The sequence below is a fragment of the Paraburkholderia sp. EG304 genome, from assembly GCF_046543485.1.
GTDB classification, from domain to species: domain Bacteria; phylum Pseudomonadota; class Gammaproteobacteria; order Burkholderiales; family Burkholderiaceae; genus Paraburkholderia; species Paraburkholderia youngii.
Map to the genome: position 1 here is coordinate 56,351 of NZ_JBKGUA010000017.1, position 112,460 is coordinate 168,810.

The 112,460-nt window shown below is 64.0% G+C and carries 107 protein-coding genes and 2 pseudogenes (1 of these 109 cut by a window edge); 66 read left to right on the forward strand and 43 right to left on the reverse strand.

What is annotated here, in order from left to right; all coding sequences use genetic code 11:
- Positions 1–25: 25 nt before the first annotated feature.
- The 6 genes from ACLFKU_RS20920 to ACLFKU_RS20945 all read right to left on the reverse strand — a co-directional run bounded on the left by ACLFKU_RS20920 (position 26) and on the right by ACLFKU_RS20945 (position 4,225).
- Entirely contained in the window at positions 26–247 is a 222-nt protein-coding gene (locus ACLFKU_RS20920) for a dodecin family protein (protein WP_176120751.1), read from the reverse strand.
- 251 nt (positions 248–498) lie between these two features.
- The gene (locus ACLFKU_RS20925; RefSeq protein ID WP_410850319.1) at positions 499–1,266 is read right to left on the reverse strand and encodes an inositol monophosphatase family protein; all 768 of its coding nucleotides are present in this window, start codon (positions 1,264–1,266) and stop codon (positions 499–501) included.
- 202 nt (positions 1,267–1,468) lie between these two features.
- A complete protein-coding gene (locus ACLFKU_RS20930; RefSeq protein ID WP_410850320.1) occupies positions 1,469–1,924 on the reverse strand; it encodes a ParB/Srx family N-terminal domain-containing protein in 456 nt (151 codons plus the stop codon).
- A 228-nt stretch (positions 1,925–2,152) separates the two neighbouring features.
- Positions 2,153–2,413 (reverse strand): hypothetical protein, encoded by a 261-nt coding sequence (locus tag ACLFKU_RS20935; protein WP_368584704.1) that lies wholly within the window; start codon positions 2,411–2,413, stop codon positions 2,153–2,155.
- A 135-nt stretch (positions 2,414–2,548) separates the two neighbouring features.
- Positions 2,549–3,421, reverse strand: coding sequence for a formate/nitrite transporter family protein (locus tag ACLFKU_RS20940; protein WP_410850321.1), 873 nt, complete (start codon positions 3,419–3,421; stop codon positions 2,549–2,551).
- A gap of 144 nt (positions 3,422–3,565) precedes the next feature.
- The gene (locus ACLFKU_RS20945; RefSeq protein ID WP_410850322.1) at positions 3,566–4,225 is read right to left on the reverse strand and encodes a DUF892 family protein; all 660 of its coding nucleotides are present in this window, start codon (positions 4,223–4,225) and stop codon (positions 3,566–3,568) included.
- Between the two features lie 555 nt (positions 4,226–4,780).
- Here ACLFKU_RS20945 and gltS point away from each other — a divergent pair.
- The 9 genes from gltS to phaC all read left to right on the forward strand — a co-directional run bounded on the left by gltS (position 4,781) and on the right by phaC (position 14,591).
- Positions 4,781–5,983 carry a sodium/glutamate symporter gene (gltS, locus tag ACLFKU_RS20950; RefSeq protein ID WP_368584706.1) on the forward strand — a complete coding sequence of 401 codons (1,203 nt, stop codon included), beginning with the start codon at positions 4,781–4,783 and terminating at the stop codon, positions 5,981–5,983.
- A 25-nt stretch (positions 5,984–6,008) separates the two neighbouring features.
- Complete coding sequence (locus ACLFKU_RS20955; protein WP_368584707.1) at positions 6,009–6,869, forward strand: class I SAM-dependent methyltransferase; 861 nt, start codon at positions 6,009–6,011, stop codon at positions 6,867–6,869.
- A gap of 83 nt (positions 6,870–6,952) precedes the next feature.
- Positions 6,953–7,417, forward strand: a complete 465-nt coding sequence (locus ACLFKU_RS20960; protein WP_368584708.1) for a hypothetical protein — start codon at positions 6,953–6,955, stop codon at positions 7,415–7,417.
- A gap of 123 nt (positions 7,418–7,540) precedes the next feature.
- Positions 7,541–8,545: an AraC family transcriptional regulator gene (locus ACLFKU_RS20965; RefSeq protein ID WP_410850323.1), complete on the forward strand. Its 1,005-nt coding sequence runs from the start codon at positions 7,541–7,543 to the stop codon at positions 8,543–8,545.
- Between the two features lie 212 nt (positions 8,546–8,757).
- Positions 8,758–10,560, forward strand: coding sequence for an acyl-CoA dehydrogenase (locus ACLFKU_RS20970; protein WP_410850324.1), 1,803 nt, complete (start codon positions 8,758–8,760; stop codon positions 10,558–10,560).
- A 68-nt stretch (positions 10,561–10,628) separates the two neighbouring features.
- Complete coding sequence (locus ACLFKU_RS20975) at positions 10,629–11,378, forward strand: electron transfer flavoprotein subunit beta/FixA family protein (RefSeq protein ID WP_368624054.1); 750 nt, start codon at positions 10,629–10,631, stop codon at positions 11,376–11,378.
- Positions 11,379–11,391: 13 nt separating this feature from the next.
- On the forward strand, positions 11,392–12,339 hold the full coding sequence (locus tag ACLFKU_RS20980) for an electron transfer flavoprotein subunit alpha/FixB family protein (RefSeq protein ID WP_410850325.1): 948 nt from the start codon (positions 11,392–11,394) through the stop codon (positions 12,337–12,339).
- 24 nt (positions 12,340–12,363) lie between these two features.
- On the forward strand, positions 12,364–12,834 hold the full coding sequence (locus tag ACLFKU_RS20985; RefSeq protein WP_368587144.1) for a MaoC family dehydratase: 471 nt from the start codon (positions 12,364–12,366) through the stop codon (positions 12,832–12,834).
- 14 nt (positions 12,835–12,848) lie between these two features.
- Positions 12,849–14,591, forward strand: a complete 1,743-nt coding sequence (gene phaC / locus ACLFKU_RS20990) for a class I poly(R)-hydroxyalkanoic acid synthase (RefSeq protein ID WP_368587143.1) — start codon at positions 12,849–12,851, stop codon at positions 14,589–14,591.
- Between the two features lie 72 nt (positions 14,592–14,663).
- Here the strand turns inward: phaC and ACLFKU_RS20995 are convergent, their stop codons facing one another.
- On the reverse strand, positions 14,664–15,665 hold the full coding sequence (locus ACLFKU_RS20995; RefSeq protein ID WP_410850326.1) for an AraC family transcriptional regulator: 1,002 nt from the start codon (positions 15,663–15,665) through the stop codon (positions 14,664–14,666).
- A gap of 241 nt (positions 15,666–15,906) precedes the next feature.
- Between ACLFKU_RS20995 and ACLFKU_RS21000 the strand changes: the two genes are divergently transcribed.
- From ACLFKU_RS21000 to ACLFKU_RS21040, 9 genes are all read left to right on the forward strand, one after another.
- Positions 15,907–16,962, forward strand: coding sequence for a 3-keto-5-aminohexanoate cleavage protein (locus tag ACLFKU_RS21000; protein ID WP_368587141.1), 1,056 nt, complete (start codon positions 15,907–15,909; stop codon positions 16,960–16,962).
- Positions 16,963–17,116: 154 nt separating this feature from the next.
- Positions 17,117–18,439 carry an MFS transporter gene (locus ACLFKU_RS21005; RefSeq protein WP_410850327.1) on the forward strand — a complete coding sequence of 441 codons (1,323 nt, stop codon included), beginning with the start codon at positions 17,117–17,119 and terminating at the stop codon, positions 18,437–18,439.
- A 108-nt stretch (positions 18,440–18,547) separates the two neighbouring features.
- Positions 18,548–19,528 (forward strand): quinone oxidoreductase family protein, encoded by a 981-nt coding sequence (locus ACLFKU_RS21010; protein ID WP_368587139.1) that lies wholly within the window; start codon positions 18,548–18,550, stop codon positions 19,526–19,528.
- Positions 19,529–19,538: 10 nt separating this feature from the next.
- Positions 19,539–20,387: a TauD/TfdA dioxygenase family protein gene (locus ACLFKU_RS21015; RefSeq protein WP_410850328.1), complete on the forward strand. Its 849-nt coding sequence runs from the start codon at positions 19,539–19,541 to the stop codon at positions 20,385–20,387.
- Between the two features lie 18 nt (positions 20,388–20,405).
- Complete coding sequence (locus ACLFKU_RS21020) at positions 20,406–20,972, forward strand: RBBP9/YdeN family alpha/beta hydrolase (RefSeq protein ID WP_410850329.1); 567 nt, start codon at positions 20,406–20,408, stop codon at positions 20,970–20,972.
- Positions 20,973–21,004: 32 nt separating this feature from the next.
- On the forward strand, positions 21,005–21,361 hold the full coding sequence (locus tag ACLFKU_RS21025) for a Rieske (2Fe-2S) protein (RefSeq protein ID WP_410850330.1): 357 nt from the start codon (positions 21,005–21,007) through the stop codon (positions 21,359–21,361).
- Between the two features lie 50 nt (positions 21,362–21,411).
- Positions 21,412–23,037, forward strand: a complete 1,626-nt coding sequence (locus ACLFKU_RS21030) for a 3-(methylthio)propionyl-CoA ligase (RefSeq protein ID WP_410850331.1) — start codon at positions 21,412–21,414, stop codon at positions 23,035–23,037.
- 138 nt (positions 23,038–23,175) lie between these two features.
- The gene (locus ACLFKU_RS21035; protein WP_368587134.1) at positions 23,176–24,321 is read left to right on the forward strand and encodes a porin; all 1,146 of its coding nucleotides are present in this window, start codon (positions 23,176–23,178) and stop codon (positions 24,319–24,321) included.
- Between the two features lie 30 nt (positions 24,322–24,351).
- Positions 24,352–24,729: a BON domain-containing protein gene (locus ACLFKU_RS21040; protein ID WP_410850332.1), complete on the forward strand. Its 378-nt coding sequence runs from the start codon at positions 24,352–24,354 to the stop codon at positions 24,727–24,729.
- A 54-nt stretch (positions 24,730–24,783) separates the two neighbouring features.
- Here the strand turns inward: ACLFKU_RS21040 and ACLFKU_RS21045 are convergent, their stop codons facing one another.
- Positions 24,784–25,227 carry a VOC family protein gene (locus tag ACLFKU_RS21045; RefSeq protein ID WP_176120769.1) on the reverse strand — a complete coding sequence of 148 codons (444 nt, stop codon included), beginning with the start codon at positions 25,225–25,227 and terminating at the stop codon, positions 24,784–24,786.
- A gap of 241 nt (positions 25,228–25,468) precedes the next feature.
- On the opposite strand from ACLFKU_RS21045, the gene ACLFKU_RS21050 reads away from it, so the two are divergent.
- From ACLFKU_RS21050 to ACLFKU_RS21065, 4 genes are all read left to right on the forward strand, one after another.
- The gene (locus tag ACLFKU_RS21050; RefSeq protein ID WP_368587132.1) at positions 25,469–26,260 is read left to right on the forward strand and encodes a DUF899 domain-containing protein; all 792 of its coding nucleotides are present in this window, start codon (positions 25,469–25,471) and stop codon (positions 26,258–26,260) included.
- Positions 26,261–26,403: 143 nt separating this feature from the next.
- A complete protein-coding gene (locus tag ACLFKU_RS21055; protein WP_410850333.1) occupies positions 26,404–27,258 on the forward strand; it encodes a CPBP family intramembrane glutamic endopeptidase in 855 nt (284 codons plus the stop codon).
- 91 nt (positions 27,259–27,349) lie between these two features.
- The gene (locus ACLFKU_RS21060) at positions 27,350–27,775 is read left to right on the forward strand and encodes a DUF1801 domain-containing protein (protein ID WP_410850334.1); all 426 of its coding nucleotides are present in this window, start codon (positions 27,350–27,352) and stop codon (positions 27,773–27,775) included.
- Positions 27,776–28,000: 225 nt separating this feature from the next.
- A complete protein-coding gene (locus ACLFKU_RS21065; RefSeq protein ID WP_368587129.1) occupies positions 28,001–29,734 on the forward strand; it encodes an IlvD/Edd family dehydratase in 1,734 nt (577 codons plus the stop codon).
- 91 nt (positions 29,735–29,825) lie between these two features.
- Here ACLFKU_RS21065 and ACLFKU_RS21070 read toward each other — a convergent pair whose 3' ends face one another.
- The 5 genes from ACLFKU_RS21070 to ACLFKU_RS21090 all read right to left on the reverse strand — a co-directional run bounded on the left by ACLFKU_RS21070 (position 29,826) and on the right by ACLFKU_RS21090 (position 36,174).
- The gene (locus ACLFKU_RS21070; protein WP_410850335.1) at positions 29,826–30,881 is read right to left on the reverse strand and encodes a serine hydrolase domain-containing protein; all 1,056 of its coding nucleotides are present in this window, start codon (positions 30,879–30,881) and stop codon (positions 29,826–29,828) included.
- Between the two features lie 43 nt (positions 30,882–30,924).
- On the reverse strand, positions 30,925–32,217 hold the full coding sequence (locus ACLFKU_RS21075; protein ID WP_410850336.1) for an MFS transporter: 1,293 nt from the start codon (positions 32,215–32,217) through the stop codon (positions 30,925–30,927).
- 281 nt (positions 32,218–32,498) lie between these two features.
- Positions 32,499–33,680 carry a porin gene (locus ACLFKU_RS21080; protein ID WP_410850337.1) on the reverse strand — a complete coding sequence of 394 codons (1,182 nt, stop codon included), beginning with the start codon at positions 33,678–33,680 and terminating at the stop codon, positions 32,499–32,501.
- A gap of 330 nt (positions 33,681–34,010) precedes the next feature.
- Positions 34,011–35,126 (reverse strand): succinylglutamate desuccinylase/aspartoacylase family protein, encoded by a 1,116-nt coding sequence (locus tag ACLFKU_RS21085; RefSeq protein WP_410850338.1) that lies wholly within the window; start codon positions 35,124–35,126, stop codon positions 34,011–34,013.
- A 265-nt stretch (positions 35,127–35,391) separates the two neighbouring features.
- Positions 35,392–36,174, reverse strand: a complete 783-nt coding sequence (locus ACLFKU_RS21090; protein WP_013091296.1) for an ABC transporter substrate-binding protein — start codon at positions 36,172–36,174, stop codon at positions 35,392–35,394.
- A gap of 650 nt (positions 36,175–36,824) precedes the next feature.
- Between ACLFKU_RS21090 and ACLFKU_RS21095 the strand changes: the two genes are divergently transcribed.
- The gene (locus ACLFKU_RS21095) at positions 36,825–38,054 is read left to right on the forward strand and encodes an extracellular solute-binding protein (protein WP_410850339.1); all 1,230 of its coding nucleotides are present in this window, start codon (positions 36,825–36,827) and stop codon (positions 38,052–38,054) included.
- Complete coding sequence (locus ACLFKU_RS21100; RefSeq protein WP_368587124.1) at positions 38,054–39,892, forward strand: diguanylate cyclase domain-containing protein; 1,839 nt, start codon at positions 38,054–38,056, stop codon at positions 39,890–39,892. The genes ACLFKU_RS21095 and ACLFKU_RS21100 overlap by 1 nt, the downstream gene beginning before the upstream one ends.
- Positions 39,893–39,902: 10 nt before the next feature.
- Here the strand turns inward: ACLFKU_RS21100 and ACLFKU_RS21105 are convergent, their stop codons facing one another.
- From ACLFKU_RS21105 to phnG, 7 genes are read right to left on the reverse strand one after another with little or no spacing between them, the layout of a single operon-like run.
- Entirely contained in the window at positions 39,903–41,036 is a 1,134-nt protein-coding gene (locus ACLFKU_RS21105) for an alpha-D-ribose 1-methylphosphonate 5-triphosphate diphosphatase (protein WP_368587123.1), read from the reverse strand.
- A gap of 36 nt (positions 41,037–41,072) precedes the next feature.
- Positions 41,073–41,849: a phosphonate C-P lyase system protein PhnL gene (phnL, locus tag ACLFKU_RS21110; RefSeq protein ID WP_410850340.1), complete on the reverse strand. Its 777-nt coding sequence runs from the start codon at positions 41,847–41,849 to the stop codon at positions 41,073–41,075.
- Positions 41,850–41,857: 8 nt separating this feature from the next.
- Entirely contained in the window at positions 41,858–42,628 is a 771-nt protein-coding gene (gene phnK, locus ACLFKU_RS21115) for a phosphonate C-P lyase system protein PhnK (RefSeq protein ID WP_410850341.1), read from the reverse strand.
- Positions 42,625–43,557, reverse strand: a complete 933-nt coding sequence (locus ACLFKU_RS21120) for an alpha-D-ribose 1-methylphosphonate 5-phosphate C-P-lyase PhnJ (protein ID WP_410850342.1) — start codon at positions 43,555–43,557, stop codon at positions 42,625–42,627. Before ACLFKU_RS21120 ends, phnK begins: the two co-directional genes overlap by 4 nt.
- Positions 43,554–44,690: a carbon-phosphorus lyase complex subunit PhnI gene (locus ACLFKU_RS21125; RefSeq protein ID WP_410850343.1), complete on the reverse strand. Its 1,137-nt coding sequence runs from the start codon at positions 44,688–44,690 to the stop codon at positions 43,554–43,556. The genes ACLFKU_RS21120 and ACLFKU_RS21125 overlap by 4 nt, the downstream gene beginning before the upstream one ends.
- Positions 44,690–45,301, reverse strand: a complete 612-nt coding sequence (gene phnH / locus ACLFKU_RS21130; protein WP_410850344.1) for a phosphonate C-P lyase system protein PhnH — start codon at positions 45,299–45,301, stop codon at positions 44,690–44,692. Before phnH ends, ACLFKU_RS21125 begins: the two co-directional genes overlap by 1 nt.
- Positions 45,301–45,807 carry a phosphonate C-P lyase system protein PhnG gene (phnG, locus tag ACLFKU_RS21135; RefSeq protein WP_410850345.1) on the reverse strand — a complete coding sequence of 169 codons (507 nt, stop codon included), beginning with the start codon at positions 45,805–45,807 and terminating at the stop codon, positions 45,301–45,303. Before phnG ends, phnH begins: the two co-directional genes overlap by 1 nt.
- A 180-nt stretch (positions 45,808–45,987) precedes the next feature.
- On the opposite strand from phnG, the gene phnF reads away from it, so the two are divergent.
- From phnF to phnN, 3 genes are read left to right on the forward strand one after another with little or no spacing between them, the layout of a single operon-like run.
- Positions 45,988–46,746 carry a phosphonate metabolism transcriptional regulator PhnF gene (gene phnF / locus ACLFKU_RS21140; RefSeq protein WP_410850346.1) on the forward strand — a complete coding sequence of 253 codons (759 nt, stop codon included), beginning with the start codon at positions 45,988–45,990 and terminating at the stop codon, positions 46,744–46,746.
- On the forward strand, positions 46,743–47,507 hold the full coding sequence (locus ACLFKU_RS21145) for a DUF1045 domain-containing protein (RefSeq protein ID WP_410850347.1): 765 nt from the start codon (positions 46,743–46,745) through the stop codon (positions 47,505–47,507). Before phnF ends, ACLFKU_RS21145 begins: the two co-directional genes overlap by 4 nt.
- A complete protein-coding gene (phnN, locus tag ACLFKU_RS21150) occupies positions 47,504–48,055 on the forward strand; it encodes a phosphonate metabolism protein/1,5-bisphosphokinase (PRPP-forming) PhnN (protein ID WP_368587114.1) in 552 nt (183 codons plus the stop codon). The genes ACLFKU_RS21145 and phnN overlap by 4 nt, the downstream gene beginning before the upstream one ends.
- A 15-nt stretch (positions 48,056–48,070) precedes the next feature.
- On the opposite strand, the gene ACLFKU_RS21155 is transcribed toward phnN, so the two are convergent.
- Positions 48,071–48,979: a LysR family transcriptional regulator gene (locus tag ACLFKU_RS21155; RefSeq protein WP_410850348.1), complete on the reverse strand. Its 909-nt coding sequence runs from the start codon at positions 48,977–48,979 to the stop codon at positions 48,071–48,073.
- Between the two features lie 111 nt (positions 48,980–49,090).
- Between ACLFKU_RS21155 and ACLFKU_RS21160 the strand changes: the two genes are divergently transcribed.
- On the forward strand, positions 49,091–50,281 hold the full coding sequence (locus tag ACLFKU_RS21160) for a M20 aminoacylase family protein (protein ID WP_410850349.1): 1,191 nt from the start codon (positions 49,091–49,093) through the stop codon (positions 50,279–50,281).
- A gap of 59 nt (positions 50,282–50,340) precedes the next feature.
- Here the strand turns inward: ACLFKU_RS21160 and ACLFKU_RS21165 are convergent, their stop codons facing one another.
- A complete protein-coding gene (locus ACLFKU_RS21165; protein ID WP_176124671.1) occupies positions 50,341–51,165 on the reverse strand; it encodes an IclR family transcriptional regulator in 825 nt (274 codons plus the stop codon).
- A gap of 249 nt (positions 51,166–51,414) precedes the next feature.
- Here ACLFKU_RS21165 and ACLFKU_RS21170 point away from each other — a divergent pair, with 249 nt between their 5' ends.
- The 10 genes from ACLFKU_RS21170 (at position 51,415) to ACLFKU_RS21215 (ending at position 61,020) form a co-directional block, all read left to right on the forward strand.
- Positions 51,415–52,119 (forward strand): FadR/GntR family transcriptional regulator, encoded by a 705-nt coding sequence (locus tag ACLFKU_RS21170; protein ID WP_368587110.1) that lies wholly within the window; start codon positions 51,415–51,417, stop codon positions 52,117–52,119.
- A gap of 72 nt (positions 52,120–52,191) precedes the next feature.
- On the forward strand, positions 52,192–53,082 hold the full coding sequence (ltnD, locus tag ACLFKU_RS21175) for an L-threonate dehydrogenase (RefSeq protein ID WP_368587109.1): 891 nt from the start codon (positions 52,192–52,194) through the stop codon (positions 53,080–53,082).
- Between the two features lie 15 nt (positions 53,083–53,097).
- Positions 53,098–54,426 (forward strand): 3-oxo-tetronate kinase, encoded by a 1,329-nt coding sequence (otnK, locus tag ACLFKU_RS21180; RefSeq protein ID WP_410850350.1) that lies wholly within the window; start codon positions 53,098–53,100, stop codon positions 54,424–54,426.
- Positions 54,423–55,085 (forward strand): aldolase, encoded by a 663-nt coding sequence (locus ACLFKU_RS21185; RefSeq protein ID WP_410850351.1) that lies wholly within the window; start codon positions 54,423–54,425, stop codon positions 55,083–55,085. Before otnK ends, ACLFKU_RS21185 begins: the two co-directional genes overlap by 4 nt.
- A 61-nt stretch (positions 55,086–55,146) precedes the next feature.
- The gene (gene otnI, locus ACLFKU_RS21190) at positions 55,147–55,935 is read left to right on the forward strand and encodes a 2-oxo-tetronate isomerase (RefSeq protein WP_410850352.1); all 789 of its coding nucleotides are present in this window, start codon (positions 55,147–55,149) and stop codon (positions 55,933–55,935) included.
- Between the two features lie 33 nt (positions 55,936–55,968).
- Entirely contained in the window at positions 55,969–56,949 is a 981-nt protein-coding gene (gene denD / locus ACLFKU_RS21195) for a D-erythronate dehydrogenase (RefSeq protein ID WP_410850353.1), read from the forward strand.
- Positions 56,950–57,318: 369 nt separating this feature from the next.
- Positions 57,319–58,521, forward strand: coding sequence for a 3-oxoadipyl-CoA thiolase (gene pcaF / locus ACLFKU_RS21200; protein ID WP_410850354.1), 1,203 nt, complete (start codon positions 57,319–57,321; stop codon positions 58,519–58,521).
- 257 nt (positions 58,522–58,778) lie between these two features.
- Positions 58,779–59,357, forward strand: coding sequence for a hypothetical protein (locus ACLFKU_RS21205; RefSeq protein ID WP_368585849.1), 579 nt, complete (start codon positions 58,779–58,781; stop codon positions 59,355–59,357).
- A gap of 272 nt (positions 59,358–59,629) precedes the next feature.
- Positions 59,630–60,577, forward strand: a complete 948-nt coding sequence (locus ACLFKU_RS21210; RefSeq protein ID WP_410850394.1) for a hypothetical protein — start codon at positions 59,630–59,632, stop codon at positions 60,575–60,577.
- A 14-nt stretch (positions 60,578–60,591) separates the two neighbouring features.
- Entirely contained in the window at positions 60,592–61,020 is a 429-nt protein-coding gene (locus ACLFKU_RS21215) for a hypothetical protein (protein ID WP_410850355.1), read from the forward strand.
- On the opposite strand, the gene ACLFKU_RS21220 is transcribed toward ACLFKU_RS21215, so the two are convergent.
- Positions 61,012–61,509 carry a GNAT family N-acetyltransferase gene (locus ACLFKU_RS21220; protein ID WP_410850356.1) on the reverse strand — a complete coding sequence of 166 codons (498 nt, stop codon included), beginning with the start codon at positions 61,507–61,509 and terminating at the stop codon, positions 61,012–61,014. The two genes, ACLFKU_RS21215 and ACLFKU_RS21220, sit on opposite strands and share 9 nt — an antisense overlap.
- Before the next feature lie 13 nt (positions 61,510–61,522).
- Positions 61,523–62,731, reverse strand: coding sequence for a sensor histidine kinase (locus ACLFKU_RS21225; protein WP_368585846.1), 1,209 nt, complete (start codon positions 62,729–62,731; stop codon positions 61,523–61,525).
- 218 nt (positions 62,732–62,949) lie between these two features.
- On the opposite strand from ACLFKU_RS21225, the gene ACLFKU_RS21230 reads away from it, so the two are divergent.
- Complete coding sequence (locus tag ACLFKU_RS21230) at positions 62,950–63,309, forward strand: response regulator (RefSeq protein WP_410850357.1); 360 nt, start codon at positions 62,950–62,952, stop codon at positions 63,307–63,309.
- A gap of 29 nt (positions 63,310–63,338) precedes the next feature.
- Here ACLFKU_RS21230 and ACLFKU_RS21235 read toward each other — a convergent pair whose 3' ends face one another.
- The gene (locus ACLFKU_RS21235) at positions 63,339–64,241 is read right to left on the reverse strand and encodes a LysR family transcriptional regulator (RefSeq protein WP_410850358.1); all 903 of its coding nucleotides are present in this window, start codon (positions 64,239–64,241) and stop codon (positions 63,339–63,341) included.
- Positions 64,242–64,348: 107 nt separating this feature from the next.
- Between ACLFKU_RS21235 and ACLFKU_RS21240 the strand changes: the two genes are divergently transcribed.
- Positions 64,349–65,224 (forward strand): aldo/keto reductase family oxidoreductase, encoded by an 876-nt coding sequence (locus ACLFKU_RS21240; protein ID WP_368585843.1) that lies wholly within the window; start codon positions 64,349–64,351, stop codon positions 65,222–65,224.
- Here the strand turns inward: ACLFKU_RS21240 and ACLFKU_RS21245 are convergent, their stop codons facing one another.
- Positions 65,225–66,133, reverse strand: coding sequence for a LysR family transcriptional regulator (locus ACLFKU_RS21245; protein WP_368585842.1), 909 nt, complete (start codon positions 66,131–66,133; stop codon positions 65,225–65,227).
- Between the two features lie 70 nt (positions 66,134–66,203).
- Between ACLFKU_RS21245 and ACLFKU_RS21250 the strand changes: the two genes are divergently transcribed.
- The gene (locus tag ACLFKU_RS21250) at positions 66,204–67,028 is read left to right on the forward strand and encodes an NAD(P)H-dependent oxidoreductase (protein WP_410850359.1); all 825 of its coding nucleotides are present in this window, start codon (positions 66,204–66,206) and stop codon (positions 67,026–67,028) included.
- A gap of 156 nt (positions 67,029–67,184) precedes the next feature.
- Positions 67,185–68,045 (forward strand): alpha/beta hydrolase, encoded by an 861-nt coding sequence (locus ACLFKU_RS21255; RefSeq protein WP_368585840.1) that lies wholly within the window; start codon positions 67,185–67,187, stop codon positions 68,043–68,045.
- A gap of 22 nt (positions 68,046–68,067) precedes the next feature.
- On the opposite strand, the gene ACLFKU_RS21260 is transcribed toward ACLFKU_RS21255, so the two are convergent.
- Positions 68,068–69,360 carry an aspartate carbamoyltransferase gene (locus ACLFKU_RS21260; protein WP_013091330.1) on the reverse strand — a complete coding sequence of 431 codons (1,293 nt, stop codon included), beginning with the start codon at positions 69,358–69,360 and terminating at the stop codon, positions 68,068–68,070.
- 437 nt (positions 69,361–69,797) lie between these two features.
- Between ACLFKU_RS21260 and dapA the strand changes: the two genes are divergently transcribed.
- Positions 69,798–70,691, forward strand: a complete 894-nt coding sequence (gene dapA / locus ACLFKU_RS21265; protein ID WP_410850360.1) for a 4-hydroxy-tetrahydrodipicolinate synthase — start codon at positions 69,798–69,800, stop codon at positions 70,689–70,691.
- Here the strand turns inward: dapA and ACLFKU_RS21270 are convergent.
- Entirely contained in the window at positions 70,684–72,768 is a 2,085-nt protein-coding gene (locus ACLFKU_RS21270; protein ID WP_410850361.1) for a putative bifunctional diguanylate cyclase/phosphodiesterase, read from the reverse strand. The two genes, dapA and ACLFKU_RS21270, sit on opposite strands and share 8 nt — an antisense overlap.
- A gap of 153 nt (positions 72,769–72,921) precedes the next feature.
- Positions 72,922–73,377, reverse strand: coding sequence for a rhodanese-like domain-containing protein (locus tag ACLFKU_RS21275; protein ID WP_410850362.1), 456 nt, complete (start codon positions 73,375–73,377; stop codon positions 72,922–72,924).
- Between the two features lie 108 nt (positions 73,378–73,485).
- Between ACLFKU_RS21275 and ftrA the strand changes: the two genes are divergently transcribed.
- The 3 genes from ftrA (at position 73,486) to ACLFKU_RS21290 (ending at position 75,911) form a co-directional block, all read left to right on the forward strand.
- Entirely contained in the window at positions 73,486–74,445 is a 960-nt protein-coding gene (gene ftrA / locus ACLFKU_RS21280) for a transcriptional regulator FtrA (protein WP_410850363.1), read from the forward strand.
- Positions 74,442–74,618, forward strand: coding sequence for a hypothetical protein (locus ACLFKU_RS21285; protein ID WP_368585835.1), 177 nt, complete (start codon positions 74,442–74,444; stop codon positions 74,616–74,618). The genes ftrA and ACLFKU_RS21285 overlap by 4 nt, the downstream gene beginning before the upstream one ends.
- A gap of 75 nt (positions 74,619–74,693) precedes the next feature.
- A complete protein-coding gene (locus ACLFKU_RS21290) occupies positions 74,694–75,911 on the forward strand; it encodes a DUF2252 domain-containing protein (RefSeq protein WP_410850364.1) in 1,218 nt (405 codons plus the stop codon).
- Between the two features lie 186 nt (positions 75,912–76,097).
- Here ACLFKU_RS21290 and ACLFKU_RS21295 read toward each other — a convergent pair whose 3' ends face one another.
- The 3 genes and pseudogenes from ACLFKU_RS21295 to ACLFKU_RS21305 all read right to left on the reverse strand — a co-directional run bounded on the left by ACLFKU_RS21295 (position 76,098) and on the right by ACLFKU_RS21305 (position 79,696).
- Positions 76,098–77,576: a DASS family sodium-coupled anion symporter gene (locus tag ACLFKU_RS21295; RefSeq protein ID WP_368585833.1), complete on the reverse strand. Its 1,479-nt coding sequence runs from the start codon at positions 77,574–77,576 to the stop codon at positions 76,098–76,100.
- A gap of 52 nt (positions 77,577–77,628) precedes the next feature.
- Positions 77,629–78,576 (reverse strand): lactate/malate family dehydrogenase, encoded by a 948-nt coding sequence (locus ACLFKU_RS21300; RefSeq protein WP_410850365.1) that lies wholly within the window; start codon positions 78,574–78,576, stop codon positions 77,629–77,631.
- Between the two features lie 128 nt (positions 78,577–78,704).
- A pseudogene (locus ACLFKU_RS21305) lies at positions 78,705–79,696 on the reverse strand (helix-turn-helix domain-containing protein).
- 96 nt (positions 79,697–79,792) lie between these two features.
- Here ACLFKU_RS21305 and ACLFKU_RS21310 point away from each other — a divergent pair.
- Together ACLFKU_RS21310 and ACLFKU_RS21315 are read left to right on the forward strand one after the other, a co-directional pair.
- Positions 79,793–81,028, forward strand: coding sequence for a DUF1479 domain-containing protein (locus ACLFKU_RS21310; protein WP_410850366.1), 1,236 nt, complete (start codon positions 79,793–79,795; stop codon positions 81,026–81,028).
- 82 nt (positions 81,029–81,110) lie between these two features.
- Positions 81,111–81,266, forward strand: coding sequence for a hypothetical protein (locus tag ACLFKU_RS21315; protein ID WP_368585829.1), 156 nt, complete (start codon positions 81,111–81,113; stop codon positions 81,264–81,266).
- Positions 81,267–82,051: 785 nt separating this feature from the next.
- Here the strand turns inward: ACLFKU_RS21315 and ACLFKU_RS21320 are convergent.
- From ACLFKU_RS21320 to ACLFKU_RS21330, 3 genes are read right to left on the reverse strand one after another with little or no spacing between them, the layout of a single operon-like run.
- A complete protein-coding gene (locus tag ACLFKU_RS21320) occupies positions 82,052–82,321 on the reverse strand; it encodes a hypothetical protein (RefSeq protein ID WP_410850367.1) in 270 nt (89 codons plus the stop codon).
- Positions 82,302–82,820: a DUF2778 domain-containing protein gene (locus ACLFKU_RS21325; RefSeq protein ID WP_410850368.1), complete on the reverse strand. Its 519-nt coding sequence runs from the start codon at positions 82,818–82,820 to the stop codon at positions 82,302–82,304. Before ACLFKU_RS21325 ends, ACLFKU_RS21320 begins: the two co-directional genes overlap by 20 nt.
- Before the next feature lie 12 nt (positions 82,821–82,832).
- A complete protein-coding gene (locus tag ACLFKU_RS21330; protein ID WP_368585827.1) occupies positions 82,833–83,318 on the reverse strand; it encodes an Hcp family type VI secretion system effector in 486 nt (161 codons plus the stop codon).
- A gap of 489 nt (positions 83,319–83,807) precedes the next feature.
- On the opposite strand from ACLFKU_RS21330, the gene ACLFKU_RS21335 reads away from it, so the two are divergent.
- The 11 genes and pseudogenes from ACLFKU_RS21335 to ACLFKU_RS21385 all read left to right on the forward strand — a co-directional run bounded on the left by ACLFKU_RS21335 (position 83,808) and on the right by ACLFKU_RS21385 (position 97,057).
- Entirely contained in the window at positions 83,808–85,226 is a 1,419-nt protein-coding gene (locus ACLFKU_RS21335) for a GH1 family beta-glucosidase (protein ID WP_410850369.1), read from the forward strand.
- 94 nt (positions 85,227–85,320) lie between these two features.
- Entirely contained in the window at positions 85,321–86,538 is a 1,218-nt protein-coding gene (locus ACLFKU_RS21340) for an ABC transporter substrate-binding protein (protein ID WP_410850370.1), read from the forward strand.
- 8 nt (positions 86,539–86,546) lie between these two features.
- Positions 86,547–87,503 (forward strand): carbohydrate ABC transporter permease, encoded by a 957-nt coding sequence (locus ACLFKU_RS21345; protein WP_368585824.1) that lies wholly within the window; start codon positions 86,547–86,549, stop codon positions 87,501–87,503.
- Positions 87,500–88,417 carry a carbohydrate ABC transporter permease gene (locus ACLFKU_RS21350; RefSeq protein ID WP_410850371.1) on the forward strand — a complete coding sequence of 306 codons (918 nt, stop codon included), beginning with the start codon at positions 87,500–87,502 and terminating at the stop codon, positions 88,415–88,417. Before ACLFKU_RS21345 ends, ACLFKU_RS21350 begins: the two co-directional genes overlap by 4 nt.
- 3 nt (positions 88,418–88,420) lie before the next feature.
- Positions 88,421–89,581, forward strand: coding sequence for an ABC transporter ATP-binding protein (locus ACLFKU_RS21355; protein WP_410850372.1), 1,161 nt, complete (start codon positions 88,421–88,423; stop codon positions 89,579–89,581).
- Between the two features lie 45 nt (positions 89,582–89,626).
- On the forward strand, positions 89,627–90,679 hold the full coding sequence (locus ACLFKU_RS21360) for a substrate-binding domain-containing protein (protein ID WP_410850373.1): 1,053 nt from the start codon (positions 89,627–89,629) through the stop codon (positions 90,677–90,679).
- A gap of 660 nt (positions 90,680–91,339) precedes the next feature.
- Positions 91,340–93,052, forward strand: coding sequence for a SulP family inorganic anion transporter (locus tag ACLFKU_RS21365; RefSeq protein ID WP_368585820.1), 1,713 nt, complete (start codon positions 91,340–91,342; stop codon positions 93,050–93,052).
- A gap of 129 nt (positions 93,053–93,181) precedes the next feature.
- Positions 93,182–93,873, forward strand: a pseudogene (locus ACLFKU_RS21370) (phosphatase PAP2 family protein).
- Positions 93,874–94,014: 141 nt separating this feature from the next.
- Positions 94,015–95,616 carry a methyl-accepting chemotaxis protein gene (locus ACLFKU_RS21375; RefSeq protein ID WP_410850374.1) on the forward strand — a complete coding sequence of 534 codons (1,602 nt, stop codon included), beginning with the start codon at positions 94,015–94,017 and terminating at the stop codon, positions 95,614–95,616.
- 160 nt (positions 95,617–95,776) lie between these two features.
- Positions 95,777–95,941, forward strand: coding sequence for an FmdB family zinc ribbon protein (locus ACLFKU_RS21380; RefSeq protein ID WP_368585818.1), 165 nt, complete (start codon positions 95,777–95,779; stop codon positions 95,939–95,941).
- A 474-nt stretch (positions 95,942–96,415) separates the two neighbouring features.
- Positions 96,416–97,057, forward strand: coding sequence for a hypothetical protein (locus ACLFKU_RS21385; RefSeq protein WP_410850375.1), 642 nt, complete (start codon positions 96,416–96,418; stop codon positions 97,055–97,057).
- A gap of 149 nt (positions 97,058–97,206) precedes the next feature.
- Here ACLFKU_RS21385 and ACLFKU_RS21390 read toward each other — a convergent pair whose 3' ends face one another.
- Positions 97,207–97,524, reverse strand: coding sequence for a hypothetical protein (locus ACLFKU_RS21390; protein ID WP_410850376.1), 318 nt, complete (start codon positions 97,522–97,524; stop codon positions 97,207–97,209).
- Positions 97,525–97,591: 67 nt separating this feature from the next.
- Here ACLFKU_RS21390 and ACLFKU_RS21395 point away from each other — a divergent pair, with 67 nt between their 5' ends.
- The 4 genes from ACLFKU_RS21395 to glnA all read left to right on the forward strand — a co-directional run bounded on the left by ACLFKU_RS21395 (position 97,592) and on the right by glnA (position 100,999).
- The gene (locus ACLFKU_RS21395) at positions 97,592–97,756 is read left to right on the forward strand and encodes a hypothetical protein (RefSeq protein ID WP_410850377.1); all 165 of its coding nucleotides are present in this window, start codon (positions 97,592–97,594) and stop codon (positions 97,754–97,756) included.
- Positions 97,757–97,832: 76 nt separating this feature from the next.
- Entirely contained in the window at positions 97,833–98,999 is a 1,167-nt protein-coding gene (locus tag ACLFKU_RS21400; protein WP_410850378.1) for a radical SAM protein, read from the forward strand.
- A 203-nt stretch (positions 99,000–99,202) separates the two neighbouring features.
- Complete coding sequence (locus ACLFKU_RS21405) at positions 99,203–99,406, forward strand: hypothetical protein (RefSeq protein WP_013091358.1); 204 nt, start codon at positions 99,203–99,205, stop codon at positions 99,404–99,406.
- 87 nt (positions 99,407–99,493) lie between these two features.
- On the forward strand, positions 99,494–100,999 hold the full coding sequence (gene glnA / locus ACLFKU_RS21410; protein WP_368585813.1) for a type I glutamate--ammonia ligase: 1,506 nt from the start codon (positions 99,494–99,496) through the stop codon (positions 100,997–100,999).
- Positions 101,000–101,017: 18 nt separating this feature from the next.
- Here the strand turns inward: glnA and ACLFKU_RS21415 are convergent, their stop codons facing one another.
- Positions 101,018–102,460: an anion permease gene (locus ACLFKU_RS21415; RefSeq protein ID WP_368585812.1), complete on the reverse strand. Its 1,443-nt coding sequence runs from the start codon at positions 102,458–102,460 to the stop codon at positions 101,018–101,020.
- Positions 102,461–102,563: 103 nt separating this feature from the next.
- On the opposite strand from ACLFKU_RS21415, the gene ACLFKU_RS21420 reads away from it, so the two are divergent.
- From ACLFKU_RS21420 to ACLFKU_RS21430, 3 genes are read left to right on the forward strand one after another with little or no spacing between them, the layout of a single operon-like run.
- Positions 102,564–103,202 (forward strand): 2Fe-2S iron-sulfur cluster-binding protein, encoded by a 639-nt coding sequence (locus ACLFKU_RS21420; RefSeq protein ID WP_410850379.1) that lies wholly within the window; start codon positions 102,564–102,566, stop codon positions 103,200–103,202.
- A gap of 15 nt (positions 103,203–103,217) precedes the next feature.
- Positions 103,218–104,867, forward strand: coding sequence for an FAD-binding protein (locus ACLFKU_RS21425; protein ID WP_410850380.1), 1,650 nt, complete (start codon positions 103,218–103,220; stop codon positions 104,865–104,867).
- A gap of 20 nt (positions 104,868–104,887) precedes the next feature.
- Positions 104,888–106,132: an NADH-quinone oxidoreductase subunit F gene (locus ACLFKU_RS21430; protein WP_410850381.1), complete on the forward strand. Its 1,245-nt coding sequence runs from the start codon at positions 104,888–104,890 to the stop codon at positions 106,130–106,132.
- A gap of 23 nt (positions 106,133–106,155) precedes the next feature.
- On the opposite strand, the gene ACLFKU_RS21435 is transcribed toward ACLFKU_RS21430, so the two are convergent.
- From ACLFKU_RS21435 to ACLFKU_RS21460, 6 genes are all read right to left on the reverse strand, one after another.
- Positions 106,156–107,964, reverse strand: a complete 1,809-nt coding sequence (locus tag ACLFKU_RS21435) for an SLC13 family permease (RefSeq protein WP_410850382.1) — start codon at positions 107,962–107,964, stop codon at positions 106,156–106,158.
- A gap of 86 nt (positions 107,965–108,050) precedes the next feature.
- A complete protein-coding gene (ggt, locus tag ACLFKU_RS21440; protein ID WP_410850383.1) occupies positions 108,051–109,712 on the reverse strand; it encodes a gamma-glutamyltransferase in 1,662 nt (553 codons plus the stop codon).
- A 111-nt stretch (positions 109,713–109,823) separates the two neighbouring features.
- A complete protein-coding gene (locus tag ACLFKU_RS21445; RefSeq protein WP_410850384.1) occupies positions 109,824–110,042 on the reverse strand; it encodes an EmrB/QacA subfamily drug resistance transporter in 219 nt (72 codons plus the stop codon).
- A gap of 10 nt (positions 110,043–110,052) precedes the next feature.
- Positions 110,053–111,687: an L-lactate permease gene (locus tag ACLFKU_RS21450; RefSeq protein WP_410850385.1), complete on the reverse strand. Its 1,635-nt coding sequence runs from the start codon at positions 111,685–111,687 to the stop codon at positions 110,053–110,055.
- Positions 111,688–111,934: 247 nt separating this feature from the next.
- Entirely contained in the window at positions 111,935–112,285 is a 351-nt protein-coding gene (locus ACLFKU_RS21455) for a hypothetical protein (protein WP_410850386.1), read from the reverse strand.
- 99 nt (positions 112,286–112,384) lie between these two features.
- Positions 112,385–112,460, reverse strand: the 3' portion of a protein-coding gene (locus ACLFKU_RS21460; RefSeq protein ID WP_368585804.1) for a LysE family translocator. 563 nt of this gene lie beyond the right edge of the window; 76 of the gene's 639 nt are visible here — the last part of the coding sequence; the start codon falls outside the window, past its right edge — the gene reads right to left on this strand; its stop codon occupies positions 112,385–112,387.

Sequence of the window (112,460 nt, forward strand, 5' to 3'; positions counted from 1 at the left end):
TCACGTCTTGCGATCAGCCGAACTCTCAAGTCTCATACTTGAACGACACGGACACCCGGGTCCGATATTCAACCACCTTGCCGTTGTCGATCTTCATGTCGAGCTTACAGACTTCGGCGATTCGCAAATCACGAAGCGAGTTAGCAGCGGTTTCTACAGCATTTTTCGCAGCCTCCTCCCAGGAAGTCGGACTCGTGCCGACAATTTCTGTAACCTTGTAGACGCTGGACTGTGTGCTTGCGGCCATGATCTCTCTCCAGGATGGAATGGGCTATTTTTTACGTGGCGCATCCCCCGTGCCTGTTTCGCTAATCAGCGCTAGCAACCTGGCAGCATCCAAGCTAAACGACGCGTACAAACCTGCTTCGGCCCGCGAAGTGGGGTCGGCCACGCCTGTCAGTGTGCAGGTGTCCGACGTGGGCACCTTGCATCTGACCTTATATCCGTTGATGCAGATGTCGCTGTAATTTTTTGGCCAATGTAGCGCCGGTGACGCGATTACGATTTTCCGAGGACTCCAAGCGCCTCGGTGTGCAACCCGGGAGTCGCAGCCGCGACGACCGTACCATCGAAACGTTCAGTGATTGGATGACCCGACCAGGTAGTAACGATGCCACCCGCGCCCCGAACGACAGGCACTAGCGCCATCACATCGTAAATTTCCAGGTCTGCTTCGACAACGAGGTCAATGTAACCCGAGGCTAACAAGGCGTAACCGTAACAGTCGGTTCCGAACCGGGAGATTGCGACAGAACGCGACAGCGTTGAAAAGGCCCGTGACGCTTCACCGATAAATATCTGTGGGTCCGTTGTGCAGAGTCGGGCATCGCGCAATCGCGTGCATGAACTGACTTTGCACGGAGTGCCATTGAGAACGGTGCTATTGCCGTAGCCTATCCAGCGCTCACGCAGTGCTGGGACTTCAATCAGGCCGTAGGCAGGAAGTCGACTTTCGAGTACCGCGACAAGCGTCCCGAACAGCGGAAGACCCGATACGAAGCTCTTCGTGCCGTCGATGGGGTCAATCACCCAGGTTGTTCCGTCTCCAGTCTCGCCGCCTTCCTCTTCGCCGACAAGGTGGTGCGATGGATGCCGCGACAAGATTAGTTCACGAAGCCGTCGTTCTATCTCGCGGTCCGCGATTGTGACGGGGGTCGCGTCGGACTTCGTTGTAACGTCGAACCTCGTTCTGAAGTGCTTCAACGCGAGGATTCGAGCTTCGTCGCCGAGCGAGTCCAGAAACCTGCATGTATCCGTTGGTGTCATGTTGCTACCTCCATAAACTACCGATATTCGGCGTCAGGAGGGCGCAATGAATCTGCACGACGAAATTCGCGACCTCCGGCAGGCAGACGATGCCATTTCGGCTGCGCAGTCTCGAATCGGCCACCAGCTCGAGTTGCTGCGGGCGCTCGGGAGGGATCGGCACAGTACGGCGCAAACGCGAAACCGAACCATGTTCCTCTGGCTAGGCCGGCAAACGCAATCTCGTCCCGAAGAAGCTTGCCCGCAGAAACGACTCGTACGCACGCTTTGGTTTGCGGTAGGCGCCAGCACGTCGCGCAAATGCCGCGAGGCTTTGATAGGGGTCGTCCATCATTGCTGAAAGCGACATCGGCATTTCGCCGATCGCGCGTCGCAAGCCACGATCATCGAACGGGTGTAGCCAATGCCTTTGCCTCACGTGTTCCCAAGACTCGTCGGTCTCCAAAGCAGCGAAATCAGCCACAACTCTCACCGGAACGTTGTCGATTCCCATGCTCCGCCAGGCGCGCGCCCAGTGGTGATGATCGACAATAAAGAAAGAGCGTCCCGGTCCCAACGCGACGCGGGCCGCATGTCGCTCCATGAACGCGTTGATGTCGTTGGAATGACGGTCGGTCAGCAGCGCTTTGGCGCTTATGTAACGCGAGCCGATTGTCATTTGTGTCGGCCGCAAATCATTGACACACAAGTACATCACGATGGCGAAGCATTGTTGAAATGCACTTTCGGCCGAGCATTAGCCATGCCTCGATATGGCGGGCCGATGAGATCCATCGGTCACATCGCAACGGTTGCCGCGCGCGCATCGACCGACCAGCATTCGGCATCTCCTTTCGTGCGTGCCTCCGTGGTCCCACTCACGAAGGAGCTGTGCCTCGCGTTGTCGTCACTGCTTCATCGCGCCGGTCGCGTTAGAGCCGGACGCGCCTTGGGGCGACATGCCACTTTCGCGTTTTTGCATCAATGTGCCACTCGCCGGTTTGCCGGTACCGGCGTCCGCGGCACGGCTCATGCTCTGCCCGGCGGTACCCGGCTGCGCGCTGTGAGCATCCTGCTTCGGCTGCACGCTGCCGGTATTGGTTTGCGCAAACGCGTAAGCGCCGGCAATCAATGAAATTACGCCCACTCCTGCCACTATCAGCTTCATGACGATCTCCAGTTTGGGAAGCGCTCCGGGAACTACGTACCCATCCGCGTAGCACGGCTCGTGCCGTCAAAGAGCATCGTTGGCGGGGCCTGGTTCATGTCGGCTCGGGTGGTGATGCGCTGCGCGTGGCCGAGATCAGCCGTCGCGGCCTGTCATCTCGGGCGCGATCGACGCATGGTTCAGCAGCCCGACGAGCGCGACGCCACCGACCACGTTACCTAGCAGCGTCGGCGCGAAAAATCGCAGCAGGTAGTCCTGCACGGCGGCATGGCTGCGCAGCACCGCGTACGCCGCTTCCACTGAGCCAGCAATCACATGCGCCAGATCACACACTGCAACAACATACGTGAGGACCGCGACGATCAGCACGGCGGCGGATCTCGCGCTCGGCAGCAGCCAGACCATCAGCGCGATTAGCCAGCCCGCGAGAACCGCCTTCATCGTCGTGGAAGCAAAGGTGGAGCCGTACGGGGCTTGCGACAACTGGTCGAGAACCGGAGCAAGCTTCTGCCCGAACGACGTCGGCATCGTAAGGATTCCGGCGAAGATCCATGTCCCGGCCAGATTCGCGGCCAGTACGATCACCCATAGCCGCAGCGCGATAGCGGCAACCGGCAGACTGCGCCTCGTCAGGACCGGCAGCAGCACGGTCAACGTGCTTTCGGTGAATAGTTGCTGGCGCCCGAGCACGACGATGATGAAGCCGACGCAATAGCCTGCGGCGCCAGTCAGCGAGATGCCGCCGTGACCGGGCGACGAGGTCTTGCTTTCGAGCACCGCCTGGGTCAGAAACGAAAAACCCATTGACAGCCCGGCCGCCAACGCGGACCACAGCAGCGCGAGCGGCTTGCGGCCAAGCGCCGTCTCGCCTTCCTCCCGGATGATCTCGTGAATCACCAGCGCGCGAGGTGAACTGTGCGCGGAAGCCTGGTCGCGCTCCTCGTCATCGAGATGGGGCGACGCATGTCCTGCCGGGTGATCGTCGTTTGTTCGGGGCTGGCTTGCCATTCGCAATGCTCCAGGTTGATTGTCGCGATCGCCTTGCCGATAACGCTGACGGCGAAGCCACTCCGCTGTCCGATGCGGACCGCGCCGCAAAGGCCAAAGTGCTCACTTGGCGACGCGATTGCGCGTCTCGAATCCCACGTGTGTCTACCTTTTCGCTTCGTCGCGGTCCGCAGCAGAGCGGCCAAGGAATTGCGTGACCGTCTCCGGCAGGTGCTCAAGCAGCCACTTCGCCATTTCGATTTCCTGCGGCAGAATCTGCTCGCAAACCTGGCGGGTCTCGATGTCGCCCGCCGCGTTGGCTGCCGCGTCGGTGACGTTGATCAGCCGTTCATAGATGATCTTCGCGCGCGCTTCGGCCGCGATGTTCGAGCGCAGGTCCGCGGTCGGCTCGCCGATCGTGTCGATGTACGCGGCACTCCACGGGACGCCGCCGGAGTTCGTCAGCGGCGGTCCGCCGCCGTATAGCACCTGGGTCAGGTGACTGTCGTTGCCGGCGCCGTTGAGCTTGCGATAAAGCTCGGCTTGCTGCTCGACCGCTTCGGCGAGTTCCCCTTTCGCGCCGCGATTCAACATCGCGACGATCGAGCCGATGATCTCGAGATGGCTCAGCTCTTCGGTGGCGATATCGAACAGCATGTCCTTGCGCCCGGGGTCTTCTTCCGCAACGGCCTGGGTGAAGTAGCGCATCGCGGCGGCCAGGTCGCCTTGCGGACCGCCGAACTGCTCCAGCATCAGATTCGCGAGCCCGGGATTGGTCGTGCCGACGCGAACCGTGTATTGCAGCCGTTTGTTGGGCATGAACATCCGGACCTCCATTGGAGTTGGTAGTTGGGTCTTCCCTCCGCCGTGCCACGCATGCGGAGCGCCGTCGGCTGGACGGCGCGAATCTGTCTGCGCATGCCGCGTTCCTGCCCGCCTGACACGGGCTGCCAGGGCTTGCCCAAAGCAGGCGGGAAGCGTTGTAACAGGCTAGAGGTCTGCAGACCAACGTTGCGCGCACGTGCGAGCCGGCGCCCGCAGGAGGCGGTTCGCGAAGAGGACCATCGCATTGCGGGATTGCCGACCGCGTCTGAGCGTAGGGGGTTTACTCGTAGCGCCGATCGGCACTGATGCCATGCACGCAGCCGGCGGAGCCCTGTATGCGGGTGTTCTGGACGTTTTGCCACGCTCGGTCCCTGGTGCCAGAACCCACTCCCGGACCTCACCGGATCCGGAAGCGTAGATAGCGCGGATAGAGGTTCGGTTCATTTCTCCCGTTGTGGCGCGACGTCATCGGCCGACTGCATTGCGTCAAGGAAAATCATACTTAGCCTGGACGGATTGGCTAAGATGTCGCAGGTTCGCGCTCGGAGGCCATTCATGACTGTCGGCGTATATGCCACGCTGGTCGCGACGTCGCTCGTGCTGCTGCTCGGCGAAAAGCTCGTGCAATGGATCGGCGTGCTGCGAACCTATTCGATTCCGGCGCCGGTGGCAGGCGGGCTCATCGTTGCGATCTGCGTGCTGATCACACGCATCACCACGCAAGTGCAGGTCAGGTTCGATTCGACGCTGCAGGCGCCGCTGATGCTCGCGTTCTTCTCGACGATCGGTCTGAATGCGCATCTGTCGAATCTGAAGGCGGGCGGGCCGGTGTTGATCCGCTTTCTCGCGCTGGTCAGCGGGCTGCTGATCCTGCAGAACGTGATCGGCATCCTGCTTGCGTTCGCGCTCGGCGTCGATCCGCTGCTCGGCATTCTCGGCGGCTCGGTCACGATGTCGGGCGGGCACGGCACCGGCGCCGCGTGGAGCCAGGTCTTCACCGAACGCCACGGGCTGGAGTCGGCGACCGAGATCGCGATCGGCTGCGCGACCTTTGGACTCGTGATGGGCGGCGTGCTCGGCGGTCCGGTCGCCCGTGTGCTGATGCGGCGGATCAGCGCCGACGAATTGCTGCGCGTGCAGCAGCTAGCGGACGAAACGCTGGTCTTCGAAGAACCGAAGGCGGAGCAGGCCACCACGCCCGCCGCGATCATCACGACACTCGCGCTGATCTCGATCTGCCTCGCGGGCGGCGAAGTGTTTGCCGACTGGATCGCGGACACCGTGTTCGAATTGCCGACCTTCGTCTGCACGCTGTTCATCGGCGTGATCCTGAACAACGTGCTCGCGCTCATGCGTGTGCGGATCGACCAGCACGCGGTCGCGCTGGTCGGCAACGTCGCGCTCGCGCTCTTTCTCGCGATGGCGCTGATGCGGCTCGACCTATGGGAGCTTGCCGCGCTCGCGTTGCCGATCATCTCGATCCTCGCGGCGCAAACGCTGCTGATGGCGCTCTACGCGATCTTCATCACGTTCCCCGCGATGGGCCGCAACTACGACGCGGTCGTGTTGTGCGCGGCGCAATGCGGGCTCGGACTTGGCGCGACGCCGACCGCGATCGCGAACATGCAGGCGATCACGAACCGCTTCGGCCATTCCCATATCGCGTTCCTGATCGTGCCGATGACCGGTGCGTTTTTCATGGACATCGTCAATGCGATCGTGATCAAACTGTTTCTCACGCTGCCGTTTTTCCATTGAGTCCAGGCGAATACAGGCAAATACCATGAGCAATCAACCCCACATCGCACCCGACAGCACCGCCGCGCGCGTCGCGCTTTGGCGTGCGCTGCACGTGCAGGCCGACGCGCCGCCGCACGTGCTCGAAGACGAAGTCGGCTTGCAATTGCTGGCTCCCGCCGAAGACTGGCTCAGCCGCGGTGACATGGACCTTCGGTTCACGCGGCCGTTTCGTGCGTCGATCGTCGCGCGCGCACGCTTTATCGAGGATCTGGTCGTCGAGCAGGCCGGGCGCGGTTTGGATCAATACGTGATCCTCGGCGCCGGTCTCGACAGCTTCGCGCAACGCCGGCCCGACATCGCGTCGCGGCTCACTGTGTTCGAGGTCGATCCGCCGGGACCGCAAACGTGGAAGCGTCAGCGGCTCAGCGAACTGGGTTACGGCCTGCCGGACTGGCTGCGTTTCGTGCCGGTCGATTTCGAAGCGGGCGACAGCTGGCGGCAGCGTCTGGTCGCCGAAGGCTTCGACGAAAGCAGGCCGGCCGTGGTCGTGTCGACCGGCGTCAGCATGTATCTGACCAGGGAGGCGAATGCGGCGACGTTGCGTGAAGTTGCCGGGCTCGCGCGCGGCTCGACGTTCGCGATGACGTTCCTGTTGCCGCTGGAGATGGCGGACCCGGACGTGCGCCCCGGACTCGAAATGGCGGAGAAGGGCGCGCGTGCGAGCGGCACGCCGTTCATCAGCTTCTTCATGCCGCAGCAGATGATCGACATGGCGCGTGAAGCAGGCTTTGACGACGCGCGGCATGTGTCCGCGGCCGATCTGACGCAGCGCTACTTCGCGGCTCGCACGGATGGGCTGCGCCCGCCGGGCAATGCGGAGGAACTGCTGGTGGCGAATACTTAGGGGCCTCTGCAGTGCGTTGAATGCGTGACCGCGTTCCTCACGCGGCTATAATCGCGCTCGAACATGGCCTTCGAAGTCTACTCATGAAAAAGATCGCAGCCTTCGCACTCGTCGCATGCGCACTCGCCGCCTGCTCGTCGTCCCCGGAAAAGCAGGCGCAGCGCGCCCAGCAGGAAATCCTTCATAGCGAGCCGAACCTCCGCGCCGCGCAACGCGACGCGGTGATCGACTGCACACCGGCGAATTGCGATGCCGCGTGGGCGGCGACCAAACGCTATATCGAGCAGCATTCCGACACGCACGTGATCCGCGCGGACGCGGTCGCGATCGATACCGACGTGCCCGACGATTCGGGCAAAGCCGCTTTCTCAGCGACCCGCGCGAACAAGAGCACGGGCGGCGCGACACTGTCGCTGTTCGCGCAGTGCCGCGGCATGTATGGGCCCGACAGCGCGAAGGGCGACGACTACGACGAGTGCGCCGAGAAGATCCTGAAGACCCAGAACGGCTACCTGCCGTATCTGCGCTCGCACGCATCGGCGCAATAGGCGACCCGCTAGCGGAAAGCGCGGGGCCGCAAACCCGGCACTCGCGTAGCGATTCGCCGAACCCTCGCCACGATGCGGCGGGAGGCGCTATGCTGATGCGTCTTCGCCTCGCGGAACCCTGTCATGCAAGCTCCTGGCGCCACCGTACCGATCTCGCTCGTCAATGGGTTCCTCGGCAGCGTCGGGACGCGGCCTGATATCGTCGACCGGCATTTGTCCGGCGCGAATATCCCGCGCGCGCTGCTGAGCCAGCCTGGCGCGCGCGTAACCGAGGAACAGTTCTCGACGCTCTACCGCTCGCTCGCGATCGAACTCGACGACGAGATGCCCGGCGTTTTCTCGCGCCCGCTGCGCAGCGGTGCGCTCAAGTTTCTGTGTCTGAGCCTGCTGGATGCGCCGAACCTCGAAACCGCGATGCATCGGTTCGGCCAGTTCTTCCATCTGGTGCTCGACGACTTCCGTTTCGAATCGCGCCGCAGCGACCTCGTTGCGACGCTGGCCTTGCATCCGGGAAGCACGGGCGCGCAACCCAGCATGCTGGGCCAGGAGCTGATGCTGAAGCTCGCGCACGGGATCGCGTCCTGGCTGATCGGTCAGCGCATTGCGTTGCTCCAGGTGCAGTTCGCCTTCCCCCGTCCTGCTCACGCGCTCGAGTATCTTTATCTGTTTCCCGGACCGGCGAAGTTCGACTGCAATCAGACCTCGATGCAGTTCAGCAGTAGCTATTTCGATCTGCCCGTGCGCCAGCGCAAGGCGAACCTGCGCAGGTTTCTCGCTCGCGCGCCGGAAGACTGGATCTTCGTGTCGTTCAACGAGCAGCTGTTCAGTCATCGCGTGCGGGAACATCTCGCGTCCCGGCTGCCCGACATCCCGTCTATCGAAGAGGCGGCGGAAGGCCTGCACTGTTCGGTCAGAACGCTGTGCCGTCATCTTGCCGCCGAGGGCACGGCGTTCCAGGTGCTCAAGGACGAATTGCGCCGCGACATCGCGATCCAGCGCCTGACCGGCACCCACGAGCCGATCGCCATCATCGCGGGCGACGTCGGCTTCGGCGACCCCACCGCATTCCATCGAGCGTTCCGTCACTGGACCGGCAGCACCCCGGCGGCCTATCGCCGGGGTGGCTGATCTCGTCGTATCAATGCGTCGATAGCACCCGCCGACGCACTTCCCACGGGGCGCTTACTTCCTCCGACGTGGCCAGAGATGTCAATAGATCGTCCGGTTTGGACAACCGGGCAGGGCCTCTCCGACGCTACGATTCAGCCATACGTTACCCCGGCCGCATCGGTGCCACACGGGTGACTTTCCCTACGGACTATCTGATCGGAAGAATGGTAATGAGCTACGTCGCGCCTCTCAAAGACATGCTGTTTGCAATCACGGAACTGGCCGGAATCGACCAACTGGCGGGCTTGCCCGGCTGCGAGGACGCGACCGCCGATACCGCCCGTGCGGTGCTCGAAGAGGCCGCGCGCCTGCACGAAGGCGTGCTCGCGCCGCTGAACGTCGACGGCGACCGCAACCCGAGCACCTGGAAGGACGGCGCGGTGACCGCCACGGCCGGTTTCAAGGATGCGTTTCGTCAATTCAGCGAAGGCGGCTGGCAGGGTTTGCAACATCCGTCTGAATACGGCGGCCAGGATCTGCCCAAGCTGCTGTCGACGCCCTGCATCGAAATGCTCAACGCCGCCAACCTGTCGCTCGGGCTGTGCCCGCTCTTGACCGACGGCGCGATCGAAGCGCTGCTGACGGCGGGTAGCGACGAACTGAAGCAACGCTACGTGCCGAAGATGATCTCCGGCGAGTGGACCGGCACGATGAACCTGACCGAGCCGCAGGCGGGCTCCGACCTGTCGCTGGTGCGCACCCGCGCCGAGCCGCAGGGCGACGGCTCGTACCGGATCTTCGGCACGAAGATTTTCATCACCTGGGGCGAGCACGATATGACGGAAAACATCGTGCATCTGGTGCTCGCACGTACGCCGAACGCACCGGAAGGCGTGAAAGGCATTTCGCTGTTCGTCGTGCCGAAGTTCCTCGTCAATGAAGACGGTACGCTCGGCGAGCGCAACGACGTGCACTGCGTATCGATCGAACACAAGCTCGGCATCAACGCAAGCCCGACGGCCGTGCTGCAGTTCGGCGATCACGGCGGCGCGATCGGGCAGCTCGTCGGCGAGGAGAACCGCGGTCTGGAGTACATGTTCATCATGATGAACGCGGCGCGTTTCGCGGTGGGCGTGCAGGGCGTGGCGATCTCGGATCGCGCGTACCAGCAGGCTGTTGCGTATGCGAAGGAGCGCGTGCAGAGCCGTCCCGTGGATGGCTCCGCGAAGCAGTCTGTCGCGATCATCCAGCACCCGGACGTGCGCCGCATGCTGTCGACGATGCGCGCGCTGACCGAAGGCGCACGCGCGCTGGCCTATGTGTCGGCGTCGCATTGCGATCTCGCGCATCGTCATCCGGACGGCGCGACGCGTGCGAATCATCAGGCGATCTACGAATACCTGGTGCCGATCGTGAAGGGCTGGAGCACGGAGATGTCGCTGGAGGTGACGAGTCTCGGCGTGCAGGTGCACGGCGGCATGGGCTTCATCGAGGAAACCGGCGCCGCGCAGTTCTACCGCGACGCGCGCATTCTGCCGATCTACGAAGGCACGACGGCGATCCAGGCGAATGACCTCGTCGGCCGCAAGACCATGCGCGACAACGGCGAGGTGGCCGGGACGCTGCTCGCGCAGATCGACGCGACGCTGGCCGCGGTGCAAGGGCACCCCTCGTATGGTTCGAGCGCGGCTTTCCAGGCGATGCACCGTCATCTGTCCGCCGGCCGCAACGCGTTGCACAGCGCGGTGCGTTACGTGGTCGAGAACGTCAAGCGCGATCCGAATGCGGTGTTCGCGGGCAGTGTCTCTTATCTGATGCTCGCGGGCATCGTGCTCGCGGGTTGGCAAGTCGCCCGCTCGCTCGTGCTCGCCGCCGACAAGCGCGATGAAGACCCGGGCTTCTACGACGCGAAGATCGCGACCGCGCACACCTACGCGACGCAGGTGCTGCCTCGTGCAATCGCGCTCGAAGCGACGCTTCGCGGCGCTCGCGATGGCGAAGGCGCGCTGGCGCTGCGCGAAGACCAGTTCTGATCGATCAACGGACGTAATGTCATTCAAGACGATAGGGCTCGGCCCTATCGGTGTGGGAGGAGAGTGTTGTGAGAGTTCTTGTAGCAGTCAAGCGAGTGGTCGACTACAACGTGAAGGTCCGCGTGAAATCGGACGGTACGGGCGTCGATATTGCGAACGTGAAAATGTCGATGAATCCGTTCGACGAAATCGCGGTTGAAGAAGCCGTGCGTCTGAAGGAAGCGGGCGTCGCGACCGAAGTGATCGCCGTCTCGGCCGGTGTGACGCAATCGCAGGAAACGCTGCGCACCGCGCTCGCGATCGGCGCGGACCGCGCGATCCTGATCGAATCGAACGAAGACCTGCAGCCGCTGGCCGTTGCCAAGCTGCTCAAGGCGCTGGTCGACAAGGAACAGCCGCAGCTGGTAATCCTCGGCAAACAGGCCATCGACGACGACTCCAACCAGACCGGCCAGATGCTCGCCGCGCTCGCGAACCTGCCGCAGGCGACGTTCGCGTCGAAGGTGGTCGTGGCGGACGGCAAGGCAACGGTGTCGCGCGAAGTGGATGGCGGCGCGGAAACGCTGTCGCTGACGCTGCCGGCCGTGGTCACGACCGATCTGCGCCTGAACGAACCGCGCTACGTGACGCTGCCGAACATCATGAAGGCCAAGAAAAAGCCGCTCGAAACGGTGAAGCCCGAAGACCTCGGCGTGGATGTCACGCCGCGTCTGAAGACGCTGAAAGTCGCCGAGCCTCCGAAGCGCTCCGCCGGTGTGAAGGTGCCGGACGTGAAGACGCTGGTCGAGAAGCTGAAGAACGAAGCCAAGGTGCTGTGAGGAGACGCAAGAAATGACGAATCTGGTAATTGCAGAACACGACAATGCGTCGATCAAGGCCGCGACGCTGAATACGATCGCAGCGGCACAGAAGATCGGCGGTGAGATTCACGTGCTGGTCGCGGGTCACAACGCGCAAGCCGCGGCCGATGCCGCAGCGAAGATCGCCGGCGTCAGCAAGGTACTGCTCGCCGACGCGCCGCAACTCGAAGCGGGTCTCGCGGAAAACGTCGAAGCGACGGTGCTGACGCTTGTGCAAGATGCGGCGAAGAACTATTCGCATATCCTCGCACCGGCTACCGCCTACGGCAAGAACGTCGCACCGCGGATCGCCGCGAAGCTAGACGTCGCGCAGATCAGCGACATCACGGCAGTGGTTAGCGCCGACACGTTCGAGCGTCCTATATACGCGGGCAACGCGGTCGCAACGGTTCAATCTCAAGGCCCGATCAAGGTCATCACGGTACGCTCGACCGGTTTCGACGCCGTCGCGGCCGTTGGCGGCAGCGCAGCGGTCGAGAAGATCGAAGCCGCAGCCGACGCAGGCATCTCGCAGTTCGTGAGCCGCGAAGTGACGAAGCTCGATCGGCCGGAACTGACGAGCGCGAAGATCATCGTGTCGGGTGGCCGGGGGCTCGGCAATGGCGAGAACTACACGAAGGTGCTCGAGCCGCTGGCCGACAAGCTCGGCGCGGCACTGGGCGCATCGCGCGCAGCCGTCGACGCGGGCTTCGTGCCGAACGACTATCAGGTCGGCCAGACCGGCAAGATCGTCGCGCCGCAACTGTACGTCGCGGTCGGCATCTCGGGTGCGATCCAGCATCTCGCCGGCATGAAGGACTCGAAGGTCATCGTCGCGATCAACAAGGACGAAGAAGCGCCGATCTTTAGCGTGGCCGACTACGGCCTCGTCGGCGATCTGTTCACCCTCGTGCCGGAACTCGAGCAGGCGCTCGGCTAACCGCCCCCAGCAAGCGGAATAATCATGAATGAGCTTAACGGATACGATTTCGAAGACCTGCAACTGGGCATGAGTGGCCGGTTCGCCAAGACCATCACGGAGGCGGACATTCTGTTCTTCGCGAGCGCGTCGGGAGACATCAACGCGGTTCACATCAACGAGCAGTTTGCGCAAACCACACCCTTCAAGGGGCGCATCGCCCACGGCATGCTGACCGCCAGCATCATCTCCGCGGCGCTCGCGGGGCAGCTGCCCGGTCCGGGCACGATCTATCTCGGCCAGAACCTGCGCTTCAAGGCGCCGGTCCGACCCGGCGATACCGTGCAGGCCGAAGTGACCGTCAAGGAACTGATCCACGACAAGCGCCGCGTGGTGCTGTCCACCGTTTGCACGGTCGGCGGCAAGGTGGTGGTCGACGGCGAGGCGACGGTGATGCCGACAAGCTGCCGCGACCGTGTCGTCGAGGACGCGGCTTGCGTCGCCAGCGAAGCATGATAGCGAGCCCCGCCATGAGAATGCCATTCAGCATGCCACACGAGTTTTCCACGGGCTGGGTCAAGGCCGGCTTCGATTTCTGGCGTTTTTCACCGCTCAAGGAAGAATTCGATGCGTCGGTGCCTGACACCGACGGCTCGGACTTCGATTTCGACGGGCCGTTCGCGCGAGGCTCCGTGACCCACACGAGCGCCCACTACCTTCAAAAGCAGGCGCAACTGTGGAGCGATGCCGTCGCCGGATTGATCGGCGGGCGCACGGAGTTGAAGGCGGTCGCCGAGCCCGAGCAGGGAGACCGGCGCTTTCACGCCGACGACTGGTCCAGCAACGGCTGGTACAGTCTTCTGAAACAGAGCTATCTGATCAATGCGAGGGCGCTCGCGGACTTCGTCGAAGCGAGTACGCTCGACGAAAAAGGCAAGCACAAGCTGCGCTTTTTCATGCGCCAGTTCATCGACTGCGCCAGCCCCGCGAATTTCCTCGCGACGAATCCCGAGGTCCTCCGGGAGGCGGTGGAATCGGGTGGCTCGAGCCTGCTGTCGGGCGTCACGCATCTGCTCGACGATCTGGGCAGCGGCTCGATTTCGATCACCGACCGAAGCGCATTCGAAGTGGGCCGCAGCGTGGCCACGTCCAGCGGCGCGGTGGTCTATGAAAACGATCTGTTTCAGCTGATCCAGTACGATCCGTTGACGCCGAAGGTTGCCGCGCGGCCGCTCGTGATCATTCCGCCGTGCATCAACAAGTTCTACATTCTGGATCTGCAGCCCGAGAATTCGTTCGTGCGCTTCGCCTCCGAGCAAGGCCTGACGGTGTTCGTCGTGTCGTGGCGCAACCCGCAGCAGGACATGGCGCAGACCACGTGGGACGCCTACCTCGAGGACGGCGTGATGCAGGCGCTCAAGGTGGCGCGTGAGATTAGCCGGGCCGACCAGGTCAATGCGTTGGGCTGGTGCGTGGGCGGCACGATGCTGTCGTCGGCGCTGGCGGTCATGCGTGCGAACGGCGAGGACTCGGTGGCGAGCCTGACACTGTTGACGGCATTGCTCGACTTCACCGACCCGGGCGATCTCGGCGTGTTCATCGACGAGCAGGGCGTGGCGATGCGCGAGCACACGATCGGCCGCGGCGGCCTTTATCCTGGCCGCGAACTCGGCTTCGTATTCCAGGCGCTGCGTGCCAACGATCTGATCTGGCCGTATGTCGTGAACAATTACCTGAAAGGCAAAGCCCCAGCCGCGTTCGACCTGCTGTACTGGAACGCGGACACGACCAATCTGCCCGGCCCGATGTACAGCTTCTATCTGCGCAACATGTACCTCGAAAACAGTCTGCGCGTGCCGAACAAACTGACGTTCTGCAACACGCCGGTGGATCTCGGCAACGTCGATATCCCAAGCTATCTGATGGCGGCCGAGGAAGATCACATCGTGCCGTGGCGATCCGCCTATCAGTCGACGCAACTACTGGGTGGTCAAACCGAGTTCGTGCTCGGGGCAAGCGGCCATATCGCGGGTGTGGTCAATCCAGCGTCGAAGAACAAGCGCAGCTACCGGACCAACGATACCTGCAACGAGAACGCCGACGAGTGGCTCGCGACGTCGGTTCAGCAGCGCGGCAGCTGGTGGAATCACTGGATCGAATGGGTCAAGCAGCATTCCGGAGAGCAGGTCGAGGCGCGCACCAAGCTCGGCAATAGGAAGTACAAGCCTATCGAGAGCGCGCCGGGCCGCTATGTGAAGCTTCGCGCGGAATGAGCGGATGGCGACAGCGCGTGCGGCAATGACGGAGTGTGATGTTCAGTGCATCACACTCCTTTTTTTTCGTCGTCACTTCGCATGGCTCGCGCGCCAGTCGCGCGGCGTCATATGGAAGCGCGACACGAACCAGTTCGTGAACGATCCCTGTTGCGCATAGCCGAGCAGCGCCGACACACGTCCGATCGGGTAGGCCGGATTGCTCATGTAGCGCACGGCGAGCTCGCCGCGAACTTCCTCGACCTGATCCGAAAAGCTGGTGCCGGCCGAACTCAACTGCCGTTGCATGGTGCGCACGCTCAGATGCAGATAACGTGCGACCAGCTCGGCGTTCGCCTGTTCGAGCGGCAGCAGCAGGTAGATCGCCTTGCGCACTTCGAGCGCGGCCGATTCCGCGGCGCTCGCGTTCTTCGGAGAGGCGAGGCTCTCCGCATAGCGCACGAGTTCAGGATCGGCCAGCGGATTCGGGTAGTCGAGATCGGCGCTCGCGCAGACGAAGCCATTGAAGTCGCTGCCGAACTGCAGCGGACAGCCGAAGAAGCGTCGATGGAACGTCAGGTCCTTCGGTGCGGCGTGTGTGAAATGGAGTTCGCGCGGTTTCCAGAACTTGCCGAGCAGAGCACTGGAGTGTCGCGCGAGCACAGCGAGCGCCAGTTCGATCGCCTGCTTCGTCGGGGTACCCGGTTCGACGACGAGTTCTTCCCGAATGGTGACCGTTTTGTCCGCGTCCTCGACGTACACCGCCAGCGCTTCGTTGAGCAGATGACGGTATTCGGCCGCGGCCAGCAAGACTTCGCGCAGCGTGCGTTTGTGCGCGAGCAGGACATTGATTACGCCGCTGCCGAAGGTCTGCCGCGTTTCCGCCATTTGCAGCGCGAGGGTCGGGCACGACGCCTTTTCGGCCGTCATTTCGAGCAGCCGGCAACAAGCGGTGGCCGATACGCGATCGTCCGGATTCGCGAGCGCGCCGGCATCGATGCCGGCCTGTTTCGCGAGCTCGACCGGATTCAGTCCGAGCCGTCGCGCCACTTCGAAATAACCGCTCATGGCTACCGACGTCACCATCGTTTCCATCGTAGTTTCTCCGGACGATTCAAACGCTGAGTCTTTTTCTTGTCATTAAACGCTTGCTTCGCGCAATTATTGGTGTTAACGCGCAGTGGCACGAATCGCTAAAAGGATGGCGTCCAATCATAAAAGTGTAGCGCTTGATTCCCGTATCGTGTGCACATGTCGTTCGATGTGTTCCAGCAAATTTTCATGCGACCTCGCGATAGCGGAACACCGTCACTCACAACTGGATGGAGGCAATCAAATGCAATTTCTCGACGATTCGCTGCACCCTGAGAATCAGGACAAGGTAGTCATCACCACCGCCCCTTACGGCCCGGAATGGATGCCCGCGGACTTCCCGGAAGACATCCCCGTGACGATGGACCAGCAGATCCAGAAGGCCGTCGATTGCTACAACGCCGGCGCCACGGTACTGCACCTGCACGTGCGCGAACTGGACGGCAAGGGCTCGAAGCGCCTGTCGAAGTTCAATGAACTGATCGCGGGTGTGCGCGCCGCCGTGCCCGACATGATCATTCAGGTCGGTGGCTCGATCTCGTTCGCACCGGAAGACGACGGACAGGCCGCGAAGTGGCTGTCCGACGATACCCGCCATATGCTGGCCGAGCTCGATCCGAAGCCCGATCAGGTGACGGTCGCGATCAATACCACGCAGATGAACATCATGGAGTTGCTCTATCCCGAGTATCTGGCGGGCACCTCGCTTTCCAACCCTGCGTTCATGGCCGCCTACAGCGAAATGACGGTTCCGGCCGGTCCCGCATGGGTCGAGGAGCATCTGCGCCGCCTGCAGGCTGCGGGCATCCAGCCGCACTTCCAGCTCACCGGCATTCACGCGCTCGAAACGCTCGAGCGCCTCGTGCGCAAGGGCGTCTACAAGGGCCCGCTGAACCTGACGTGGATCGGCATCGGCGGCGGCTTCGACGGCCCGAACCCGTTCAACTTCTTCAACTTCGTGCATCGCGCGCCGGATGGCTGCACGCTCACCGCCGAGTCGCTGCTGAAGAACGTGCTGCCGTTCAACATGATGGCGATGTCGATGGGCCTGCATCCGCGCTGCGGCATCGAGGACACGATCATCGATCAGCACGGTAAGCGCTTCACGTCGGTACAGCAGATCGAACAGTGCGTGCGCGTCGCGCGCGAACTGGGCCGCGAAATTGCCACTGGTAAAGAAGCCCGCGAGATCTATCGTATTGGTGTGCAGTACGAGACGGTCGAAGAAACGCTCAGCGCCAACGGGATGGCGCCGAACCGCCAGGCCGGCGTCAGGAACCTGCCGCTTCGCGCGGCGTGAATGCCAGGAGTCCGGGCCGACGCGTTGGCCGAGGCCGGGCTTCATGGGTAACGCTCCCGCTGGATAGCGGGAGCAGATAGCTGAATCCATAACAGGTCGTCGGCCCAAGCGGGCAAGGCGGCCGCCACGGAGTCAGCGTGGAAGGAGACTAAACATGCTCGTTCAGCATGCAGCGCCCACGGCGGGCGAAGTTAAGGCAGCAAAGACGGATGTGCGCGCTTATGCGTGGGTGGTGTTTGCGTTGACGGTCGGATTGTTGCTTTCCGACTATATGTCGCGGCAGGTGTTGAATGCCGTGTTTCCGCCGCTCAAGGCGGCATGGAATTTGTCCGATGCGCAGCTGGGTTCGCTCAGCAGCGTGGTCGCGCTGATGGTCGGTGTGCTCACATTTCCACTGTCGGTGCTGGCCGACCGCTGGGGCCGCGTGAAGAGCATCGTGCTGATGGCGGCGATGTGGAGTCTCGCGACGGTGGGCTGCGCGATCTCGGCGAACTACGGACAGTTGCTGCTGGCGCGTGCCTTCGTCGGAATCGGTGAAGCGGCTTATGGCAGTGTCGGCATCGCAGTTGTCCTGAGCATCTTTCCGGTGCGGCTGCGCTCCACGCTGACCGGCACCTTCATGGCCGGCGGCGCGTTCGGCTCGGTGCTGGGCATGGCGCTCGGCGGCGCGGTGGCGGCTCACCTCGGCTGGCGCTCCGCATTCGGCGCGATGGCGGCGATGGGGATCGTGCTGGTCGTGATCTACCGCCTCGTCGTCACCGAAAAGCGTCTTGCGCCGCTGCAGCCGGCGAGCGTGACGAAGCAGACGCAAACGCGCGGCATGCGCATGAGTCTGCGCGAACTGATGAAGGGCTTGTTTTCGACGAAGTCCGTGGTGTGCGCCTATGTGGGCAGCGGTTTGCATCTGATGGTTCCCGCCGCTGTGTGGGCATGGATGCCGAGCTTCCTGAACCGCTACTACGGCATGGCCACCGGCAAGGCTGCGATGTGCGCGGCGGTGTTCGTGCTGGTGACCGGGGTGGGCATGGTGGTGTGCGGAAACCTCGCCGACCGGCTCAGCAAGAACGTGCGGGAACGCAAGTGGAGTGCCGCGATCACCTACTGCCTCGCCTGTTTCGTTCTGCTCGCGATCGGCTTCCACATGACGGCGGGGCCGTGGCAGCTGGTCGTGATCGGCGTCGGCATGTTCTTCTGCGCCGGAGCGAGCGGCCCGTCGGGTGCGATGGTGGCGAACCTCACGCCGCCGACCATTCACGCCTCGGCGTTTGCGACGCTGACGCTCGCGAACAACCTGCTGGGCCTCGCACCGGCGGCTGTTCTGACGGGGATCATCGCCGATCGGATCGGACTGCTGGGCGCGTTGCAACTGGTGCCGTTCGCACCGCTCGTCGCGGCCGCCGCATTCATGATCGGCAAACGGAACTACTCGGGCGATCTCGATCGGCTGAACACGCTGCGCGAACAGGCCGCACGCTGAGATCGGATCGTGCCGCGCGGACGGCGCGGAAGAACGGAACGTGTAACTGCGCCGCGGGCGCAATGAATTCTGCCAAGTGCAGATCAAGCAAAGAATTGGAGAGTCAACATGGCAAAGGCAGTGCGCTTTCATGAAACCGGTGGTCCCGAGGTCCTGCGCTACGAGGACGTCGAAGTGGGCAACCCAGGTCCCGGTCAGGTTCGCTTGCGCCATCAGGCAGTGGGCCTCAATTTCGCCGACACCTACTTCCGCAGCGGCCTGTATCCGGTGCCGCTGCCTGCGGGGATGGGCGTGGAGGCCGCGGGCGTGGTCGAGGCCGTGGGCCCCGACGTCACGAACGTCGCGGTGGGTGACCGTGTGACCTACACGGGCTTCATCAACACGCTCGGCGCGTACAGCACCGAACGCCTGATTCCGGCCGCGCCGCTGATCCGGCTGCCCGATGCGATCGACTGCGAAACGGCTGCCGGCATGACCATGCGCGGCCTGACCGCCGCGTACCTGATGCGCCGCATTCACGACTTCAAGGTCGGCGACACGATCCTTCTGCATGCCGCCGCCGGCGGTGTCGGCCTGATCGTTTCGCAGTGGGCGAAGCTGCTGGGTCTGACCGTGATCGGCACGGTGTCGAGTGAGGCGAAGGGCGAGGTGGCCCGCGCGCACGGCTGCGATCACGTCATCAACTACAGCCGCGAAGACGTCGCGAAGCGCGTTCGCGAACTGACCGATGGCGTCGGCGTGAACGTCGTGTTCGACAGCGTCGGCAAGGACACCTTCGAGGCTTCGCTCGATTCGCTGAAACGTCGCGGTCTGCTGGTTTGCGTCGGCACGGCCTCCGGCCCGATCCCGCCGTTCAATCCGCAGTTGCTGGCAATGAAAGGCTCGCTGTATCTGACCCGCCCGGCTCTGGCTGACTACATCGCCGATCCGGCCGAGAAGGACGAGCTTGCCGGCGAAATCTTCGGGCTCATCGCGTCGGGACGCATCAAGATCGAGTTGAATCAGCGCTATGCGCTCGAGGACGCGGCGCAAGCGCATCGTGATCTGGAATCGCGCAAGACGACGGGTTCGTCGGTCTTCGTTATCTAAGGAGCTAGCCATGCGAGTCGAACAACTGACGTACTCGATCGGCGCGGAACTGACCGGCGTGAATCTCGCTCATGCGATCCATGACGACGGCCTGTTTGCGGAGATCCGCTCCGCGCTGCTGAAGCACCGGGTGCTGTTCCTGCGCGACCAGGACATCACGCGCGCCGAACACGTGGCGTTCGCGCGCCGCTTCGGCGAACTGGAAGACCATCCGGTCGCGGGCAGCGATCCGCAAAATCCGGGCCTCGTGCGTATCTACAAGACCCCGGACCAGCCCAACGACCGTTACGAAAACGCGTGGCATGCCGACGCCACGTGGCGCGAAAACCCGCAGTTCGGTGCCGTGCTGCGTTGCGTGGAATGTCCGCCCGTCGGCGGCGACACGATGTGGGCGAACATGGTCCTCGCCTACGAGAATCTGCCGGCCTACGTGAAGACGCAGATCGCGGACCTGCGCGCGCGCCACAGCATCGAGGCGAGCTTTGGTGCGGCGATGCCGATCGAAAAGCGTCTGGCGTTGAAGGCGCAGTTTCCGGACGCGGAGCATCCGGTCGTGCGCACGCATCCGGAAACGGAAGAGAAGGTGCTGTTTGTGAGCGCTTTCACGAGCCATTTCACGAACTTTCATACGCCGGAGCGGGTGCGCTTCGGTCAGGACGCGAATCCGGGCGCGGGCGATCTGCTGCGCTATCTGATCAGCCAGGCGTACATCCCCGAGTACCAGGTGCGCTGGCGCTGGCAGAAGAACAGCATCGCGATCTGGGACAACCGCAGCACGCAGCACTATGCGGTGATGGATTACCCGCCGTGCCATCGCAAGATGGAACGCGCCGGCATTATCGGCGACAAGCCGTACTGAACCAGTAAGTAGCTTCCCATGAATTACGAATTGAAACCGACCATTCTGATGGTCCCGGGTTTGCGCGACCACGTCGCCGAGCATTGGCAAACCCTGTTGCAGCAACGGCTGCCGAAAGCGCTGTCGGTGCCGCCGCTCGAGCACGACAAGCTCAGTTGCGAGGCACGGGTTGCGGCGCTCGATGCCGCGCTCGCGAGAATCGACGGCCCGGTCATTCTGGTCGCGCATAGCGCGGGTGTGATGATCACCGTGCAGTGGGCGGCGCGGCACCAGCGCGAGATTCACGGTGCGCTGCTGGCGGCGCCGGCGGACCTCGAGACGCCGATGCCGGCGGGCTATCCGGAGCTGGATACGCTCGAGCAGCACGGCTGGCTGCCGATTCCGCGCAAGCGTCTGCCGTTTCCGAGCATCGTCGGCGCGAGCCGCAACGATCCGCTCGCACGGTTCGAGCGGGTGCAGGAAATGGCGCAGGACTGGGGCAGCCGCCTCGTCGATCTCGGCGAAGTCGGGCACCTCAATCCCGCTTCGGGCTTTGGCGAATGGCCGATGGCGGAGACGCTGATTCGCCGGCTGGTGCTGATGTGACGCGGCCGGCGCCGGTTCAGAAGGAGCCTGGGATGTCGCGTCGGATCGAGGTGGGTGTCGCCGGTGAACTCGCGCCGGGCCAGCGCAAGCTGGCCTTCATCGATGGCAGCAGCATCGTGCTGTTCAACATCGCAGGCACGCTTCACGCCATCGACAACACCTGTCCGCACAACGGGGCCGCGCTTTCGGGCGGTCAGCTGGAAGGCTGCATGTTGCGGTGTCCGGCGCACGGTCTGCGCTTCGACGTGCGCACCGGCTGCATGGCGGGAACAGGCGGATTGAGTGTGACGACCTTCCCGGTCGAAATAGTGGATTCAATGGTGGTGGTGAGTCTCGACGAGCCGAACGCGACGCCCTCGCATCAGCGAGCGGGCAGCGCGGCAACGTAAGGCCGGGTAGGCCAGATTCGAGACGCCACAACCAATCAGGAGACGGAAAAATGCAAGGCTTGATGATGCAGCAGTCGCTGCTGGTTTCCGCGCTGCTCACGCACGCGGAGCGCCATCACGGCGAACAGGAGATCGTGTCGCGACGCGTGGAAGGAGACATCCATCGTTATTCGTATCGGCACCTCGCGCAGCGCGCGCGCCGCATGGCCAACGCTCTGGCAACGCTCGGCGTCGTCCAGGGCGAGCGGGTCGCGACGCTCGCGTGGAACGGCTATCGCCACATGGAGCTGTACTTCGCGGTGTCGGGCTCCGGGTCGGTGCTGCATACGCTGAACCCGCGACTGCACGTCGACCAGCTCGAATACATCATCGAGCATGCGCAAGATCGCGTGGTGTTCTTCGACCTGACGTTTCTGCCGCTGATCGAGAGCGTCGCGCCCCGGGTGAAGAGCCCGAAGGTATTCGTGGCGATGACCGATCGCGCGCACATGCCGCAAGCGGACGAACTGGGCGGCATGCTGATGTGCTACGAAGACCTGCTCGAGCTGCACGACGACGTTTTCGAATGGCCGCTGCTCGACGAAAACAGCGCGTCGTCGCTGTGCTACACGTCGGGCACCACCGGCAATCCGAAAGGCGTGCTGTACAGCCATCGCTCTACCGTGCTGCACACCTACGCGGCGGCGCTGCCCGATGCGCTGAACTGTTCCGCGCGCGACGTGATCCTGCCGGTCGTGCCGATGTTCCATGTGAACGCGTGGGGACTGCCCTATATCGCGTGCATGGTCGGCGCGAAGCTGGTGTTTCCGGGTCCGGCGCTCGACGGCAAGTCGCTCTATGAGCTGATCGAAACGGAACACGTGACACTGTCGGCCGGGGTGCCGACCGTGTGGCAGGGACTCCTCACGCATGTCGATGCGATGGGCGGCACCTTCTCGTCGATGCGACGCACGGTGATCGGCGGCGCGCCGTGTCCGACCGCGATGACCGAAGCGTTCCAGAAGCGCCATCGGGTCGAGGTGCTGCACGCGTGGGGCATGACCGAATTGAGCCCGATCGGCACGGTCTGTAGCTTCAAGGCGCATCAGCAGTCGCTGCCGATGGACGAGCAGTACCAGGTGCAGGCGAAGCAGGGACGTGCGCTGTTCGGCATCGATATGCGGATCGTCGGCACGCACGGCAATGAATTGCCGTGGGACGGCGATAGCGCGGGCGATCTGCAGGTGCGCGGCCACTGGGTCACGCAACAGTATTTCGGCGCCGACGTCGAGTCGCCGCTGTGCGACGGCTGGTTTCCGACCGGCGACATCGCGACCATCGACCGGCACGGCTTCATGCAGATCACCGATCGCAGCAAGGACGTGATCAAGTCGGGCGGCGAATGGATCAGTTCGGCGGCCATCGAAAACGTCGCGTATCTGCATCCGGAAGTCGCGACAGCAGTGTGTATCGCCGCACGGCATCCGAAGTGGGACGAACGGCCGCTGCTGCTGGTCGTGAAAAAGCCGGGCAGCGAGCTGGCCGGCGACGAACTGCTGTCCTTCTTCAACGGCCGGGTCGCGCGCTGGTGGACCCCCGATGCCGTGGTGTTCGTCGACACGGTGCCTATCGGCGCAACGGGCAAGGTGCTGAAGAACCAGTTACGCGATCAATACGGGAACTACTACCTGCCCTGACGCACGGCTTGCGCAGCGACACAGTTCGATTCACGCAACAACGCGGCCGGGTACGCCCGGCGCAAACAAAATCACCAATCGATTGAAGCGACCGCAGCATGGGCTTTGGCGCCACCGCCGGTACGCGAAGGAGACACAATGAAGTTAAAGACAAGCAGCGCTATCGTGTTGGCCATTTTCGCCACCGCAGCTCATGCGCAGTCGTCAGTGACGCTTTATGGCGTGATCGATACGGGCTTCCTGTATCAGAGCACGTCGGCGGCCACCTTCCTGCCGCACGCGCCGAACACGGGCAAGATTTATCAGCTGAAGGACGGCGGTATCTATGCGAGCTTCTGGGGTTTGAAAGGCAGCGAGGACATCGGCGGCGGCTATAAGGTCAATTTCAAGCTGCAGGGCGTATTCAACTCCACGAACGGCAAGTTCGGTCTGTCCGATACGCCGGGCACCACCGCGATCTTCAACCAGTTCGCGACGATCGGCGTGTCCGGGCCCTTCGGTACCTTCGACGCCGGCCGGCAGATCATTCCGATGATCTACGCGATGGCGGAAACCGACGTGCGTGGTGCGCAGTATTTCGGCAGTATTCTGACCGCGTGGCTGGGCATCAATCAGGCGGCCGGCTGGCCGGGTACGAGCACGAACGCGCCGATCGGCGCGCTGTACGACAGCAACGCGCTCGTCTATAACTCGCCGAAATTCCACGGCGCGTCGCTTGCGCTCGAGTACGCGCCGGGCGGCGTCGCCGGTCATTTCCAGGGCGGCACGCGCGAGTCGGCGGTGGCCAAGTATTCGAACTACGGTCTGAATCTGTCCGCGGTGTATTACAACGGCCACGATACCAACCCGTTCCCGATCACGTACCCGGCGGCACCCGCCATCCCTGCGACCGGTCTGGCGAACAACCGTTTCTACTATTTCGGTGCGATGTACACGATCGCGGGATTTTCGGTGTCGGCCTCGTACGGCGCAGGCAAGAACCCGGCGCATAGCAACACCGCGGACTTCGAAATGATTTCGGGGGGCCTTGGCTACCAGTTCAATCCGCGTTTCAAGGTCACGTCGGGGTACTACTACCTGAAAGACAAGAACAACTCGGCGAACCATTCGAGCGAATTCGCGGTGGGTGCGGAATACAACCTGTCCCAGCGCACCAAGGCATACGCGCAGGTGGGTTATGTGGCCAACAAGGGGACCATGAACCAGACCATCATCTATGGCGCGCCGGTTGCGCCTGGCGTGTCCACCACGGCGGCCATGGTCGGCATCCGCCACAACTTCTGATTACGTCATCTATAACAACTGGAGTATTCGATGAAAAGCATTCAGGCACGCGCGTTGGCGATTGCCACATTGATTCTGGCCGCGTCGGGCAGCGCATGGTCGCAGTCGGGTCAGACGGCCAGCGCAGCTTCGGGCGCGCCCGCGATGTCAGCCAGCGCAGCCGCTCCCGTCAGCCCGAGGCAAGCGAATCGCGCGCTGCGTCGGCAGGTGTATGCCGCGATCGGCAAGCACAAGGAGATCAGCGCCGGCAATATCAGCGTCATCGCAAAGGGCGGTGCGGTGACGCTGAGCGGCACGGTCACCGACGCTTCCCAGATCAATCAGGTCGCGGAGATCGCGAAGGGCGTTCCGGGCGTGACTTCGGTGACCAACAAGCTCACCGTGCAAAAGCCGTTCGGCGGGCAGTAAAAAGAGCTCACGCAATCGGGGGGCCAAGCGCGAGCAGCCCACTGTCACAACCCGCTAGTTGTCGAACAGCGCCGTGTAACGGCGCTGCATCTCTTCAGGCGTGAGCGCTTCGATCTGCGCGCCGAGCTGCCATTCGTGGCCGAACGGATCGCGCACGGTCGCCGAGCGCTCGCCATAAAAATGATCGGTTAGCGGGAGGACCACGGTTGCGCCCGCTTTGACCGCTTGTGCGAATAGCTGGTCGACGTCGTCGCAGTGGATATGCAGCAGCACGCCCGGCCGGCTGTCGCCGCTCGGCCCGAGCATATCGTGCTCGGGATATTCATCGGACAGCATCACGATGGCGGGACCGATCTTCACTTCGGCATGGCCGATGCGGCCGCCCGGTTCGGTCAGGCGAAACTGTTCGACGCCGCCGAATGCCTGTGCGTAGAACTCAATCGCCTGCGCGGCATTGCGCACGCGCAGATAGGGGTAGACCTCATGGATCGCGCTCATCGTCACCTCCAGGTGGTGGGCGAATGATTCGTGGGACGTCATGGTCGTTGCGGCAGATTACATTAGAAACAGACAGCCGGGTTTGGCCCACCGTGAATCCGGAATCGCGTCACATTTGTCACTCCCATCAGTCGATGACCGGCGGCGTAAACTGAACCTTCATCAACAGCGAGCGATGCAAGGTGAGCGAATCGCCTTCCGACCCGAACGCACAGGACATCGCTCTAACCCGGAGGTTGCGATGACGACGAACAAGTCACCTGAGAAGAGTGGGAAAGATGGACAGCCTGCGATGAAGACGCCGCCGGTTGTGTCGCGGCAAGAGTGGGAGGCCGCGCGCGAGCAGTTGCTCGTCAAGGAAAAAGCCTTGACACGTGCCCGCGACGCGCTGGCCGCCGAGCGGCGTCGGATGCCATGGCTTGCCGTGGAAAAAACGTATGCGTTCGACGGGCCGCAAGGCAGAGTGAGCCTGCTCGATCTCTTCGAAGGCCGCCGTCAGCTGGTCATTTATCGCGCCTTTTTCGAGCCCGGCGTGCACGGATGGCCAGAGCATGCGTGCATTGGCTGCTCGCTGGGGGCCGATCAGGTCTCCCACCTTGCGCATTTGCACGCTCGCGACACGACCCTCGTGTACGCGTCCCGCGCACCGCAAGCCGACATCGCGCGGCTGAAGGCCCGGATGGGCTGGGAGATGATTCCCTGGTACACGATCACCGACAGTTTCGACGCCGACTTCGGCGTGGACGAATGGCACGGCCACAACGCGTTCATCCGGGACGGTGAGCGCGTGTTCCGAACATACTTGATTAACGGGCGTGGCGACGAGGCGATGGGCACGGTCTGGAGTTACCTCGACATGACGGCGCTCGGGCGTCAGGAGACGTGGGAGGATTCGCCGGAAGGCTACCCACAGAGCCGGCCGTACAAGTGGTGGAACTGGAACGACATGTACGTCCCCGGCGCGGCACCCGATCCGAAGTGGGTCGAGGTGTCGGATGCCGGCGAGGCCGCATTTCGGAAGCAAGACGAGTAGCGCCAGACGAATCGTCACTCGGGGAAACGGAGTTCGCCAACGTACGCGCACGGCGGTTCTCGCGGTCCAGCGATACTTGAATGCTAGAGTCACGCTCGCACGCAAAGACAGCACTCACTGCAAGCCTGACTTCGAGCCTTTCTATGTTCGCACTACCGTGGATCGCGATTTTCCTCGCCGCGCCGGCGACGTGGGCCAGCACGTTTCGCTGGCTGGGCGTCGGCCTGCTCGTGATCGGATACGGCACGGCGTTGGCGACCGGGCAGCTCGGCCCCTTGGCGAGCGTCGCCATTGCGCTGCTCGGCGTGGCCGCGTACGCGGTGTCGCCGGCTCGCCCGCGTTACGTTCGATACGCTGGTCATCTGCTGTTCGTCGCACTCGCAATTGCGCTCAGCCTGCATTGGCTGCCAGGCTTTCATAACCCGCGCGTGATCGGCCCCGTGCATTTCACGCCGGATGCCGTGCCCTTCACGATGTACCTCAATTTCGACAAGCCGCTGATCGGCTTCTGGCTGTTGCTCGCCTTGCCGTGGATTCGGCCGCCGCACGCGCTGCGCACGTGGTTAGCCGCTGGCGTCGGCGGTTGGCTGATCACGGTCGCGGCTTGCATGGCCGTTGCGTTGTCGCTCGGGATCGTCGGATGGGCGCCGAAGCGGCCCGCCGACAGCGTGCTGTGGTTGGTGAACAATCTCTTTCTCGTCACGCTGACTGAAGAGGCGTTGTTTCGCGGCTATCTGCAAGGCGGTCTGACGCGACTCTTCGCGCGCCGGCAAAGGGCGGACCTGCTCGCGCTATGCGTGGCGGCCGCGCTGTTCGGGCTCGCACATGGCGCGGGCGGATGGCAGTGGATCGTGCTCGGAGGTGTGGCGGGCATCGGCTATGGGCTTACGTATCGCTTCGGCGGATTATCGGCGGCGGTGCTCGCACATTTCGGGCTGAACGTGGTCCACTTTTTCTTCTTCACGTATCCGATGCTGCAGCCCGCGGGCAAGGTGTGAAACTACGCGGATCGGCCGTGCGCCAACCGCAAATCCAGGCGAAGATTATCAATGACTGGATCGTTTCTCCGTTTGCGAGGGCCACACTCCGATGAACGCATCCGAACGTATCGACGAACTGATCGCAGGACTCACCGACTGGCGCGGCGCGACCTTCGCTCGCATCCGTCAATGCGTGCTGGCGGCCGACCCGGCGATCGTCGAGGAATTCAAGTGGATGGGTAGCCCAGTCTGGTCGCGCGACGGCATGATCGCGGTCGCCAACGCGCACAAGGGTAAGGTCAAGCTGACCTTCGCGCATGGGGCGGGCCTGGCCGATCCGGACGGTTTGTTCAACGCGGGCCTCGAAGGCAACGCGCGGCGCGCGATCGACTTCTTGGAGCGCGACGAGGTCGACGAGCGCGCACTGAAAGCGCTGATCCGCGCCGCGATCGACTATAACCAGAGTCATCTGAAGAAGAACACGCGCGGCGCATTACCGAAAGCCGGCCGTAAGCAGGCGACCGGCGAGGCCTGAAGCCGGCACGGTCTGCTTGCCGGTTTCGCCGCGCCGCCGGTCGCGGCGGATCGATACCAGAACTGATATCAATATCGCCCAAAATATAATTGGAAAGATATCAACCCGCTCCGTACACTTCACCATCCCTGGACATTGAGCGGCAGCCTTGCGCCGTGGCGCCGGGTGGGCCGCTTCAGTCAAATATGCCGGTGAGGGTCCCGGCGCATGCATCAAGGACCTAGCATGTCGGAAAAAAAGCGGAAATTGCGCTCGGCCGAATGGTTCGGCACGGCTGACAAGAACGGCTTCATGTATCGAAGCTGGATGAAGAATCAGGGCATCCCGGACCACGAGTTCGACGGGCGCCCTGTGATCGGTATTTGCAACACGTGGTCCGAGCTGACACCGTGCAACGCGCACTTTCGCAAGCTCGCCGAGCACGTGAAGCGCGGCATCTACGAAGCAGGTGGCTTCCCGGTCGAGTTCCCGGTGTTTTCGAACGGCGAATCGAATCTGCGTCCGACCGCGATGCTCACGCGCAATCTCGCGGCGATGGACGTCGAGGAGGCGATCCGGGGCAATCCGATCGACGCGGTGGTGCTGCTGACCGGCTGCGACAAGACGACCCCCGCGCTCTTGATGGGCGCGGCGAGTTGCGACGTGCCGGCGATCGTCGTGACCGGCGGCCCGATGCTCAACGGCAAGCTCGACGGCAAGAACATCGGCTCGGGCACCGCGGTGTGGCAGCTGCACGAATCGCTGAAGGCCGGCGAGATCGACCTGCATCAGTTTCTGTCCGCCGAGGCGGGCATGTCGCGCTCGGCGGGCACCTGCAACACGATGGGCACCGCGTCGACGATGGCCTGTATGGCCGAAGCGCTCGGCACGTCGCTGCCGCACAACGCGGCGATTCCCGCGGTCGACTCGCGCCGCTACGTGCTCGCGCATATGTCGGGCATCCGCATCGTCGAGATGGCGCTCGAAGACCTGAAGCTGTCGAAGATCCTCACGCGCGAGGCGTTCGCCAACGCGATCCGCGTCAATGCGGCGATCGGCGGCTCGACCAATGCGGTGATTCATCTGAAGGCGATCGCGGGGCGCATCGGTATCGATCTGGAACTCGACGACTGGGTGCGCATCGGCCGCGACACGCCGACGATCGTCGACCTGATGCCGTCGGGCCGCTTCCTGATGGAAGAGTTCTATTACGCGGGCGGTCTGCCGGCCGTGCTGCGCCGGCTCGGCGAAGCGAACCTGCTGCCGCATCCGGACGCGTTGACGGTCAACGGCAAGTCGCTGTGGGACAACGTGAAGGACGCGCCCAACACCAACGACGAAGTGATCCGTCCGCTCGACAAGCCGCTCGTCGCCGATGGCGGTATTCGCGTGCTGCGGGGCAATCTCGCGCCGCGCGGCGCGGTGCTGAAGCCGTCGGCGGCGACGCCCGAGTTGCTCAAGCATCGCGGACGCGCGGTCGTGTTCGAGAACTTCGAGCACTACAAGTCGCGCATCGTCGACGAAACGCTCGACGTCGATGCGAACTCGGTGCTGGTGATGAAGAACTGCGGGCCGAAGGGTTATCCGGGCATGGCCGAAGTCGGCAACATGGGCCTGCCGCCGAAGCTGCTGAAGCAGGGCGTGAAGGACATGGTGCGCATTTCCGATGCGCGCATGAGCGGCACCGCATACGGCACCGTGGTGCTGCACGTGACGCCGGAGGCGGCGGCCGGCGGCCCGCTCGCCGCGGTGCAGGACGGCGACTGGATCGAGCTCGATTGCGACGCGGGCACACTGCACCTCGATATCAGCGACGCGGAGCTCGAGCGCCGTCTCGCGAAGCATGTGCCGCCCGAGCCGCCGGAAGGTGGCGGGTACCGGCGCCTGTATATCGATCACGTGTTGCAGGCCGATGAGGGGTGCGACCTCGACTTCCTCGTTGGTTGTCGAGGCTCCGCGGTGCCGCGGCATTCGCACTGACGCGCTGATCTGCTGTTGCAACCGTAACGGCTCGACCGATGACCATGCGGGCGATGCATTTGTGCATCGCCCGCATTTTTTTGATTCGTGGCTATCGGCCGAGGTTATCGACCGCGTCGAGCACCAGCCCGAAAAACTCGTTGGCCGAGGCCGGATTCAGCCAGCGCACGACCACCGTCATGCGCCGCTCCGGTTCGACCCACGTGAACGAACTGCCCGCGCCGATGCCGAAATAGCTCGACTCCGGCACGTTCGGGAACATCTTGCGCCCGGTATTGATCCATACGAGGTAGCCATAGAACGGCGCGATCGCGCACGGAGTGCGCATGCGCGCGATCCATTCGGACGACAGCACGCGCTGGCCGTTCGCGACGCCGTCATCGAGCAGCATCTGCGCGACCTTCAACTGATCCTTCGCGCTGACCGACATCCCGCCGCCCCAGTGCGTACCACCCGGCACCGACTGCATGCGTCGCCCGTCGATCTCGACCCATGCGTCGTCGTAGCCGACCCATTGCCAGTTTTCGCTCGCACCGGTTGGCCGCATGATCGCCTCGCGAAACACCTCGGGCAGCGGCTGACGGAACAGATGCAGCAGCGCGAGCGACAGCTGGTTGATGCGGACGTCGTTGTATTCCCAGTAGCTGCCCGGCCGTTGCAGCGGACGCGGGTCGCCTTTCTTGCCATCGGGCGGCGCGGCGAAATTGACCGCTCGGTAGTGATCCGCCTGATCCGACAAACCGAAGTAAGTGCCGCGCCATTCGCTGGTTTGCTGCAGCAGATGCGCCCAGGTGATCGGCGCGTTGTGTTCGTCGTCGAAGCCGATGTTGGGCACGCGCACGGGCACCGGCTCGTCGACGTCGGGCAACAACCCGCGATCGTGCGCGACGCCGGCGAGCAGCGCGAGGTACATCTTCGCGACGCTGAAGGTCAGATCGGCCCGATCCGGTTCGCCCCAGCTCGTCAGCACGCGGCCGTCGACAGCGATCGCACCCGATACCGGTCCGCGATCATGCACGGGACCGAGCAGCTTGTTCCATGGCGGCGGGTCGTTCACGTGCACACCCCATGCGCCACCCACATGGCGGTCCCAAAGCGATTCATGATCCACCGCGAACTGCACGGCTTGCTGCAAACGGTCTTGCATGGATAAGGTCCTGTCGGTTCAACGAAGCCCGCTGGGCAGAGACTTAGCGGGCGTGCAGCCGTAGGCGTGCCCACATCACGGTGAAAAGGCTAAGCACGGCCGCGAGCATCAGATAGAGGCCGGGTGCGAGGTTATTGCCGCTCGCCGCGATCAGCGCGGCGACCGCGAGCGGCGTGAAGCCGCCGAATACGGTGGTGCCGATGTTGTAGCCGAACGCCATGCCGGTCGTGCGCGTGCGGGTTGGGAACAGTTCGGACATCATGGCCGGAATCGGCGCGAAGTAGCTCGCCTTCAGTATCGCGACCCACGTGACCGCGGCCAGCAACGAGCCGAGCGACGGATGCGCGTTCATCAGCATGAAGGCCGGGTAGACGGTCGCGAAGAACAGCACGCCGGCGCAGAGCATGATGCGCACGCGGCCCACCTTGTCGGACAGATGACCGACGATCGGCGTGAGCACCATCATGATCAGACCGGCCGCGAGCGTCGCGATGAAACCCGACGACGGCGCGAGCCCGAGTTGCCGCGCCGCATAGGTCGGCATGTAGAGCAGCATGTAGTTGGCCGTGGTGGTCAGCACGAGCGCGCCGATCGACACGAGCACTTGTTCCTTTTGCGTCGCGAGCAGTTCTCGCACCGGCGCGGCGGATTTTTCCGCGCGCTCGAACTCCGGCGTTTCGTCGATGCGGCGGCGAATGTACAGCCCGACCGGACCGATCAGCAGGCCGAACAGGAACGGAATGCGCCAGCCCCAGCCTTCGAGTTGCGCGGTGCTCAGCGTGCTCGTCAACACCGCGCCGAACAGCGACGCGAGCAGCGTGCTCGCGCCCTGGCTCGAGAACTGCCAGCTTGCCATGAAGCCTTTGCGCTCCGGCGCATGTTCGATCAGAAACGCGGTCGAGCTGCCGAACTCGCCGCCCGCCGAGAATCCCTGCAACAGCCGCGACGCGAATACGCCGATCGGCGCGAGCACGCCGATCGCCGCATACGACGGCATCAGCGCGATCATGCCGGTGCCGAGCGTCATCATTGCAATCGATAGCGTCAGCGATGCCTTGCGGCCTTTGCGGTCGCTGAATGAGCCGAGCGCGAGCGCGCCGATCGGTCGCGCGAGATACGACAGCGCGAAGGTGCCGAGCGTGAGCAGCAGCGACACGGTGCGGTCGTGCACCGGAAAAAACGTTCGCGACAGCACGGCCGCGAAGTAGCCGTACACGACCAGATCGTAGAACTCCAGCGCGTTGCCGATCGAGGTCGCGAGAATCAGCCGCGATACGCTCGAGCGCGAGGTGTGCCGCGCGAGCGCGTCGGCGGTGGTGGCGGAGTCCATGCTCATATCGAAGTCCTCTGGCGGCGTTGGGAGGCGCGCTGGCAGTGTCGCGTGAGCGGGGCGGGCGCGGCATCGAAGCGTGTGACCCGATGTTGCGGTGGCCGATATTTATAGACAATTACAATATTTGGCAGATATCGTTGCCGAAAAGGCAAAGCGCGCAGCCTGCGTCGAATCCGGCGTTGCTCGACTGATTTCGCACGGCAAAAAGCAAAAGCGCCCCGTAGGGCGCTTTCCATCGATTCAGCCAGGCAGGGAACACGGGTTCCCCACCGCGAACCGTCTGCTTAGAACTTGTGACGCATACCGACGCGAAACGCGAGCTGGTTGTCGGCGCCGACGCCCGACGTGCTGAAGTAGCTCGTGCTCGAACCGATCTGTGCCTGCAGGTCGCCACTTGCGGCGTTGTGGCCCGATGCGATCTGATAGATGCCCAGCAAGTAGACGTCCGTGCGCTTCGACAGCGCGTAGTCGCCGCTCAGGTTCACCTGGTTCCAGTGACCGACGTTCGCGCCGCTCAGGTGCATGTACGTGTAGCCCGCGCCTGCCGTGATCGCTGGCGTGACCGCGTACTTCGCGCCTGCTTCGTAGGCTGCGAACGTGGTCGAGCCGCCCGAGATCGGGGCGAGGCGCGTGTTCGTGTACAGGGCCCACAGCGTCGCCGGGCCGAATGTGTAGCGGCCGCCAACGCCGAACGAGCGCAGATCCTGGATCTGGCCGGTGCCGAGCGACGGGAAGCTCACGTTAGCCAGCGAAGTCGAGAAGGCCGGCGATGCCTGGCCCGGGTAACGGATGTCCGTGTACGCTGCGCCGATACCGAACGGGCCGTTCGCATAGTTCGCGCCGAAGCTGTAAGCGCGCGACGAACCCGCAACCGGTGCAGCCGACGTGCCCGTACCCGGCGTGCCGGCAAAGCCGCCCGCCGTGTTCGAGAAGCCGTACATCGCGCCGAAGGTCAGGCCCGAGAAGTTCGCGCTGCTGAACTTGACCGAGTTGTTGATACGGCTCGACGTGAGCTGGTCGACGTCGTTGATGTGGTAAGCGTAGTTACCCGCGACGGTCAGGCCGCCGGTCGAGTAGTTCGAGCCGAGGTAGTCGGTCGAGAACGAGTACTGGCGGCCGAACGTCAGCGAGCCGATGTTGTTCTGCGACACACCGACATAGGCCTGGCGGCCGAACATCGCGCCGCCCTGGCCGGCGGTGCCGTTACCGCTGTTGAAGCCGTTTTCCAGCACGAACAGCGCCTTCAGGCCGTTGCCGAGGTCTTCCGTGCCACGCAGTCCCCAACGGCTGCCTTGTGCGACGCCGTCGTCGTACTTGGTCAGGCTGCTATGGCCGGTGGACGTCTTCGAGTTGTTCACGTAGCTGATACCGGCGTCGATCAGGCCGTACAGCGTGACGCTGCTTTGTGCGTGAGCGGCGGAGGCGAATGCGGCAACCGTAGCGGCGGTCAGGATTTTCTTGTTCAACATACTTCTCCGAGTTAGCGAATTTTGGCAATCGCGACGCGCTGCTCTGCGGCAACGTCGCGCGATGGCCGGCAATTTAAGGGAACGCTGAGTAAGGTATGTGACAGTGAAAAATTATTTCCACGGTGTCGTGCGGGCGCGACACTTCGCGTGTGCATCGGGGGGCGGGAGCGTCGGTGGCGGGGCCGGTCGGTCGACCCTGGCGCGAAGCGGGGCGCGTGGCAGCGGATCGCCCGCCGGGCGGCGGGCGATCGGTTACTTCGGCTGCTGCGTGAAAATTCAGTTACATGGCCGGCTGCGACGGCATCGGCGGTCGCAGCGGTTTTGGCGTCAGTTGCTCAGCAACGAGCCGCTGCGGAACGGCGTCGCGCCGGCGATGCGCGCGAACTCGAGGCCGGCCGTCGCGAAACGCGCCAGATGCCGCGCGTACAACACGCCGGCCACGGTGTTTTTGATCGTGACGACGCGGTCCGTCAACGGATCGACGATGTCGGCGATTTCCTGGCCCGCGTCCACCCACGTGCCGACCGGGCAGCGATACACGAGCACGCCGCTGATCGGCGCGACGAGCGGCTCGGCGCCCGCGAGCGGCGTCGCCGCGAATTCGAGCGGCGGCAGCGGCGCCGGTTCGCCGTCGACCACGCCGCGCAGGGTCAGATATTCGATGATGGCCTGCGCGTCTTTTTCCGCGTACTCGTACGACACGTCGCGCTGGCCGCGCAGCTCGATCGTGACCGAGATGCCGCCGTTCGGGATCGGGAAGCGCTCGCCGAAACGGCCGCGCAGATCCGACCAGCAGAAGCTGTGGATCTCGTCGAACGGATTGCCGACCGAGTTCAGCGCGAGCAGCGACGCCTTCGCATCGATGTAGCGCGCGAGCGGTTCGACTTCGGGCCACAGGTCCGGATTGGTATACAAGTGCATCGCGGCTTCCCAGTCGCAATGCAGATCGAGCACGACGTCGGCGTCGTACGAAAGCTTTTGCAGCGCGAGGCGTTGCGAGCCGAGTTCGGTGGTCGGCTTCTGCGCGTCGAGCGCTTCGCGCATCGCCGCGCGGATGGCGGCGCGGTTCTCATCGATGTCGCTGGTCAGACGCGACTCGATGGTCGGCAGCACGAGTTCGGCGAGGTCGTAGAAGTTGCGGTTGAAGTTCTGCGCGCTGCCGGTTTCGAAGCGCCCGAGCATCTGGCCGAGCAGATGCTGGTTCAGGCCGATCGGATTGGGCACCGGCACGACCACGACTTCGCCGCGCAGCTTGCCCGCGGCTTCGAGCGCGGCCAGCTTGCGGCGCAGCGACCACGACACCAGCATGCCGGGCAGTTCGTCCGCGTGCAGCGACGACTGGATATAGATTTTCTGGCCGCCGCCGGAACCGTAGTGGAAACTCGTCAGTTCACGGGCGGTGCCAAGCGACGGGGCAATCAGCGGATGGGTCTGGGTTTGCATGGTTTTGACTTCGCGGCCTGTTCGAAGCAGCCGCGCTAGGTTGTTGATTGCAAGGGGAAAGGTGCGCGCCGGCTGCGCGCGAGGTCCGCGTGCGCGGACTGCGGCCACCTGTCTCCCGACGACCGCGTGTTGCACGATCTTAGCCGATATGCCGCACGATGTGGCTTCATGTGGCTAGATGTGGAGCCGCAAAACAAAACGGGCTCCGCATCGCGGAGCCCGTTTCGGACAAGCTGCCGGCGCGCCGTGCGGCGCGCGTGGGCAATTAGCTGCCGTACACGTCGAAGTCGAAGTACTTCTTCTCGATCTTCTTGTAGGTGCCGTCCTTGATCATGTCGGCGATCGCCTTGTCGACCTTCGCTTTCAGATCGGTGTCTTCCTTGCGCATGCCGATGCCGGCGCCGTTGCCGAGGATCTTCGGATCGTCGAGGTTCTGGCCGACGAACGCGAAGCCTGCGCCGCGCGGCGTCTTCAGGAAGCCCTGCTCAGCCTGCACCGCGTCTTGCAGCGCTGCGTCGAGACGGCCCGAGATCAGATCGGCGTAGACCTGGTCCTGGTTCTGATACGGCACGACTTTCGCGCCCTTCGGTTCCCAATAGGTCTTCGCGTAGGTTTCCTGGATCGTGCCCTGTTCGACGCCAACCGACTTGCCCTTCAGCGATTCAGCGGTCGGCAGGATGCCCGAGCCCTGCTTCGCGACGAGGCGCGTCGGCGTGTTGAACAGCTTCGACGAGAAAGCGACCTGCTCGGCGCGTTGCGGCGTCATCGACATCGACGACAGCACGCCGTCGAACTTCTTCGCCTTCAGTGCCGGGATCATGCCGTCGAAGTCGTTTTCCACCCACACGCACTTCGCACCGACGCGCTTGCAGATTTCGTTGCCGAGGTCGATATCGAAGCCAACGAGCTTGCCGTCTGCGCCTTTCGACTCGAACGGGGGATAGCTGGCATCAACGCCAAAACGGATCGTCGACCAATCTTTAGCGTGTGCGCCAATGGAGACGGTGGCAATCAAGGCAACCGTCAAAGCCGCTAGCAGTTTTTTCACTGTTCTTACTCCTCGGTGTAGTTCAATTTCGCCCTCGGCGGTTGTGCCGCCTCGGGACGCCCGGCGCGACTCGCAAACGGGCTTCTGGTCAGGATGCAAGCCGGGGTGGCCTGCAACGCGCGCCAAGCTTATCAGTTCAAAAATATTGGGAAGCTAGTAAAACACCGGATGGCGCAGGAGGAGGCCCTCTAGAGCGACGCGTGCGCCCAAGCCGATGTGACCGGATCGTACACCGTTGGTGGGGTTTGCGTAACACGGGTGCAATGCACGAGCGGTAATACGGTGGGCCGGCGAACGTGACCGACTGGAATATACGGCGGTTTTCTTGCGAGTTCGCCGAAAACCGGTTTGAAACGCGAGTTTGAAACGTGGATATCGTTAAAGCTCGCGGCTGAATCTGCCGTTAATTAACAGCGGCCTCGCGACCATTGGCTTACACGCTATTACCAGCGCCGATATTTTTGCGCGGCCGTTTCGAGGCTGTGCGAAAACCGAGGCTTTTGGCGCTATCATCGATGCTCGATGCGTAGGACGCCGACCGCCCGCGCAGGCGCGGATCGCATCGAAGCAAATCGTCGGACAGCCGTGAAGATTCAAATGCCGCGCATTTGCGCTAGATCAAAAGGCCTTTCTGCTCAACGGTGTTATTCATGCGCACGATGTCGTTCAAGGCGGATCAAACAGGCTGTTGTAAACAGACTTTCAAGCGACAAATCGCGAGCGTCGGCACGCGCGTTCGCGCGGCATTATTGCAGCGCCGTTTTTATGTCGGCTTTTTGTCGAGAATTACATCGGGATTTACATCGATTGGCGTATCCGGATTTTGGTGCGACGTTTTGCCCCGCGCGTTGCAGGTACTGCCAGGCGCACTGCTGTGCGCGAGTTTTGCCGTGGCCACGCCAGCCGCGGCTGCCGACAAAGTGCTGCACGTCCTCGCATGGCCCGGCTACGCGGACCCGGATGTCGTGAAGGCGTTCGAAGCACGCTACGGAGCGAAGGTCGAGGTTACGCTCGTCGATTCCGACGAGGCGCTGTGGGCGCAGATGCACAGCAAAAGCGAGCCGCCTTTCGACGTACTCGCCGCCAACACCGCCGAAATCCGTCGTTATACGCAGGCTAATCTGCTTGCGCCGCTCGATCTCGCGAGTCTACCCAATACGAAGAAGCAGTTGCCGCGTTTTCAGGCGCTCGGCTCGATCGGCGGCTTGACGTCGGCGGGCAAGGTCTACGCGATTCCGTTCACCTATTCGTCGATGGGCCTCATCTACGATCGCAAGCAGATTCCGGTGGCGCCGCATTCGATGCTCGAACTGTGGAACCCGCGCTATCGCGGCAAGGTGCTCGACTTCAATAGCGCGCAGCACAACTTCTCGTTCGCCGCGCTCGCGCTCGGCTATCCGCATCCGTTTCAGCTCGACCCCGCGCAGTTGCGCACGATCGCGCACAAGCTCGTCGATCTGCGCCGCAATCTGCTGACCTACTACACGCTGCCCGAGGAGGCGACCGCGTTCTTCATCCAGCACAAGGTCGCGCTGATGTTCGGCAACTACGGCACGCAGCAGGTGCAGTTGCTGCGGCGCGCGGGCGCCGACGTCGGCTATGTAATTCCGGACGAAGGCGCGCTCGCGTGGCTCGATTGCTGGTCGATGACGCGCGCGGCGAGCGACCAGCCGCTCGCGCTCGCGTGGATCAACTACATGCTCGAGCCGAGCGTGAGCGCGCTGCTGACGCAGCGCCAGGGGCTCGCGAATACGCTGACCGAGCCGGCCGAAGGCAACCCCAATGCGCACATCGTCTGGATCAGTCCGGTCGAGGATATCGACCGGCGCGAGCGATTGTGGACCCGCATCGTGTCGGGCGACCGTTCGGAGCGCTTCTGATGCTGCATCGCGGCCTGACCTTCAAGCTATCCGTGCTGCTCGCGTGCATCGGCGTGCTGGCGTCGGGCGCGACCGGCTATTACGCGTATCGCGCGAATCGCACGATGCTGGTCAACGAAGCGGAGCGTAGCCTGCAGACTTCGACGGAGCTGCTCGGCCAGCGCATCGCGGTATCGATCGACGACGTCGCGGCGGACGCGCTCGTGCTGGCGACGATGCCGTCATCGGTGAGCGTCGCGCAGACCGACGACGGCATCGGCCCGAACCAGGGCCGCGAGCGGCTCGCGCAGGTGTATTCGAGCTTCATGCTGCACCACCCGGAGTATCTGCAGGTGCGGCTGATCACGCGGCAGCATCACGGGCTCGAGCTGATCCGTTTCGATCGCGACAGCGACGGCCTCGTGCGTGTACAGGGTGACGATTTACAGGAAAAAGCTCAGTTTCCCTACGTATTCGAAACGCTCGCATTTTCGGCGGGACGCATCTACACCTCGCCGATTTCGATCAATCACGAATACGGCACGCATGCCGCGCAAGGCAGGCCGACGCTGCGTCTGGGCACGCCGATCGCGGATGCGCGCGGCACCGTGGTCGGCGTCGTGGTGATCGACGTCGATCTGGCCGGCATGCTGCGGCGTTTGCAGAGCGATCTGCCGAGCGACTACCAGGTCTATCTGGCGAACGAGTGGGGCGACTTCCTGGTCCATCCCGACGCGTCGAAGACCTTCGGTTTCGACCGCGGCCGGCGCGTGCTGATGCAGGACAGCTTTCCGGTCACGAGGCAGCTGTTCGAGCAGCGGCGCAGCGAAGTGCTCGTCAATGGTCTCGCGCGGCCCGATGAGGCGCACGGGCGCGTGCTCGCGTTCGTGCGGCGGCCGTTCGGCGATTCGGAGGGCAATCGCTTCATCGTGCTCGGTCTGGCGAAGCCGCTCGAAGACGTGCTGAGCGGCGCGAATCAGCTCGGCACGCGGATCATTCGCATGGTGCTGGTGTTCAGCGCTTTGTCGGTACTGCTGGCCATTCTGTTCGCGCGAGCGCTGACCAAGCCGCTGCATCAGCTCGCGCATGCGGCGACGCATCTGTTCGCCGAACACGCGATGCACACGTTGCCGCTCAAACGCACCGACGAAATCGGCGTGCTCGCGCGCTGCTTCGAGCGTTTGCGCCGTGAAATCCGCGGGCAGATGGATGCGCTGCACAGCAAGCAGAGCGAGCTCGTGCATCTGGCCTCGCACGACGTGCTGACCGGCTTGCCGAACCGCATGCTGTTCATGCAGAAGCTCGAGAACGCGATCGAGGAGGCAAGGTTCCGTCGCGAAGGCCTCGCGGTGCTGTTCGTCGACCTCGACCGCTTCAAGCAGATCAACGATCAGTTCGGGCACTCCGTTGGCGACAAGGTGCTGGTCGCGGTCGCGCGCCGTCTGAAGGACGTGCTGTGTGCCGGGGACGTGGTTGCGCGGCTCGGCGGCGACGAATTCATCGTGCTGATCGAAGGGCAGCGCGCGGCGCAGATCACGCCCGATATCGCCGAGCACATCATGGATGCGCTGAATGAAACGCTGAGCGTCGACGGCAATAGCATGACGGTCGGCGCGAGCATCGGCATCAGCGAGTTCCCGCACGACAGCGGCAATGCCGAGGAACTGCTGCTGAACGCCGATGCGGCGATGTATGCGGCGAAATCGGGTGGCCGTTGCGCGTATCTGCGCTATCAGGATCTGCTCGCCATGCGGCTCCACGAACAGGCCGAGCAGACGCGGCTTGCCCACGCGCAGCTCGCGCAGGCGCATGCCGCGCGCGATGCGACCGAGGGGTGCGAGGAGGAGCCCACCGCGTGACGCGACCCACTCAAACGATCCGCACCCCGCCGCGATAAGTCGCGCGCGGCACCGGCAGCCTGTCGAGCATCGTCACGCGCACGAGATCCGCGCGCAAGCCCGGCTCGATCGCGCCGCGGTCCGTGAGACCGGCGGTGCGCGCCGGCTCGGCCGAGACCGTTGCCATCGCGCGCGGCAGCGACCAGCCCGCTTTTTCGACGAGATCGAACACCGCGGTCAGCAAGCTCGACGGCACGTAATCCGACGACAGAATGTCGAGCAGACCGGCGCGCGCGAGTTCGAGCGCCGACACGTTGCCCGAATGCGAGCCGCCGCGCACGATGTTCGGCGCGCCCATGATGGTGGCGATGCCGTGCTCGCGCGCGGCTTGCGCGGCGATGCGCGTGGTCGGGAATTCGGCGAGCACGATGCCCTCGGCCTTCGCCTGTTCGACGTGCTCGATCAGCGTATCGTCGTGGCTCGCGACCGGAATGCCGAGCCGCCGGCACCGCGCGACGATCTCGCGGCGATGCTCATCCGCGTAACGCTCCTGTTCGACCGCGAGTTCGGCGAGCGTGCTCGCGACACGTTCGTCGCTCATCTTGCCGTTGCGTTCCTGGAAGCGGCGCCATTGCTCGCGGTCGTGCCATTGGCGCTGTCCCGGCGTATGGTCCATCACCGACGCGAGCCGCAACAGCGGATGCGCGCACAGCGAATCGAATACCTCGAGCACGTCGGCGGTCGCGATCTCGCAGCGCAGATGCAGAAAGTGCTCGGCGCGCAGCAGTCGACGCGTGGACAGCCGCAGCAGCGACTCGGCGCATTGCGTTTGCACGTGGCGGTTACGCAGCCCAACGCTCGAGCGCGAGCCGATCGCGAGCGCGTCGAATACCGTCGTGATGCCGGCCGCGGCCACTTGCGCGTCGTGGATCACGAAAGCCGCGTCGGTATTCCACTCGACGCCGGGACGCGGCACGAGGTGCTTCTCGAGGTTGTCCGTATGCAGTTCGATCAGACCGGGCAGCAGATAATCGCCGTCCCAGTCTTCGGCGTTGCGCGCCGAACTCGCGCCGCGTTCGACGTCGCGAATCACGCCGTCCTCCACGCGGACGGTGCCAATGAATTCTTCATCTCGCGTCACGATGCGAGCGTTGCTGATCAACATCGACTTGCTCCGTAGTCAGTCGGGACTGGTGTCAATTTAATGCCGCAGTGGCGGCCGCAATTCCAGGCGGCGCGTCGCGACCTTGTTGCGGGTCTCTTCGTCGTGAAAGATACCAACGATCGCCGCGCCGCGCTCGCGCGCCTCGACGATCAGATCGGCCACAACGTCGCGGTTTTCGGCATCGAGCGAAGCGGTCGGTTCGTCGAGCAGCAACAGCGGATGTTCGGCGATCAAACCTCGCGCGATATTCACGCGCTGCTGCTCGCCGCCCGAAAACGTCGCGGGCGCGAGCGACCACAGACGTTCCGGCACGTTGAGCCGCGCGAGCAATTCAGCGGCGCGCGCGTTTGCTTTGGGTTCTGCGATGCCGTGCAGCACGAGCGGCTCGGCGACGAGCGCGAGCGTCGGCACGCGCGGAATCACGCGCAAAAACTGGCTCACATAGCCGACCACGCTACGGCGCAGACGCAGCACGTCACGCGTTTCCGCACCGGTGATCGTGACGGGCCGGCCCTGATCGCTGGTGTCGCGAATCGCGATCGAGCCGGTGCTCGCCAGATAGTTGCCGTACAGGCAGCGCAGCAGCGTGCTTTTGCCCGCGCCCGACGGCCCGACCAGCACCACGCATTCACCGCGCTCGACTTCGAGCGATACGTTCGCGAGCGCGTCGATTCGCGCGCCGCCCTGGCCGTGCAGCGTGAAAGTCTTGCCGATGCCGGTGGCGCGCAGCATCAGCGCCGCGTTGTCGGCGAAAGCGCGCTCGGCGTGACGTGCCGCGCTGCCCGCATCAATTACTACCTCAGTGGATTGCATTGTGAGCCTCAAACCGGCAGAACCGAGGAAACCAGCGTTTGCGTATAAGGGTGCTGCGGATCGTCGAGCACCTGGTCGGTCAGACCCGCTTCGACGACTTCGCCCGCCTGCATCACCATCAGCCGATGTGCGAGCAGACGCGCGACGCCGATGTCATGCGTGACGATCAGCACCGACAGATGCAGCGTCGACGTCAGCGTGCGCAGCAGATCGAGCAGACGCGCCTGCACGGACACGTCGAGACCGGCGGTCGGTTCGTCCATGAACACCAGACGCGGACCGGTGACGAGATTGCGCGCAATCTGCAGACGTTGCTGCATACCGCCCGAAAACGCAGCGGGGAATTCGTCGATGCGCGCTGGGTCGAGTTCGACGCGCTCCATCCATTGCGTGGCCGTGCGGCGAATCTCGCCATAGTGGCGCGCGCCGACCGCCATTAACGGCTCGCCGATATTGGCGCCGGCCGATACGCCGCTGCGCAGGCCGTCGCGCGGGTTCTGCTGCACGAAGCCCCATTCGGTGCGGATCAGCAGACGGCGGCGCGGCTCCGACAGCGCGCGCAGATCGAGCAGGTCGCCGTGCGACGCGGCGTAGTGCAGCGCGCCGCTATCGGCCTCGGTCTTCAGCGCCAGCGTGTTGAGCAGCGTGGTCTTGCCCGAGCCCGATTCGCCGACGATGCACAGCACCTCGCCGGGATACAGATCGAAGCTCACGTTGCGGCAACCGTTGCGGCCGCCGTATTGTTTGGTGAGCGCGCGGGCGCTCAGAAGCGGCGTCATGCGGATTCTCCTTCGCGTTCGGCGCGGGGCAGTGGTGCTTGCGGTTCGATCTCGCCGTCGCCGCGCCGCTCGTGACAGTAGTCGCTATCCGAGCACACGAACATGCGCGTGCCGGCGTCGTCGACGATCATCTCGTCGAGAAAGCTTTCCTTCGATCCGCACAACGCGCACGCGTGCTGCCACTTCTGCACTTCGAACGGATGATCGTCGAAGTCGAGACTGCGCACCGGCGTATAAGGCGGAATCGCGTGGATGCGGCGCTCGCGGCCCGCGCCGAACAGTTGCAGCGCGGCGTTCATATGCATCTTCGGATTGTCGAACTTCGGGATCGGCGACGGCGACGTCAGATAGCGATGATTGACGATCACTGGGTAGTCATACGTGGTCGCGATGCTGCCGTGATGCACGATGTCCTCGTACAGTTTCACGCTGATCAGCCCGTAATCGGCGAGCGCGTGCAGCTTCTTGCATTCGGCGACGCGCGGTTCGAGCCGGAACAGCGGCTCGGGCATCGGCACCTGATAGACGAGGATCTGCCGCTCGGTCAGCGGCGTTTCGGGAATCCGGTGCCGGGTCTGGATGATCGTCGCTTCGCTCGTGTGCCGCGTGGTCGCCACGCCCGTGGTGCGCGCGAAGAAGCGGCGAATGTTGACGGCATTCGTAGTTTCGTCGGAACCCTGATCGATGACTTTCAGTGTGTCCGTCTTGCCGATGATCGCGGCCGTCACCTGGATGCCGCCGGTGCCCCAGCCGTACGGCAGAGGCATTTCGCGCGATGCGAACGGCACCTGGTAGCCCGGCACGGCGACTGCCTTCAGCAGCGCGCGGCGCAGCATGCGTTTGGTCTGCTCGTCGAGATACGCGAAGTTGTAGCCGTGCGCGGCGCTGTCGTGTGAGGTGTTTGCAACGGCGGTGTCGGGCGCGTTCATGCTGCTTGCTCCTTGTCGGTGGCATTGCCTGATTCATCGTTGCCGTGGTGCTGCGCGCGCAAGCGCCGCACCAGTTCCAGCTCCGCCTGGAAGTCGACGTAGTGCGGCAGCTTCAGGTGCTGCACGAAGCCCGACGCCTCGACGTTATCGCTGTGCGACAGCATGAATTCGATGTCCTGCGTCGGCGACGAGAGCGTCTCGCCGAGTTCTTCGGCACGCAGCGCGCGATCGACCAGTGCCATCGCCATCGCCTTGCGCTCCGAGTGGCCGAACGCGAGACCGTAGCCCTGCGTGAAGGTGGGCGGCACCGCGCTGCTGCCCGCGAACTGGTTGATCATCTGGCATTCGGTGACATCGATATCGCCGATGTCGACCGCTTCGCCGAGTTCGTCGAGGTCCATTTCGACCGCGATCGTGCCGAACCGAATCTCGCCGGCGAACGGATGCGAATGCGCGTAGCCGCGTTGCGTCGCATAGCCCATTGCGAGCAGAAAGCCTTCGTCGCCGCGCGCGAGGTTCTGCAGACGCGTCGCGCGGCTCGCCGGAAACGCGAGCGGTTCGCGCGACAGATCGCCGGGTTCCCCGCCATCCGGTGTTGGGCGCTCCTGTTCGATCAGGCCTTCCCTGTCGAGCAGCGAGACAACGCGCGGCATCGCTTCTGGCGCGGGCGGCTCTTGCGAGAGCGGCGCATTGCCTTGCGTCACGCGCTGCCGCGCGTCGTCGCCATCGGCGAGCAACGCGAAATCGAGCAGACGCTGCGTGTAGTCGTAGGTCGCGCCGAGCAACTGGCCACCGGGCAAGTCCTTGAAGGTCGCCGAGATGCGTCGCTCGACCTGCATCGTTTCGGTATCGATCGCGCGCGTATAGCCGAAGCGCGGCAACGTGGTGCGATACGCGCGCAACAGGAAGATCGCTTCGACCAGATCGCCGGCCGCCTGCTTGATTGCGAGCGCGGCAAGCTCCTCGTCGTAGACCGAGCCTTCGGTCATTACGCGCGCGACCGCGAGCCGCAACTGCTCGCGAATCTGCGCGACGCTCAGTTCGGCGATCCGCGTATCGCCGCGGCGCGCTTTGTCGAGCAGACGCCACGACGCTTCGATCGCGCGTTCTCCACCTTTGACGGCAACGTACATCAGTTCACCTTCGCTTCAGTTGCGCGCGGCAAGCCGATCACGCGCGGGCCGCAAACCAGATAACAGTCGATGCCGCACGGAAACAGCGGCGCGAGCATCGCGCGCTCTTGCCAGAACCGTGGGGGAAGACCGGCCGGCGAAATCGTTTGGGTCTCCAGAATGCCGGGGCCGCTCAGCGTGACCGGGGCGCCGCCCGTCAGCGCGTCGACGCGGATCAGCAGCGTGGCCGATTGCTCGGGGGACTCGGCATTGCCGGGTGCGAAGCTTTCTAGCGACGGCAACGCGTCGGCATCGTGCACATAGACGAATGCGGCGTCGCCGGGCGCATCGACGAGCGGCGCGCCGGTATGAAAACGCAACGCCGACGCGAGCGCGGTATCAGGCTGCGCGAGCCAGACCGGTGTCGCGTAGTCGCAGAGCGTCAGCAGCGCAGCGAATGCAGCGGGTTCGACCGGCGTATTGCGCAACTCGGGCAGCACGTCACTGATCACGCCGATCGTGCCGGGCCGCGACAACGCGTCGAGCAGCGTGCGAAACACGGCCTGGGTATCGTGGACCGGGTCCGCGAAACCCGGCGTCAGGGTGGACAATGCAATCGGTGAATGTTCCATCAGTCGCCTCGCACCATCGTAAAGAATTCGACGCGCGTCGCCGCGGCGTCCTGCTGCTGTTGCGCGCGCCGTGCCTTCTGTTGCGCGGCGAACGGCTCGATCAATTGACGATGCAGGCCGTCGTGATGCTCCGGCATCTGCAGCAAGGCATCGGCGAGCGCGGCAAGTTCGGCGCGCCGGCGGTCGCGTCCCAAGTGGCAGGCCACGCCGACGGTGGCCTCGGCGTCGCCGCTGGCACGAAGGCGCAGCGTGGCGCGCGTGACCGTCGCTTCGCCGAGATTGAACGGATCGCCGCTGCCGCCGATGCGCCCGCGCACCATCGCGAGGCCGATTTCAGGGGGACGCAGCCAGTCGTAGGCGGGGATAGGGTGACCTTGCAGCGCGTGCTGCAGCGCGGCTTCGAGGTCGGCGCGCGGCGTGCGGGCCAGCACGGCCATCCAGGGGCGCCGCGCCGCCGAAGACACGGCAGGCAACGGCGCAGAGGGCGGAACGGAACTCGGGCTCATCGGATTTCCTGTTGATCCAGCGAGTGGACATTGGAGCATCTATTCATCTAAACGTCTAGACGTTTACAGGCGTAGTTGTCTCAACTGTCGTGCGCGGCGGACGTTTCATATTTCCATCACGGCTTGCGCACTACAATGCACGACATGGCGATCATTTGAACCGAAGGGAATGACAGCACCATGACATCGAACGACAGCGCGGCGCCGGCCACGATGCTCGAACGCGGCGCAGGCGTGGCCGTCTGGAGACAGATCGAACAGATTCTCGCCGCCGAGATCGCGGCAAGCGGATTCGGGGAAGAAGGGCGGCTGCCGAGCGAAGGTGAGCTGGCGAAACGCTTTGACGTCAACCGTCACACGGTGCGTCGCGCGATGCTCGGCCTCGCCGCGCTCGGCCTCGTCAGCGTCGAGCAGGGGCGCGGCACCTTCGTACAGCCTGGCGCGATCGACTATTCGATCGGCCGCCGTACGCGTTTCACCGAAAACCTGCGCCAACAACATCACGCGCCCGGCGGCACGATGCTGTCGGGCGCGCGCGTGAAAGCCGAGCCCAGCGTCGCGAAGGCGTTGGGTCTGCGCGCGGGCGCGGCGGTCTATCGGATCGAATCGCTGCACGAGTCCGACGGTGTGCCGCTTACGTTCGCGCGCAGCTGGTATCCGGCCGCGCGTTTTCCGGAGCTGCCGGAAGTCGTGCAACGCCTCGGCGGCACGACGAAGGCGCTGGCCGAATTCGGCGTGGACGATTATCTGCGCAAGTGGAGCCGCATCGGCAGCGTGCTGCCCGAGCCGGAGGTCGCGCGGCGGCTCAACATCAACCGTCAGCAGCCGGTGCTGTGGGTCGAGAACGTCGACGTCGATTTGCACGGCACGCCGGTCAAATACGGCTTCACGCATTTCGCGGCCGACCGTGTGCAACTGCTCGTGGAGCATGACCTGTGAGCGGCCCCGCATGGAGTGATGAAGCGCGCTTCGCGCTGTACTACGCGCCGTCGGGTGAATCGGCGTGGTGGCAGGCCGGCTCGACGTGGCTCGGCCGCGATGCGCAAAGCGGCGAGCGCTGCGCGCAGCCGCAGCCGCCTGGCCTGACGCGCCCGCTCGCCGCGTTGACCGACTCGCCGCGCCGCTATGGTTGGCATGGTACGCTGGTCGCCCCGTTCCGGCTCGGCGCCGGTATCACGCAGCACGACGTGCTTGCGGCCGCGCGCGCGTGGGCGCTCGCGCAACAGCCGTTCGCGTTGCCGGTGGAAGCGGCCACGCTGGGCGACTTCGTCGCGCTGCGACCGGCCGATGCAAATGGCGAGACGCGCATTCGCGAGCTTGCGTCGAACGCGCTGGAGTCGCTAGATGGGCTGCGCGCGCGACCGTCTGCGGCCGATCTCGAGCGCCGGCTCGCCGCACCGCTCAGCGAACGCCAACGTGCGTTGCTGCTGCAATGGGGCTACCCGTACGTGTTCGACGAGTTCCGTTTTCATATGACGCTGTCCAGCTCGCTAGCGGATGCCGACGAGCGCGCGACGCTGCTCGCATGGTGGCGTGAGCGCACCCCTGCGCTCGGGCCGCTCGCGGTCGATCAGGCCGCGCTGTTCGTCGAGCCGGCGCCGGGCAAGCCGTTCGTGCTGTGGCAGCCGCTGCCCTTCAGCGACGGCGCGCAACACGGCGATCGCAAGGAAAAGCAGCAAGACGAGGTGAGCAGCCAATGAATGGGCGTTTGATCTATGTGATGGGCCCGTCTGGCGCGGGCAAGGATTCGCTGCTGCAATTCGCGCGCACGCGGCTCGCCGGCGAGCCGGTCGTGTTCGCGCATCGTTACATCACGCGGCCGAGCGGCCATGGGGAAGTGCATGTCGCACTGAGCGTCGAGGAGTTCGCCGCACGCTCGGTATTGGGCCTGTTCGCGCTCGAATGGTCGAGCCATTCGCTGCGCTATGGCATCGGCATCGAACTCGATGCGTGGCTCGCGCGCGGCTGCACGGTGGTCGTCAACGGCTCGCGTCAGTACCTGCAGCATGCGCTCGCACGCTATCCACGCGCGGAAGTGGTGCACGTGAGCGCCGCGCCGCATATTCTCGAAGCGCGGCTCGGCGCGCGAGCGCGCGAATCGTCGGAGCAGGTCGCGGCGCGGCTTGCGCGGCGTGCGCCGTTTGCGTTGCCGGCCGGCGTGCGCTGCACGACGATCGACAACTCCGGCACGCTCGAACAAGCGGGGCACGAGTTGATCACAGTGCTCAAGGAGCAGATGAGCGCGTAACGCAGTCACGCGGCCTTATTGCACGGCCGCCATCCGCTCCCGCGTGACCTGCCGCAAACACGCGACGAACTGCTGTACGGCCGGCGTCGGCAGCAGATCGCGTCGCGAGATGATGCTCAGATCGTAGTTCGGCAGCGCGTCTTCGATCTGCGCGACACGAATGCCGAGCGGCGCGACCCGCTGCGCGAGCGGCCGCGTGAAGCAACTGATCACGTCGGTCTGCGATACGAGCCCGAGCGTCACCGCAAACGACGACGGCGCGCGCAGCAGCCGCTTCGGCAGCGGCAGACCATGCGCGCTGAACATCGCCATCATCACGCTGTGCGGGAAGTGATCGGCGCCGACCGTGACGATCCACTCGGCGTCGAGCAGCTCGGACAGACGCGTGACGTTCGCGAGCGGGTGCCCCGCGCGCATCGTGACGACGAACTGCGTCGAGTACAGCGGCACCTGTACCAGATCGTTATCCAATGCCTGAACGTGATGGATCGCCGCGAGATCGAGTGTGCCGTTGCGCAGACGCGCGAGCCCATCGGGCACCGTCACTTCCTCCAGATGCAGACTCACGAGCGGCATCTTTTGGCGAAAGCTCGATACCGCATGCGGCAGCACCGTCAGCGCGAGCGATGGCATCGTGCCGACGCTGACCTTGCCGGCCAGTTCTCCTTTCACCTGCTCGACGGCCTCGACGGTGCGGCGCATGTCGCCCAGCAACTGTTCGGCGCGCGGCAACAGCGCGAGCCCGCACGCGGTCAGCTCAATGCCGCGCACGCTGCGCACCATCAACTCCGCATTGAGCGCGCTTTCCAGTTCGCGAATCGTATGCGTGACGGCCGGCTGCGTGACGCCGAGTTCACGCGCGGCGGCGCGCAGGCTGCGGTGATGCGCGGCGGCGACGAAGGCCTGCAACTGCTGCAGTTTCATCAGGGTAACCCCGTATATAAGAGCCGTTAATCAGGGTGAAAAAAATAGCATCTTATTCGAACGAAACGGCATGGATATAGTGCGAGGCTACTCACTGGAGCCATGCAAACGATGAACGAGACCCCGCGTTTGACCGAAGTGTCCGATCTGGAACCCGCCGCCGCGAGCCTGCGCGAGATTCGCCATCACATTCATCACCATCCCGAACTCGCGTACGAGGAAGTGCGGACCGCGGCGCTCGTCGCGGAAAAGCTCGAACAGTGGGGCTGGCAGGTCACGCGCGGGGTCGGCAAGACCGGCGTGGTCGGCACGCTGAAGGTGGGCGACGGCAAGCGCAGCATCGGCATTCGCGCGGACATGGACGCGCTGCCGATCATCGAACAGACCGGCTTGCCGTACGCGAGCGGCACCCACGGCAAGATGCATGCGTGCGGCCACGACGGCCACACGACGATCCTGCTCGGCGCCGCACAACGTCTCGCGGCCACGCGCAACTTCTCGGGCACCGTGCATCTGTATTTCCAGCCGGCCGAGGAAAGCGGCATCGACAGCGGCGCGCTGAAGATGATCAACGACGGCCTGTTCGAGCGCTTCCCGTGCGACGCCGTGTTCGGCCTGCACAATCATCCGGGCGCGGAGCCGGGCATGCTGCTGTTCCGCAAGGGGCCGTTCATGTCGGCAGGGGACAAGGCGACCATCACGATCGAAGGCGTCGGCGGTCATGCGGCGCGTCCGCATCTGACCGTCGATCCGGTCGTGGTCGCCGCGAGCATCGTGATGGCGCTGCAGACGATCGTCGCACGCAACGTCGATCCGTCGCAGCCGGCCGTGGTGACGGTGGGCTCGATGCACGCGGGCACCGCGAACAACGTGATTTCGAGCAGCGCGCGGCTCGAACTGAGCGTGCGCTCGTTCAGCCCCGAGGTGCGCGAGTTGCTGAAGAAGCGCATCACCGAGCTGGCCGAGTCGCAGGCGGCGAGCTATGGCGGCAAGGCGCATGTCGAGTACATCGAAGGTTACCCGGTCGTCATCAATACGGACGCCGAAACGGATTTCGCGGTGCAGGTTGCGCGTGAGCTGGTCGGCGATGACAAGGTGATCGAGCAGACCGACATCCTGATGGGCAGCGAGGACTTCGCCTTCATGCTGCAGAAGCGGCCGGGCACGTTTCTGCGCATCGGCAACGGCATCGGCGAGGATGGTTGCATGGTGCACAACCCGCATTACGACTTCAACGACCACAGTCTGCCGATCGGCGCGGCGTTCTGGGCGCGGCTCGTGGAGCGCTATCTCGCGCAGTGAGCGATAAGAGTCGACGCGGTAGCGCGCAGCAAATGCGCGCTACCAGATAGCCGCGTGCGTCAGCCGCGCCGCGCGACCATCTCGGAGACCGTCTGCGCGGCTTGCTGCAGCGGTTCCAGAAACGCCTTCACCATCTGTTTGGCCGAATTGCGCTGCGCGTTGCCGCTGATGTTCATCGCGGCGATCACGCGGCCCTGGCGATTGCGAATCGGCGCGGACAGCGAAATCAAACCGCCTTCGAGCTCCTGATCGACGATTGCCCACCCCTGGCGACGCACCTGCTCGATTACCTTCTTCAACTCTTCCTTGTCGGTAACGGTGCGCGGCGTGTGTGCGTAGAGCGGCGACGAGTTCAGCGTCGCGTCGAGCGTTTCCTCGTCGAGCGAGGCGAGCAGCACGCGGCCCATCGACGTGCAGTACGCGGGCAGACGGCTGCCGATCGACAGGTTGATCGTCATGATCTTGTGAGTCGGCACGCGCAGCACGTAGACGATCTCGGTGCGATCGAGCACGGCCGCCGAGCAGCTTTCGTGCACCTGTGCCGACAGGCTTTCCATCACCGGTTCGGCGAGATTCCAGAACGGCATCGAGGTGAGGTACGCGAAGCCGAGGTCGAGAATCTTCGGCGTCAGACGGAACAGGCGTCCCTCGGCTTCCACGTAGCCCAGCGTTTGCAGCGTCAGCAGAATCCGGCGCGCGCCGGCGCGCGTGAGGCCGGTCGCCGCGGCGACGTCGGTGAGCGTCTGTTCGGGGCGCGTCGCGTCGAATGCGCGGATGACCGCGAGGCCGCGCGCGAACGACTGCACGTACGAGTCACCCGGTTTCTCCGGGGCCGGTTCGACGTTGGCGGGCGCGACGGAAGACGGCGGCAGGGCTTTGCTCATGGACCTTGATCGTGGTTGCAAAAGAGTGCGCGCGCAAGGCACGCGACGCGCGTTCGTTTCGATGCGGCGCCGCGCGTGGCGTTGCGGCGCAAAGGCGAGACGATAGCTTAAGCCTTCTATTTCGCCAAATAACGCCGATTCGTGCAAAAAACCCAGGGTTTGCGTGGATGCGATTCGTGTCTCAAATTTGTATGATGACCCGATAACATGACCAGTTTGCGGCACCCGATCCAACCCAACCGATCCGCCATGTTCGACAAGATTCCCTCGCGCGCTTTGAGCGACACCGTCGCGCAGCAACTGCTGAAGCAGATCGACAAGGGCACTTTCGCGCGCGGCGCCAAGCTGCCGACCGAAGCCGTGCTCTCGGAACAGTTCGGCGTGAGCCGCACGGTGATTCGCGAGGCGCTGTCGCGGCTGAAGAACGAGGGGGTGGTCGAACCGCGCCAGGGCAGTGGCGTGTTCGTCGCTGGGCACGGCACGATCCGCCCGCTGCGGATCGACTACGCGGAAGCCGTCGAGCCGGGCTCGGTCGTGCAGATCCTCGCGCTGCGCCGCGCGATCGAGGCGGAGGTCGCGTCGGAAGCCGCAATGCGTCGCAGCGATGCCGACATGGCCGCGATCGACGCCGCGCTCGCTCAGATCGAGCGCGCGGTCGCCAATGGCGAAGACGGCGTCGCCGAAGACGTCGCGTTTCATCGCGCGATCGCGGCGGCGACGGGCAATCCGTATTTCCTGAAGACGCTGACGTTCCTCAATCAGTACCTCGAAGCGGGCACGGTCGTCACGCGCCGCAACGAGGCGCTGCGCGAGGACTTCTCGCGGCAGGTGCGCGAGGAGCACGCGGCGATCGCCGCGGCGATTCGCGCCGGCGATCCGATGGCGGCGCGCAATGCCGCGCAGACGCATCTGTACAACGCGGCACGGCGGCTTGCCGAGGCGGGCATCGCCTGACGCGCGGAAGGCGCGCGGTGATCCCGCCGCGCGCGAACGCACCAATGCAGCACCAATCCATAGAGGTCACGCATGTCGAGAAATGTGGGTGTCATCGGTTTGGGAGCCATGGGGCTCGGCGTTGCGCGTTCGCTGTTGCGCGCCGGCTTCAAGGTCCACGCGTGCGACTTGCGGCGCGACGTGCTGCAGGCGTTCGTCGCTGAAGGCGGCGTCGGCTGTGCGACGCCCGCGGAGCTCGGCGCGCAGTGCGAGGTCGTGATCACGCTGGTCGTCAATGCCGCGCAGACCGAGGCCGTGCTATTCGGTGAGCACGGCGCGCTCGCGGCGATGAAGCCGGGCGGCGTCGTGATCGCCAGTGCCACGGTCGCGCCGGAATTCGCCAGCGATCTCGGCAAGCGCGTCGAGTCGGCCGGTCTGCAGATGCTCGATGCGCCGGTGTCGGGCGGCGCTGCGCGCGCCGCATCGGGCGAGATGACGATGATGACGTCCGGTCCCGCAGCCGCGTACGCCGCGTGCGAGGACGTGCTCGCCGCGATCGCCGGCAACGTGTATCGGCTCGGGGCCGCGCATGGCGCGGGCTCGAAAGTGAAGATCATCAACCAGTTGCTGGCCGGAGTGCATATCGCGGTGGCCGCCGAGGCAATGGCGCTCGGCTTGCGCGAAGGCGTCGATCCGGACGCGCTATACGACGTGATCACGCACAGCGCGGGCAATTCGTGGATGTTCGAGAACCGCGTTCCGCATATTCTCGCGGGCGATTACACGCCGCTGTCGGCAGTCGATATTTTCGTCAAGGACCTGGGCCTCGTGCTCGATACCGGGCGTCGCACGAAGTTTCCACTGCCGCTGTCGGCGGCCGCGCATCAGATGTTCATGATGGCGTCGACGGCGGGCCACGGCGGTGAGGACGACTCGGCGGTCGTGAAGATTTTCCCCGGCATCGAATTGCCGGCGAAGCCATAAGCGAGGACGGTGCTCATGACGGCTCAAACGAAACCCGCGCTGCTCGGCTGCATCGCCGACGACTTCACCGGCGCCACCGATCTCGCCAACATGCTCGTACGCGGCGGTATGCGCACGGTGCAGACGATCGGCGTGCCCACCTCCAACGAAGCGCCGGGCGCCGCTGCGCTCGACGCCGACGCGCTCGTCGTCGCGCTGAAGTCGCGCACGATCCCCGCCGCCGACGCGGTCGCCCAATCGCTCGCCGCGCTCGCCTGGCTGCGCTCGCAAGGGTGCCGGCAATTCTTCTTCAAGTACTGCTCGACCTTCGATTCGACCGATGCGGGCAACATCGGCCCGGTGACCGATGCGTTGCTGAACGCGCTGTCCGCCGAGTTTGCTGAGCGCGCGTCGTTCACGATCGCGTGTCCCGCGTTTCCCGAGAACGGCCGCACGATTTTCCGCGGCCATCTGTTCGTCGGCGATGCACTGCTCAACGAGTCGGGCATGGAGAACCATCCGCTGACGCCGATGCGCGACGCGAATCTCGTGCGCGTGCTGCAGCGGCAAACGCAGTCGAAGGTCGGGCTCGTGCGTTACGACCGGGTCGCGCAAGGCGATACGGCCGTGCGCGCCGCATTCGAAGCGCTGCGCGCCGACGGCGTGCGCATCGCGATTGCCGATGCGGTGTCCGACGCCGATCTGCATACGCTCGGCGCGGCCTGCGCGGACCTCGCGCTGATCACCGGCGGCTCCGGCGTCGCGCTCGGCTTGCCGGCCAACTTCCGGCGCGCGGGGCTACTCGGCGAGCAAACCCATGCCGCGCAATTGCCGCGCGTAGAAGGTTTGTCGGCGGTGCTCGCGGGCAGTGCGTCGAAGGCGACCAACGCGCAGGTCGCCGCCTGGTGCGCGACGCGGCCGGCGTTCCGCATCGATCCGCTCGCGGCGGCGCGCGGCGAGGACGTCGTCGGCGAAGCGCTCGAGTTCGCGCAACAGCGCTTCGTGCACGCCGAGCCGGTGCTGATCTATGCGACTGCATCGCCCGACGAAGTGCAGGCGGTGCAGCGCGAACTCGGCGTCAACGAGGCCGGGCATCTGGTCGAGAAGACGTTGGCATCGATTGCTCGCGGCCTGCGCGAACGCGGCGTGCGCAAGTTCGTCGTCGCGGGCGGGGAGACCTCGGGCGCGGTCGTGCAGGCGCTCGACGTGCGCATGCTGCGCATCGGCGCACAAATCGATCCGGGCGTGCCGGCCACCGCGACGACCGAAGCGGAACCGCTCGCACTCGCGCTGAAATCCGGCAATTTCGGCACCACGGACTTCTTCGACAAGGCGCTGCGCCATCTCGATGGAGCCGCGCAATGAGCGGCGCACCGGCACTTCACATCTCGGCCGAAGCGCGCGTGCGCGAGGAAATCTGCGCGGTCGGCGCGAGTCTGTATCAGCGCGGCTATACGGTCGGTAGCGCCGGCAACATCAGCGCGCGGCTCGACGATGGCTGGCTGATCACACCGACCGACGCGTGTCTCGGCCGCCTCGATCCCGCCGATATCGCGAAGGTCGACGCAAACGGCCACGCGATGTCGGGCGGCAAGCCGTCGAAAACGCTCGCGCTGCATCGCGGTATCTATGCGCGCAACGGCGAGGCGCGCGGCATCGTCCATACCCATTCGACGCATCTGGTCGCATTGACGCTCGCGGGCGTATGGAGCGAAGCGGACGTGTTGCCGCCGATCACGCCGTACTACGTGATGAAAGTGGGCCACGTACCGCTGATTCGCTATCAACGCCCCGGCGATCCGCAAGTGGCCGCGCAGATCGCCGCGCTGGCCGACCGCGTACGGGCGGTGCTGCTCGAACGTCTGGGGCCGGTGGTGTGGGAGCGCTCGGTCGCGCACGCGTCGTATGCGCTCGAAGAACTCGAGGAGACCGCGCGCTTGTGGCTGATGACGAATCCGCGGCCCGCGCCGCTCGACGCCGCCGCGATCGAAGAACTCCGTACCGCGTTCGGCGCGCGCTGGTAGCAGCGCGCATTACCGATGAACGTCATGCACCGTATCGGACTGTCTCAAAGGAGCTGTTGACATGCCTCGCTTCGCCGCCAATCTGTCGATGATGTACAACGAGCACGCGTTCCTCGATCGCTTCGCCGCCGCCGCGCGCGACGGTTTCAACGCGGTCGAATACCTGTTTCCCTATGAGTTCCGCGCGGCCGAGCTGAAGTCGCGGCTCGACGCTCACGGTCTCACGCAGGCGCTGTTCAATGCGCCACCGGGCGACTGGAGCGGCGGCGAGCGCGGTCTGGCGTCGCTGCCGGGGCGCGAGGACGAGTTCCGCCGCAGCATCGATACGGCTCTCGAGTACGCGCGCGTGCTCGGAAATCGCAAGCTTCATGTAATGGCGGGGTTGATCGCCGGCGATCAGGCGGGCGAAACGCAACGCGACGTGTATCTGGACAACCTCGCCTATGCCGCGCAAGCCGCGCACACCGAACGGATCACGGTCGTCATCGAACCGATCAATACGCGCGACATGCCCGGCTATTTCCTCAATCGACAGGACGACGCGCAAGCGATCTGCGCCGAAGTCGGCGCGCCGAATCTGAAGGTGCAGTTCGACTGCTATCACTGTCAGATCGTCGAGGGCGATCTCGCGATGAAGCTCAAGCGCGATATGGCCGGCATCGGCCATATCCAGGTTGCGGGTGTGCCCGAGCGGCACGAGCCCGACATCGGCGAGCTGAACTATCCGTACCTGTTCGATCTGATCGATGCGCTCGGCTACGACGGCTACATCGGCTGCGAATACCGGCCGCGCGCGGGGACCTCGGCGGGGCTTGGCTGGCTGAAGCCTTATCTCGAGGCGGCGCGCTGACACTTTCCGACAACCACTGACGGACACGTAACCATGAAAGTACTGATCACCGGCGGCGCCGGTTTTCTCGGCCAGCGACTCGCGCGCGAACTGCTCGCACGCGGCGAGTTGAAAGATGCGCACGGCACACCGCAAGCGATTACCGGGCTGGTGCTGCTCGACGTCGTGCGCGCTCATGATTTCGGCGATGCGCGCGTGCATACCGAAGTCGGCGATATCGCAGAGCGCAGCGTGCTCGAACGCGTGATCGACGACCAAACCTCGGCGATCTTTCATCTGGCTGCGATCGTCAGCGGCCAGGCCGAGGCGGACTTCGATCTCGGTATGCGCATCAATCTCGATGCGTCGCGGCTGCTGCTCGAAGTCTGCCGACAGCGCGGGCATCAACCGCGCGTCGTGTTCACCAGCTCGGTTGCGGTCTACGGTGGCGATCTGCCCGCAGTCGTACAGGACGACACCGCGCTGAATCCGCAGTCGTCGTATGGCGCGCAGAAGGCGATCGCCGAGCTGCTGCTCAACGATTATTCGCGGCGCGGTTTCGTCGACGGCCGCGTGCTGCGACTGCCGACCATCAGCGTGCGGCCGGGGCGGCCGAATGCGGCGGCGTCGTCGTTTGCGAGCGGCATCATTCGCGAGCCGTTGAATGGCGAGGAGGCCGTGTGTCCGGTCGCCGGTTCGACGCGGCTGTGGCTGCTGTCGCCGCGCAAGGCGATCGACAGCCTGATCGCCGGCCTCGAACTCGATGGCGCCGCGCTCGGCAAGCAGCGCGTGCTGAATCTGCCGGGCCTGTCGGTCAGCGTCGACGAAATGATCGCGGCACTGCGCGAGGTCGCCGGCGAGGCGGTCGCGAGCCGCATCGTGCGGCAGCCGGACGAGCGCATCGAGAAGATCGTCGGCAGCTGGCCCGGCGCGTGGGATACATCGCGCGCCGAACGGCTCGGGCTCGCCGCCGAGCGCAACTTCGCGGATGTGATTCGCAGCTATATCGCCGACGAAGGAATCGAAGTTCGCTGAAGATCGCTCCCTCCGCGTATTCCCTGGTGTCGTTGGCACGGCTGCGGCCGTGCTTGACACGCTTTCGCGCCGACGCCTATTATCGAGCCTGTTTTGTTCGATATATGACCTTGTGTTCGTATATAGAACATAAGGGCGGGCAAGGAAGGCGCAACAGCCGTATCGGTCGTCACTCCCAAGCCCATCGTTCACGATCCTGCGCTAAGCTGCCTTGACGTATCGGCCGCCACACCGCTGCCGTTTTGCAGCTTCCCGCGCGCGGCCGTCGGCCCCCGGGGCCGATGCCTCGGCGCATCGAACCGGCGTCGTCGGTGCAAGGCCGGCCGCGGCGCGGCGCAGCGCACGCAGCATCTCAACTGGAGACATCCCATGACCGAAGCATTCCTGTGCGACGCGATTCGCACCCCCATTGGCCGCTATGCGGGTTCGCTGTCGTCGGTGCGCGCCGACGACCTGGGCGCGGTGCCGCTCAAGGCGCTGATGGAGCGCAACAAGAACGTCGACTGGACCGCGATCGACGACGTGATCTACGGCTGCGCGAACCAGGCCGGTGACGACAACCGCAACGTCGCGCGCATGTCGCTGCTGCTCGCCGGTTTGCCGAAGGACGTGCCGGGCTCGACCGTCAACCGTCTGTGCGGCTCGGGCATGGATGCGATCGGCATCGCCGCGCGCGCGATCAAGTCGGGCGAAGCCGCGCTGATGATCGCCGGCGGCGTCGAAAGCATGAGCCGCGCACCGTTCGTGATGCCCAAGGCGACCAGCGCGTTCTCGCGGCAAAACGAGGTCTACGACACGACGATCGGCTGGCGTTTCGTGAACCCGCTGATGAAGAAGCTGTACGGCGTCGACTCGATGCCGGAAACCGGCGAAAACGTCGCGACCGACTACAACATCAGCCGCGCCGACCAGGACGCGTTCGCGCTGCGCAGCCAGCAGAAGGCCGCGCGCGCGCAACGCGATGGCACGCTCGCGCAGGAAATCGTCGGCGTGACGATCGCGCAGAAGAAGGGCGATCCGATCACGGTCACGCAAGACGAGCATCCGCGCGAAACGAGCCTCGAAGCGCTCGCGAAGCTAAAGGGCGTCGTGCGTCCGGACGGCACGGTTACGGCCGGTAACGCGTCGGGCGTCAACGACGGCGCGGCCGCATTGCTGCTCGCCAACGAAGACACCGCGAAGCGCTTCGGCCTGACGCCGCGTGCCCGCGTGCTCGGCGTGGCGACGGCGGGCGTCGATCCGCGCGTGATGGGCATCGGCCCGGCGCCGGCCACGCAGAAGCTGCTCGCGCGTCTGGGCATGAAGATCGATCAGTTCGACGTGATCGAGCTGAACGAAGCGTTCGCCTCGCAGGGCATCGCGGTGCTGCGCGCGCTGGGCGTCGCCGACGACGATCCCCGCGTGAACCCGAACGGCGGCGCGATCGCGCTCGGCCACCCGCTCGGCATGAGCGGCGCGCGTCTGGTGACGACCGCGACGTATCAACTGCAACGCACGCAGGGCCGCTTCGCGCTGTGCACGATGTGTATCGGCGTCGGCCAGGGTATCGCGATCGCTATCGAGCGCGTGTGATGCAGGTGTAGCGCGACGCACATCGCGCGCGGTTTGCGATCCGTTCATGCAACAGCCCCATCGTTCCCGCGATGGGGCTGTTTGCTTTTGCGCGCGGCCTCGCGCGTACAATCGTTCGCGTCCTATCGTTTGCACTAGTTGTCCTGAAGATGTGGAGTTCATGGAGGCGGGCACGAACACTGCGTAGCGCGAAGTCATTGCGCGGCGCTCATCATGACCGTCACGCCGGATCGAAACCCTTGTCGAGGAGAACGCGAATGAAGACAACGACGATAGGCGCAGCGTTGATGCTGGCGGCTGCGGCCACGACCCCGCCGGCGCGCGCGCAGGACGACATGGCGAGCACCGCCCAGGCGGTGCTCAGCGCGGCGCAGCCGGTGCATATGACGGCGGAGATCGTCGGCATCGATGCGGGCAACCGCGCGCTGACGCTGAAGGGCTCGGGCGGCAACGTCGCGATCGTGCTCGTCAGTCAGCAGGTTGCTGGCTTCGATCAACTGAAGATCGGTGATCGCGTCGACGTGCTCTACAAGAATGCGCTGCTCACGAAGGCGGAAAAGGTCACCGGCGCGGGCAAGGGGATTCGCGAGCGAGCCGACAAGCAGAGCTATGCGCCGGCGTCGGGCGGTTACGAATCGGCGCGACAGACCGAGGTACTCGCGACCGTACTGAAGATCGATCATAAACAGCGCCTCGTGACGCTGCGCGGCGCCTATCAGACACAGACGTTCCAGGCCGCGCCCAACGTCGACCTGAGCGACGTGAAGGTCGGCGATACCTTGCATGCGGTGTTCGTGTCGGCAGCCGCCGTGCAGGTGACGCCAGTGGGCCACTGAGCCGCTGAGATCGCGGCCCATTTCAGCGGCCGGAAAGGTTTCGCAAACTATGTCGAGATATGTCGCGCCGCCCGACGAATGCCCGCAAAGCCTTGCCTGGCGGGCCCGAGTCGCGATGAAACAGCGCGACATATCTTCCCTGATGATTTCCCCGATGTGTCCTTCTATAGTCCGTTCGTCGCCACGCGGCAATCACGCAAGTGGCCCGAATCCAGCAAGGACATATCGTGAAGAATCGTTCATTCGCAGGTTCCGACAAGGTCCGCGCCAGCATGGCGCGAGGCGCGTTGCGCAGGGCGGTGCTCGGCGCGGCCGCGGCCGTGCTCGCACTCGGCAGCGCATCGGCGTTCGCCTGGTCGGGTCATGGCACCGCGTACACGTCGCGCGGCGTCTATAACGGCGCGCACTACGGCTCGTGCGGCGGCGGTAGCTGTTCGCATGCGGGCAGCATGGCTGGCCCCCATGGCGGCTTCGCGAGCAACACCGGCACGGTCACGCGCACGGCGCCCGGCCAGTTCTCGAACTCGGGTACCGCGACGGGCCGCTATGGCAACACGGTGCAGCACTCGGGCGACACCAGCTGCGCGGGCGGTACCTGCTCGCATACCGGCACGATGACGGGTCCCGACGGCAAAACGGCGACGACGTCTGGCGACGTGACGCGCACCGCGCCGGGCCAGTATTCGTCGTCGGGCTCGATCACCGGGTCGAACGGCAATACGGTCAATCATTCGGCGTCGACCAATTGCGCGGGTTCGACCTGCGCGCGCTCGGGCACGGTGACGGGGCCGGACAACAACAGCGTCTATCACTCGGGCACCGCGACGCGGGTCGCGCCCGGGGTCGTGACGACATCGACGAGCGTGACCGGCACGCAGGGTCACACGGTGACGTCGAGCGGTACGGTGGTCACAGGCGGCGTGGTGGTCGCAGGCGGGACCACGACGACGAGCGGTACGACCGTGGTCGTCGCGCCGAAGCCGGTGGTGGTCGCGCCGCCGCCTGCGCCGGTCGTCGTGCCGCCGCCGGTCGTGTACGTACCGCCGAAGCCCGTCGTGGTGACGCCGCCGCCGGCCTATGTTCCGCCGCCTCCGGTGGTGTACGTGCCGCCGCCGGCCGTCTACGTCGCGCCGCGTCCCGTGTACGTCGCGCCGCGGCCTGTCGTCTGGGTGCCGGGCCATTGGGTCGGGCGCGTGTGGGTGCCGGCGCATTGGGCCTGACGATGAGCGCGGCGATGCGAATCAGAACCCGCGTCGAGTCGTGGCGCTCACGTCGCGCAGCGCGGTGCGACGTCATGTGCGGCACGGCGGGCCAGCACCCACCATCTGATGAGGCGGCGCGTCGTTCGCGAGCGGCGGAAGGGTCCGCGTGGCGCGCGCTCCGCAAAACGGCCGCACTCGCGACGATCGTCGTGGCGACGTTTTCGGCAATCCACGCAGTCATCGACACCAGCGACGCCAACGACGACCGTCGCGCGAATCCCGCCGCCAGCGCGACGAGAGACTGTTCCGCGCGCTACGCCGCGTTGCTCGACCTGGCCGAACTCGCGCGGCGTGACGGCAAATCGTCCGAGATCGTCGTGCGTGGATTGAGAGAGCAGAACGGCGCGATGAGGGAGTGCCTATCCGCAGGCTGGGTCAGGCCGGCACCGCGATCACATTGAACGCGGCCGCGTCAGATCGCATTCCAGAAAAATCGCGCCGGGGATCGGATTGAACACGTAAGCGTCGATCGGCTCGAAATCCAGCGATGCGTAGAGCCCGAGTGCCGCTTGCATAGTGGGCAGCGTGTCGAGACGCATGCGGCGATAGCCCGCTTCTTTCGCGGCCGCCAGGATACGCGTGGCGAGTTGCCGCCCCACATGCAGCCCGCGTCCCGCCGGACGCACATACAGACGTTTCATTTCGCAGATGGTGTCGTCGATCGGACGCATTGCGACACAGCCGATGATATCGCCGGGATCGTCGCCCGAGCCGTTGCTCGCGAGCAGCACGCGGCCGCGTGGCGCTGCGAATTTGCCCGGCAGGCTGGCGAGTTCGTCGTCGAATTGCTGGAAGCAGAGATCGAAGCCGAGACTCTCCGCGTACTCGCGGAAGATGGTCCGTACGGCCTCGATCTGTTCGGGGAAGCGGGCAGTATGCAGATGGATCATGCGATGGGTCGGGTCATTGAACATGCAGCGGAAACCGGATCTCGAACGTGGTCCCCACGCCCTCGCGCGACGCAAACTCGATCTGTCCATCGAGCACGCGGCATAGCTCCTTGACGATCGCGAGCCCCAGACCCGTGCCAGGGATTTCCTCGCCGGCCGCGCGCTCGAACTCGTCGAACACGCGCTCCGCATCGGCGGGCGCGATGCCGACGCCGGTGTCGGACACGCGAATCGCCCAGTGTTCGGCGCCATGCATCGCGAACCGGAATTCGACTTGTCCCGACTTCGTGTACTTGATCGCGTTGGACAACAGATTGACCGCGATCTGCTTGAGCTTCAGCCGATTCGACGTGACGACGGGCAGCGCCGCGTCGAACTCGCTGCGCAGCGCAAGTCCTTTCGCGTCGATCGACGGCTGCATGGAAGCGATGAGTTCGTCGAAGAGTTCGCGCAAATCGACGTCTTCGAGCACGAGTGTCGCCGCGTCGCCGAGCACGACCGAGTACTCGACCATCTGGTCGACCAGTTGCTTCATGTCGGCGGCCTGACGGTTCGCGAGTGTCAGCGCGGCATCGGCTTGCGACGGCGCTCGCTCGATCAGTTGCAGCGCGACCGAAAACGCGTTGAGGAAATTGCGCAGATCGTGCGCGACGCTGCGTGTGATCTGCATGCGCGAATCATACAGATCGCCGACCAGCCGTTGCTTGAGCGTCAGTTCGTCATTCGCGCGTTCGAGCCGGCCCGTGTATTCGTCGATCTTGCGATCACGCTCGCCGACCACTTCCTTGATCGACGCATACCTGACCACGCTGAATGCTTCGGCGATCAGACGCCGCGCGCGGCTCTCGTGGCGGCGCGTGCAGGTCCGGTCGCGTTCGACGAATTCTTCGAGCGCTCCGACGAGCACCTGCTCGAAGAGGTCCAGTTCGCGCACCAGCTCTTCGATCCGGTAGCCCTGCTGCCAACGGACATTGCCGTGCTTCTTCGCGTCGCGCTCGATCGATGATTCGGCGCGTTCGAGATCTTCCGCATCGAGCGCCATGCACAGCTGGTCGAGGATTTCCGGCATATGGTCGACCAGCTGTTGATAGGTGAGCTTGTCCGCTTCGACGAGATCGGCGTCGATGGCGACGGCATGCATCCATTGCCGCGTCAGACGGCCCCGTTCCGCACGGATGAAGTTGGCGAAATTGCGCAGCGGGCTCACGCGTCGGTCGGTCATGATGGATACCGGAATGGAGTTTCTACAACATACAAACACGCGAACGGTTCCGAACGCCTCGGTTCGGCGCGGGCACCGCAGACCTGTTTGCGCCGGCAATCGGCCAGGCATCCGATGTGCGCCGGCAACCCGCGTCATTATCCGCGCAATTGCCGCGTGTGGAACACCTCTTGCGAGACTCTGGTCAGACAAGAAGCAAGTTTCGTCAGCAAACCATGATGTATTCGATATTGCTGGTGGACGACGAACCGGAAATTCTAGCCGCGTGGCGGCTGATTCTGGAAAGCGAAGGGTATGAGGTGAGTTGCGCGAGCAACGGCGCCGAAGCGCTCGCTTGTGTCGTCGCTCACGTTCCCGACCTGATTGTTACGGACTGGATGATGCCGATCATGGACGGCGCGGAGTTGTGCCGCCGTTTGAAATCGATGCCGTTATCGGTCGACGTACCGATTCTGGTCCATACCGCGGTGCCGCCCTCGGACAGCGAAGCGCAGTACTGCAGCGCATGTTTGCTGAAGCCGATCGGCGCGGATCTGTTTTTGAGCACGATCGCGCAACTCTGCACGCCACGCTGCTGATACGGCACGATCACCGTCGTGTGTTCAAATCAACCGCGTGTTGAGTCGGCCTTCAGAAAATCGACGAACGCGCGCAGCGGCGCGGGCACATGGCGATGGCCGGGATAGTACAGAAAAGGCCCTGAAAACCGCTGCCACCACGGTTCGAGAATCGCTTCGAGCGCGCCGCTGTCCAGATGCGGGCGCAGCATGTCTTCGAACAGGTGAACGATGCCGAGACCCGCGACCGCGCCGCTGACCGCGAGGTCTATCGCTGCGCCGGGCCGCACCAGCAGCGGTCCGGTCGGATTCAATTGCAGCAGCTCGCCGTCGCGCTCGAAGTACCAGGTCGGCATCGCGCCGCTCGCGAACTGGCCGCGCAGGCAGGCATGCGCGAGCAGTTCGCTGGGATGCTGCGGACGGCCGTGCGCGTCGAGATACGCGGGCGACGCGGCGGTCGCGAAGCGCTGCACGCGCGCGCCGATCGGCACCGCGATCATGTCCTGCTCGAGGCGTTCGTCGTAGCGAATGCCCGCATCGCAACCGATCGACAGCACATCGACGAAACCATCCTCGACCACCACCTCGACGCGAATATCCGGGTACTGCTTCAGAAAGCGCGCGAGCACGTCGGGCAGCACGATGCGCGCGACGCTCGATGGCACGTTGAGCTTCAGCGTGCCGGTCGGCTTGTCGCGAAAGCCGTTCAGCACGTCGAGCGCCGCTTCCATTTCGCCGAACAGCGGCGTCAGCTTCTCGATCAGACGCAGCCCGGCTTCGGTCGGCGCGACGCTGCGCGTGGTGCGGTTCAACAGGCGCAGCCCGAGTTTCGTTTCCAGGCGTCGCACCGCGACGCTCAGACTCGACGCCGACACACCGCTCACACGCGCCGCGTCGCGAAAGCCGCCGGCGCGCGAAACCGACACGAAGGCGGCCAGATCATTCAGTTCCATGACGATTGATTGTGCAGAATTTTGAACAACCCGTACACGTTAGACCGGTTTATTCAACAACGCAATTGCGGCGATACTGCCGCTCATCACTTCACAAGGAGATCGTGATGCCGAACTTCAGCTCCATCGACACTTTCGTGCTAGCCGGCCGCGCGGTGCGGCGCATGGGCTATGGCGCGATGCAGCTGGCCGGCCCCGGCGTGTTCGGGCCGCCGAAAGACCGCGCCGCGGCGCTCGCGGTGCTGCGCGAGGCCGTTGCCTTGGGCGTCGACCACATCGATACCAGCGATTTTTACGGGCCGCACGTGACCAACCAGGTGATCCGCGAGGCACTGCACCCGTATCCGCGCGATCTGACGATCGTCACGAAGGTCGGCGCGGTGCGCGACAGCGCCGGCGCATGGCTGCCGGCTCAGGAGCCCGCCGACCTCGAGCGCGCGGTGCACGACAATCTGCGCAACCTCGGCCTTGATGTGCTCGACGTAGTCAACCTGCGCGTGATGGGCAACGTGCACGAGCCGAGCGAGGGCTCGATCGAAAAGCAGGTCACGGCGCTCGCCGAGCTGCAGCAGCGCGGGCTCGTGCGGCATGTCGGCCTGAGCAACGTGACGGCCGCGCAGATTGCCGAAGCGCAGCGCATCACGAAGGTCGTGTGCGTGCAGAACCACTACAACCTCGTGCATCGCGACGACGATGCGTTGATCGATGCGCTCGCGGAGCAGGGCATTGCCTACGTGCCGTTCTTTCCGCTGGGTGGCTTTACGCCGATTCAATCGTCGGAGCTGTCGGAGCTTGCGCGCAAGCTCGAGGCGACGCCGATGCAGGTCGCGCTCGCCTGGCTGTTGCATCGGGCGCCTAACATTCTGCTGATTCCGGGCACGTCTTCGGTGGCACATCTGCGCGAAAATCTGCAGTCGGCGCAGCTGAAGCTCAGCGACGAAGTGCTCGATCAACTGGATGCGATCGGCGCCGAAAAGGGCTGATTACACCGACGCCGCAATAAACTCCCGCAACCATTGATGCGCGGGATCGCGATGCACACGCTCATGCCAAAGCATCGCCATCTCGTAGCCCGGCACCTCGACCGGCGGCTCGACCATCCGCAATGTGTCCGAGCCGCGCACGAGACGCGCGGGCAGCATCCCCACGAGATCGGTGCTGGCGAGCACCGACTGCATGAACAGAAAGTGCGGCACCGACAGCACGACCTTGCGCGCAAGCCCCAGCTTTGCGAGCGTCTCGTCGGTGACGCCGAAAAAGCCGCCGCCATCTGGCGATACGATCACGTGTTCGAGCTTGCAGAACTGCGCGAGCGTGGGTCGGCGCTTCAGCTTGGGATGACCCGCGCGGCCGACCAGTACGTAGCGCTCGGCAAACAGCACGCGACGGCGCAAGCCTTCGGGCGCGCCTTCGCTCGTATGGAAACCGATATCGATGTCGCCCTGTTCGGCCTGGCGAGCGAGCCTTGGCGGCACCGCCTCGACGATCGCGAGACGCGTGCCGGGCGCCGCAGCGCGCAAGCCTGCCAACATCGGCAGGATGATCGTCGACTCGGCGTAGTCCGTTGCGGCAATGCGCCAGGTTTGCGTCGCCGCGGCCGGATCGAACGGGCTGGTTGGCGCGACCGCGCGCTGCAGTGCGTCGAGCGCTTCGCGTAGCGGCTCGCGCAGTTGCTGCGCTTTCGCGGTGGGCCGCATGCCGCGCGGTCCGGGCAAGAGCAGCGGATCGCCGAATACGTCGCGCAGTTTCGCAAGATGCACGCTGACCGACGGCTGCGAGAAGTTCAGCCGTTCGGCGGCGCGGGTCACATTGTGCTCTTCCAGCAGCACATCGAGCGTGACCAGCAGGTTGAGGTCGAGTCTTCTGAGATTAACCACGGCAATACCTGACATATTCGGAATTCATTTCCAATATACCTCGGCGATGACTATCGTGACTGTTTTCAGCCACGAAGGTCCCATCATGAACGTTCTTATCATCTATGCGCATCCCGAACCGAGGTCGTTGAACGGTTCACTGAAGGATTTCGCTGTCCGTCATCTCGAACGCGCCGGCCATACGGTGCAGGTGTCCGATCTGTACGCGATGAACTGGAAAGCGTCGCTCGATGCGCACGACACCCGCGAGCGTCACAGCGCCGAGCGCTTCTTCGCGTCGCTCGAATCGAAGCATGCGTTCGAGAACGGCTTGCAGAGCGAGGACATCGCGCGCGAGCAGGACAAGCTGAAGTGGGCCGATGCGGTGATCCTGCAGTTTCCGCTGTGGTGGTTCTCGATGCCGGCGATCATGAAGGGCTGGGTGGAGCGCGTCTATGCGTACGGTCTCGCGTATGGCGTCGGCGAGCATTCCGATGCGCGCTGGGGCGAGCGTTACGGCGAAGGCCGTTTCGCGGGCAAGCGCGCGATGCTGGTCGTCACGACGGGCGGCTGGGAGTCGCACTACAGCGCGCGCGGCATCAACGGTCCGATCGACGACGTGCTGTTCCCGATCCAGCACGGCGTGCTGTACTACCCTGGCTTCGACGTGTTGCCGCCGTTCGTCGTCTACCGCACGAGCCGTATCGACGACGCGAAGTATGCGGAGATCAGCGCGGCGCTCGGGCGACGGCTCGACACGTTGTGGACGACCGCGCCGATCGCGTTCCGGCCGCAGAATGGCGGTGCATATGAGATACCGGCGCTCACATTGCGGGACGATCTGGCGCCGGGGCAGGTTGGGTTTTCCGTGCACGTCGAAGATGTCGGCGTAGCGTGCGCAACGCAAGCGAACGAAGCGGCTGAAGCCTGACTGGATCGTATGCTTCGCTGAAATATGGCTGTAAGTCGCCATTGCTAGAGTCGTCGACGGACACAGGCCGAGGCGCGCCGGGACGGTTTTGTTCCGGACGCCTGACGAAGGTATGCAGCCGGAAGCTAGCGGCAACGAGCGGAAGGGCGACCCACCATGAATCCAGTTCGTAGGTTCTGGCTCATTTTGATGCTGATCGCATCGCCGGCGTGGGCGTTCCAGGCGCGCGTCGTCACGATCCCGAGCGCGGCGATGCATCGTACGTTCGACGCCACCGTCGTGCTGCCCGATCAGTACGCGCGTGGCGACCAGGCCGCGCGCTTTCCGGTCGTCTATGTACTGCACGGCTCAGGCGGCGATTACACGGACTGGACCGCGAATTCGCATATCGGCAAGCTCGCCGATCGCTATCAGGTGATCCTCGTGATGCCCGACGGCGGCCGCGATAGCTGGTACATCGATAGTCCCGTCGATCCGCGCAGCCGCTATGAAACCTACGTGGGCACCGAAGTGGTTGGCTATATCGACGGCCATTTCCGCACCATCGCGACGAGGCAGGCACGCGCGATCACGGGCTTGAGCATGGGCGGATTCGGCGCGCTACGCATTGCGCTCGACATGCCCGACACGTTCGGCGCGGCGGGCAGCATCAGCGGTGCGGTGGACCCGCGCAGCAGCGAGGACGAGCCCGGCATCGCGCGGGTGTTCGGCGACCCGTCCCAACATGCGGACTTCTGGGATAGCGAGGCGATCGTCGCCAGCGCCGAGGATTTCGGCCGCGACCACATCGCCCTGACGATCGATTGCGGCGTGAACGACTCGCTCGTGCAATCGAACCGTCTGCTGCACGAGCGGCTCGTGGAACTCGGCGTGCCACACGATTACGCCGAGCGGCCTGGCGGCCATACATGGAAGTACTGGTCGAACGCGGTCAAATACCAGGTGCTGTTCTTTGCCGGCACGTTCAGGCAGGCGGCGCGCGAAATGCGTGACGCGCGCGCCGCGGCCGCGGCCTGAGGGGCGGACACAGCTGTCCGCGTCAATCGATTCCGTGAAACACCGCGTCGTCCGGGCCCAGGTAGACGGGCGGGCGCCACGTGGCATCGCGCATCGAATGCTGGACCTGTTTGTCGACGCCGAGCAGTACCGCGAAAATCGCCATCCGCACCGGAATGCCGTTGTCGGTCTGCCGGAAAATCGCGAGCCGTGAGTCGTGATTGAGGTCGGTGCTCAAATCGTTCGCGCCGGGCCGGCTGTCGCGCGGCAGCGGGTGCATGATCAGCGTGTCGGCGCCGCACATGCTATCGACGAGCGCCTGGTTGATCTGAAAGTCGGGCGTATAGCCTTCGAACGATTCGTCGGTGAAGCGCTCCTTCTGGATGCGCGTCGCATACACGACGTCCGCGCCGCGCAGACCGGTGCGCAGGTCATGCGTCTGTTCGATCACGTGACCGTTGCGCGAAATCTGCTCGATGATATAGCCCGGCATTTCGAGCATCGGCGGCGAAATCAGCGTGAACTTGATGCCGCGATACAGCGCCAGCAGCTTCACGAGCGAATGCACGGTACGTCCGTACTTGAGGTCGCCGACCAGCGCGATGTGTGCGCCGTCGACGATCTTGCCCAGGCGCGAGAACTCGCGCTGGATCGTGTATAGATCGAGCAGCGCCTGGCTCGGATGCTCGCCGGGACCGTCGCCGCCGTTGATCACCGGCACGTTGGTCGCGCGCGCGAATTCGGCCACGGACCCTTGCTCCGGGTGGCGGATCACCAGCGCGTCGACATAGCCGCTCATCACGCGGCTCGTGTCGTAGATCGATTCGCCTTTCGCCATCGACGAAAACGTGAAGCCGGTCGTGTCGCACACCGAGCCGCCGAGCCGGCAAAACGCCGCGCCGAAGCTCACGCGGGTGCGCGTGCTCGCCTCGAAGAACAGATTGCCGAGCACCGCGCCTTCGAGCACACGCGAGATTTTGCGGCGCCGCGCGATCGGCTGCATGATGTCGGCGACGCGAAACAGCGCCTCGACCGAGTCGCGCGAAAACTGATCGACCGACAGCAACTGCGGCTTGCCCTCGAACAGCATCTGGCTGGCGAGCGATTGCGAGTCTACGCTTTGCGTATATCCTTCGCCCGGCTCCGTATTGGCGACGATCTCCGACACGAAACGCTCGACGATTTCCGGCATCGCCCGCGATTCCTGCGAGTCGTCCGGCAGCAGCCACGTGTCCAGCGCCCGGCGTGACACGCCGATACGGTTAGCGAACGTATCGCGCGTCATATTCAGGCGACGCATCGCATCGCGTAGGAAGGCTTGTTGCGGAACGCTCATGAGGGCACCTGTCGCAAGTGTGGGGTCGGCGGGAGTCAGACAGCAAAACGCGTTGATGTACGCGGTGCGTATATTAGTTTCCGGCGCGTAGATGTCAAGCGTTTTCCTGCGCGAGTTGCTTCGTGAGGCGCCTGAGGCCCCGCGGCGCGGGTTTGGCGGTTACACTGCGGTTCATGCACTCCGGCCCTATGTTCCCGCTCCGTTCGTCGACCTTCGCCCGCGCCGCTCTCGCGGGCGCGGCGGTCGCACGTGAGAACGGCGTTTCGCGTAACGTCGGCGCCAAAGCCAAAAAACAGCCGCACATCTGACCGGAGCACGCTGTTCCGTCGTCAGATGTGCGACGGAACGACCGGTCGACCGCCCGCCTGCGGCTCTCTCCTGTGTTCTCCCTCGCACCGCTGACCGGATTCGATACGGTCGTCATCGAGGTAGCAAACATGTCTGATTTCTCGGGTATCTGGATTCCGCTGATCACGCCGTTCGCCGACGGCGCCGTCGATCATGCCGCGTTGCGCGCGCTGGTGCGTCGCTATGCGGACGCCGGCGTGGCCGGGCTCGTCGCGCTCGGCACGACCGGCGAGCCCGCCACGCTCGACGCCGCCGAACAGGACGCCGTGCTCGCGACGATTCTCGCCGCCGCGCAGGCCAACGCCGCCGACACGCAGCGGCGCGCGCTGCCGGTGCTGGTCGGCGTCTCGGGCAATCACACGGCGAGCATGCGCGCACGGATCGAGCAGTTGAATCCGTTGCCGATTGCCGGTGTGCTGATCGCCGCGCCGTATTACACGCGACCCGCGCAGGACGGCATCGTCGCGCATTTCAGCGCGCTGGCGGACGCGAGCGCGCATCCGGTCGTGCTCTACGACATTCCGCAGCGCACCGGCGTGCGGCTGGAACTCGACACGCTGCTGACGCTCGCCGCGCATCCGCGAATTCAGGCGGTCAAGGATTGCGCCGGTTCGCTCGACACGACGCTCGCGCTAGTTCGCGATGGCCGTCTGCAGGTGCTCGCGGGCAACGACCTCGAGCTCTTCTCGACGTTGTGCGCGGGTGGCAGTGGAGCGATCGCGGCGTCCGCGCATTGGCGGCCCGAGCGTTTCGTCGCGCTGTACCGCGCGTTGACAGAGGGCAAGCTCGACGAAGGAAGGCAAATTTTTCACGCGCTCGTGCCGCAGATCCAGCTCGCGTTCGCCGAACCGAACCCCGCGCCGGTGAAGGCGCTGCTGGCGGCGACGGGGTGGGTGCGCAATGAACTGCGTTTGCCGATGACGCGCGCGAGCGCGGCGTTGACCGAACGGCTCTTGGCGTTGGGAGAGACGCTGCCTAGATAGCCACTCCGCTCGCGCCCATCATTCTGCTGCGGAGCATGGCGCCGAAGTCGTCGGCGCTGACTGGTTTGCCGAGCAGGTAGCCCTGCATTTCGTCGCACATCATCGAGCGCAGCTTGTCGAGCTGCGATTGGGTCTCGACGCCCTCGGCGACCACGTCCATTTCGAGTGAGTGCGCGAGCGCGATGATCGCCGACACGATCGCGCTGCCCGCCGCGCCGTTCGCGTCGAGACCATGGGTGAAGAAGCGGTCGATCTTCAGCTGCTTCACCTGAAAGCGCTGCAGATACGCGAGGCTCGAATAGCCGGTGCCGAAGTCGTCGATCGAGATGTCGAAGCCGCTCGCCTGAAACGCGCGGATCACCTCGACGGTGCGCGCGGCGTCCTGCATCGCGACAGTCTCGGTGATCTCGAACATGATCTGCTCGCACGCGACACCCTCGTTCCTGACGATCTCCTGGATCGTCTCGACGAGGTCCGGCTGCAGCAACTGACGCGGCGACAGATTGATCGCCACCTTCATCGCCGGCAGGCCCTGTTCGATCCAGCCACGAATGCGCCGGCAGGTCTCGCGCACGACCCAGTAGCCTATTTGCACGATCTGCCCGGAGCGCTCGGCGACCGGGATGAATTCGGCTGGCGTAAGCGCCCCCAGCTCCGGATCGTACAAGCGGATCAGCGCCTCGGCGCCCGCGAGCGCTTCGCCGCCGCGCTGAAACTTAGGCTGGAACAGCAGCGAAAAACGCTCATTCGCGAAGGCGTCGTGCAGCACTTGCTGGATCTGCAGCGTGCGCGTGGCGGCCTCGTTCATGCTGCGCTCGAAGAAGCGGTAGGTGCCGCGGCCGGCGCGCTTCGCTTCGTACATCGCGGCGTCCGCATGCTGGAGCAGCGTCTCGACACTGTCGCCATCGCGCGGATAGAGTGCAATGCCGATGCTCGGCATGACCTGCAGCGGTTGTTCGTCGCTCCACGTGCCCTGGCGCATCCGCTCGAGCACGCCGTCGGCGAGCGCGGCCGCGTCGTCGCCGCTCGTGAGGTGTTCCGCGAGCACGACGAACTCGTCGCCGCCGAGCCGCGCGACGGTGTCGCTCGAACGCACGCATTGCTGCAGGCGTTGCGCGAAGGCGGACAGCACCGCGTCGCCGGCCGAGTGACCGAGCGAATCGTTGATCGTCTTGAAGCCGTCGAGATCCATGAACAGCACCGCGAACGACGTGCGCTGGCGGCGCGCGCCGCTAATCGCGCGCTCGATCCGCTCGGTCAGCGTCGCGCGGTTCGGCAGGCCCGTCAGCACGTCGAGCGTCGCGAGGCGCACGATCTGGCCGTTCAGCTTCGACACCGCGCCGAGCAGGAAGGTGGTGCGCACGTCGAAGCGCGACAGCATCAGCGTGACGATCAGCACCGCGAACGTAAGCAGGATCACCGCGGTGGCGAGCCATTGCGCGTCCATGTCGTTGGCCGCGCCGCAGATCGCACCGGGCGCGAAATCCGCGGCGCCCATCGCCGTATAGTGCATGCCGCTGATCGCGACGCCCATCACCAGCGCCGCGGCCAGACGTTTGCGCGCGATATGACGCTCGTGTTCGTCGCTGAGCGCGCGCGCCATCCACAGCGCGGCGCTCGATGCGCCGATCGCGATCGCGATCGAGGCCGCGAACCATACGGGCTGGTAGTGGATCGCGGGCGCCATGCGCAGCGCCGCCATCCCGGTGTAGTGCATGCCGGCGATACCGATTCCCATCACCACACCGCCCGCCAGCAGCCGGGCTGGCGTCAGGCGCTGCTGGGTGGTCAGGAAGAGTGCCAGATACGAAGCGCCGATCGCGAGCGCCAGCGAACAGGCGGTCAACGCGAGGTCGTAGCCGAGCGGGATGGGCAGCGAGAACGCGAGCATCGCGACGAAGTGCATCGACCAGATGCCGACACCGAGCGCGAGCGCGCCGCCGAGCCGCCAGGCATGCCGCCGGCGCGCCGAGGCGAGCAGGAAGATGCGGCCCGTCAGATCGAGCGCGGTGTACGACGCGAGCGTCGCAACCGCGAACGAAATCGCCACGAGCCATAAATTGTAGGAACTCTGCATGTTGGATCCGCCGCGCGAGGAATGCGGCTTGACATCTTATCGGCACTCTTCGCATTTTGTTTAACTTATTTGCGCGTGGCTAACAGGGGCCAAAACGGGCCGGCGGACCAAGGCGGATGCCGCACTGGACGGCTTGTCCGAGTGCGGACCGCGCTATGCGGCGGAGCGCGGGTCAGAAGCCGGATCGGCGTCGTGACGGCTGAGCGCGAAACCCTCGTCGAGCCAGCCGGTGACGCCGCCGGCCATCAGTTTGACGGGCCGCCCAAGCTGGGCGAGCCGCAGTGCGCCGCGCGCCGCGCCGTTGCAGTGCGGTCCCGCGCAATAGGTGACGAACAGCGTATCCGGCGCATAAGCCGCGAGCTTCGACGCGACGATCTTGCCGTGCGGCAAATTCAGCGCGCCGGGCACGTGGCCCTGCGCGAACAGCGCGGGACTGCGCACGTCGAGCAGCACGAAGCCGGGCGCGCCGCTCGCGAGGGCGGCGTGGACGTCGGCGCAATCGGTTTCGAAGCGCAGCGACGCGTGGAAGTGCGCGATCGCGGCGGCGCTGTCGGCGGCGGGAATCGCGGTGACGGCGTTCGGGGCGGTGGTGAGGTTGTCGTGGGTCATGGCAAGGAACGAGGAGTTGATCGGGTGGTCTGGTGGCCGAGGCGATTGTGGCGGGTGGCGGGTCACCCGGTAAGTGGCGTGATCGTCAATCTTCGGTAACATCGCGCCATGCACAATCATCTCGTCGTCGCGCTGGCCTATGACCGGCTCTGCACCTTCGAATTCGGCTGCGTGACCGAACTGTTCGCGCTCGAGCGTCCCGAGCTCGGCGTGCCGTGGTATCGCTTCGCGGTCTGCGCGGGCGAGCCCGGACCGATCCGCGCGGCGGGCGGCATCACGCTGGCCGCGCCGTACACGCTGAAGCTGCTCGCGAGCGCCGACACGATCGTGATTCCGGGTTGGCGCGATGCCGACGAAGTGCCGCCGGCCGCGCTGCTGCGCAGACTTCGCGCGGCCTACGAGCGCGGCGCGCGGCTCTGCTCGATCTGCTCGGGCGTGTTCGTGCTCGCGGCGGCCGGCGTGCTCGACGGCAAGACCGTGACGACCCACTGGCGCTACGCGGACAAGTTGCAGCAGCACTATCCGCAACTGCGCGTGCAGCCCGAAGCGCTGTATGTCGATGAAGGGCAGGTGATCACGTCGGCGGGATCGGCGGCCGGGCTCGACATGCTGCTGCATCTGGTGCGGCGCGATCATGGCGGCGCGGTCGCGAATCGGGTCGCGCAACGGCTCGTGGTGCCGCCGCATCGCGAGGGTGGCCAGGCGCAGTTCGTGCCGCGACCAATGGCGCACGACGAAAGCGGACGGATCGCGAAGCTGATGGACTGGCTGCGCAGCCATGCGGCCGAGCCGCATACGCTGAGCTCGCTGGCCAGGCGGGCGGCGATGAGCACGCGCACGCTGCAACGGCAGTTCCGCGACGCGACCGGCATGGCGCCCTATGAATGGCTCGTCAGGGAGCGCGTCGCGCTTGCCCGTGAATTGCTCGAAGCGGCGACGCCGCTACCGATGGCGCGCGTCGCCGAGCGGGCGGGGTTCGGCTCGGAAGAGTCGTTGCGGCGGCATTTTCGTCGGATCGCGTTGACGAGTCCGGGAGCGTATCGGCGCAGGTTTGGCGGGGAGGGGTGAATGCGCGCGGAGCGCGGCCGCATCGGCGGCTGCGCCTGCAGCAGGAAATGTGGGCGGCGGTCAGGAGTGCGGCGGCCGCTCAGCCGACGCCGATCACGGCGCTCGTCATGACCGCGATCAACGACGTGCTCAACGCGCCGGGTTCGCTGCATCCGCACCGGACCCGGCATTGAATTCGCGGCACGCGCCGAGGTCACAGCAGCAGGCACGCAGCTCACGTCGAGCTTGCTCATTCAACGGAACCCGCTATGTCCGACATCGCAAAGATCATCGCCAGTTTCAACGCCGGGCGCGACCCCGAACGGCTCGCGATGAAATACAAAGCCATGCGCGGCTCGCCGTTCGTGTTTTTGCGCGGCACCTGTCATCTGTTCTATCAGCGACTGCCGCGCGCAAGCCTGCTCGACGACGCGCCGCACGTGTGGATCTGCGGCGACATGCACCTCGAAAATTTCGGCAGCTACAAGGGCGACAATCGCCTCGTCTACTTCGACAACAACGACTTCGACGAAGCCTGTCTCGCGCCGGCTCCATACGAGCTGGTGCGTCTGTTGACGAGCGTGCTGGTCGGCGCGGCCGATCTGAAGCTGAGCCGCGCCGAGGCGCTCGCGCTATGCCACACCGCGCTCGATGCCTACGGCGCCGCGCTCGCATACGGCAAGTCGCGCTGGATCGAAGCGGAGACCGCGACCGGCTTGGTGCGCGACCTGTTCGTCGCGCTCGCGAGCCGCACGCGCGCCGCGCATCTGGACCGGCGCACGGTGCTCAAGGGCAAGACGCGCATGCTGAAGGTAGACGGCAGGAAAGCGCTGCCCGTCAGTGATGAAAGACGCGCGGCCGTCGTGCGGTTCATGCAGCAGTTCGCGGCGACGGAGCCGAATCCGGACTTCTACCGCACGCTCGATGTCGCGCGACGCATCGCGGGCACGGGCAGTCTCGGTGTCGATCGCTACGTGATTCTGGTCGAGGGCAAGGGCTCGCCCGATGGCAACTACCTGATCGATCTGAAAGAGGCGCTGTCATCGTCGGTCAGTGCGCACGTGACGGCAACGCAGCCGAAGTGGCAGACCGAGGCGCAGCGTGTCGTCGAGGTGCAGCGGCGCAATCAGGCGGTCTCGCAAGCCTTTTTGCACGCGGTCGAATTCAATCAGCGCTCCTATGTGCTGCGCAGTTTGCAGCCATCGGAAGATCGCGTCGCGCTTGCCGATTGGGACGGCAAGCTGCCGCGGCTCGAGGCGGTGATCAACAGCATGGCCGAGTTGAGCGCGTGGGCGCATTTGCGCAGCGGAGGACGCCAGAAGTCGGCGATCGCCGATGATCTGATCGCGTTCGGCAGTCGGCGCGATTGGCAACTGCCGTTGATCGATCTGGCAACGCAGTGTGAGGCGCAGGTCGCGGCGGATTGGAAGGCTTATTGCGAAGCTTATGACCGGGGGAGTTTCGAGGCGAGCGGCGCGGGCAAGTAGGCGATCTTCGTGTCGCCGGCTGGCGAGAACGTCAGGGCCGCGGACGGCGTCGCGGTGATCGGCGCCGCTCGATGACGACCGGCGAACTCGCGCGAATCACGCCCGCTCGCGATTGACGAAGCGGGAAGCGCAGCAGAATCACATGTGCGCGGGCCGTCCGGTCCGCGCGTCGAAAGTCGCGTTGTCTCATACGTGCCCCAGCACCTTCCACCAAAGCGGTCCAACCACCAGCCAGGCGACCATGTAAAACAGGCTCATCAAAAAGCCCGCCTTCCACCATTCGCCCTGGGTCACGTAGCCCGCGCCGAACATGACCGGACCGGAGCCGATGCCATATTGCGTCAGGCAACCGTTCACATTGCTGAGAATGCCGAGCGAGACCGCGGCGACGAAGGGCGGGACGCCGGCGGCGACCATCAGCGCCATCGAAAGTGGAAACAGCGCGCTGATATGCGCGGTGGCGCTGGCGAAAAAGTAGTGAATGTAAACATAGATCGCCGCGACCAGCATATAGACGGCCAGCATCGGAAAGCCCGCGAGATGCTGGCCGAATTCCTTGCCAAACCAGGCCACCATGCCATATTCGTTGAGCTTGGAGGCCAGCATGATGAGCAGGCCGATCCAGATCATCGTGTCCCAGGCGGACTTCTCGTTCAGTGCGTCCTGCCAGGTCAGCACGCCGCTGATGAACAGCAACGACACGCCGATCGCCGCCGCGAGCGTCGCGCCGATGCCGAGATCGTCGCCGAATACCCACAGCACCAGCAGGCCGACGAAGATGCAGGCCATGATGATTTCTTTGACCGAGATGGAGCCCATCGTTGCGAGCTCCCGTTGCGCGAGATCGGTCGCATCGGGGGTGCGTCTGACGTGCGGCGGTGCGATCCACAGCATCGCGATCGGAATCACGGCGAGGCACAGCAGACCGGGGATCGACGCCGCCAGCGCCCAGTCGAGCCAGCTGATCGACACGCCCTGGTCCGCGGCCAGCTTGACCGCCAGCGGATTGCCCGCCATCGCCGTGATGAACATACCCGCCGTGATGATGTTCGCGTGAAAGGCGCAGAGAATCAGATAGCGTCCCACCTTCGCGCGTGATTCTGGATCGTCGGCGTGACTGCCCAGCACTTCGGAAATCGCTCGCGTGATAGGCAACATCACGCCGCCCGCGCGCGCGGTGATGCTCGGCATCGCGGGCGAAATCACCAGTTCGGTCAACACGAGCCCGTAGCCGAGCCCCGTCGTGCGCTTTCCCAGCAATCGCATGAACAGAAGCGCGATGCGGCGGCCAAGGCCGGTCTTGATCACGCCGCGGGATATGAAAAACGCCAGCATCACGAGCCAGACGAGGTCGGTGCCGGTGGATCGCGTGACGTCGGCGAACGTCAGAACGCCGGCCAGCACACCGATGGTCGAGCCGATGATGGCAACCACCGACATCGGCAGCGGGGCGGTCATGATGCCCGCAATGGTCGCGACGAACACGGCGAACATATGCCAGGCCTTCGGCTGCAGACCGGCGGGCGCGGGCAAGAACCACAGCACGAGGCCGACCGCGATCGGCACCAGATATTTCCAGATGCCCGCCGGCAGTCCGACCGACGGCTTCGGCGTGGCGGGCGGGGAACTGGTGGGCTGTGAAACCTTGGCAGGTGTGGGAGCCATGTTGGACCTCGTGCCGGCGTTGTTGGGTCTTTTCGGAGTGCGCGAGAAAGCGTCACCGCTCGTGAAGCACGCTTTCCGTCGCCTCCTTGACGATGCGCGCGCTTCCCAGCAAGGCCTCGCGCTCGATAGGGTCAAGTTCAGGATAGGCGATCAGGCGCGCGCCCGCGCCGTTGACGACCATCGGCAGCGACACGCACACGTCCGGTACGCCTTCCACTTCGGGCTCGACGATGCCGACCGTCAGGATCAGATCGGTGTCGTGCACGATGGCCTCGCAGATCCTTCCTATCGCGCTGGCGATGCCGTAATGGGTGGCGCCTTTGCCTTCCTTGATGAGCTTCGCCGCCTCGTGGACGGAGCGCAGGATCAGATCCCTGCTGGCGGGGCCCAGCTCCTTGCCGTTCCTCGTCAGGAAGGTTTCGAGGGGCATGCCGCAGACGGTCGCGGCGGACCACTGGATCACCGCCGATTCGCCATGCTCGCCGAGCACATAGGCGTGAATCGCGGAGGCTACCACGCCGAGCCGTTCGGACAACAGGGAGCGCAGCCGCCCCGTATCGAGCGAGGTGCCGGTGCTGATGATGCGCTCGCGCTCGCAACGCAGCTGGTCGTAAACGGCGCCGGTCAGCACGTCGCAGGGGTTGGTCGCGATCAGGTAGATGGCTTCGGGCGCGAGCGGCGCGATGCGCCCGACGATTTCGCTCGCGATGTCCGCATTGGTTCTGGCAAGGTGCAGGCGCGTCTCGCCGGGTTTGACGCCGGCGCCGGCCGTGATCACGACGATGTCGGCGTCGCGCGCGTCTTCGTAGTCCCCTGCGCGGAACCGGCTGTGCCCCCAGAATGCCGCGGCGTGGGCGAGATCCAGAGCCTGTCCTTCAGCGCGCACCCGCGCGACGTCGATGATGACGACTTTCGCGCTCGGAATGGCCAACGCCACGAACAGCGCTGCCGATCCCCCAACCAGCCCCGCGCCGACGATAACGATCTTGGCCTGCCGCATCGCGAACCTCGCTAAGTTCGGGTTTCACCCCCGAAGCATAGTCGCACGCACGCATTTGCCATCAATCAGACCTTAGTCCTACACGGCGGCGGCGCGTCTTTTCTCCTGCGGCTCGCCGGGAAGTTCGCTCATTCGGACTGCCGGCCGGCACGTGTTGGCCGGGACGTTCGCTTGCCGTCTCCTTTATTGCGGAGTCTCTGAAGAGAAGGCGAGCGCTCGGTGAGTTGCGGCGACATCTGTTGCTCGGCACGCCGCGCGCCCGCGAACTGGTGCCTGAATTCAACCGGTGTCATGGCCTTGGCGGCTTTGAATTGCCGGTTGAAATTCGCGACGTTCGCAAACCCGGAGCGCGTCGCAATGACGGAAATCGGCGCCTGCGTGTCCGTCAACATCCGGCACGCGTGGCCGATTCGCACACGCGTCACGTAGCGCCCGACGCTCTCACCAAGATGCTGCGTGAAATGCCGCGTCAAAGAGCGCTCGGACAGCCCAGACGCCTTGGCAAGCGCGGAAAGCCGCAGCGGATGCGCGAACTGTGTCTCGATCAATGCGAGCGCGCGATTGAGCTGATCGGATTCGTAGCCAGTCGCTGCGCCGGTCCGCGCATCGAATGCGCTTGGGGACGCGAGCGGCGTGGCGGGAAGCGTCGACAGCAGGTCCAGCACGTCGAGCGCCGCCTGCAAGCGGTCGCGCGGTTTGTCGGACAGCAGGCGGTCCAGGTGTGCGCGCATGCGCGTGCCGGCTCCGTCTTCGAACGCGAGGCCGCAGGCCGCTCTGCGCAACAGGTCGCATAGGCCGTTGTATTCGGGGCAGACATCGGCGAGTCGCCGCAGCCACGCGCCGTCGAACCAGACGACGATCGCGACCTGCGGGTGCGCCGCATCGATCGAGCGGTTCGAGGCCCACGTGTGCGGCAGATTCGGCGGCACCAGCACCAGATCGTCCGCACCGTAGGTCGCGACCGAGTCGCCGATGTACCGCTTGCCCTGACTGTTCATCGTCAGCGTCAGCTCGTACTCGGGATGGTGGTGCCATTCGAAAGGGATGCGGGGCAGCCGGGGTGGTAAACCCTGACCGAACAGTCCCGGCCAAAATCCACATGTTCGAAAGCGGCTTTCATGTCCGAAATCGTCAAATCATTGACCGGATAGTATCACGCGCGCACTGCTCGTTCGCGTACGCTTCAAGCATCAGAAACCTCAATGGAGACGATGCAATGGCCTTGCAAATCGACGACCTGCCGGCAGCCACCCGTCAAGCGAAGCGCGAACTGCGAGCAATGCTGCCGAACTACCGTGAAGTGTTCGCCGACGTCGCGGCGGCGATGACGAAGGAGGCGGAGCGAATCGCCACACTACGTGATCGGGGCGAGCCTGCGATTCCGGAAATCCAGTTCGCCGACATCGTGGCGAACCGCGTCACCGACGAGCAGATCGCTCTCGTCAAAGCTCGCGGCGCCTGTGTGATCCGCAAGGTGTTCGACCGGTCGCTCGTCGAGCAGGACATCGCGGAATACGTCGAGCGCAACGACCTCGACGCCAAGCTGCTGAATCGCGCGGAAGACAAGTACTTCGGCCAGCTCGCTTCGAGCAAGCCGCAAATCTACGGTGTGTACTGGTCGAAGCCGCAGGTGCTCGCGCGTCAATCGATCGAACTCACGCAGGCCCGCGTGTTCCTGAACCGGCTGTGGCGCGCCGAGAGCGAAGGGCGCGTGCATTTCGATCCGAACCATGTGCCGGTGTATGCGGACCGCCTGCGTCGTCGGCCGCCCGGATCGGAATCGCTCGGATTGTCCGCCCATTGCGACGGTGGTTCGGTCGAGCGCTGGATCGAGCCGAATTTCCGCAAGGTCTATCGCGATGTGTTCTCGGGCCATTGGCGCGACTACGATCCGTTCGATGCCGCGTGGCGCACCGAAGTCGAGGAGATCGCTTCGCCGGCCGTCTGTTCGATGTTCCGCACGTTCCAGGGCTGGACCGCGCTGACGCCGCAAGGCCCCGGCGACGGCACGCTGCAATTGGTGCCGATGGCGAACTCGATGGTCTACATCCTGTTGCGCGCGCTGCAGGACGACGTCGCCGAAGACGATCTGTGCGGAGCGATGCCGGGTCGCGCGCTGTCGATCAAGTCCGAGTATCACGCGCCGCTGTTTCATGCGCTGACGTCGATTCCATTGATGCAGGCGGGCGATACCGTGTTCTGGCATAGCGACGTCATTCACGCGGTCGAAGACGCGCATCGCGGCAACGGTTATAGCAACGTGATGTATATCGCTTCGCTGCCGGCCTGCGCGAAAAACGATGCATACCTGAAGCGGCAACTGCCGAGCTTTCTCGAAGGCAGGAGCCCGCCGGATTTTCCGGCGGATCATTTCGAAGTCGATTTCGTCGGCCGCGCGACGGCAGACGATCTCACCGAGCTTGGCCGTTCGCAGATGGGCTTCGATTTGTGAGCGCAAAGGGCATGGCCGCCTCTTGATCGGGAGCAGAACTTGCTGTCATTTCAGCATGGCAACGACCCAAGGAGGACCGGCCATGGCCACTACACCGAACAAGGACGAAAACCCGATCCGGCCGGATCAGTCCGACGTCGTGCAGACGGATCTGCCCGACATCGGTCCATCGCAGGACCCGGACGAGCCGCCGCTCGATCCCGACATCGACCCCGATCGCGAGGACGACAAGCCGTAGACGAACGCATTCGCTCGATAAATAAAACCGATGTGAAATGCGCACGTTTCTGATAACCGCGCCATTTTTCCTCACGGCAGAATTGCCGCGCGAGTGCGGCTTCGCGGCGACTAACGCGCATAGCGAAATCAACGGAGACGGAGGTTTGCCGGTACGAAGCGTTCCGTGCCAACCTCGCTTACGGGGCGTCTCCTCGCACTCCACGACATGCACGCCAGCGACGTGAGCCTGAGTTGCATTCTGATGCACCCGGCTAGCAAATCAGAAACAATAAAAACGGTGAGGCAATTCAATGTCGACCAATTTTCCCACCTCTGCATTGCGCAAGACGATGGAAAGAGCCGGAAGAAAACGGAACCCGGCGCAGGCTTCGCCGTGATCGAGCGCTGACTTGAATCAGTCGTCGTCCGGTGCTTCTGCCGCTTCTGGCCGGGGTCGCGCGTCGCCGTTCATGATCTTCGGAAGCTCGGGAAAGTACACCTCGCAGCGCACCTGCCATGGTGGCATTCCTGCGCGTGCAATCGGTTATCTCGCGGCCTGGATCCGTCATCGGGAAGTGGCACCAAGCGATGCAACCAGCTTCGCGAGCCGGGAGCGGCCGCGACGTTTACAGCGCGTACAGGCGACCTCAAGATGCGTCGCGCGCGCAGCGACGTCACCGAGGGAAACGGAGCCGGTTTTCATGCGGGTCGGATGGCGGCGATGGGTTCAGAAAACAGCAGCGTAACAGGGTCGCGCGCATGCAATAACAGACCCGCGCGAAGCGGGTCCGGTTGTGCTGCTCATCAGGCACGCGAGCGACAGCGCCGCCAGACCCGGCATAACCTCATGATCGCGATATAGGCAAGCGCCGCAACCATCAGATCAACCAGAAGGATGAGCGGAATGTATAGGTCATCAGGGTCACGAATGCCGAGCCAGTTGGCGGCGTGCAACCAACCGCGCGCCTGACTCGCTGGCATGGGTATCGGGTAAGTGTGGACGTAGGGCAAGGCAAGACAGAACAGGCCGACAAAGAGCGCCACCTTGAACAGCCTACGGACAAGTGTTGCCATAGATGATGACCTCGATTGTTCCGTATGCCTTCAGCCCCGAGTTACCGGCCGGAATCTTCCCTGTGCGCAGCAGCGCGGAGCGGATACGCATGAAATCGACATGGCTCGGCATGGTAATACAGCCAAGTGACTGACCCTGGCCACCTGCCGGATGCAACCGGAAGTTTCCACGCTTCGCACCATTGACCCACGTGAAATCATCGATCAGACCATCATCGCGATAAAGTGCGAACCACTCGTTGTGATCGACCGGTGCGCCTATCGCTGAATTGATGGTGTCCTTTATCGAAGCCCATGCGCGAGACCCGACTCCGCCTGTAGGCCGGTCCACGATCCAGTACTTACCGGCAGGGATCGGACCGTTTGAGGGAACCATAGTGCAACCGCCGCGATTACGGTATTGCTCGTTTCCAGAATACGCGTTGAATGTGCCAATGCCATTCATCGTGAGCGGTGACAGCCATTTGTTATTGACAATGAATTTACCGGTGACCGCCATTGTCCCCCCCGCTCATGTGCGCTCATTCCATGAGTCGGTGTATTTGATATTGCCATCGAGATAGTGCCACGTGATCCGCTCATACATCATCGATACCGCCTCGACGTGATTGAGCGTGGACGCCTCTGCGAGTTTCGTATTAGCCATGCCGGGATTAATGCCGCACACCTTCACCCCTTCGAGAAGCATCACGAAATACACTTCCTCTTTTCCCGCATCGTTGATGCGATACCACCTTATCTCGGCCGACTGAAGCGTTTGACCGGTCGCCACGGCCTTGTACAGATACGGCGTTGCGCGGTCAAATTCCTTTTCGAATGCAACCGGCGAGTGTGCGCGCGCGCCTGTGATCTTGCCGTTGGCAGCATCAACCGGCAGATTCACGCCGTGTCCGAAGCTGATAATTTCTATGCTTCCTTCGCGCTCCTGAACGGTTGACGAACCTTGGATGTTTGCGCCGCCATCATCTTTTAGCCACATATAAGCAGGAATCGGCATCTCGTGTTGTCCTCCCTTGATTGGTTGATACGCGTTACGCGAACCAACTTTTTAATCGGGAAAGAGAGTCCGGCGCAATGCGCAATCCATGCGGTGTTCATAATCTGACAATGTTTTACGTTCCTTTTACGTTTCTCTCAATATAAGTTTCGACAGATTCGATTCGCTCATCGCAATCGTCTTCCATACCTAAGTGGATAAGCCGATTGTCAACGATCTGGGTTTAGCGTTGAATGGCTGCTCGGAATTTTCGTCGAGGCCGCAACCATCCGCTGCAGTCGAACGACCTCGATGCGCTCCGCATAACCCTCGCACGGATGCGAGAAACCCTCTCCAGACAAACCCGGATTGCTGCTCCGATTTCGCCGCTGTTATCGTTCACTCGACAGTGTGGAAGCGCTTCCACTTAAGCGTTCACAGTAAGTTCGAACGAGAGCGCATCGAGTTCCGCCACACCCGGTTCAACGACCTCATTGCAGGAGAGAATCCGTGGTAAACAACGCATCCGCAGTCGTCGACGCCGAACAACCCACCGCTCACGGCGACCCGCATTCCGATCCATTCACACCGCCCGCCGATTCGTCGCTATGGCGCCAGGATTTCCTGCTCGGCGCGGCCACCGCGTCGTATCAGATCGAAGGCGCGGTCAACGAAGACGGCCGCCTGCCGTCGATCTGGGACACGTTCTCGGCGACACCGGGCAAGGTGCTGGCTGGCGACACCGGTGCCGTCGCATGCGATCACTATCATCGTTGGGAACAGGACGTCGATCTGCTCGCGGGCCTCGGCCTCGAAGCGTACCGGCTGTCGACCGCATGGCCGCGTGTGATGGACGAAAACGGCGCGCCGAACCACAAGGGGCTCGACTTCTATAAGCGCCTGCTCGGACGGCTCAAAGAAAAGAACATCACGACTTTCGTCACGCTGTATCACTGGGATCTGCCTCAGCATCTCGAAGATCGCGGCGGCTGGCTCAATCGCGAAACCGCGTACCGTTTCGTCGATTACGCGGATCTGATGAGCCGCGAACTGCACGGCTTCGTCGATGCGTGGGCGACACTCAACGAGCCGTGGTGTTCGGCGTATCTCGGCTACGGCAACGGCCATCACGCGCCGGGACTCTCGAACGTGCGTTTCGCCGCGCAGGCCATGCATCATCTGCTGCTCGCGCACGGGCTCGCGATTCCGGTGCTGCGCGCGAACGATCCGCGCTCGCACAAGGGCATCGTCGCGAACGTCGGGCGCGGCACGCCGAATAGCGACAGCGCCGCCGACCATCGCGCGGCCGAACTGTTCGAAGTTCAGCACAACGCGTGGATTCTCGATCCGCTGTTCAAGGGCGAGTATCCGCAAGACCTGTTCGAGCTGTGGCCGGGCAGCGAGCCGCTGGTGCTCGAAGGTGACATGCAGACGATCAATACGCCGCTCGACTTCCTCGGCATCAACTATTATTTCCGCACCAATGTGGCGAGCGACGGTGCGCATGGATTCAAAGACGTGCCGCTCGAAGGTGTCGAGCGTACGCAGATGGGTTGGGAGGTTTACCCTGACGGTCTTCGCGATCTGTTGACCGGTTTCAAGGACACCTATGTCAATCTGCCGCCGATCTACATCACCGAGAACGGCATGGCATCGGACGACAAGGTCATCGACGGCCGTGTCGAGGACACACAGCGCATTTCGTTCCTGAAGCGCCATCTCGCCGCGGTCGATCAGGCGATCAAGGCGGGCGTCGACGTGCGCGGCTATTTCCTGTGGTCACTGATGGACAACTTCGAGTGGGCTTTCGGCTATGAGCGGCGCTTCGGCATCGTGCACGTCGACTACCAGACGCAGAAGCGCACGATTAAACGCAGCGCGGAGCTGGTGTCGAAGTTCCTCGAAGATCGCAATGCGCAGGCGCAATAAACACAATCAGAACGACGCAGCAACGATGTAAAACCGGGTGGAGCTGGTTGGTATTTCGACTTGACACACGGGCGCGGAGCCTGGAGGAGACGGAATGAACAGCAACAGAATGGTCTTGCGAGGCGTAGTTGCGGCACTGGCGCTGTATGGCGTCGTCGCGCACGCGGAGCCGCTCAAGGCTAATGTGATTCACTGGTGGACCTCGGGTGGCGAATCGGCCGCGATTCGTCAGTTTGCCGTCGCATACGACAAGGCCGGCGGCCAATGGGTCGACAACGCGGTGGCCGGCGGTGACCAGGCGCGCGCCACCGCGATCAACCGCATCGTCGGCGGCGATCCACCCACCGCCGCCCAGTTCAATACGTCGAAACAGTTCCACGATCTGATCGATCAGGGACTCCTGAATAACGTCGACGACGTCGCCGCGAAAGAAAACTGGAACGGCATTTTCCCTCAATCGATTCTCGACAGTATCCGCGTGAAGGGCCATTTCTACGCGGCGCCGGTCGACATTCATATGCCGGCATGGTTCTTCTACTCGAAGCCGGTGTTCCAGAAAGCGGGCATCGCGAGCGAGCCCAAAAGCTACGATGAATTCATCGCCGATCTCGGCAAGCTGAAGAGCGCGGGCGTGATTCCGCTCGCGTTCGGCGGTCAGCCGTGGCAGGAGAAGATCACGTTCGACGCGGTGCTCGCCGATGTGGGCGGCCCGGACCTGTATATGAAGGTCTATCGTGATCACGATCAGAACGCGGTGAATTCCGAGGCGTTCAAGAAGCTGCACGATTACGTCGACCCGGGCTCGCCTGGCCGCAACTGGAACGACGCGACCGCGCTCGTGACTTCGGGCAAGGCCGGCGTTCAGATCATGGGCGACTGGGCGAAGGGCGAGTTCGTCGCGGCGAATCAGACCGCGGGCAAGGACTTCGGCTGCTTCCCGGGCTTCGGTCCGCGTTCGCCGTATCTGGTCGCGGGCGATGTATTCGTGTTCCCGAAGACCGACAGCGCGTCGGCTATCAAAGCGCAGAATCTGCTCGCCACGGTGATGACCTCGCCGTCAGCGCAGGTCGCGTTCAGCGCGAAGAAGGGCTCGATTCCGATCCGCTCTGACGTCGACGAAAGCAGCCTCGACGTCTGCGCCAAGGAGGGCATCGCGATCATGAAGGACAAGTCGCGTCAGTTGCCGAATCCGGAAATGCTGCTGTCACCGGATACGCAAGGTGCGCTGACCGACGTCGTGACGAACTTCTGGAACAAGAACCAGTCAGTCGACGACGCGCAGAAAGCGTTCGCCAGCGCGCTGAAGGGCTAGGCCTCGCCATGCACGCGCTCAAGCTGCCAGCCGAGGGTTCGAACCCGCCGGGCAAGTCGCAACCCAGGCCGCGAAGCAAGCCGCTGAACCGGCGGTTTTCGATCGCGGTCTGGCTGGCCTTGCTGCCGATGCTCCTGACCGTCGTGTTCACGTATCTGGGCACGATGGTCTGGACCGCGCGCGTGTCGCTCAGCAATTCGCGCACGTTTCCGTCGAATGACTTCGCGGGTCTCACACAGTACGTGCGGCTGTTCCACAACGACCGCTGGCTGATGTCGCTGCAGAACATCGTGATCTATGGCGCGTGTTTCATCATCGCGTGCATGGTGATCGGCTTGCTGCTGGCGATCTTCATCGATCAGCGTGTGGTCGCCGAAGGCGCGTTGCGCACGGTGTTTCTGTATCCGTACGCGATGTCGTTCGTCGCGACCGGACTCGTATGGCAGTGGATTCTGAATCCGTCGCTCGGTGCGCAGCAGGTGCTGCGCAACCTCGGCTTCCCGCATGCGCGCTTCGACTGGATCGTCGATCAGGACTGGGTCATCTACACGATCGTGATCGCGACCGTGTGGCAGGCTTCGGGTCTCGTGATGGCGCTGCTGCTCGCGGGCCTGCGCGGCATCGACGAAGAGTTGTGGAAAGCCGCGCGCATCGACGGCATTCCACGCTGGCGGGTCTACGCGAGCATCGTGGTGCCGATGCTCGGACCGTCGATCTCGACCGCGTTCGTGCTGCTGTTCGTGATGGTCGTCAAGCTGTACGACGCGGTCGTCGCGATGACGCAGGGCGGCCCCGGCACCGCGAGCGAAGTGCCGGCCAAATTCATCATGGACTATCTGTTCGGACGCGCGAATATCGGCCTTGCGTCGGCTGCATCGATCGTGCTGCTCGCGACGGTGCTCGCGGTTCTCGCGCCGTTCTTCTATGCACGCAGCCGTGCGGCGCTGCGCGGGGAGAGAGGATGAACACGCTCGATTCCACGCTCAAAGGCGGTCTGCCGCAGCGCGCGCGTACGCGGCCTCGCCGTTCGGTGTTCTCGCCGGCGCGCCTGGGCATCTACGCGTTCCTGCTCACCGCCGCGGTGTTCTTTCTGCTGCCGCTCTACGTGATGCTGGTTACGTCGGTCAAACCGATGAGCGAGATCCGCCTCGGCAATCTGCTTGGCTTTCCGGTGCATTTCACGCTCGACGCGTGGGTTGCCGCATGGCAGTCGGCCTGTACCGGGCTCGATTGCAACGGCATTCGCGTCGGCTTCTGGAACTCGGTGTGCATCGTCGCGCCGAGCACGGTACTGTCGATCATGGTCGGCGCGGTGAACGGCTACGCGCTGTCGTTCTGGCGGCCGCGCGGTGCGGGTCTGCTGTTCGGCGTGCTGCTGGTCGGCGCGTTCATTCCGGTGCAGGTGATGATCTATCCGCTCGTGCGCGTGCTCGCGAGCGTGCATCTGTTCAGCTCGCTGCCCGGCATCGTCCTGATTCACACGATGTTCGGCATGCCGGTGATGACGCTGCTGTTCCGCAACTACTACGCGTCGATTCCGCAGGAGCTGTTCAAGGCCGCGCGCATCGACGGCGGCAGCTTCTGGCGCATCTTCTTTCAGCTGATGCTGCCGATGTCCACTCCGATCATCGTCGTCGCGCTGATCATGCAGGTCACGAACATCTGGAACGACTACATTCTGGGCCTCGTGTTCGCGGGCACGAAGAATCTGCCGATGACGGTGCAACTGAACAACATCATCAACACGACGACCGGTGAGCGGCTCTACAACGTCAACATGGCAGCGACCATTCTGACGTCGATGGTTCCGCTCGCGGTTTATTTCATCTCGGGCCGCTGGTTCGTGCGCGGCATTGCGTCGGGCGCCGTCAAGGGGTAAGGCATGACAGACATGGCTAATACGATCGATGCGGCCGCCGTGCCGGGTGCAAGCGCGGGCGCCGCGTCCGACGCCGCTGCGCTCACGCACCCCGCCAATGTCGCGGTCCGCAATCTGACGATTCGGCTCGGCGCGAACACGGTGATCGAGAACCTCGATCTCGACGTGCTCGCCGGCGAGTTCGTCGTGCTGCTGGGGCCGTCGGGCTGCGGCAAGTCCACGCTGCTGCATAGCATCGCGGGATTGATCGACGTCAGCGACGGCAGCATCGAGATCGCCGGCGAGGACATGACGTGGGCCGATCCGAAGGATCGCCGCATCGCGCTGGTGTTCCAGTCGTACGCGCTCTATCCGACCATGAGCGTCGAGCGCAACCTGTCGTTCGCGCTGCGCATCAACGGCACGCCGAAGGCGGAAATCGCAAGGCGTGTCGCGCGCGCGTCGGAGATGCTGCAACTGGGGCCGCTGCTCAAGCGCAAGCCGTCGCAGTTGTCGGGCGGTCAGCGCCAGCGCGTTGCGATCGGCCGCGCGATCGTGCGCGAAGCCGATGTGTTCCTGTTCGACGAACCGCTGTCGAACCTCGACGCGAAGCTGCGCACCGAGCTGCGCCGTGAGCTGAAGCAGCTGCATCACAGCCTCGGCGCGACGATGATCTACGTGACGCACGACCAGGTCGAGGCGATGACGCTCGCGACGCGCATGGCCGTGATGCGCGGCGGCGTGATCCAGCAGTTCGGCACGCCGGCCGAAGTCTATGCGCGGCCGAACAACCTGTTCGTCGCGACCTTTCTCGGCTCGCCGGCGATGAATCTGCTGAAGGGCACGCTCGAAACCCGCGACGGCGTGCTCCACTTTTGCTCCGGCAATGCGCAGATCGACGTGTCGGCATACGAGTTCACGCAGGCGCCCGAGCACGGTAAACCATGCGTACTCGGTGTGCGCGCCGAAGACGTGCATATCACGGCAGGCGCCAGCGAGCGCGCAAAAGTTTCGCTGATGGAGCCGATGGGCAACCACCGCGTGATCTGGCTCGACTATCATGGCGAACAGATCGCGTCGATCGATCAGACAAAAGCGCCGATTGCGGAGGATGACACCGTGGCGTTCTCGTTCGACGCCGCGCATGTCTCGCTATTCGACGAAGCGAGCGGCGCGCGCTTATAACGCCGCGGCGCGTCACGCGCGAAGCGGCTCGTCGAGACAGGCTTGATGGAGAACCGCGTGGCAACACTCAAGGACGTCGCGCAACTGGCCGGCGTGGGCATGTCGACCGCCTCACGAGCGATTTCCGGCAAGGGACCGATTTCAGCCGATGCCGCGGCGCGCGTGAAGGCGGCGATCGAGGCGCTGAACTTCCGCCCGTCGTCGATCGGCCGGGCAATGGCGACGCAGCAGCTCGGCATCATCGGCATCTTCGTGCCGACCTTCTTTGGTCCGTACTACGGCACGATCCTGAAGCAGACCGACACCGAGCTGCGCGCGGTCGGCCGGCATGTCGTGGTCGCGACCGGTTGCGGCGAGGTGTCGCCGCGCGAGCAGGCGATCGAGGCGGTGCGCTTTCTGATCGGCCGCGATTGCGACGGCGTGGTCGTGATCAGCCACGATCTGCACGACGAAGACCTGATCATGCTGCATGACATGCATCCGAAGATGGTGTTCCTGAATCGCGCGTTCGAGCAGTTGCCGGAAGCGTCGTTCAGCGCGGATCATCGGCGCGGCGGCGAACTCGCGGCGCGCACGCTGCTCGATCACGGGCATCGCGACATCGCGGTGATTTCCGGGCCCGCTACCGCGTCGGACAACGTGATGCGGATCGACGGCTTTTTCGCCGAACTCGCGCGAGCCGGCATTGCGCGCGACGACGTCCTGCTGATCGAATCGGACTTCTCGCCCGAAGGCGGCTACGCGGCCGCGCAGAAGCTGCTCGAGACACAGCGGCGTGTGACCGGCCTGTTCTGCGCGAACGACACGATGGCTGTCGCCGTGCTCGCGCGTTTTCACCAGGCGGGCATTTCGGTGCCGAACGACATTTCGGTGATCAGCTACGACGACGACTACTCGGCCGCGTACGCGGCGCCCGGGCTCACGTCGGTGCATATTCCGACCGGAGACCTGACGCAAAACGCGGTGCGCTGGCTGATCAACCAGTGTTACGGCACCACGTGGGAGATCTTCCGCGAGTTTCCGGTCAGCGTGACGATGCGCGAATCGGTCGGACCAGCGCCGATTCAGAAGAAAAATACCCATGGCGCAATGCGGTAGAAGGGTTTGACTAATCGTGGCGGTGTGATGTCTGGCGCGCGGATGCGCGCCGTCTCTTCTGTGTTATGCCGGCGCCGGTTGGAACTCGCGAATTGAATGGCGACGCGGCTACCCGCTATACGCGGCGAGGCTTTCCTCAGAGTCCCATCGATTTTTCGTCGTGTTTTTTCACGAGCGCCGTCGCGCGCTCATTCGCGTTTTCACTTACGGATGTGACGGTCTTTTTAAGGTCGCCGTAATCCTTCGCAATACTGCTTTGCGGTTTTCCCTCATTAAACTTGCGTCAAATTTCTCTAAACTCCGCTGTAACAAGTTGTTACGGGGTGAGTGTGATGCTGGCTATCTTTCTGATCGCCTGTCCGATCGGCATCGCTGCGCTGTTTGGTTTTGCGCGCCATGTGGATCCGCAGACGGGACGTTTCAAGCGGTAGTTTTTCTTCGCGCGTTCTTTCCGCGGCCACGCCGTGGAGATTTTCGCTTTGCGATCAAGCATTCGTTAGTTTGTCGTTAATCTGAAAGGGCTAACCGTTTGCGTCCTTTCGGTTTGCTTTCTCGTTTCCGTTTTCATCAATAGCCCGTTTTACCTTTCACAAGTCTTGCCTTGGCGTGCCGGTTCGCGGCACGATGCGCGATACCTTCGTTTTTGGGTCGGCATCGCACATGCAAGATTCTCTGCAGAAAATGGCGGCACGTGCCAGCGTGCTGAAGGGCGTTCTTCCTTTGAGCCGGATCGCGGCGGCGCGTGATGCGCTGGCCGGTGTGCAGCTTGCGTCGATGGATATACCGCAGGTGCTCGGCTATGCGCGCATTGCCGGTATGCCGGCCGTCACAGGGCTCTATACGGTGTTTCTGCCGCTGATCGCGTTCGCGTTTTTCGGCGCGTCGCGGCATCTGGTCGTCGCTGCCGATTCGGCCACCGCGACGATCTTCGCGAGCCGTCTGGAGACGATGGCACCCGCGTCGAGCGCCGAATACGCGGCGCTCGCGGCGATGGTCGCGCTGCTGACGGCCGGCTTGCTGCTCGTCGCGCGCATCTTCAAGCTCGGTTTTCTCGCCGATTTCCTGTCTCGCACGGTGCTGGTCGGCTTTCTCGCCGGCGTCGGCGTGCAGGTCGGCATCGCGATGCTCGGCGACATGCTCGGCGTGCCCGGACATGCGGCGCGCAGCGTAGATCAACTGCTGCTCGTGGTGAGCAAGGCCACCCAGATCAATCGGCCGACGCTGGCGATCTCGCTCTTCGTGGTGGCTGCGATTCTCGTTTGCAAGCGGTTCTGGCCGCGCCTGCCGGTGCCGTTGATCGCGGTCGTCGGAGGCATTGCCGCGAGCGACGTGTTCGGATTCGCCGCGCACGGCATCTCGATCCTCGGACCGGTGGAGGGCGGCTTGCCGCCGCTGCGGATTCCGCTGGTGACGTGGCAGCAGATGCTCGATCTCGTGCCGGTCGCGGCCTCGTGCTTCGTGATGATCGTCGCGCAAAGCGCCGCCGCGAGCCGCGTGTTCGCCGAGCGCTATCACGAGCCGGTCGATACCAACGCGGACCTGCTCGGCATCGCGGCCGCCAACGCGGCGGCGGCGTTTTCCGGCGCGTTCGTCGTCAACGGCAGCCCGACGCAGACCGCGATGGCCGATCGCGCCGGCACGCGCAGCCAGTTCGCGCAGCTCGTGTTCGCTGCGGTCGTGGTGATCGTGCTGCTGTTTTTCAGCCGCTATCTGCAGTATCTGCCGCACTGCATCCTCGCGAGCATCGTGTTTACGATCGCGGTCGGCCTGATCAACGTGCAGTCGCTCTTTTCGATTCGCCGGGAAAGCCCCGGCGAGTTCGCGCTAGCGTTGTTCACGGCGGCGGCGGTTGTGCTGATCGGCGTCGAGCACGGCATTCTGGTCGCGGTCGCGTTGTCCTTGCTGCGTCACGTGCGGCACAGCTACCGCCCGCACACGATGATGCTCGCGCCCAACGGCGACGGCATGTGGGTGCCGGTGCCGGCGGTGCCCGGCATCGAGACCGCGCCGGGGTTGATCGTCTATCGCTTCGGCGCCGACCTGTTCTACGCGAACGATCATTTTTTCGTCGACGATGCGCGCCGCCTGATCGAGCACGCACCGAACGCCGTGCGCTGGTTCGTCGTCGATGCGAGCGCGATCACGGACGTCGATTATTCGGCGGCGCGCTCGGTGGGCGAGTTGTGCTCGGCGCTCAAGCGCGATGGGATCGAGGTGGTCTTTGCGCGGGTGAATCGCTATTTGCGCTCGGATATGGATCGGCATGGCATTACGCCGATCGTCGAGGAGCGCTGCATTTTCGGCACGCTGCATGAGGCGCTGAGCATGGCGGGGGTGGAGAAGCCGCATGAGCAGGTGAAGGGGGCGCCATGACGGGGAGGGCGCGTGCGGTATCGGAGCGAAAAAAAATTGATGGCAAACGTTGTCTACGCCTCATTTTTCGTCGCCTGGCTGGATTATGCTGATCTGTCGCTGCGATTAGCAGATATTAATTACAAAAACATGAACAGCTTCGATTCGACCATCGAAACATATCTGTCCAGCATACACTTCGGTCATTTCGCGACCCAATCGATACAAGCCATCGCCGACCTGTACACCTTTAAAGGGCTGGTATTGATTGCCGTGCTTTGGTGGATCTGGTTTCAACGAGACGAACGCGCCGAATGGCGGCGCGAAATAGTGCTCGCGACGCTTCTCAGCGGTGTCGTGGCGCTCTTCGTCGGAAGGCTGCTGGCGCACTGGCTGCCATTAGAGTGCGTCCCATCTACAGCACCGAACTGCGGATGCAGTTCGCGAGCGGCGCGACCAAGGCTGCGCAGTTGTCGGACTGGAGTTCGTTTCCAAGCGATCACGCCATGCTATGGATGGCGGTCGCCACCGGCATCTTCGTCGTGTGGCGGGGCATCGGCGTGCTGGCGCTTCTCTATACCGCGCTGTTCATTTGCCTTCCGCGCGCCTATCTCGGCTTTCACTTTCCGACCGATTTGCTGGCGGGCGCCGCGCTGGGAATCGGGATCACGTTGATCCTGACACGCGATGCGATTCGCACGCGCTACGCGACCCCGGTGCTGCGATGGATCGAACGCTATCCGGGACCTTCGGCCATGCTCGCCTTCCTTCTATGTCTGCAACTGGTCACGCAGTTCGAAGAACTGCGTGCTCTGGCGTGCGGCGTGTTCAAGCATCTATGACCCGGCTGGCGCCTCACTGTCAGTGAACTGAGATTAGCGAGCAACCTCTATTGCCATCTCATGCAATATTCTGTCTAATTAAATCAGAATAAAACGTCCGATTCATTCGGATCGCTGATACAGTCGACCGGGGTTCACTTCATGCACTCTCTGCTGCCGCTCAAGGCCCAGGTGCGTCGTCACGCGCGCACGCTCGCCGGGTATTTTCCAGCTCCATTTACACGCGACGAATCAAGCTGTGTCGACATCCTCGGTGTGATGACGCCGAGGCTGCTGAACGGAGGCACGCTGCTGAACCTCAACTACGGCGAAGTGGACCGCTTCACCGACAAGACCCGCGCGACGGGCACCTTATTCGTCGCAATTGGCGAAGACTTCGTGCGCGTCGCGACTTCGGTCAAAAGGCAAACCGGCGAGCGAGCCGTGGGCACGGTACTGGACCGCTCGCACCCCGGCTATCGGATGCTGCGCAGCGGGCAGCCCTACACCGGTTACGCGACGCTATTCGGCAAGCAATACATGACGCGGTACGAGCCGATCCGGGACAGTTCCGGCGCCGTAATCGGCGCGCTGTACGTCGGCCTCGATGTCAGCGAGGTGTGGAACCTGTCGATCGGAGCGAGGCTCGCGCTGCTGACCCTCGCCGCGAATACCGTACTCCTGCTGGGCTATGGTCGGCTGCTGCAGGTAGTGGTCCTCCCGGACCCGGCGAGCCCCGCGGGAGCGTCGCCGCCTTTCCTGCCAACCGGCGTGATCGGCTTCGGGCTGCTCGGCGCGCTGGTGGTCAGCGCGCTCGTCTTCGTGACGACCCGGCGCGGTCTCGGCATGCAACTGCTCGAAGCGAAGGCCGCCGCGGAAAAACTGGCGGCCGGCGACTTGACCGCGCAGGTGCATGTGAGCCGTCGCGACGAACTCGGCCAGTTGATGCAGGCGATGAACGGCATCAGTGTCGGCCTGGCCTCGGTAGTCGGCAACGTGCGACGCGCGTCCGATATGATCGCGCTGGGCGCGCGCGAGATTGCCGCCGGCAACGCGGAGCTATCGTCCCGCACCGAGGCGCAGGCCGGCTCGCTCGAGGAAACCGCTTCGACGATGGAACAATTGACTGCGATGGTCCGCGCCAATGCCGAACGCGCGTCGCACGCCAACCAGCACATCGCGTCGGCCTCCGATCTCGCGGTCAAAGGCGGCACCGTGGTGGGCCGTGTGGTCACCACCATGTCGCTGATCCGCGGCAGTTCAAGCAAGATCGTCGACATCATCAGCATGATCGATTCGATCGCCTTTCAGACCAATATCCTGGCTTTGAACGCGGCCGTCGAGGCGGCCCGCGCCGGCGACCAGGGGCGCGGCTTTGCGGTCGTCGCCGCCGAGGTGCGCAGCCTCGCCCAACGCAGCGCGATGGCCGCCAAGGAAATCAAGGCGCTGATCACGGATTCGGTCGGCAACGTCAATGCAGGCGGAGAACTGGTCGACCAGGCTGGCCGGGACATGACCGAAATCGTCACAGCCGTCGATAGTGTGGTCACCTTGATGGGTGAGATTACGCACGCGAGCAACGAGCAAAGTACCGGCATCGGCGAAATCAATCGCGCGATCGGACACATGGACGAGATGACCCAGCAAAACGTTGCTCTGGTCGAGCAGGTGGCAGCCGCGGCGGCCAGCATGCAGGAACAGGCGTCCACGTTGGAAGATGCGGTGCAGGTTTTTCGGCTGGTGGGTGACGGGGCAAACCGATAGTCGCGGTCAGTGCCGCAATCAGCGGGGCATCGGATTGAACGGCGATGCGCGACGTGTACGCGGACGTTTCCCGCACTTTCCTGCACTAGAATGGGTTATTGTCGACGTCGTAGACGTATCTGGTCAGCGCGACGTGCAGGATTCTCGTTGGAGGAATGCCATGCCGACCTACCGGTACAGGTGCGAGAAATGCGGTGAGATGTTCGAACATGCCGAGCATCTTGCTGAACATCAAGACGCTCATCCCGCTTGCCCGAAGTGCGGAAGCGAAAAGGTCCAGCACATACCCACGCCATTTGTGCCAAAAACGTCCCGAAAAAGCTGAAATCTGTCTTCGCGGTACTCGCGGACATTCGAACGTCGGTTCTCTCCTGCCGACGGATCTTCGCTCGCCGATTCTCGCCATCGCCTCGTGACGATTGGTAAGTTGGATGTGAGCGTGCAAAGCTGGAAACAGTTGAGATGTAAGCGCGCAAGTATCGTGCCGCCGATCGCATAGGAACCCGCGGCAGCGGCCCGGCAGAACTTGCCAAGAATGAATCCCAGACTTTGCAGCCACCAGTATCTGCTTACCGCTCAAGCCGTCCGGCCGCGCTGGCTGCCCCAGAGACCCGAAAGCGGGAGCAGTGCTTCAAATCCGACGAACCGTTGAAATAGCCCACGAATCGCCGAGGGCAGAAAAGAGTTGTGCACGAAAGACCAACGGACGAAAAGAAATCACTTTCGCACGGCCGACCTTTTGCACGGGGCTGGGCCGACGTATGCTGGAAATCCAGGTGACTCGACTCTAATACTCGCCATGGATACGCGAGATGCGTTCGATATATCGCTGAGCGAAGTCGATTCGGCGTTCGAGGCCCTGGAACTTGCCCGTTCCACGTCGGGCGAGGATTCACTCGCTTACACCGAGGCGTGCGAGAGGTATCGCATTACGATTCTCAGGTGGAAGTCAATTTACGCGTTGCTGGTTGCCAATGGAGCGCGAACCATGATGCCAAACGTTGGTAAGGGACGGCGCCTGCTCGTCCTCCGCAGAGGACATGAGCCGATTGCCGAATCCCTCTTCGTTATCGCCCGGGTGCGAGGCTTCGTTTCCACGCTCGAGACGTGCGCTGATGCGGTACGGGGGCAAATCGTCAGCAACGCACAACTGACGGTGCTTGACGGCGACTGCCATCTTGCATCGAAGTTAAAAGCGATCGAGTTGATCAACAAGCACTGCCCGCAATGCCGGGTTGCGGTTCTGTCCAGTACGCTGTCTCCTTTCGCAGAGTGGCCGGGTGTCGATGCGGTGATCGACCGTGGCGCATCGCCAAAGCAGATGCTCGAGTGTTTCTGCCAACTGATTGATTCCTCCGAGCTCGACGACTGCGCTGTTCTTGCGCCCCCCCCCCCCCGATATTGGCCTATGGTCGGCATGATTCATAGCGCGGTTAGCTAGCACCGATTCAATCAGGCGTTTCGCGTGGTCCGTTGCTATTCAGCGTGTCCCGTTTCAGGCATCGGCTTCGCGTATTTCACGATGCCTGACCAAACCGGCAGTGAAGCTCTAACGATTTCAAATCAAACCGCTAGTGAATCCGCATTGCGTCAAGTTGCAACGTCGAGGCTGTTTCGCGGCTCGACGCTCGCGATGTTTCTGTCGGGACTCGGCACGTCAGCGGCCGCGCCGCGGATCGTTCTTTTCCTGGTGAAGGAACTTGGCGCCTCGCTGCCGTTGGCCGGACTCTCGAGCTTCTCATCATGCCCTTCAGCATCGGGCTGGGTCGCCGGCTCGGCAACGTGTGGTTGATGTGTATCGCGGCCGCCCTGAGGGTGTTCGCCAACATTTGCTTTGCGCTGTGGCCGTCCGCAACGGGCATGTTCGCGGGACAGATTCTGATGGGGGGTGTGTGGGGGCATCTTCATGGAGCTGGGCATCCTCGTTGCTCAACGCCTGCTTCCGAGCGCGTTGGCGACCGCATCGGCGATTTTCATGAGCTCGACGGCTCTCGCTTCGGCGCTAGGCGGCGTCGCCGGCGGTCTCGGGGTCAAAATGCTGGGCCTGCCGAATGTATTCCTGCTGCCGGCGCTGTTCGCTGGTATTGCCGCGATCGGACTCGCATTGACGGCACGCACCGAAAGCCGACGGCAGGCGTAACAACGATCACGCTCAGCGCAGTGAGCGTATTCTATGAAGCCTCGTGACGAATTCATCGGCAGGCAGCGAGGGTCTCATGAATACGACAGAGCGGATCATCAAGTGGCGCGATCTACGGCATGTAGACGGCGCCGTCAGCGAACCGCGCAATCCGCTGCCCGCGGTGTGCGACGTATCGGTGACGAACGTTTGCAACGCCGCATGCGACTTCTGCGGGTTCTCTCGCGAGAAGAATCTGGCCGGACCGCGTCGCTATCTCGATCCTGATGAATTCGCGCGCGCACTGCCGATCCTGCGCAGACGCCGGATTCGTTACATGACGCTGCAAGGCGGCGAGCCGCTGGTTCATCCGCAGATCGCATCGCTGGTGGCTTCGGCCACCAGGGCCGGCATTCAGTGCGGTGTGATCACCAACGGCTGGTTTCTTCCGCGCCATATCAAGCAACTGGCGGAGGCCGGCCTCAAGCGCCTGCTGATTTCCATCGATAGCGCGGACATGCGCGAGCATGAGCACAACCGCGGCCTGCGCGGTCTCGAGGCCCGCATCCGCGAGGGCATCACGCAAGCTCATCGCTTCGGCATCGAGGTGTGCGCATCGATTACGGTGAGCCGTCTGGTCCGTTACGAATTGCTTCCCGAGACGCTCAACCGGCTCGGCTTCGATGCGGTCGTTTTTTCCTATCCGCGGCGCGAGGCGTTTGGATCGACTTCGCTCGTGTACGACGAAGATTCGAAACTCGTCGACCTGAACACCGACGAATTACTCGAAGCGTTGAGCGCGATCGCGCGCCTGAAGAAGCGCTTCCGTGTGATGGACCCGAGCGCCGCGCTGGACGAGGTCGCGCGCTTCGTGCGCGGTGAACGGCAACTGGTTCCATGTATCGGTGGCAGCAAGTACTTTTATATCGACTGGAACCTCGACGTCTGGCGTTGCGAGGCATGGCCCGAGCCGATGGGCTCCGTGTTCGACCTCGACCGTCTGCCCGATCAATGCGAACCCTGCAATGCCTGCATGATGGGATGCTATCGGCACGCCAGCATTCTGATGCACGGTGCGATCGCCGTGACCGATTCGGTGTACGCGCTGGGCCGGGGTCAGCTTCGGACTGCAGTCAGCTTGTTGTTCCAGCGCAGCGTCGCGTATTCGCTGTGGGCGCTTTCCGTTGAAGAATTGCCGCGAGCTTCGCTCATGTCGTTCGCAAGACGGCTGGGCGGACGCCGTTCCGCGCGGCAAACGGGTTAAGTTCGATTGGCGCGAACCGCATTCGGAATCCCGACGTGCGGCACGCGATTTGGGAAGGCCATCGGAAGCGAGAAAACCGGCAACGGACCGATTCGATTGCCTAAGATCAAGTTACGCGCTCCGCGAGGAATGCACCGCGGCTCGCGAATGTCTTTATCGTCGCGCAGCCGTTTCCTGCGCGACTCTTCCACAAGGAGGTCACGATGAAATCAGACGACAAGGGCGACGTGCGCGCTTTCGTGCAAACGGCGGAGCAGGGTGGCGAGCATGTCTGGGTAATCACGCTGGTCGACTTCGCGGCCCGTGAGGTCAGACGCTCGCTCGTTTCGGACGAGACATATGCGACCGCCGCCGCTGCCAGAGATGCGGGGCAGGCCCATTTGAAGGGCCTGGAGCAGGACCGCTAGGACCGCCGCCTTGTTTTCGCCCACGGAAGTACTAACGTTGGACTATAAGTAAACCGGCGGTAACGGGGGCGCAAGAGGGCAAAGCTCATGGCCAGTACGCAAGGAAGCACCGGATCGCCGTTTGCGGCGTCCGTCGAAGCGGGCAGTTATCGCGTCACGCGACCGCAAAACGCAAGCGATGTGATCGACCTGCTGCAAAAGCGCGATATTCAGATCGTCGATCTGAAATTCACCGATCTGCCCGGCCTCTGGCAGCATTTCTCGATCACGCTCCCCGAAGTTCACGACGACCTGTTCAGCGCCGGCATCGGTTTCGACGGTTCATCGATCCGCGGCTTCCAGGAGATCCACGAGTCCGACATGCTGCTGCGGCCCGACCCGGCAACGGCCTTCGTCGACCCGGCTTGCGGCACGCCGACGCTGTCGATCATTTGCGACGTAGTCGATCCAGTTCTGCGACTACCGTATTCGCGCGATCCGCGCTACGTGGCGAAAAAGGCGGAGAACTACCTGCGCCAGACCGGCATCGCGACGACGTGTTATTTCGGGCCGGAGCTCGAATTCTTCATCTTCGACTCGATCCGCTTCGGCCAGGATCAGCACTGCGGCTACTACTACGTCGAGTCGGCCGAGGGCGACTGGACCACCGGCCGCGACGAGGGCGCATACGGCGGCGGCAACCTCGGCTACAAGCAGCACTATAAGGAGGGCTATTTCCCGGTGCCTCCTCATGACACGCTGCAGGAGATCCGCTCGGAAATCGCGCTGACGCTGCAGCAGGCCGGCGTGCAGATCGAAGTGCATCACCACGAAGTCGCGACCGCCGGACAGAACGAGATCGACATGCGTTTTGCGACGCTCACCCGCATGGCCGACAACGTGATGATCTACAAATACATCTGCAAGAACGTCGCGCGTCGGCACGGCAAGGTTGCAACCTTCATGCCGAAGCCGCTGTTCGCCGACAACGCGAGCGGCATGCATTGTCACCAGAGCCTGTGGAAAGACCAGCAGAACCTCTTTTACGACGCGGGCGGCTGGGCGCTGACTTCCGACATGTGCCGCTGGTACATCGGCGGATTGCTTCAGCACGCGCCCGCGCTGATGGCCTTTTGCGCGCCGACGACGAATTCGTACAAGCGCCTGGTGCCGGGATACGAGGCGCCCGTCAATCTGGCGATGTCGCAGCGCAACCGCTCGGCCGCGGCGCGCATTCCGATGTATTCGGATTCGCCGAACGCGCGGCGCGTCGAGTTTCGCTGTCCGGACCCGTCGGCCAATGCGTATCTGGCTTTCGCCGCGATGCTGATGGCCGGTCTGGACGGCATTGAAAACAAGACGGATCCCGGCGAACCGCTCGATCGCAACATCTATGATTTGCCGCCCGAAGAAGCGCGCAATATACGGCAGGTGCCGGGCTCGCTCGAAGCGGCGCTGGCGGCGCTCGAAACCGACAACACGTTCCTGCGCAAAGGCGAAGTCTTTACCGACGACGTGATTCAGACATGGATCGACTACAAGCGCAGCCGCGAGATCGACACGATCAAATTGCGCCCGCATCCATGGGAGTTTTACCTGTACTTCGATATCTAGAAGAACAGGCCTCAAACTTCATAGCAGGATCGGCGCGCAAATCAGGAGAAATACCGCGATATAAATGACGCCGAAAATCAGCCCGAGTCTCCAGAAATCACCCGCAGGCAGATACCCGCTGCCGAAGTACACGGGGCTCGGCCCCGTTCCATACGGCGTCAGGATGCCCATGATCCCCAAAGTCAGCGACAGCATCAGCGCGAACGCCTCCATCGGCATGCCGGGAATGGTCGAGCCCACCGCCAGCATGACCGGCAGCATCGCCGTCGCATGGGCGGTGACGCTCGCGAACATGTAATGCGTGAAGAAAAAGATCAGCACGAGGACGATCGCGGCCTCCGTCGGGGGAAAGCCTGCCATATGAGTCGATATCGTCCCGGCGAACCATTTGACGAAGCCAGTCCTGCTGAGCCCGTCGGCGAGGGCGACCAGCGTCGCGAACCACACGAGGGTATTCCACGCCTGCTTGTTGCCGAGCATGTCGTCCCAGCTCACTACCTGGGTGACCAGCATCAGCGCGATCACCATCAGCGCCGCGGTCGTCGGATTGACATAGTCGTCCGCAAAGACCCATAACGCGAGGGCGATCAGTACCAGCACGGCGAGCATGATTTCCCGTCTGGTGAGCGGCCCCATCTCCTTCAGTTGCTGGGCAGCCCAACTCGGCACTTCGGCGCTGTGCTTCACTTGCGGCGGATACAGCACGTAGGTCAGCAGCGGGATGGCCAGCAGCAGCAGGATGCCCGCGGGCGCAAAGGCCAGAAACCACTGCGTCCATTCGAGGTCGACGTCGACCGTTTTCTTGACGAGTTCCGCGGCGAGCAGATTGGGTGCGAGCGCGGTGAGGAACATCGAGCTCGTCACGCAGGTCGTGGCGATAGCGGTCCACATGATGTAGGAACCGATGCGCCGCGCCGACGGGTCGTTCGGCTTCGAGTCGTAAAGCGGCGGCAAACTGCGAATCACCGGAAAGATCGTCCCGCCGCTGCGCGCCGTATTGGAAGGGGTAAATGGCGCGATCACGGCGTCCGCCACCATCACCGCATAGCCGAGCGTGAGGGTCCGACGTCCCAGCGCCCGCACGAGCATCAATGCAATGCGTTTGCCGAGCCCCGTCTTCTCGTAGCCGAGGGCGAACATGAAGGCGCCGAAGATCAACCAGACGGTGCTGTTCGAGAAACCGGAAAGCGCCCAACTGAGGCCCGCGTTCGCAACATTGAAACCGGGCTTGGCGAGTTGCGCGGGACTGAAGAACACCCACTCGCTGAACACAGCGACGAGCGTCACCGCGATAAGACCGATCGCGGCGCCCGGAATGGGCTCCAGCATCAGCCCGACGATCACGCCCGCGAAAATCCCGAAGTAATACCACGCGTGTTGCGCGAGACCGGGCGGCGCGGGAATCAGTCCGATCACGATCGCCACGATCAGAGGAGCGACGGCCTTCCAGAAAGTTTTCATGCCATGCTCCATTCTCATAACCGTCCTTGTGCTAAGGTTTATATGACCTTTTTTGCGCGTTCGCCAGTGAAGTGTTCACGGCATGCAAGGAGAGTGCGAGGCCATGGTTCGCGTGAGTATCGAAGGGCGCGAGATTCAGGCGCCGGGCAATTGCTCGATTCTGCAGGCCATGGGGCATGCGGGGCAGACTCTCGTCGAGGGTGTCGGCTGCATGTCCCAGGGCGTGTGCGGCTCGTGCCGCGTGATGGTGCGACGCAGCGGCGAGCAGGAAGTCAAAACCGCGCTCGCCTGCGAGACCCTCGTCGAAGAGGGCATGCAGGTCGCCTTCCTCGATTACTTCACCGAGTCGGAGCGTCACCTGTATCGAATGGAAGAGATCAGCGACAGCTGGCAGGCGCTCGGCAAGATCGCCGAGATCTTCCCCGAAGCGGCGCATTGCCGTCATTGCAGCGGCTGCGATCGCGCCTGTCCGAAGGGGCTGGAGGTGCAGCGCGGCGTGAACCTCGCGGTCGAGGGCAATCTGCCCGCATCGAGCCAGGTGTTCGACGAATGCGTGATGTGCAACCTGTGCACGCTCGCATGCCCCGAGCATATCCGGCCCAACCATCTGGGTGTGTTCGTGCGCCGGATGATCGCGTCGCTTTCGCTGCGTCCGGCCAATCTGATGCGGCGGCTGCAGCAGATCGAGAGCGGCGAGCTGAAGATCGACTTCGATGCGCCTGGCGCTCGACCGCCGCGCTGACCGGAGCGAATCGTCATGTCCGCCGGCATACCCTACGAAACCGCGCGCCAGCGCTACCGCCCCGGGATGGCGGCCACGCTCCGCGGCGACGACGTCCCGGTCGCTGAACTGCTGAAGGCTTATCACCCCGATCATGGGCCGCATGCGCGGGTCACGCTGAGTGTCGGGGTCAATCGCGGCGAGCCGTGTCAGCCCGATCTCGCGCGCCATCTGCAGGCTAACGCGCTGATCGACGATGTCGATATCGCCGGCGCGCAGCTGATCACGACCGATGTGCTGGTAATCGGCGGCGGTGGCGGCGGCTGCGCCGCGGCGCTCACGGCGGCGAAGCAGGGCGCGCGCGTGATCCTCGCCACCAAGCTGCGTCTTGGCGACAGCAATACGGTGATGGCCGAGGGTGGAATCCAGGCGGCCATCGGCGAGGACGACAGTCCCCAACTGCACTTCGAGGACACGCTTCGCGCCGGACACTTCTGCGGCGAGCCCGAACTCGTGGCCCAGATGGTGATGGACGGCCCCGATGTGATTCGCTGGCTGATCCAGCTCGGCATGATGTTCGATCTGGAAGAGGACCAGCCGCTTGGCGGCAATCTGCTGCGCAAGAAACCCGGAGGCGCATCGGCGGCGCGCATTCTGTCGTATCGGGACTATACCGGCCTCGAAATGATGCGCGTGCTGCGCGAGGCAGTGGACCTCGATCCGGGCATCGAGTTGTGGAACCGCTGCCCTCTGGTCGAGCTGCTGTCCGACGAGCACGGCGGTTGCGCCGGCGCGGTGATCTACAACCTCGAATGGCGTACCTTCGTGCTGGTGCGTGCGCGCGCCGTGATCCTCGCCACTGGCGGCGCGGGGCGACTGCATCTGAATTCGTTTCCGACCTCGAACCACTACGGCGCCACCGCCGACGGCCTCGTGCTCGCCTATCGGATCGGCGCGCACCTGCGCGAACTCGACTCGTTCCAGTACCATCCGACCGGCATCGCCTACCCGCACCATCTGGCGGGCGGCCTGATTTCCGAGGCGGCGCGCTCCGCCGGCGCGAGACTGCTGAACGGCGAAGGCGAACGTTTCGTCGACGAACTCAGGCCGCGTGACGTGGTCGCTTCGGCGATCCTGCGTGAGTGCGCACTAGGCCGTGGGATCGAGCGCGACGGCCAGGTCGGGGTGTTCCTCGATACGCCGACACTCGAACTCGAGCATCCGGGCATTCTGGCCAAACGCCTCGTCACGCTTCGCCATCTCGCTGACAAGTGCGGCATCGATGCCGCGCAGGAGCCGTTCCTCGTTTATCCCACGCTCCACTACCAGAACGGCGGCGTCGCGATCGACAAAGATGGCGCCACCAACGTCCCCGGCCTTTTCTGCGTCGGCGAGGTGACGGGCGGCATCCACGGCCGCAACCGCTTGATGGGCAACGCGCTGCTCGACATTCTGAGCATGGGCCGGCGTGCTGGCGCGAAGGCCGCGCAATCGAGGGAATGGGTGATGACGAACCGCGCCGGAATCGGTCACGTGCACGCTTGGCAGAGAGAGCTGACGCTGGCGGGACTGCCGCTTCACGTGAAAGCGCCGCAACTCTTTCCCGCCTATGCGCATTTCGATCTGCGAGTCGATGCGGGATTGCGCACGAGCGCGCGGAGCCGCGTGATCGGTGGCATCCGGTGACGCGAACCACGGAGCACGCGATGCAAACGCTGAATCAGTGCTTGATGAGGGACGATTTCCGCGTCGGCGCCGACCTCGATGCATGGTTCGCGCGCGGCGGCGGCGAGGGACTCGCCAAAGCGCTCGACGACCCGGAGGCGATCATCGCCGCGCTCGCCGAGGCCGATTTGCGTGGCATGGGCGGCGCTGGCTTCCCCGCGCATCGAAAGTGGGCGCCGGTTGCGAGCGCCCCCGGCGGCGACAAGTACGTCGTTTGCAATGGCAACGAAGACGAGCCGGGCACCTTCAAGGATCGCTTTCTGCTCGAACACACACCGCATCAGGTGATCGAGGGCGCGCTGATTGCCGCAGTGGCGACGCGGGCCAACCATGTCGTCTTGTACGTGAATCCGCATCAGACGGGGTCGCTCGCCGCGACTCGCGAGGCGGTCAGGCAGTGGTCGGGACACGCGCAATTCGCCGCTATCGAGCGTTGGATCGGTGCGCCGTTGTCGCTCGGCGTCGTGCCCAGCTCGGGCTTGTATATCGGCGGAGAGGAGACGGCGGTGATCGCGAGCGTCGAAGGCGGCTTTCCGTTTCCGCGGCGCAAACCGCCTTTCCCCGCGGAGCAGGGCGTGCACGGCGCGCCGACCATCGTCAACAACGTCGAGACGCTGGCCCACGTGCCCGGGATTCTGCGCCACGGCGCGCAGTGGTATCGCGAGCTCGGAGTGGGCAATGCTGCCGGAACCAAGCTCTATTCTCTTTCCGGCGACGTGCTGCGTCCCGGCCTGTACGAACTGCCGATGGGCACGAGCCTCGAGACGCTGGTGTTCCAGCACGGCGGCGGCATGCTGCAGGGCAAGGAGTTCAAGGCGGTCTTCACGGGCGGCCCATCGAACACGCTATTGACCAAGCGCGATCTCGACGTGGCGCTGGACTTCGACTCGGTGCGTCAACGCCGTTCGCGTCTCGGCACGGGCGCGATGATCGTGGTGTCGGAAGGCACGAGCATTGTGCGCAAGGTCGCGGACTACGTGAACTTCTTCGCCCAAGGTTCGTGCGGCCAGTGCCCGCCTTGCAAGGGCGGAACGTTTCAGATGATGCGGCTTCTGAACCGGCTCGACACGGGCCGCGGCGTGCGAGCCGATCTGGATGCACTGGAGAACCTGTGCCGCGTTCTTCCCGGCAGCGGGCGTTGCGGTTTGATCGACGGCGCGGTGACGGTGGTGGAGAGTTCCATCGATCAGTTCCGCGCGGAATACGAAGCGCTGTTGATGGCGTAGGGGCAGGGCGGCCGATATCGCGGCTAGAACGGCCAATACAACGGCGCAATGAACACGACCACCGCCATCGACCACAACACGATCAGCAGGCCGATCTTCCAGTAGTCGCCGAACTCATACGCGCCCGGGCCGTACGTGACGAGGTTGACCGGCGTACTCATCGGCGTCAAGTGCGCCGCGCCCGCACCGAGCGCGACAGCGACCAGGAACGGCGTCGCCGACACGCCGAGTTCCTGCGCGGTGGCGACCGCGATCGGCACCGTCACGAGCGCCGCCGAGTTGTTCGAGATCACCTGGGTCAGCACCGCGGCCACGCAGAAGAGTCCCGCCAGCACCGCGCGCGGGCCGCCCGAGCCGACCGCCTGGATCACGTAATCACCGATCTGATACGCGAGCCCGGTGTTCGACATCGCGGTGGCGAGAGGAATCAACGCACCGACCAGCACGCAGGTATTCCAGTCGATCGTGTACAGCTGGTTCAGTGTGATCACGCGCGTCAATACCATCGCGGTCACGCACATCAGCGTCGCCACCGCGGGCGGTACCGCGTTCGTCGCGAGCAGGATGACCAGCACCGCGAGGATCGCGAGCGCCTCGCGCGCGCCGCGACTCAGCGCGATGGTCTGGCGCCGTACCATCTGCGGAGAATCGACCATCAGTATCTGCGGGTCGGAGAAGTGTTTGTCGAGCGCTTCCCATGTGCCCCTGAACAGCAGATGGTCGCCCGCGAGCAGCGTGGTCGACGGCTCGGGGACGTTGTTGCCGCCGCGCTGTATCGCGAGCACGATCAGATCGCCTTCGTGCGTCGCCATGCCCGGAAACACGGTTTGTCCGATCAGCCCCGAGCGCGGTGGTATCACGACTTCGGCGAGACCCGACGAGCGATTGAACAGCGCATTCGTGACCGCCTGCGCTTCGGCGAGCGGCTCGCGAATCGCGAGATGCAAGTCGTTCGCGAGCCGGGCGATGCCTTGCGCGTCGCCGCGCACCAGCAGGTGATGGCCCTCGCTCGCTTCTTTCTGCGCGCATTCGGCGCCTTCATCGTCGGTCAGGCCGAGCACGCTGACACCGGGGTATCGCGACAGATCGATGCTGTCGAGCGTCTTGCCGATCAACGGCGAGCCCGCGCGCACGCGCAGCCGGAACAGGCCGTCCGCGAGCCGGTATTGCTCGACCAGCGTGTGCGCGTGCTGGCTGAAATCGGCCGGCAGCGAATTCGAGCTGCGCCTGGGCAACAACAGCGGGCCGAGTATCAGAATGATCGCAAGGGTGCCGGCGAACAACGGCAGACCCACGATCGACCATTCGAAGAAGCGGATCGGCGCGCCGCCGAGCGCATCGGCCGCGCTCGATGCGATCACGTTGACCGGACTGCCGAGCAACGTGAGCTTCGCGCCGGTCAGGCACGCGATCGACACGGGCATCATCAGTTGCGACGGCGCGAGCTGGGTCCGCACGCAGATGATGACCGCGATCGGCAGCATCGCGACGACGGCGCCGTTCATGCCGATCAGCGCAGTGGATATCGCGGACAGGATCAGCAGCGACGCGATCAGTCGCTTGCGGCTGCTGCCCGAGTGGCGAATCAGCCACTGTCCCGCCCATGTGCCGACACCGGTCGTTTCGAGGCCGATGCCGATGCCGAGCAGCGCCGCGATGAACACGATCAGCGGATCGCCGAAGCCGCTCAACGCCTCGCGCATCGTCAGAACGCCGGTCAGATATAGCGCGATCAGCGACATCACCGCAACGACGGCGGCCGGCACCTTGTTCCAGATGAACAGCGCCATCGTCACGGCGAGGACCAGCGAGGTCACGATCATCGGGTTCATCTATTTTTCCCGTCGTATGGAGCCGCGGTGCGCGAGCGCGGCAGCCCCAACTGCCGGCCGTTTGCGGGAGCCGATATCAGTCCTCCTCAGTACCCGAGCGCGGCGCCGTCGCCGCGCGGATCGGCGCCCCCTTCGTAAAAGCCTTGTTGCCGATCCACAGCGATCGCGTGCGCGTGCCCCATGTTGTCGTTCCAGTCGGTGACCATCTGCACCGGCTGGCCGCGGCGCTTCAATTCGCGCACGACCTCGTCGGAGATGCGCCCCTCGAGCGACATGTTGCGCGACTTGGTACCCCACGTGCGGCCCATCAGCCAGCGCGGCGCCTCGATCGCCTGCTGCACGTCGTAGCCGAAGTCGACGATGCGGGTGACCAGCGCGGCCTGGGTTTGCGGCTGACCTTCGCCGCCCATCGAGCCGAACGCGAGACAAGGCTTGCCGTCGCGGGTCATCAGTGCCGGAATCAGCGTGTGGAAAGTGCGCTTGCCAGGTTGCAGGCAGTTCGGGTGATGCTCGTCGAGCGAAAAGAACGCGCCGCGGTTCTGCATGATGATGCCGGTGTCCCCGCCGAGCACACCGCTGCCGAAGTCGTGATAGATGGACTGGATCAGCGACACCACCATGCCGTCCTTGTCGGCCGCGCAGAAGTAGCAGGTGTCGCCGTCCGGCGCGCGGCGGTCGTGCGGATACTGATAGGCGATGCCGGGCGGGACCGTCGAGATGTCGAGCGCGCGTTCGGGGTCGAGCAGCTTGCGGCGTTCGTCGCAGTAGGCCTTCGTGATCAGCTGGTCGACCGGAATCGTGACGAAGCGCGGGTCCGTCAACCACTCTTCGCGATCGGCGAACGCGATCTTCACCGCTTCGGCGAGGTGGTGGTAGTAGTCCGCGGTGCCTTCGCCCCACGCGGTCACGTCGTAGCCTTCGATCAGGTTCAGGATCTGCAAGGGCGTAAAGCCCTGGGTGTTCGGCGGTAGCTCGTAGACCGTATGACCGCGATACGTCGTGCTGATCGGCGTGACCCATTCCGCGCGGTACGCGGCGAAGTCGACCGGTTGCAGCGGCGAGCCGGCGGCCCCGACGCCGGCACAGATGCGCGCCGCGAGATCGCCTTCGTAGAAGCCGGCGCGCGGGCCCTGATCGGCGAGTTGCTGCAACGACTGCGACAGCGCGGTTTGCACGAGCTTCTCGCCGTCGGCGGGCACGCGGCCGCCCGGCATGAAGATCGCGGCCGTTTCCGGGTAGCGCGTGAGGATCGGCACGTCCTGCACGGTCCAGTCCGCGAGCGAGCGGGAGACCGGCACGCCGTCGCGCGCATAGCCGATTGCCGCCGCAAACAGGTCCGCCCAGTTCAGGCGCCCGAAGCGCTCGTGAGCGAGACGCCAGCCGTCGATCGCGCCCGGCACGGTCAGCACCGCCTGCGGGCCGCGCGCCGCGATTTCGTTGTCGATGGCGATGCCGCTATAGTGGGCGAGCGTCGCGCCTTGCGCCGCCGGTCCGCTCGCATTGATCGCGTGAATCTGTTCGCTGTTGCCGTCGGCGATCAGCCAGAAGCCGTCGCCGCCGAGTCCGGCCATGTGCGGATAGGCGACGCACAGCACCGCGTTCGCGGCGATCGCGGCATCGACCGCGGTTCCACCGCGTTGCAGCATCTCGACACCGGCCTGACTTGCCAGATAGTGCGGCGTGGCGACCATGCCATGCGGTGCGCGCGTGGGTGGGCGACCGGTACGAGGCCCATTAGGATGACTCATGGTGAAAAGCTCCCCTGAGATGACCCGCCACAATGGCCCCGGCGCCCGATGCTTGCCGGGAGTGTGCGACGGCGAAGCAACTGCGGCGAAGGAACGGGCGCGCCGCTTCGATCAGGAAGCCCGATCGTCGAATTCGACGCCCGCGTCCCTGATCTTGTCGTTCGAGTGATCCATGAACCGCGTGATGATCGGCAACGCTCCGCCGGCGAGCACGCAGAGCAGCCCCAGCCCCAACAGCAGCATGTTGCCGGTGACCGAGCCCCTGCTGGTGAGCGGAAAACCCGCGAACATCAGAAGCAGCGCCAGGGTTTCCGCAACGAGCTTGTCCATACGAGTCACCTCACGCGAATATCACGAGGAGGATCGTGCCGATGCCGGTCAGGATGGCGACGATGACCGTCCACGGAAGGGCCAGCTTCATCACCGCGCCCTCCTGTCCCTTGATGCCGCTGATGCTGGTGCCCAGCACGATATTGGCCGGGCCGATCGCGTTGCCATACGCGCTGCCGGCCGCCTGCGCGGCGATGATCGCTTCGGTCGGCAGCGAATGCAGTTGCGCGACATCGCTCTGCAGGCCGCCGAACAGTACGTTCGACGCGGTGCTGCTCGACGTCATGAACGCGCCCAACGCGCCGATCACGCTCGCGATGCCCGCATAGACGAGCGGCGGCGACACATCGGCGATACCGTGCGCGAGCACCTGGGTCTGGCCGCTATGGTCGAGCACCCGGCTCGTCACGAGGAAAGCGATGACCGGCAGCGATGCGGGCACGCCGTCGACGATCAGCGAGCGCCCCAGATTCTCGCCGCCATGCCGCGATTGCCACGCGCCGTAGAAGCCGTTCACGCGGTACACGATCCACACGACGATCGCGGAGACCAGCAGCATCGTCCCCGGGTGGGTGAACGGCGAGAACGGCGCGTAACGCTCGACGGCCGCGTTTCGCACGCCAAAGCCCGTGGTCACTTCGGGGAACGGCAGGCCGATGCGGAATTGCCGCATCGCATCGTTCAATGGGCCAATCAGCAGAATGCCCAAGGTAACGACCGTGAGCACGACATACGGCAGGAATGCCATGCCGAGACTCATCACCGGCTCTTCGGTTTCGGTCTGCATGCCGACGGCGGCCGGGTCCATCGCCGGACGATCCGGGACCTCGGCCGCGGGAACCGGCTCCCTGAACCGACGCCAGCGCGAAAGCGGATACAGGGCGACCATCGCGACGGTTGCGGCGAGGAACGTCGACAGTTCAGGGCTCAGGAACGCGAAGATCAACTGGCCGAAGCCGAGGATCGTGCCGAGGATCAGGACCAGCGGCCATCCGTGACGCACCGCGGCCCAGCGGCCGTATAGCCACACGATCAGCAGGCCACCGAAGTACGTCGGAATAAGCAGCAGCACACACGATTCGAAAGCGGCGCGTCCCACGTCCTGAATGTCGGCCACCTGCAACGTCGCGAGCCAGCCGACACCGAGGGTGCCGAAGAAGCGCGCCCATGCGTGCGCGATGATCGAGATGGCGGCGGCATGGACCGGTCTTACACCGATCGCGAGCAAAAGCGGGGCGACGACTGCAATTGGCGCGCCGAAACCCGCAATGCCTTGAAGAAAAGACGAAAATACCCAGCCGAGGCCGAGAATGACGAATAAATCATTGCGGCTGAAACGGGAAATGCCGTGTCGAAGTGCGTCGTAGCCGCCGGCCTGTTTGGTGATCTGATAGAGCAGAAGCGCCGGCCACATTACATAGAGAATGAATATGGCATCCCATACGCCTTTGCCACTGGCGACAGCCAAAGTCGTGATCGGGGTGCGGAATGCTAATACGGCAATCAGGCCGGCAACGAACATCGCGCCAGGGCCTGCCTCGGGCGCCCGCCAACGCAGCGGAACCAGAAAGACAAGCAAGGCGATGATGGAAAGTGTTGCCAGAATCCAGTGAATTAGATCGACCGGAAGGGTGATTTCATTCATCGTTGTCCCTCTCGCAGTTGATACGCCTCGAATGCTGTGAGGGGGCACTATTCTGTATGGCCCGAACTAATAATAGTTCGTTTTCTTAATGCCGCAAGTTGACTGCGAAAGCGCGGACTTATTGCACTGCGGAATTTATTGTTGGTTTATTGCGGCGGAATTTCGTCGGCGAAGGCGATGCGCCGGATTTGAATAAACGATAATTAACGTTTTTAAATCGTCGTGGCGGATGCGATCCTGTCGGGGTTCAATCGTCGACGAAATAATGACCGATGAAGAAACAGCCGCCCGCCAGCGCAGCGCCCAGCGCCGCGACCGTATAGGCAAGCCTGACACCGTGCCACAAGCTATCGAACCATTGATGCAACTGCGCCATCAGCACTGCCGCGTTGCCGCCGATTTGCTGTAGCTCGATCTGATAGCGCGGATCGACGATGCCGTACATCGCGACCGCGCTATCGGGCGGCGGCACGCTGACGTAGATCAGCACCGCGGCGATCAGGCTGACGACCAGGATCGCCGCACCGCAGAGATAGAGCCGCTTTTGCAGCGGCGAGCGTTGGGTGGAGGAAGGTGCGTCGTGATCGTTGCCGTTCATCGTTGCGTGGGTGGGTGCGCTAGCAGCCGTCGTGGAGGGAGCCGAGCCGCCAGTATCGCAGAGCGTGGACCGGGGGCGGCCGCGCGCGCCCGGGCCACGCTAGTTCTTTGACGTCAGCAGCTTGATCCCGGCAATCCCGAACATCACCGCGAGCGAGCCATCGAGCCAGCGCCGG

Coding starts and splice junctions, on each gene's coding strand:
- ACLFKU_RS21235 (WP_410850358.1), bottom strand. CDS start 64,241: ATGGAACTGAATGATCTGGCCGCCTTCGTGTCGGTTTCGCGCGCCGGC.
- ftrA (WP_410850363.1), top strand. CDS start 73,486: ATGCACAATCATCTCGTCGTCGCGCTGGCCTATGACCGGCTCTGCACC.
- ACLFKU_RS21360 (WP_410850373.1), top strand. CDS start 89,627: ATGGAGAACCGCGTGGCAACACTCAAGGACGTCGCGCAACTGGCCGGC.
- otnI (WP_410850352.1), top strand. CDS start 55,147: ATGCCTCGCTTCGCCGCCAATCTGTCGATGATGTACAACGAGCACGCG.
- ACLFKU_RS21105 (WP_368587123.1), bottom strand. CDS start 41,036: ATGTTGATCAGCAACGCTCGCATCGTGACGCGAGATGAAGAATTCATT.
- ACLFKU_RS21010 (WP_368587139.1), top strand. CDS start 18,548: ATGGCAAAGGCAGTGCGCTTTCATGAAACCGGTGGTCCCGAGGTCCTG.
- ACLFKU_RS20935 (WP_368584704.1), bottom strand. CDS start 2,413: ATGAAGCTGATAGTGGCAGGAGTGGGCGTAATTTCATTGATTGCCGGC.
- ACLFKU_RS21020 (WP_410850329.1), top strand. CDS start 20,406: ATGAATTACGAATTGAAACCGACCATTCTGATGGTCCCGGGTTTGCGC.
- glnA (WP_368585813.1), top strand. CDS start 99,494: ATGGCCAGTACGCAAGGAAGCACCGGATCGCCGTTTGCGGCGTCCGTC.
- ACLFKU_RS21395 (WP_410850377.1), top strand. CDS start 97,592: ATGAGCTCGACGGCTCTCGCTTCGGCGCTAGGCGGCGTCGCCGGCGGT.
- ACLFKU_RS21390 (WP_410850376.1), bottom strand. CDS start 97,524: ATGAAGATGCCCCCACACACCCCCCATCAGAATCTGTCCCGCGAACAT.
- ACLFKU_RS21380 (WP_368585818.1), top strand. CDS start 95,777: ATGCCGACCTACCGGTACAGGTGCGAGAAATGCGGTGAGATGTTCGAA.
- ACLFKU_RS20930 (WP_410850320.1), bottom strand. CDS start 1,924: ATGACAATCGGCTCGCGTTACATAAGCGCCAAAGCGCTGCTGACCGAC.
- ACLFKU_RS21230 (WP_410850357.1), top strand. CDS start 62,950: ATGTATTCGATATTGCTGGTGGACGACGAACCGGAAATTCTAGCCGCG.
- ACLFKU_RS21275 (WP_410850362.1), bottom strand. CDS start 73,377: ATGACCCACGACAACCTCACCACCGCCCCGAACGCCGTCACCGCGATT.
- ACLFKU_RS21220 (WP_410850356.1), bottom strand. CDS start 61,509: ATGATCCATCTGCATACTGCCCGCTTCCCCGAACAGATCGAGGCCGTA.
- ACLFKU_RS21310 (WP_410850366.1), top strand. CDS start 79,793: ATGGCCTTGCAAATCGACGACCTGCCGGCAGCCACCCGTCAAGCGAAG.
- ACLFKU_RS21300 (WP_410850365.1), bottom strand. CDS start 78,576: ATGCGGCAGGCCAAGATCGTTATCGTCGGCGCGGGGCTGGTTGGGGGA.
- ACLFKU_RS21060 (WP_410850334.1), top strand. CDS start 27,350: ATGAACGCATCCGAACGTATCGACGAACTGATCGCAGGACTCACCGAC.
- phnF (WP_410850346.1), top strand. CDS start 45,988: ATGACATCGAACGACAGCGCGGCGCCGGCCACGATGCTCGAACGCGGC.
- ACLFKU_RS21375 (WP_410850374.1), top strand. CDS start 94,015: ATGCACTCTCTGCTGCCGCTCAAGGCCCAGGTGCGTCGTCACGCGCGC.
- ACLFKU_RS20920 (WP_176120751.1), bottom strand. CDS start 247: ATGGCCGCAAGCACACAGTCCAGCGTCTACAAGGTTACAGAAATTGTC.
- ACLFKU_RS21085 (WP_410850338.1), bottom strand. CDS start 35,126: ATGCAAACCCAGACCCATCCGCTGATTGCCCCGTCGCTTGGCACCGCC.
- ACLFKU_RS21170 (WP_368587110.1), top strand. CDS start 51,415: ATGTTCGACAAGATTCCCTCGCGCGCTTTGAGCGACACCGTCGCGCAG.
- ACLFKU_RS20955 (WP_368584707.1), top strand. CDS start 6,009: ATGAGCAATCAACCCCACATCGCACCCGACAGCACCGCCGCGCGCGTC.
- ACLFKU_RS21450 (WP_410850385.1), bottom strand. CDS start 111,687: ATGAATGAAATCACCCTTCCGGTCGATCTAATTCACTGGATTCTGGCA.
- ACLFKU_RS20945 (WP_410850322.1), bottom strand. CDS start 4,225: ATGTTCATGCCCAACAAACGGCTGCAATACACGGTTCGCGTCGGCACG.
- ACLFKU_RS20925 (WP_410850319.1), bottom strand. CDS start 1,266: ATGACACCAACGGATACATGCAGGTTTCTGGACTCGCTCGGCGACGAA.
- ACLFKU_RS21070 (WP_410850335.1), bottom strand. CDS start 30,881: ATGCAAGACCGTTTGCAGCAAGCCGTGCAGTTCGCGGTGGATCATGAA.
- ACLFKU_RS21330 (WP_368585827.1), bottom strand. CDS start 83,318: ATGCCGATTCCTGCTTATATGTGGCTAAAAGATGATGGCGGCGCAAAC.
- ACLFKU_RS21015 (WP_410850328.1), top strand. CDS start 19,539: ATGCGAGTCGAACAACTGACGTACTCGATCGGCGCGGAACTGACCGGC.
- otnK (WP_410850350.1), top strand. CDS start 53,098: ATGACGGCTCAAACGAAACCCGCGCTGCTCGGCTGCATCGCCGACGAC.
- phnL (WP_410850340.1), bottom strand. CDS start 41,849: ATGCAATCCACTGAGGTAGTAATTGATGCGGGCAGCGCGGCACGTCAC.
- ACLFKU_RS21025 (WP_410850330.1), top strand. CDS start 21,005: ATGTCGCGTCGGATCGAGGTGGGTGTCGCCGGTGAACTCGCGCCGGGC.
- ACLFKU_RS21240 (WP_368585843.1), top strand. CDS start 64,349: ATGCCGAACTTCAGCTCCATCGACACTTTCGTGCTAGCCGGCCGCGCG.
- phaC (WP_368587143.1), top strand. CDS start 12,849: ATGAGAATGCCATTCAGCATGCCACACGAGTTTTCCACGGGCTGGGTC.
- ACLFKU_RS21000 (WP_368587141.1), top strand. CDS start 15,907: ATGCAATTTCTCGACGATTCGCTGCACCCTGAGAATCAGGACAAGGTA.
- ACLFKU_RS21260 (WP_013091330.1), bottom strand. CDS start 69,360: ATGAGCGTTCCGCAACAAGCCTTCCTACGCGATGCGATGCGTCGCCTG.
- ACLFKU_RS21035 (WP_368587134.1), top strand. CDS start 23,176: ATGAAGTTAAAGACAAGCAGCGCTATCGTGTTGGCCATTTTCGCCACC.
- ACLFKU_RS20980 (WP_410850325.1), top strand. CDS start 11,392: ATGACGAATCTGGTAATTGCAGAACACGACAATGCGTCGATCAAGGCC.
- ACLFKU_RS21355 (WP_410850372.1), top strand. CDS start 88,421: ATGACAGACATGGCTAATACGATCGATGCGGCCGCCGTGCCGGGTGCA.
- ACLFKU_RS20960 (WP_368584708.1), top strand. CDS start 6,953: ATGAAAAAGATCGCAGCCTTCGCACTCGTCGCATGCGCACTCGCCGCC.
- ACLFKU_RS20985 (WP_368587144.1), top strand. CDS start 12,364: ATGAATGAGCTTAACGGATACGATTTCGAAGACCTGCAACTGGGCATG.
- ACLFKU_RS21050 (WP_368587132.1), top strand. CDS start 25,469: ATGACGACGAACAAGTCACCTGAGAAGAGTGGGAAAGATGGACAGCCT.
- ACLFKU_RS21295 (WP_368585833.1), bottom strand. CDS start 77,576: ATGGCTCCCACACCTGCCAAGGTTTCACAGCCCACCAGTTCCCCGCCC.
- ACLFKU_RS21030 (WP_410850331.1), top strand. CDS start 21,412: ATGCAAGGCTTGATGATGCAGCAGTCGCTGCTGGTTTCCGCGCTGCTC.
- phnG (WP_410850345.1), bottom strand. CDS start 45,807: ATGAGCCCGAGTTCCGTTCCGCCCTCTGCGCCGTTGCCTGCCGTGTCT.
- ACLFKU_RS21400 (WP_410850378.1), top strand. CDS start 97,833: ATGAATACGACAGAGCGGATCATCAAGTGGCGCGATCTACGGCATGTA.
- gltS (WP_368584706.1), top strand. CDS start 4,781: ATGACTGTCGGCGTATATGCCACGCTGGTCGCGACGTCGCTCGTGCTG.
- ACLFKU_RS21005 (WP_410850327.1), top strand. CDS start 17,117: ATGCTCGTTCAGCATGCAGCGCCCACGGCGGGCGAAGTTAAGGCAGCA.
- ACLFKU_RS21455 (WP_410850386.1), bottom strand. CDS start 112,285: ATGAACGGCAACGATCACGACGCACCTTCCTCCACCCAACGCTCGCCG.
- ACLFKU_RS21215 (WP_410850355.1), top strand. CDS start 60,592: ATGCGAATCAGAACCCGCGTCGAGTCGTGGCGCTCACGTCGCGCAGCG.
- ACLFKU_RS21435 (WP_410850382.1), bottom strand. CDS start 107,964: ATGAACCCGATGATCGTGACCTCGCTGGTCCTCGCCGTGACGATGGCG.
- ACLFKU_RS21210 (WP_410850394.1), top strand. CDS start 59,630: ATGGCGCGAGGCGCGTTGCGCAGGGCGGTGCTCGGCGCGGCCGCGGCC.
- ACLFKU_RS21425 (WP_410850380.1), top strand. CDS start 103,218: ATGTCCGCCGGCATACCCTACGAAACCGCGCGCCAGCGCTACCGCCCC.
- ACLFKU_RS21225 (WP_368585846.1), bottom strand. CDS start 62,731: ATGACCGACCGACGCGTGAGCCCGCTGCGCAATTTCGCCAACTTCATC.
- ACLFKU_RS20995 (WP_410850326.1), bottom strand. CDS start 15,665: ATGGAAACGATGGTGACGTCGGTAGCCATGAGCGGTTATTTCGAAGTG.
- ACLFKU_RS20965 (WP_410850323.1), top strand. CDS start 7,541: ATGCAAGCTCCTGGCGCCACCGTACCGATCTCGCTCGTCAATGGGTTC.
- ACLFKU_RS21270 (WP_410850361.1), bottom strand. CDS start 72,768: ATGCAGAGTTCCTACAATTTATGGCTCGTGGCGATTTCGTTCGCGGTT.
- ACLFKU_RS21315 (WP_368585829.1), top strand. CDS start 81,111: ATGGCCACTACACCGAACAAGGACGAAAACCCGATCCGGCCGGATCAG.
- ACLFKU_RS21385 (WP_410850375.1), top strand. CDS start 96,416: ATGGATACGCGAGATGCGTTCGATATATCGCTGAGCGAAGTCGATTCG.
- ACLFKU_RS21420 (WP_410850379.1), top strand. CDS start 102,564: ATGGTTCGCGTGAGTATCGAAGGGCGCGAGATTCAGGCGCCGGGCAAT.
- ACLFKU_RS21325 (WP_410850368.1), bottom strand. CDS start 82,820: ATGGCGGTCACCGGTAAATTCATTGTCAATAACAAATGGCTGTCACCG.
- ggt (WP_410850383.1), bottom strand. CDS start 109,712: ATGAGTCATCCTAATGGGCCTCGTACCGGTCGCCCACCCACGCGCGCA.
- ACLFKU_RS21155 (WP_410850348.1), bottom strand. CDS start 48,979: ATGAAACTGCAGCAGTTGCAGGCCTTCGTCGCCGCCGCGCATCACCGC.
- ACLFKU_RS21445 (WP_410850384.1), bottom strand. CDS start 110,042: ATGGACAAGCTCGTTGCGGAAACCCTGGCGCTGCTTCTGATGTTCGCG.
- ACLFKU_RS21430 (WP_410850381.1), top strand. CDS start 104,888: ATGCAAACGCTGAATCAGTGCTTGATGAGGGACGATTTCCGCGTCGGC.
- dapA (WP_410850360.1), top strand. CDS start 69,798: ATGTCTGATTTCTCGGGTATCTGGATTCCGCTGATCACGCCGTTCGCC.
- ACLFKU_RS20970 (WP_410850324.1), top strand. CDS start 8,758: ATGAGCTACGTCGCGCCTCTCAAAGACATGCTGTTTGCAATCACGGAA.
- ACLFKU_RS21245 (WP_368585842.1), bottom strand. CDS start 66,133: ATGTCAGGTATTGCCGTGGTTAATCTCAGAAGACTCGACCTCAACCTG.
- ACLFKU_RS21040 (WP_410850332.1), top strand. CDS start 24,352: ATGAAAAGCATTCAGGCACGCGCGTTGGCGATTGCCACATTGATTCTG.
- ACLFKU_RS21415 (WP_368585812.1), bottom strand. CDS start 102,460: ATGAAAACTTTCTGGAAGGCCGTCGCTCCTCTGATCGTGGCGATCGTG.
- denD (WP_410850353.1), top strand. CDS start 55,969: ATGAAAGTACTGATCACCGGCGGCGCCGGTTTTCTCGGCCAGCGACTC.
- pcaF (WP_410850354.1), top strand. CDS start 57,319: ATGACCGAAGCATTCCTGTGCGACGCGATTCGCACCCCCATTGGCCGC.
- ACLFKU_RS21205 (WP_368585849.1), top strand. CDS start 58,779: ATGAAGACAACGACGATAGGCGCAGCGTTGATGCTGGCGGCTGCGGCC.
- ltnD (WP_368587109.1), top strand. CDS start 52,192: ATGTCGAGAAATGTGGGTGTCATCGGTTTGGGAGCCATGGGGCTCGGC.
- phnK (WP_410850341.1), bottom strand. CDS start 42,628: ATGACGCCGCTTCTGAGCGCCCGCGCGCTCACCAAACAATACGGCGGC.
- ACLFKU_RS21340 (WP_410850370.1), top strand. CDS start 85,321: ATGAACAGCAACAGAATGGTCTTGCGAGGCGTAGTTGCGGCACTGGCG.
- ACLFKU_RS21250 (WP_410850359.1), top strand. CDS start 66,204: ATGAACGTTCTTATCATCTATGCGCATCCCGAACCGAGGTCGTTGAAC.
- ACLFKU_RS21120 (WP_410850342.1), bottom strand. CDS start 43,557: ATGAACGCGCCCGACACCGCCGTTGCAAACACCTCACACGACAGCGCC.
- ACLFKU_RS21160 (WP_410850349.1), top strand. CDS start 49,091: ATGAACGAGACCCCGCGTTTGACCGAAGTGTCCGATCTGGAACCCGCC.
- ACLFKU_RS21095 (WP_410850339.1), top strand. CDS start 36,825: ATGCGCACGATGTCGTTCAAGGCGGATCAAACAGGCTGTTGTAAACAG.
- ACLFKU_RS21320 (WP_410850367.1), bottom strand. CDS start 82,321: ATGGCAACACTTGTCCGTAGGCTGTTCAAGGTGGCGCTCTTTGTCGGC.
- ACLFKU_RS20940 (WP_410850321.1), bottom strand. CDS start 3,421: ATGGCAAGCCAGCCCCGAACAAACGACGATCACCCGGCAGGACATGCG.
- phnH (WP_410850344.1), bottom strand. CDS start 45,301: ATGGAACATTCACCGATTGCATTGTCCACCCTGACGCCGGGTTTCGCG.
- ACLFKU_RS21125 (WP_410850343.1), bottom strand. CDS start 44,690: ATGTACGTTGCCGTCAAAGGTGGAGAACGCGCGATCGAAGCGTCGTGG.
- ACLFKU_RS21365 (WP_368585820.1), top strand. CDS start 91,340: ATGCAAGATTCTCTGCAGAAAATGGCGGCACGTGCCAGCGTGCTGAAG.
- ACLFKU_RS21290 (WP_410850364.1), top strand. CDS start 74,694: ATGTCCGACATCGCAAAGATCATCGCCAGTTTCAACGCCGGGCGCGAC.
- ACLFKU_RS21405 (WP_013091358.1), top strand. CDS start 99,203: ATGAAATCAGACGACAAGGGCGACGTGCGCGCTTTCGTGCAAACGGCG.
- ACLFKU_RS21075 (WP_410850336.1), bottom strand. CDS start 32,217: ATGAGCATGGACTCCGCCACCACCGCCGACGCGCTCGCGCGGCACACC.
- ACLFKU_RS21055 (WP_410850333.1), top strand. CDS start 26,404: ATGTTCGCACTACCGTGGATCGCGATTTTCCTCGCCGCGCCGGCGACG.
- ACLFKU_RS21345 (WP_368585824.1), top strand. CDS start 86,547: ATGCACGCGCTCAAGCTGCCAGCCGAGGGTTCGAACCCGCCGGGCAAG.
- ACLFKU_RS21350 (WP_410850371.1), top strand. CDS start 87,500: ATGAACACGCTCGATTCCACGCTCAAAGGCGGTCTGCCGCAGCGCGCG.
- ACLFKU_RS21065 (WP_368587129.1), top strand. CDS start 28,001: ATGTCGGAAAAAAAGCGGAAATTGCGCTCGGCCGAATGGTTCGGCACG.
- ACLFKU_RS21165 (WP_176124671.1), bottom strand. CDS start 51,165: ATGAGCAAAGCCCTGCCGCCGTCTTCCGTCGCGCCCGCCAACGTCGAA.
- ACLFKU_RS21045 (WP_176120769.1), bottom strand. CDS start 25,227: ATGAGCGCGATCCATGAGGTCTACCCCTATCTGCGCGTGCGCAATGCC.
- ACLFKU_RS21255 (WP_368585840.1), top strand. CDS start 67,185: ATGAATCCAGTTCGTAGGTTCTGGCTCATTTTGATGCTGATCGCATCG.
- ACLFKU_RS21100 (WP_368587124.1), top strand. CDS start 38,054: ATGCTGCATCGCGGCCTGACCTTCAAGCTATCCGTGCTGCTCGCGTGC.
- phnN (WP_368587114.1), top strand. CDS start 47,504: ATGAATGGGCGTTTGATCTATGTGATGGGCCCGTCTGGCGCGGGCAAG.
- ACLFKU_RS21185 (WP_410850351.1), top strand. CDS start 54,423: ATGAGCGGCGCACCGGCACTTCACATCTCGGCCGAAGCGCGCGTGCGC.